General features: G+C 69.1%; 110 protein-coding genes and 4 pseudogenes (2 of these 114 cut by a window edge). 63 read left to right on the forward strand and 51 right to left on the reverse strand.

Translation table 11 applies throughout. The annotated features are described in order from the left end of the window. The 3 genes from tig to clpP2 form a co-directional block, all read left to right on the forward strand. Positions 1-902, forward strand: partial view of a trigger factor gene (tig, locus tag JDV09_RS04635; protein WP_221367943.1) — the 3' portion only. 553 nt of this gene lie to the left of the window's left edge; only the last 902 of its 1,455 coding nucleotides appear in the window; its start codon lies off the left edge, out of view; it ends in the stop codon at positions 900-902. Between the two features lie 122 nt (positions 903-1,024). Beyond that, on the forward strand, positions 1,025-1,612 hold the full coding sequence (locus JDV09_RS04640; protein WP_221368216.1) for an ATP-dependent Clp protease proteolytic subunit: 588 nt from the start codon (positions 1,025-1,027) through the stop codon (positions 1,610-1,612). After that, complete coding sequence (gene clpP2, locus JDV09_RS04645; protein ID WP_221367944.1) at positions 1,609-2,247, forward strand: ATP-dependent CLP protease proteolytic subunit ClpP2; 639 nt, start codon at positions 1,609-1,611, stop codon at positions 2,245-2,247. Before JDV09_RS04640 ends, clpP2 begins: the two co-directional genes overlap by 4 nt. Positions 2,248-2,253: 6 nt before the next feature. Here the strand turns inward: clpP2 and JDV09_RS04650 are convergent, their stop codons facing one another. Then, positions 2,254-2,697 (reverse strand): TIGR03618 family F420-dependent PPOX class oxidoreductase, encoded by a 444-nt coding sequence (locus tag JDV09_RS04650; protein ID WP_221367945.1) that lies wholly within the window; start codon positions 2,695-2,697, stop codon positions 2,254-2,256. Positions 2,698-2,987: 290 nt separating this feature from the next. Here JDV09_RS04650 and clpX point away from each other — a divergent pair, with 290 nt between their 5' ends. Then, the gene (gene clpX / locus JDV09_RS04655) at positions 2,988-4,268 is read left to right on the forward strand and encodes an ATP-dependent Clp protease ATP-binding subunit ClpX (protein ID WP_221367946.1); all 1,281 of its coding nucleotides are present in this window, start codon (positions 2,988-2,990) and stop codon (positions 4,266-4,268) included. Between the two features lie 81 nt (positions 4,269-4,349). Here clpX and JDV09_RS26540 read toward each other — a convergent pair whose 3' ends face one another. From JDV09_RS26540 to JDV09_RS04670, 4 genes are all read right to left on the reverse strand, one after another. After that, a complete protein-coding gene (locus tag JDV09_RS26540; RefSeq protein ID WP_255604841.1) occupies positions 4,350-4,481 on the reverse strand; it encodes a hypothetical protein in 132 nt (43 codons plus the stop codon). Then, positions 4,478-5,746 carry a glycosyltransferase gene (locus tag JDV09_RS04660; protein WP_221367947.1) on the reverse strand — a complete coding sequence of 423 codons (1,269 nt, stop codon included), beginning with the start codon at positions 5,744-5,746 and terminating at the stop codon, positions 4,478-4,480. The genes JDV09_RS26540 and JDV09_RS04660 overlap by 4 nt, the downstream gene beginning before the upstream one ends. Before the next feature lie 115 nt (positions 5,747-5,861). Further along, entirely contained in the window at positions 5,862-6,698 is an 837-nt protein-coding gene (fdhD, locus tag JDV09_RS04665) for a formate dehydrogenase accessory sulfurtransferase FdhD (RefSeq protein WP_221367948.1), read from the reverse strand. After that, complete coding sequence (locus JDV09_RS04670) at positions 6,686-9,064, reverse strand: FdhF/YdeP family oxidoreductase (protein ID WP_221367949.1); 2,379 nt, start codon at positions 9,062-9,064, stop codon at positions 6,686-6,688. The genes fdhD and JDV09_RS04670 overlap by 13 nt, the downstream gene beginning before the upstream one ends. A gap of 199 nt (positions 9,065-9,263) precedes the next feature. Between JDV09_RS04670 and JDV09_RS04675 the strand changes: the two genes are divergently transcribed. After that, positions 9,264-11,441: a glutamine synthetase III family protein gene (locus JDV09_RS04675; protein ID WP_221367950.1), complete on the forward strand. Its 2,178-nt coding sequence runs from the start codon at positions 9,264-9,266 to the stop codon at positions 11,439-11,441. Between the two features lie 225 nt (positions 11,442-11,666). On the opposite strand, the gene JDV09_RS04680 is transcribed toward JDV09_RS04675, so the two are convergent. The 7 genes from JDV09_RS04680 to iolC are packed head-to-tail and all read right to left on the reverse strand — an operon-like array spanning position 11,667 to position 19,364. Then, on the reverse strand, positions 11,667-12,152 hold the full coding sequence (locus JDV09_RS04680) for a TIM barrel protein (protein ID WP_221368217.1): 486 nt from the start codon (positions 12,150-12,152) through the stop codon (positions 11,667-11,669). Beyond that, the gene (locus JDV09_RS04685) at positions 12,098-13,591 is read right to left on the reverse strand and encodes a CoA-acylating methylmalonate-semialdehyde dehydrogenase (RefSeq protein ID WP_221367951.1); all 1,494 of its coding nucleotides are present in this window, start codon (positions 13,589-13,591) and stop codon (positions 12,098-12,100) included. Before JDV09_RS04685 ends, JDV09_RS04680 begins: the two co-directional genes overlap by 55 nt. Positions 13,592-13,621: 30 nt before the next feature. Further along, on the reverse strand, positions 13,622-14,632 hold the full coding sequence (locus JDV09_RS04690; RefSeq protein WP_221367952.1) for a Gfo/Idh/MocA family protein: 1,011 nt from the start codon (positions 14,630-14,632) through the stop codon (positions 13,622-13,624). Positions 14,633-14,641: 9 nt separating this feature from the next. Then, a complete protein-coding gene (gene iolD, locus JDV09_RS04695) occupies positions 14,642-16,591 on the reverse strand; it encodes a 3D-(3,5/4)-trihydroxycyclohexane-1,2-dione acylhydrolase (decyclizing) (protein ID WP_221367953.1) in 1,950 nt (649 codons plus the stop codon). Positions 16,592-16,595: 4 nt separating this feature from the next. Continuing rightward, complete coding sequence (gene iolB, locus JDV09_RS04700; protein ID WP_221367954.1) at positions 16,596-17,498, reverse strand: 5-deoxy-glucuronate isomerase; 903 nt, start codon at positions 17,496-17,498, stop codon at positions 16,596-16,598. 2 nt (positions 17,499-17,500) lie between these two features. Continuing rightward, a complete protein-coding gene (locus JDV09_RS04705) occupies positions 17,501-18,385 on the reverse strand; it encodes a Cgl0159 family (beta/alpha)8-fold protein (protein WP_221367955.1) in 885 nt (294 codons plus the stop codon). After that, on the reverse strand, positions 18,378-19,364 hold the full coding sequence (iolC, locus tag JDV09_RS04710; RefSeq protein ID WP_221367956.1) for a 5-dehydro-2-deoxygluconokinase: 987 nt from the start codon (positions 19,362-19,364) through the stop codon (positions 18,378-18,380). The genes JDV09_RS04705 and iolC overlap by 8 nt, the downstream gene beginning before the upstream one ends. A gap of 154 nt (positions 19,365-19,518) precedes the next feature. Between iolC and JDV09_RS04715 the strand changes: the two genes are divergently transcribed. Next, entirely contained in the window at positions 19,519-20,250 is a 732-nt protein-coding gene (locus JDV09_RS04715; RefSeq protein ID WP_221367957.1) for a GntR family transcriptional regulator, read from the forward strand. Between the two features lie 78 nt (positions 20,251-20,328). Here JDV09_RS04715 and JDV09_RS04720 read toward each other — a convergent pair whose 3' ends face one another. Next, positions 20,329-21,114 carry a TIM barrel protein gene (locus JDV09_RS04720; RefSeq protein ID WP_221367958.1) on the reverse strand — a complete coding sequence of 262 codons (786 nt, stop codon included), beginning with the start codon at positions 21,112-21,114 and terminating at the stop codon, positions 20,329-20,331. Positions 21,115-21,220: 106 nt separating this feature from the next. Between JDV09_RS04720 and JDV09_RS04725 the strand changes: the two genes are divergently transcribed. The 5 genes from JDV09_RS04725 (at position 21,221) to JDV09_RS04745 (ending at position 25,591) form a co-directional block, all read left to right on the forward strand. Continuing rightward, positions 21,221-22,210 carry a LacI family DNA-binding transcriptional regulator gene (locus JDV09_RS04725; protein ID WP_372452851.1) on the forward strand — a complete coding sequence of 330 codons (990 nt, stop codon included), beginning with the start codon at positions 21,221-21,223 and terminating at the stop codon, positions 22,208-22,210. 167 nt (positions 22,211-22,377) lie between these two features. Next, the gene (locus JDV09_RS04730; protein WP_221367960.1) at positions 22,378-23,364 is read left to right on the forward strand and encodes a substrate-binding domain-containing protein; all 987 of its coding nucleotides are present in this window, start codon (positions 22,378-22,380) and stop codon (positions 23,362-23,364) included. Positions 23,365-23,390: 26 nt separating this feature from the next. Further along, positions 23,391-24,449 (forward strand): ABC transporter permease, encoded by a 1,059-nt coding sequence (locus tag JDV09_RS04735; RefSeq protein ID WP_221367961.1) that lies wholly within the window; start codon positions 23,391-23,393, stop codon positions 24,447-24,449. A 4-nt stretch (positions 24,450-24,453) separates the two neighbouring features. Further along, positions 24,454-25,278, forward strand: a complete 825-nt coding sequence (locus JDV09_RS04740; RefSeq protein ID WP_221367962.1) for an ATP-binding cassette domain-containing protein — start codon at positions 24,454-24,456, stop codon at positions 25,276-25,278. 166 nt (positions 25,279-25,444) lie between these two features. Beyond that, on the forward strand, positions 25,445-25,591 hold the full coding sequence (locus JDV09_RS04745; protein WP_221367963.1) for a hypothetical protein: 147 nt from the start codon (positions 25,445-25,447) through the stop codon (positions 25,589-25,591). A 23-nt stretch (positions 25,592-25,614) separates the two neighbouring features. On the opposite strand, the gene JDV09_RS04750 is transcribed toward JDV09_RS04745, so the two are convergent. Together JDV09_RS04750 and JDV09_RS04755 are read right to left on the reverse strand one after the other, a co-directional pair. Next, positions 25,615-26,043: a nuclear transport factor 2 family protein gene (locus JDV09_RS04750; RefSeq protein ID WP_221367964.1), complete on the reverse strand. Its 429-nt coding sequence runs from the start codon at positions 26,041-26,043 to the stop codon at positions 25,615-25,617. Continuing rightward, positions 26,040-27,275: a cytochrome P450 gene (locus tag JDV09_RS04755; protein WP_221367965.1), complete on the reverse strand. Its 1,236-nt coding sequence runs from the start codon at positions 27,273-27,275 to the stop codon at positions 26,040-26,042. The genes JDV09_RS04750 and JDV09_RS04755 overlap by 4 nt, the downstream gene beginning before the upstream one ends. Positions 27,276-27,419: 144 nt before the next feature. Between JDV09_RS04755 and JDV09_RS04760 the strand changes: the two genes are divergently transcribed. Further along, a complete protein-coding gene (locus JDV09_RS04760) occupies positions 27,420-28,619 on the forward strand; it encodes a LuxR C-terminal-related transcriptional regulator (RefSeq protein WP_372452852.1) in 1,200 nt (399 codons plus the stop codon). On the opposite strand, the gene JDV09_RS04765 is transcribed toward JDV09_RS04760, so the two are convergent. From JDV09_RS04765 to JDV09_RS04780, 4 genes are read right to left on the reverse strand one after another with little or no spacing between them, the layout of a single operon-like run. Next, on the reverse strand, positions 28,616-29,578 hold the full coding sequence (locus JDV09_RS04765) for a Gfo/Idh/MocA family protein (protein ID WP_221367967.1): 963 nt from the start codon (positions 29,576-29,578) through the stop codon (positions 28,616-28,618). The two genes, JDV09_RS04760 and JDV09_RS04765, sit on opposite strands and share 4 nt — an antisense overlap. Further along, positions 29,575-30,453 (reverse strand): sugar phosphate isomerase/epimerase family protein, encoded by an 879-nt coding sequence (locus JDV09_RS04770; RefSeq protein WP_221367968.1) that lies wholly within the window; start codon positions 30,451-30,453, stop codon positions 29,575-29,577. The genes JDV09_RS04765 and JDV09_RS04770 overlap by 4 nt, the downstream gene beginning before the upstream one ends. Beyond that, positions 30,450-31,478, reverse strand: coding sequence for a Gfo/Idh/MocA family protein (locus tag JDV09_RS04775; RefSeq protein WP_221367969.1), 1,029 nt, complete (start codon positions 31,476-31,478; stop codon positions 30,450-30,452). The genes JDV09_RS04770 and JDV09_RS04775 overlap by 4 nt, the downstream gene beginning before the upstream one ends. Beyond that, positions 31,475-32,659: a phytanoyl-CoA dioxygenase family protein gene (locus JDV09_RS04780; protein WP_221367970.1), complete on the reverse strand. Its 1,185-nt coding sequence runs from the start codon at positions 32,657-32,659 to the stop codon at positions 31,475-31,477. The genes JDV09_RS04775 and JDV09_RS04780 overlap by 4 nt, the downstream gene beginning before the upstream one ends. Positions 32,660-32,752: 93 nt before the next feature. On the opposite strand from JDV09_RS04780, the gene JDV09_RS04785 reads away from it, so the two are divergent. From JDV09_RS04785 to JDV09_RS27140, 6 genes are all read left to right on the forward strand, one after another. Continuing rightward, positions 32,753-33,763 carry a LacI family DNA-binding transcriptional regulator gene (locus tag JDV09_RS04785; protein ID WP_221367971.1) on the forward strand — a complete coding sequence of 337 codons (1,011 nt, stop codon included), beginning with the start codon at positions 32,753-32,755 and terminating at the stop codon, positions 33,761-33,763. A 328-nt stretch (positions 33,764-34,091) separates the two neighbouring features. Continuing rightward, complete coding sequence (locus JDV09_RS04790; protein WP_221367972.1) at positions 34,092-36,038, forward strand: 2-oxoacid:acceptor oxidoreductase subunit alpha; 1,947 nt, start codon at positions 34,092-34,094, stop codon at positions 36,036-36,038. Further along, positions 36,035-37,126 (forward strand): 2-oxoacid:ferredoxin oxidoreductase subunit beta, encoded by a 1,092-nt coding sequence (locus tag JDV09_RS04795; RefSeq protein ID WP_221367973.1) that lies wholly within the window; start codon positions 36,035-36,037, stop codon positions 37,124-37,126. The genes JDV09_RS04790 and JDV09_RS04795 overlap by 4 nt, the downstream gene beginning before the upstream one ends. Before the next feature lie 34 nt (positions 37,127-37,160). Continuing rightward, a complete protein-coding gene (mobA, locus tag JDV09_RS04800; RefSeq protein WP_221367974.1) occupies positions 37,161-37,763 on the forward strand; it encodes a molybdenum cofactor guanylyltransferase in 603 nt (200 codons plus the stop codon). A gap of 1,046 nt (positions 37,764-38,809) precedes the next feature. Further along, positions 38,810-39,133: a transglycosylase family protein gene (locus tag JDV09_RS04805; RefSeq protein ID WP_221367975.1), complete on the forward strand. Its 324-nt coding sequence runs from the start codon at positions 38,810-38,812 to the stop codon at positions 39,131-39,133. A gap of 234 nt (positions 39,134-39,367) precedes the next feature. Further along, positions 39,368-39,880: a transglycosylase family protein gene (locus tag JDV09_RS27140; RefSeq protein WP_221367976.1), complete on the forward strand. Its 513-nt coding sequence runs from the start codon at positions 39,368-39,370 to the stop codon at positions 39,878-39,880. Positions 39,881-39,889: 9 nt separating this feature from the next. On the opposite strand, the gene JDV09_RS04815 is transcribed toward JDV09_RS27140, so the two are convergent. Then, entirely contained in the window at positions 39,890-41,050 is a 1,161-nt protein-coding gene (locus tag JDV09_RS04815; RefSeq protein ID WP_221367977.1) for an FAD-dependent oxidoreductase, read from the reverse strand. Positions 41,051-41,170: 120 nt separating this feature from the next. On the opposite strand from JDV09_RS04815, the gene JDV09_RS04820 reads away from it, so the two are divergent. From JDV09_RS04820 to JDV09_RS04830, 3 genes are all read left to right on the forward strand, one after another. Next, positions 41,171-41,725, forward strand: coding sequence for a dimethylamine monooxygenase subunit DmmA family protein (locus tag JDV09_RS04820; RefSeq protein WP_221367978.1), 555 nt, complete (start codon positions 41,171-41,173; stop codon positions 41,723-41,725). 77 nt (positions 41,726-41,802) lie between these two features. Then, a complete protein-coding gene (locus JDV09_RS04825) occupies positions 41,803-42,687 on the forward strand; it encodes a PDR/VanB family oxidoreductase (RefSeq protein ID WP_221368219.1) in 885 nt (294 codons plus the stop codon). Positions 42,688-42,698: 11 nt separating this feature from the next. Next, the gene (locus JDV09_RS04830) at positions 42,699-43,676 is read left to right on the forward strand and encodes a heme-dependent oxidative N-demethylase family protein (protein ID WP_221368218.1); all 978 of its coding nucleotides are present in this window, start codon (positions 42,699-42,701) and stop codon (positions 43,674-43,676) included. 85 nt (positions 43,677-43,761) lie between these two features. Here JDV09_RS04830 and JDV09_RS04835 read toward each other — a convergent pair whose 3' ends face one another. Together JDV09_RS04835 and JDV09_RS04840 are read right to left on the reverse strand one after the other, a co-directional pair. Next, complete coding sequence (locus JDV09_RS04835; RefSeq protein WP_221367979.1) at positions 43,762-43,980, reverse strand: hypothetical protein; 219 nt, start codon at positions 43,978-43,980, stop codon at positions 43,762-43,764. Continuing rightward, positions 43,981-45,312, reverse strand: coding sequence for an ammonium transporter (locus tag JDV09_RS04840; protein ID WP_221367980.1), 1,332 nt, complete (start codon positions 45,310-45,312; stop codon positions 43,981-43,983). 174 nt (positions 45,313-45,486) lie between these two features. Between JDV09_RS04840 and JDV09_RS04845 the strand changes: the two genes are divergently transcribed. The 12 genes from JDV09_RS04845 (at position 45,487) to proB (ending at position 61,201) form a co-directional block, all read left to right on the forward strand. Then, positions 45,487-47,508: a S9 family peptidase gene (locus JDV09_RS04845; RefSeq protein ID WP_221367981.1), complete on the forward strand. Its 2,022-nt coding sequence runs from the start codon at positions 45,487-45,489 to the stop codon at positions 47,506-47,508. 10 nt (positions 47,509-47,518) lie between these two features. Then, positions 47,519-48,781, forward strand: coding sequence for a saccharopine dehydrogenase family protein (locus tag JDV09_RS04850; protein WP_221367982.1), 1,263 nt, complete (start codon positions 47,519-47,521; stop codon positions 48,779-48,781). A 113-nt stretch (positions 48,782-48,894) separates the two neighbouring features. Further along, the gene (locus tag JDV09_RS04855) at positions 48,895-49,518 is read left to right on the forward strand and encodes a DUF937 domain-containing protein (protein ID WP_221367983.1); all 624 of its coding nucleotides are present in this window, start codon (positions 48,895-48,897) and stop codon (positions 49,516-49,518) included. A gap of 55 nt (positions 49,519-49,573) precedes the next feature. After that, a complete protein-coding gene (locus JDV09_RS04860; protein WP_221367984.1) occupies positions 49,574-52,330 on the forward strand; it encodes a valine--tRNA ligase in 2,757 nt (918 codons plus the stop codon). Continuing rightward, a complete protein-coding gene (gene folC / locus JDV09_RS04865) occupies positions 52,327-53,745 on the forward strand; it encodes a bifunctional tetrahydrofolate synthase/dihydrofolate synthase (RefSeq protein WP_221367985.1) in 1,419 nt (472 codons plus the stop codon). Before JDV09_RS04860 ends, folC begins: the two co-directional genes overlap by 4 nt. A 62-nt stretch (positions 53,746-53,807) precedes the next feature. Then, positions 53,808-54,146 (forward strand): DUF4233 domain-containing protein, encoded by a 339-nt coding sequence (locus JDV09_RS04870; protein WP_221368220.1) that lies wholly within the window; start codon positions 53,808-53,810, stop codon positions 54,144-54,146. A 10-nt stretch (positions 54,147-54,156) separates the two neighbouring features. Further along, complete coding sequence (gene ndk, locus JDV09_RS04875) at positions 54,157-54,567, forward strand: nucleoside-diphosphate kinase (protein ID WP_221367986.1); 411 nt, start codon at positions 54,157-54,159, stop codon at positions 54,565-54,567. A gap of 309 nt (positions 54,568-54,876) precedes the next feature. Then, positions 54,877-57,789, forward strand: coding sequence for a ribonuclease E (gene rne, locus JDV09_RS04880; protein ID WP_221367987.1), 2,913 nt, complete (start codon positions 54,877-54,879; stop codon positions 57,787-57,789). Positions 57,790-57,945: 156 nt separating this feature from the next. After that, complete coding sequence (rplU, locus tag JDV09_RS04885; RefSeq protein ID WP_221367988.1) at positions 57,946-58,269, forward strand: 50S ribosomal protein L21; 324 nt, start codon at positions 57,946-57,948, stop codon at positions 58,267-58,269. 14 nt (positions 58,270-58,283) lie between these two features. Continuing rightward, a complete protein-coding gene (gene rpmA, locus JDV09_RS04890) occupies positions 58,284-58,550 on the forward strand; it encodes a 50S ribosomal protein L27 (protein WP_221367989.1) in 267 nt (88 codons plus the stop codon). A gap of 102 nt (positions 58,551-58,652) precedes the next feature. Then, positions 58,653-60,092, forward strand: coding sequence for a GTPase ObgE (gene obgE / locus JDV09_RS04895; protein ID WP_221367990.1), 1,440 nt, complete (start codon positions 58,653-58,655; stop codon positions 60,090-60,092). Beyond that, positions 60,089-61,201: a glutamate 5-kinase gene (proB, locus tag JDV09_RS04900; protein ID WP_221367991.1), complete on the forward strand. Its 1,113-nt coding sequence runs from the start codon at positions 60,089-60,091 to the stop codon at positions 61,199-61,201. The genes obgE and proB overlap by 4 nt, the downstream gene beginning before the upstream one ends. Here proB and JDV09_RS04905 read toward each other — a convergent pair. Then, positions 61,145-62,029: an NAD-dependent protein deacetylase gene (locus JDV09_RS04905; protein ID WP_221367992.1), complete on the reverse strand. Its 885-nt coding sequence runs from the start codon at positions 62,027-62,029 to the stop codon at positions 61,145-61,147. The genes proB and JDV09_RS04905 overlap by 57 nt on opposite strands. Before the next feature lie 171 nt (positions 62,030-62,200). Beyond that, positions 62,201-62,617 (reverse strand): annotated as a pseudogene (locus tag JDV09_RS26550) (Hsp20 family protein); the annotation flags it as partial. Between the two features lie 122 nt (positions 62,618-62,739). Between JDV09_RS26550 and JDV09_RS04915 the strand changes: the two are divergent. Further along, complete coding sequence (locus JDV09_RS04915) at positions 62,740-64,797, forward strand: NAD(+) synthase (RefSeq protein ID WP_221367994.1); 2,058 nt, start codon at positions 62,740-62,742, stop codon at positions 64,795-64,797. Positions 64,798-64,807: 10 nt separating this feature from the next. Here the strand turns inward: JDV09_RS04915 and JDV09_RS04920 are convergent, their stop codons facing one another. Together JDV09_RS04920 and JDV09_RS04925 are read right to left on the reverse strand one after the other, a co-directional pair. Beyond that, positions 64,808-65,635: an enoyl-CoA hydratase/isomerase family protein gene (locus JDV09_RS04920; protein WP_221367995.1), complete on the reverse strand. Its 828-nt coding sequence runs from the start codon at positions 65,633-65,635 to the stop codon at positions 64,808-64,810. Then, the gene (locus JDV09_RS04925) at positions 65,632-66,504 is read right to left on the reverse strand and encodes a ribokinase (protein WP_221367996.1); all 873 of its coding nucleotides are present in this window, start codon (positions 66,502-66,504) and stop codon (positions 65,632-65,634) included. The genes JDV09_RS04920 and JDV09_RS04925 overlap by 4 nt, the downstream gene beginning before the upstream one ends. A gap of 58 nt (positions 66,505-66,562) precedes the next feature. Between JDV09_RS04925 and JDV09_RS04930 the strand changes: the two genes are divergently transcribed. The 9 genes from JDV09_RS04930 to JDV09_RS04970 all read left to right on the forward strand — a co-directional run bounded on the left by JDV09_RS04930 (position 66,563) and on the right by JDV09_RS04970 (position 74,176). After that, positions 66,563-67,822 (forward strand): glutamate-5-semialdehyde dehydrogenase, encoded by a 1,260-nt coding sequence (locus JDV09_RS04930; protein WP_221367997.1) that lies wholly within the window; start codon positions 66,563-66,565, stop codon positions 67,820-67,822. A gap of 15 nt (positions 67,823-67,837) precedes the next feature. Beyond that, positions 67,838-68,722 (forward strand): AAA family ATPase, encoded by an 885-nt coding sequence (locus JDV09_RS04935; protein WP_221367998.1) that lies wholly within the window; start codon positions 67,838-67,840, stop codon positions 68,720-68,722. Further along, a complete protein-coding gene (locus tag JDV09_RS04940; RefSeq protein WP_221367999.1) occupies positions 68,722-70,173 on the forward strand; it encodes a vWA domain-containing protein in 1,452 nt (483 codons plus the stop codon). The genes JDV09_RS04935 and JDV09_RS04940 overlap by 1 nt, the downstream gene beginning before the upstream one ends. A 315-nt stretch (positions 70,174-70,488) precedes the next feature. Further along, on the forward strand, positions 70,489-71,127 hold the full coding sequence (nadD, locus tag JDV09_RS04945; RefSeq protein WP_372452841.1) for a nicotinate-nucleotide adenylyltransferase: 639 nt from the start codon (positions 70,489-70,491) through the stop codon (positions 71,125-71,127). Then, a complete protein-coding gene (rsfS, locus tag JDV09_RS04950; protein ID WP_221368222.1) occupies positions 71,124-71,504 on the forward strand; it encodes a ribosome silencing factor in 381 nt (126 codons plus the stop codon). The genes nadD and rsfS overlap by 4 nt, the downstream gene beginning before the upstream one ends. After that, on the forward strand, positions 71,501-72,178 hold the full coding sequence (gene gpgP, locus JDV09_RS04955; RefSeq protein ID WP_221368000.1) for a glucosyl-3-phosphoglycerate phosphatase: 678 nt from the start codon (positions 71,501-71,503) through the stop codon (positions 72,176-72,178). Before rsfS ends, gpgP begins: the two co-directional genes overlap by 4 nt. After that, on the forward strand, positions 72,168-72,905 hold the full coding sequence (octT, locus tag JDV09_RS04960) for a diglucosylglycerate octanoyltransferase (RefSeq protein ID WP_221368001.1): 738 nt from the start codon (positions 72,168-72,170) through the stop codon (positions 72,903-72,905). Before gpgP ends, octT begins: the two co-directional genes overlap by 11 nt. 2 nt (positions 72,906-72,907) lie before the next feature. Beyond that, positions 72,908-73,747, forward strand: a complete 840-nt coding sequence (locus tag JDV09_RS04965; RefSeq protein WP_221368002.1) for a DegV family protein — start codon at positions 72,908-72,910, stop codon at positions 73,745-73,747. 117 nt (positions 73,748-73,864) lie between these two features. Next, positions 73,865-74,176, forward strand: a complete 312-nt coding sequence (locus JDV09_RS04970; RefSeq protein WP_221368003.1) for a hypothetical protein — start codon at positions 73,865-73,867, stop codon at positions 74,174-74,176. A 1-nt stretch (position 74,177) separates the two neighbouring features. Here the strand turns inward: JDV09_RS04970 and JDV09_RS04975 are convergent, their stop codons facing one another. The 6 genes and pseudogenes from JDV09_RS04975 to JDV09_RS05000 all read right to left on the reverse strand — a co-directional run bounded on the left by JDV09_RS04975 (position 74,178) and on the right by JDV09_RS05000 (position 79,516). Next, positions 74,178-75,236 carry an NAD(P)H-dependent amine dehydrogenase family protein gene (locus tag JDV09_RS04975; RefSeq protein WP_221368004.1) on the reverse strand — a complete coding sequence of 353 codons (1,059 nt, stop codon included), beginning with the start codon at positions 75,234-75,236 and terminating at the stop codon, positions 74,178-74,180. Between the two features lie 23 nt (positions 75,237-75,259). Next, positions 75,260-75,631: an IS3 family transposase gene (locus tag JDV09_RS04980; protein WP_372452844.1), complete on the reverse strand. Its 372-nt coding sequence runs from the start codon at positions 75,629-75,631 to the stop codon at positions 75,260-75,262. Positions 75,632-75,877: 246 nt separating this feature from the next. Further along, positions 75,878-76,447 (reverse strand): annotated as a pseudogene (locus tag JDV09_RS04985) (SDR family NAD(P)-dependent oxidoreductase); the annotation flags it as partial. Beyond that, entirely contained in the window at positions 76,444-77,349 is a 906-nt protein-coding gene (locus JDV09_RS04990) for an NAD(P)-dependent oxidoreductase (RefSeq protein WP_221368223.1), read from the reverse strand. The pseudogene JDV09_RS04985 and the gene JDV09_RS04990, both read right to left, overlap by 4 nt. Before the next feature lie 35 nt (positions 77,350-77,384). Beyond that, on the reverse strand, positions 77,385-78,809 hold the full coding sequence (locus JDV09_RS04995; RefSeq protein WP_221368006.1) for an aldehyde dehydrogenase family protein: 1,425 nt from the start codon (positions 78,807-78,809) through the stop codon (positions 77,385-77,387). 20 nt (positions 78,810-78,829) lie between these two features. Beyond that, the gene (locus JDV09_RS05000) at positions 78,830-79,516 is read right to left on the reverse strand and encodes a TetR/AcrR family transcriptional regulator (protein WP_308124006.1); all 687 of its coding nucleotides are present in this window, start codon (positions 79,514-79,516) and stop codon (positions 78,830-78,832) included. Positions 79,517-79,786: 270 nt separating this feature from the next. Here JDV09_RS05000 and JDV09_RS05005 point away from each other — a divergent pair. Further along, a pseudogene (locus tag JDV09_RS05005) lies at positions 79,787-79,903 on the forward strand (short-chain dehydrogenase); the annotation flags it as partial. Between the two features lie 3 nt (positions 79,904-79,906). On the opposite strand, the gene JDV09_RS05010 reads toward JDV09_RS05005, so the two are convergent. From JDV09_RS05010 to JDV09_RS05020, 3 genes are read right to left on the reverse strand one after another with little or no spacing between them, the layout of a single operon-like run. Next, positions 79,907-80,890, reverse strand: coding sequence for an acyl-CoA dehydrogenase family protein (locus JDV09_RS05010; protein WP_221368225.1), 984 nt, complete (start codon positions 80,888-80,890; stop codon positions 79,907-79,909). 32 nt (positions 80,891-80,922) lie between these two features. After that, positions 80,923-82,065, reverse strand: a complete 1,143-nt coding sequence (locus tag JDV09_RS05015; RefSeq protein WP_221368007.1) for an acyl-CoA dehydrogenase family protein — start codon at positions 82,063-82,065, stop codon at positions 80,923-80,925. Further along, positions 82,062-82,727: a hypothetical protein gene (locus JDV09_RS05020; protein WP_221368008.1), complete on the reverse strand. Its 666-nt coding sequence runs from the start codon at positions 82,725-82,727 to the stop codon at positions 82,062-82,064. The genes JDV09_RS05015 and JDV09_RS05020 overlap by 4 nt, the downstream gene beginning before the upstream one ends. Positions 82,728-82,838: 111 nt before the next feature. Between JDV09_RS05020 and JDV09_RS05025 the strand changes: the two genes are divergently transcribed. Genes JDV09_RS05025 through holA form a run of 3 tightly spaced genes read left to right on the forward strand, consistent with a single transcriptional unit; the run spans position 82,839 to position 86,064 of the window. Beyond that, positions 82,839-83,645: a ComEA family DNA-binding protein gene (locus JDV09_RS05025; protein ID WP_221368009.1), complete on the forward strand. Its 807-nt coding sequence runs from the start codon at positions 82,839-82,841 to the stop codon at positions 83,643-83,645. Then, positions 83,540-85,105 (forward strand): ComEC/Rec2 family competence protein, encoded by a 1,566-nt coding sequence (locus JDV09_RS05030; protein ID WP_221368010.1) that lies wholly within the window; start codon positions 83,540-83,542, stop codon positions 85,103-85,105. Before JDV09_RS05025 ends, JDV09_RS05030 begins: the two co-directional genes overlap by 106 nt. Beyond that, positions 85,102-86,064 carry a DNA polymerase III subunit delta gene (gene holA / locus JDV09_RS05035; RefSeq protein WP_221368011.1) on the forward strand — a complete coding sequence of 321 codons (963 nt, stop codon included), beginning with the start codon at positions 85,102-85,104 and terminating at the stop codon, positions 86,062-86,064. The genes JDV09_RS05030 and holA overlap by 4 nt, the downstream gene beginning before the upstream one ends. 67 nt (positions 86,065-86,131) lie before the next feature. Here holA and rpsT read toward each other — a convergent pair whose 3' ends face one another. Further along, positions 86,132-86,392: a 30S ribosomal protein S20 gene (gene rpsT / locus JDV09_RS05040; protein WP_221368012.1), complete on the reverse strand. Its 261-nt coding sequence runs from the start codon at positions 86,390-86,392 to the stop codon at positions 86,132-86,134. Positions 86,393-86,585: 193 nt separating this feature from the next. Here rpsT and JDV09_RS05045 point away from each other — a divergent pair, with 193 nt between their 5' ends. From JDV09_RS05045 to JDV09_RS05055, 3 genes are read left to right on the forward strand one after another with little or no spacing between them, the layout of a single operon-like run. After that, positions 86,586-88,349: a circularly permuted type 2 ATP-grasp protein gene (locus JDV09_RS05045; protein ID WP_255604845.1), complete on the forward strand. Its 1,764-nt coding sequence runs from the start codon at positions 86,586-86,588 to the stop codon at positions 88,347-88,349. A 13-nt stretch (positions 88,350-88,362) separates the two neighbouring features. Further along, complete coding sequence (locus JDV09_RS05050) at positions 88,363-89,337, forward strand: alpha-E domain-containing protein (RefSeq protein WP_221368013.1); 975 nt, start codon at positions 88,363-88,365, stop codon at positions 89,335-89,337. Further along, positions 89,338-90,177: a transglutaminase family protein gene (locus JDV09_RS05055; protein ID WP_221368014.1), complete on the forward strand. Its 840-nt coding sequence runs from the start codon at positions 89,338-89,340 to the stop codon at positions 90,175-90,177. Here the strand turns inward: JDV09_RS05055 and JDV09_RS05060 are convergent. Continuing rightward, on the reverse strand, positions 90,161-91,021 hold the full coding sequence (locus JDV09_RS05060; RefSeq protein ID WP_221368015.1) for a ribonuclease Z: 861 nt from the start codon (positions 91,019-91,021) through the stop codon (positions 90,161-90,163). The two genes, JDV09_RS05055 and JDV09_RS05060, sit on opposite strands and share 17 nt — an antisense overlap. A 113-nt stretch (positions 91,022-91,134) precedes the next feature. Between JDV09_RS05060 and JDV09_RS05065 the strand changes: the two genes are divergently transcribed. Together JDV09_RS05065 and JDV09_RS05070 are read left to right on the forward strand one after the other, a co-directional pair. Further along, a complete protein-coding gene (locus JDV09_RS05065) occupies positions 91,135-91,563 on the forward strand; it encodes a CBS domain-containing protein (RefSeq protein ID WP_221368016.1) in 429 nt (142 codons plus the stop codon). Positions 91,564-91,567: 4 nt separating this feature from the next. Next, positions 91,568-92,170, forward strand: coding sequence for a GNAT family N-acetyltransferase (locus tag JDV09_RS05070; protein ID WP_308124008.1), 603 nt, complete (start codon positions 91,568-91,570; stop codon positions 92,168-92,170). Between the two features lie 4 nt (positions 92,171-92,174). Here the strand turns inward: JDV09_RS05070 and JDV09_RS05075 are convergent, their stop codons facing one another. Then, positions 92,175-92,747, reverse strand: a complete 573-nt coding sequence (locus JDV09_RS05075; RefSeq protein ID WP_221368017.1) for a type II toxin-antitoxin system PemK/MazF family toxin — start codon at positions 92,745-92,747, stop codon at positions 92,175-92,177. A 91-nt stretch (positions 92,748-92,838) separates the two neighbouring features. Between JDV09_RS05075 and lepA the strand changes: the two genes are divergently transcribed. From lepA to JDV09_RS05095, 4 genes are all read left to right on the forward strand, one after another. Next, on the forward strand, positions 92,839-94,743 hold the full coding sequence (gene lepA, locus JDV09_RS05080; RefSeq protein ID WP_255604846.1) for a translation elongation factor 4: 1,905 nt from the start codon (positions 92,839-92,841) through the stop codon (positions 94,741-94,743). Between the two features lie 34 nt (positions 94,744-94,777). Next, positions 94,778-95,491 carry a sensor domain-containing protein gene (locus JDV09_RS05085; protein ID WP_308124009.1) on the forward strand — a complete coding sequence of 238 codons (714 nt, stop codon included), beginning with the start codon at positions 94,778-94,780 and terminating at the stop codon, positions 95,489-95,491. A gap of 110 nt (positions 95,492-95,601) precedes the next feature. After that, a complete protein-coding gene (locus JDV09_RS05090; protein WP_221368228.1) occupies positions 95,602-96,342 on the forward strand; it encodes a sensor domain-containing protein in 741 nt (246 codons plus the stop codon). A 38-nt stretch (positions 96,343-96,380) separates the two neighbouring features. Then, positions 96,381-97,082, forward strand: coding sequence for a sensor domain-containing protein (locus JDV09_RS05095; protein ID WP_221368019.1), 702 nt, complete (start codon positions 96,381-96,383; stop codon positions 97,080-97,082). 42 nt (positions 97,083-97,124) lie between these two features. On the opposite strand, the gene JDV09_RS05100 is transcribed toward JDV09_RS05095, so the two are convergent. Continuing rightward, positions 97,125-99,128: a glycoside hydrolase family 15 protein gene (locus tag JDV09_RS05100; protein WP_221368020.1), complete on the reverse strand. Its 2,004-nt coding sequence runs from the start codon at positions 99,126-99,128 to the stop codon at positions 97,125-97,127. 56 nt (positions 99,129-99,184) lie between these two features. On the opposite strand from JDV09_RS05100, the gene JDV09_RS05105 reads away from it, so the two are divergent. The 4 genes and pseudogenes from JDV09_RS05105 to JDV09_RS26555 all read left to right on the forward strand — a co-directional run. Then, positions 99,185-99,403: a hypothetical protein gene (locus JDV09_RS05105; RefSeq protein ID WP_221368021.1), complete on the forward strand. Its 219-nt coding sequence runs from the start codon at positions 99,185-99,187 to the stop codon at positions 99,401-99,403. 103 nt (positions 99,404-99,506) lie between these two features. Beyond that, positions 99,507-99,599 carry an Ms4533A family Cys-rich leader peptide gene (locus JDV09_RS27395; RefSeq protein WP_372452845.1) on the forward strand — a complete coding sequence of 31 codons (93 nt, stop codon included), beginning with the start codon at positions 99,507-99,509 and terminating at the stop codon, positions 99,597-99,599. Positions 99,600-99,748: 149 nt separating this feature from the next. After that, a complete protein-coding gene (locus JDV09_RS05110) occupies positions 99,749-100,780 on the forward strand; it encodes a sulfate ABC transporter substrate-binding protein (protein WP_221368022.1) in 1,032 nt (343 codons plus the stop codon). Positions 100,781-100,842: 62 nt separating this feature from the next. Next, a pseudogene (locus JDV09_RS26555) lies at positions 100,843-100,962 on the forward strand (sulfate/molybdate ABC transporter ATP-binding protein); the annotation flags it as partial. Here JDV09_RS26555 and JDV09_RS05115 read toward each other — a convergent pair. From JDV09_RS05115 to JDV09_RS27400, 8 genes are all read right to left on the reverse strand, one after another. Continuing rightward, positions 100,963-101,235, reverse strand: a complete 273-nt coding sequence (locus JDV09_RS05115) for a metal-sensitive transcriptional regulator (RefSeq protein WP_221368023.1) — start codon at positions 101,233-101,235, stop codon at positions 100,963-100,965. It abuts the pseudogene before it with no gap. 39 nt (positions 101,236-101,274) lie between these two features. Continuing rightward, positions 101,275-102,135 carry a sulfite exporter TauE/SafE family protein gene (locus JDV09_RS05120; protein ID WP_221368024.1) on the reverse strand — a complete coding sequence of 287 codons (861 nt, stop codon included), beginning with the start codon at positions 102,133-102,135 and terminating at the stop codon, positions 101,275-101,277. Between the two features lie 2 nt (positions 102,136-102,137). Then, positions 102,138-103,334 (reverse strand): NAD(P)/FAD-dependent oxidoreductase, encoded by a 1,197-nt coding sequence (locus JDV09_RS05125; RefSeq protein WP_221368025.1) that lies wholly within the window; start codon positions 103,332-103,334, stop codon positions 102,138-102,140. Beyond that, positions 103,331-104,719 carry an MBL fold metallo-hydrolase gene (locus tag JDV09_RS05130; protein ID WP_221368026.1) on the reverse strand — a complete coding sequence of 463 codons (1,389 nt, stop codon included), beginning with the start codon at positions 104,717-104,719 and terminating at the stop codon, positions 103,331-103,333. Before JDV09_RS05130 ends, JDV09_RS05125 begins: the two co-directional genes overlap by 4 nt. Before the next feature lie 118 nt (positions 104,720-104,837). Next, positions 104,838-105,563, reverse strand: coding sequence for a sirohydrochlorin chelatase (locus JDV09_RS05135; RefSeq protein ID WP_221368027.1), 726 nt, complete (start codon positions 105,561-105,563; stop codon positions 104,838-104,840). Then, on the reverse strand, positions 105,542-106,249 hold the full coding sequence (locus tag JDV09_RS05140; protein ID WP_221368028.1) for a phosphoadenylyl-sulfate reductase: 708 nt from the start codon (positions 106,247-106,249) through the stop codon (positions 105,542-105,544). The genes JDV09_RS05135 and JDV09_RS05140 overlap by 22 nt, the downstream gene beginning before the upstream one ends. Positions 106,250-106,277: 28 nt before the next feature. Beyond that, positions 106,278-107,981 (reverse strand): nitrite/sulfite reductase, encoded by a 1,704-nt coding sequence (locus JDV09_RS05145; protein ID WP_221368029.1) that lies wholly within the window; start codon positions 107,979-107,981, stop codon positions 106,278-106,280. Positions 107,982-108,083: 102 nt separating this feature from the next. Next, on the reverse strand, positions 108,084-108,197 hold the full coding sequence (locus tag JDV09_RS27400) for an Ms4527A family Cys-rich leader peptide (protein WP_372452846.1): 114 nt from the start codon (positions 108,195-108,197) through the stop codon (positions 108,084-108,086). A gap of 91 nt (positions 108,198-108,288) precedes the next feature. Between JDV09_RS27400 and hemW the strand changes: the two genes are divergently transcribed. Continuing rightward, a complete protein-coding gene (gene hemW, locus JDV09_RS05150; protein ID WP_221368030.1) occupies positions 108,289-109,473 on the forward strand; it encodes a radical SAM family heme chaperone HemW in 1,185 nt (394 codons plus the stop codon). A gap of 6 nt (positions 109,474-109,479) precedes the next feature. On the opposite strand, the gene JDV09_RS05155 is transcribed toward hemW, so the two are convergent. Together JDV09_RS05155 and JDV09_RS05160 are read right to left on the reverse strand one after the other, a co-directional pair. Beyond that, entirely contained in the window at positions 109,480-109,974 is a 495-nt protein-coding gene (locus JDV09_RS05155) for a beta-class carbonic anhydrase (RefSeq protein WP_221368031.1), read from the reverse strand. Between the two features lie 91 nt (positions 109,975-110,065). Beyond that, complete coding sequence (locus JDV09_RS05160) at positions 110,066-110,926, reverse strand: LLM class F420-dependent oxidoreductase (protein ID WP_221368032.1); 861 nt, start codon at positions 110,924-110,926, stop codon at positions 110,066-110,068. A 48-nt stretch (positions 110,927-110,974) separates the two neighbouring features. Here JDV09_RS05160 and JDV09_RS05165 point away from each other — a divergent pair, with 48 nt between their 5' ends. Continuing rightward, positions 110,975-111,364: a nuclear transport factor 2 family protein gene (locus JDV09_RS05165; protein ID WP_221368033.1), complete on the forward strand. Its 390-nt coding sequence runs from the start codon at positions 110,975-110,977 to the stop codon at positions 111,362-111,364. A gap of 12 nt (positions 111,365-111,376) precedes the next feature. Here the strand turns inward: JDV09_RS05165 and JDV09_RS05170 are convergent, their stop codons facing one another. Together JDV09_RS05170 and JDV09_RS05175 are read right to left on the reverse strand one after the other, a co-directional pair. Beyond that, on the reverse strand, positions 111,377-111,784 hold the full coding sequence (locus tag JDV09_RS05170) for a hypothetical protein (protein ID WP_221368034.1): 408 nt from the start codon (positions 111,782-111,784) through the stop codon (positions 111,377-111,379). 153 nt (positions 111,785-111,937) lie between these two features. Further along, on the reverse strand, positions 111,938-112,249 hold the full coding sequence (locus JDV09_RS05175; RefSeq protein ID WP_221368035.1) for a type II toxin-antitoxin system VapB family antitoxin: 312 nt from the start codon (positions 112,247-112,249) through the stop codon (positions 111,938-111,940). A 159-nt stretch (positions 112,250-112,408) separates the two neighbouring features. Between JDV09_RS05175 and hrcA the strand changes: the two genes are divergently transcribed. Next, positions 112,409-113,138, forward strand: the 5' portion of a protein-coding gene (gene hrcA / locus JDV09_RS05180; RefSeq protein ID WP_221368036.1) for a heat-inducible transcriptional repressor HrcA. It continues 302 nt past the right edge of the window; 730 of the gene's 1,032 nt are visible here — the first part of the coding sequence; the start codon lies at positions 112,409-112,411; its stop codon lies off the right edge, out of view.

Below are 113,138 nucleotides of genomic sequence, written 5' to 3' on the forward strand. Positions count from 1 at the left end.
GGTTGTCGCACGAGGTCGGCTCGGGTCAGCTGATCGAGGGCCTCGACGACGCGATCGTCGGGCTCGCCGAAGGCGAGAGCCGGGTGTTCACCACCACGCTGGTCGCCGGCGAGCACGCCGGGCAGGAGGCGCAGGTCACCGTCACCGTCAAGTCGGTCAAGCGGCGTGAGCTGCCCGAGCTTGACGACGATTTCGCCCAGCTGGCCAGCGAGTTCGACACCATCGACGAGCTGCGCGACGACCTGCGCGGCAAGGTCGGGCAGGCCAAGCGCATCCAGCAGGCCGAGCAGATCCGGGACAAGGCCATCGAGGTTCTGCTCGAGCAGGTCGAGGTGCCGCTGCCGGAGAAGATCGTGCAGGGGCAGGTCGACGACACCCTGCACAACGCCATCCACGCGCTCGACCACGACGAGGACAAGTTCGCCGACGCGCTTGCCGAGCAGGGCAGCAGTCGCGAGGAGTTCGACGCGGACAACCGCAGCAATGCGGAGAAGGCGGTCAAGACCCAGCTGCTGATGGATGCCATCGCCGACCAGCTGGAGATCCAGGTCGGTCAGAACGACCTGACCGAGCGCCTGGTGCTGATGTCGCGGCAGTACGGCCTGGAGCCCCAGCAGCTGCTGCAGGTGCTGCAGCAGAACAATCAGCTGCCGGCGATGTTCGCCGACGTCCGTCGTGGCCTGACCGTGGCCGCGGTCGTGCACGGCGCCACCGTCACCGACACCGAGGGCACCGTGATCGACACCACCGAGTTCTTCGGCCCGTCCGGTGAGCAGGCCGAGGCGCCCGCCGCAGCGGAGGCCGAGACCGGTACCGAAACGGCTGCTGACGAGGAGACGGCCGAGGACGACGACGTCGCCGAGGCCGCCGAAGCGTCCGGCGGGGCCGACGACACCAAGTGACGCTCTGAGCGAACGCACGCCGTCTGGGGACTCCCCGGCGGCGTGCGTTGGTTAGGGTCATCCGTAAGACGGTCACCGCGTCGGAAGTACATATAGAAAGCAGGTATCCAGTCGTGACTGACATGCGTGGCGCCTCTCCCGGCCTCAACCTTGTCGACTCGGTATATGAGCGGTTGCTGTCCGAGCGGATCATCTTCCTGGGTTCGCAGGTCGACGACGACATCGCCAACCGGCTGTGCGCGCAGATCCTGCTGCTCTCCGCCGAGGATCCGACCAAGGACATCCACCTCTACATCAACTCGCCCGGCGGCTCGATCAGCGCCGGTATGGCGATCTACGACACCATGGTGCTGGCACCGTGCGACGTCGCGACCTACGCGATGGGGATGGCGGCCTCGATGGGCGAGTTCCTGTTGGCCGCCGGGACCAAGGGCAAGCGCTACGCACTGCCGCATGCGCGGATCCTGATGCACCAGCCGCTGGGCGGAATCACCGGCGGCGCGGCCGACATCGCCATCCAGGCCGAGCAGTTCGCGGTGATCAAGAAGGAGATGTTCCGGCTCAACGCCGAGTTCACCGGGCAGACCATCGAGCGCATCGAGGCCGACTCCGACCGCGACCGCTGGTTCACCGCCCCGGAAGCCCTGGAGTACGGCTTCGTCGACCACATCATCACCAGCGTCAACTTCAACGGAGCGAACCCCTCATGATCGACCCCAGGACCACCCCCCAGGCCCGCTACATCCTCCCGTCGTTCATCGAGCACTCCAGCTTCGGCGTCAAGGAGTCCAACCCGTACAACAAGCTGTTCGAGGAGCGCATCATCTTCCTCGGCGTGCAGGTGGACGACGCGTCGGCCAACGACATCATGGCCCAGCTGCTGGTGCTCGAGTCGCTGGATCCCGACCGCGACATCACCATGTACATCAACTCGCCCGGTGGTTCGTTCACCAGCCTGATGGCGATCTACGACACCATGCAGTACGTGCGCGCCGACATCCAGACCGTGTGCCTGGGGCAGGCCGCCTCGGCGGCCGCGGTGCTGCTGGCCGCGGGCACCCCCGGTAAGCGCATGGCCCTGCCCAACGCGCGGGTGCTGATCCACCAGCCGGCGCTGGGCGGCGTCATCCAGGGCCAGTTCTCCGACCTGGAGATCCAGGCCGCCGAGATCGAGCGGATGCGGTCGCTGATGGAGCACACCCTGGCCCGGCATACCGGCAAGGACGCCGAGGTCATCCGCAAGGACACCGACCGCGACAAGATCCTGACCGCCGAGGCGGCCAAGGAGTACGGCATCATCGACACGGTGCTGGAGTACCGCAAGCTGTCGGCGCAGACCGCCTGATCCGGTTCAGCCGTTGCTGTAGATCCGGGTCGGTGCGATGAGCACGGCGGTGCGGCGCTGCTCGCGCATGATGCGGTCGTATTCGTCCCAGTCGTCGTGGGTTCCGCCCGCGGCCGAGAACACGTCGCGCAACAGGCGCGCAAGCGCTTCGGGCGAGTCCAGCCAGGGCCGGTGGTCGTCGGGGCCGGCCAACTCGGCGCGGCCCTCGACGGTGGCCCACTGCCAGCCCTGCCGGAAGGTCACCGCGATCTGGGGCCGGGCCCGCAGATTCGCCAGCTTCACCCGGCCGTAGGTGACAAACCCGAGCGCGGGTTCACCGGTCCCCGGGTGTGTCAGCGGTCCCGCGTTGATCAGCGACGACTGGATGGTCTGGTCGGCCCGCAGGGTCGAGACCACGGCGAGGCCGCTCTCGTCGCGGGCCAGGGCGAAGGCTTCGTCGAGGGTGACCATGTCCGGAGGTTACGCCGGGCGGACCCGGTCGCCGCCAGCCGATCGGTACCGTGGACGATAACTCCCGGAGCGGTAACGGCGGCGACACGCCAGGGACACGGTCGCGCGTTCCGCGGCCACGGGGAACGTGTCAGGCGATATGTTGGCGCAACCACACTTGAATACCACCGACGCGATTCGCCTTTATCGGTCGCACCGCGCCGGAAAGTACGGGTAGCGTCGGGGTATTCCGGTGCGACCCACCGAACTGAATGATCGTGACAGCAGACAGGAAGTAGGACCCCAGCACCATGGCACGCATTGGAGACGGCGGCGACCTGCTGAAGTGCTCGTTCTGCGGCAAGAGCCAGAAGCAGGTGAAGAAGCTCATCGCGGGACCGGGCGTCTACATCTGCGACGAGTGCATCGACCTGTGCAACGAGATCATCGAAGAGGAACTCGCCGACGCCGACGACGTCAAGCTCGACGAGCTGCCCAAGCCCGCCGAGATCCGCGACTTCCTCGAGGGCTACGTCATCGGTCAGGACACGGCGAAGCGCACGCTGGCGGTGGCCGTCTACAACCACTACAAGCGCATCCAGGCCGGGGAGAAGATGCGCGACTCGCGCTCCGAGCCCGTCGAGCTGGCCAAGTCCAACATCCTGATGCTCGGCCCCACCGGGTGTGGCAAGACCTATCTGGCGCAGACGCTGGCCAAGATGCTCAACGTCCCGTTCGCCATCGCCGACGCGACGGCGCTCACCGAGGCCGGCTATGTCGGTGAGGACGTCGAGAACATCCTGCTCAAGCTGATCCAGGCCGCCGACTACGACGTCAAGCGCGCCGAGACCGGCATCATCTACATCGACGAGGTCGACAAGATCGCCCGCAAGAGCGAGAACCCGTCGATCACCCGCGACGTCTCCGGCGAGGGTGTGCAGCAGGCGCTGCTGAAGATCCTGGAGGGCACCCAGGCCTCGGTGCCCCCGCAGGGTGGCCGCAAGCATCCGCATCAGGAGTTCATCCAGATCGACACCACCAACGTCCTTTTCATCGTGGCGGGGGCGTTCGCGGGTCTGGAGAAGATCGTCTCCGACCGGGTCGGCAAACGCGGCCTGGGATTCGGCGCCGAGGTGCACTCGAAGGCCGAGATCGACACCCAGGACCACTTCGCCGAGGTCATGCCCGAGGATCTGATCAAGTTCGGGCTCATCCCCGAGTTCATCGGCCGGTTGCCGGTGGTCGCCTCGGTGACCAACCTGGACAAGGACTCGCTTGTGCAGATCCTGTCCCAGCCGAAGAACGCGCTGGTCAAGCAGTACACCAGGCTCTTCGACATGGACGGCGTGGAGCTGGAGTTCAGCACCGACGCGCTGGAGGCGATCGCCGATCAGGCCATTCACCGGGGCACCGGTGCGCGCGGCCTGCGCGCCATCATGGAGGAGGTTCTCCTCCCGGTGATGTACGACATCCCGAGCCGCGACGACGTCGCCAAGGTGGTCGTCACCAAGGAGACCGTCGAGGACAACGTGCTGCCCACCATCGTGCCGCGCAAGCCGTCGCGCAGCGAGCGCCGCGACAAGTCCGCCTGACGACGATCAAGCGGCGAGGGACGAGCCGCGTTGTGGGGGTACCACCCGCTTGCGGGGGAGAGTCGGGCGATTGAGCACCGCCTAGTCCCGCCCGGGGCCGGCCGTCTCGGCCGGCTCCTCGGTGTCCTCCGGCTGGAAAACCTCGCACAACGCGCTGGCCAGGCCCCACAGCAGGAACACTGCGACGGCCAGATACTGCAGTTCGACGATCATGATCGGAGTCTTTCGCCGGGCCCGCCCGCGCACCCGCGTAGGCCGCTACTCGACTTTCGGCGGGAGGGCGGACCCGCCGTTGCGATCGCCCGTTCGGCGATGACCTCGTCGAGCAGCGCGGCGATCTCGGCAACCCCGTCACGACGCGCGAAGGCCGCCTCCAGCCGGCGGGCGTTCTGCAGGAATCCGGCCTCGGTGCGGACCCGCCGGACCGCGTCCTGCACCGCCGCGGCGGTCGGCGTCGCGGTCCCCAGGTCGATGCCCGCCCCCGACCACGCGACCCGGGCGGCGACCTCCGGTCTGTCCCCGGTGCCGCCGGCCACCACGCAGGGCACCCCGGCCGACAGGGCGTGCTGCACCGCGCCGTAACCGCCGTTGGTCACCACCACGTCGACCCTCGGCAGCAGCCGGTCGTGGGGGATGTACTCGGCGGCATGGGTGTTGGCGGGCAGCGGCAACCCGATGGCGTTCACGTCGCGCCCGCCGGTGCTGACCACCACGGTGACGTCCTCGTCGGCCAGCGCGGCGATCGTCGGCCCGACGAGCCGGGTCAGGTCGCGGTTGTCCACGGTGCCTTGCGTGACGTGGACGACGGGCCGCTCAGCGGAAAGCAGCGGCCACCACGACGGCGCGGTGAAACGGCGTGCCGGCCGGGGTCGGACCAGTCCGACGAATCGCACGGTGTCGGGCAGATCGCTGCGCGGGTACTCGAAGCTCTCCACGGTCGGCACGATCAGGCGCTGCGCCAGCAGGCCCGCGTCGAGCAGCGGTACGGGCAGCGGCCCGGCGCCCAGCGACTTCAGCATCCGGTCGGTGGCACGTTGCGCGGTGCCCGACAGGACCCGCCGCGACAGCATCAGCGGGGTCGTGGTGTAGAGCAGCACCGGTGGCCCGTCCGGGCGGTCACCGAGCAACAGCGGCAGGACCCCGAAGAACCCGTGATCGGCGAGGACGGCGTCATAGCGTTCGGTGGCCAGCGCCCGGTCGAGTTCGGTGGACTGGGCGGCCATCGAACGCAGGAACGGCCGGATGACCGCCCGGTTGAGCGCGTCCACCCCGGCACGGGCCGCGCGCTGCGACGCGTCGGGGTCCGCATCGGCGGGCAGCGGATGTGGTCGAGCGCCGAGGACTCGGATCGCCGCGGTGTGGGTGGCGCCGGTCATCACGGTGACCCGGTTGCCCCGGCAGACCAGATCCTCGGCCACGGCCAGCAGCGGACCGGCATGCCCGGCGGGTGACAGCGCGGCGATGAGGACGGTGGCCATCAGCGTCTTCCGAGACGGTGGACCATGACGTCGATGCTCGCCGAGCGCCGTCCCGCCGGCTTGGAGGTTGTCTGGAGATCCGGTGGAGATTGCAGGCAGGCGCGGTGCGGTCGGGTCAGTTCGCGACGCGGTCGGGGCGGGTGTAGACGTTCATCGAGTCGCCGCGCAGGAATGCCACCAGCGTCAGGCCGGACTGACCGGCCAGGTCGACGGCCAGCGAGGACGGGGCCGACACCGCGGCCAGGATCGGGATACCGGCCATCACGGCCTTCTGGGTGAGCTCGAAGGATGCCCTTCCGCTGACCAGCAGCACGGCGCCGCCCAACGGGATCCGTCCCCGTTCCAGGGCCCATCCGATGACCTTGTCCACGGCGTTGTGCCTGCCGATGTCCTCGCGCACCACCAGCACGTCGCCGTCGGTGCCGAACAGGGCCGCACCGTGCAGACCGCCGGTCGCCGCGAACACCTTCTGCCCGTCGCGCAACTTGCCGGGCAGCGCGCACAGGGTCTCCGCCGAGACGGTTGCCGGGTCGTCACCGGGCGCGTGCCTGCTGGTCAGCCGCACCGCCTCCAACGAGGCCTTGCCGCACACCCCGCACGACGACGTGGTGTAGAAGTTGCGGGTGGGATCCACATCCGGCGTGGGCACGCCGGGGGCCAGCGCCACGTCGAGCACGTTGTAGGTGTTCTGCGGAAGGCCGGAGCCGTCCTCGCCCACGCCGCGGCAGTAGCGCACCGACGCGATGTCTTCACGGGCGGCCACCACCCCCTCGGTGAGCAGGAATCCCTGCGCCAGTTCGACGTCGGAGCCCGGCGTGCGCATCGTCACCGTGATCGGGGCGCCGTCGACCCGGATCTCCAGCGGTTCCTCGACCGCGAGGGTTTCGGGCCGGGCGACCTCGTCGGCGGCCGTCACGTGCCGCACGCGGTGGCGCGCGGTCACCCGTCCCACGTATTCCCCCCGTCGCTTCGCTCTGCCCCCGGGGACGTATTCCCCCCATCGCGTCGCTCCAGCCTGACCACGATCGCCTTCGACACCGGCGTGTTCGACTTGTCCGCGGTGTGATCCAGCGGGACGAGGGGATTGGTCTCCGGGTAGTAGGCGGCGGCGTTTCCGGCCGGGGTCGAGTAGGACACCACCGCGAAGTCGTCGGCCCGGCGCTCCTGTAGCCGGCCCTCGGCGTCGTTGAACTCCGAGACCAGGTCCACCCGGTCGCCGTCGGTCAGCCCGAACCCCGTCAGGTCGGCCGGGTTGACCAGCACCACCCGGCGCCCGCCCTTGATGCCGCGGTAGCGATCGTCGAGGCCGTAGATCGTGGTGTTGTACTGGTCGTGGCTGCGCAGCGTCTGCAGCACCAGCCGGCCCTCGGGCACCGGTACCCACTCGAGCGGATACGCCGCGAAGTTCGCCTTGCCGTTTGTGGTGGGGAACTCGCGCGAGTCCCGCGGCGGGTGGGGCAGCTGGAATCCGTCCGGGGCGCGCACCTTGCGGTTGTAGTCCGCACAACCCGGGACGACCGCCGCGATGGCGTCGCGGATCGTGTCGTAGTCGGCGTTGAACGTCTCCCACGGCACCGGGTGATCGGCACCCAGCAGCGTGCGGGCCAGTTGGCAGACGATCGCGACCTCGCTGCGCACCTGGTCGCCGGGTGGGTGCAGGCTGCCGCGCGACAGGTGCACCATCGACATCGAGTCCTCCACCGACACCTGCTGCCTGCCGCCGGCCTGCACGTCGCGGTCGGTGCGGCCCAGCGACGGCAGGATCAGCGCGGTGGCCCCGTGCACCAGGTGGCTGCGGTTGAGCTTGGTCGACACCTGAACGGTCAGCGAGCAGTTGCGCAGCGCCGCCTCGGTCACCGCGGTGTCCGGCGAGGCCGAGGCGAAGTTGCCGCCCATCGCCATGAACACCCCGGCCCGGCCGTCGCGCATCGCGCGGATCGCGTCGACGGTGTCGAAGCCGTGCTCGCGCGGGCTGGTGATGCCAAACCTGTCGTCGAGTGCGGCCAGGAACGGCTCGGGCATCTTCTCCCAGATCCCCATGGTGCGGTCACCCTGCACGTTGGAGTGCCCGCGCACCGGGCACAGCCCCGCGCCGGGCTTGCCGATCATGCCGCGCATCAACAGCACGTTGGAGATCTCGGCGATGGACGGGACCGCGTGTTTCTGCTGGGTCAGGCCCATCGCCCAGCACACCACGATGCGCTGGGCACGGGCCATCTGATCGGCGACCCGGTCGAGCTGTTCGCGGTCGATGCCGGCGGCCTCCAGCACGGTGTCCAGCGCGATGTCGCGGGTGCGCGCCACGTAGTCGTCGAAACCGGCAGTGTGCCGGGCCACGAAATCGTGGTCGACGACGCTGCCCGGGTCGCGATCGTCGGCCTCCAGCAGCAGCTTGCCCAGGCCGGAGAACAGGGCCATGTCACCGCCGAGGCGGATCTGGACGAACTCGTCGGCGATGGCGATCCCGTCGCCGACCACGCCGTGCACCTTCTGCGGATCCTTGAACCGCATCAGGCCCGCCTCGGGCAGCGGGTTGACCGCGACGATCCGGGCGCCGTTGGCCTTGGCCTTCTCCAGCACCGACAGCATCCGCGGATGGTTGGTGCCCGGGTTCTGCCCGGCGATGACGATCAGATCGGCTTCGATGATGTCCTCGACGGTGACCGAGCCCTTGCCGATCCCGATGGCGTCGGTCAGCGCGGTCCCCGAGGACTCATGGCACATGTTGGAGCAGTCCGGCAGGTTGTTGGTGCCGAAGCTGCGCACCAGCAACTGGTAGAGGAACGCGGCCTCGTTGCTGGTCCGGCCCGAGGTGTAGAACACGGCCTGGTTCGGGTCGTCCAGCGCCCGCAGTTCGTCGGCGATCAGCCGGTAGGCGTCGTCCCAACCGATGGGCCGGTAGTGGTCGTCGCCGGGACGCAGCACCACCGGATGGGTGAGCCGGCCCTGCTGCGACAGCCAGTACTCCGGCCGGGCCGACAGGTCGGCGACCGAGTGCCTGGCGAAGAACTCGGGGGTGACCACCCTTGTGGTGGCCTCTTCGGCGACGGCCTTGGCGCCGTTCTCGCAGAACTCGGCCAGCTTGCGGCCGCCGTGCTCCTCGGGCCACGCGCAGCCCGGGCAGTCGAACCCGTGGCGCTGGTTGAGCTTGGCCAGCGTCGTCGCCGTGCGCAGCGGGCCCATGGACTGCAGGCCACGCTGCAGCGACACCATCACCGCCCGTACGCCCGCAGCCTCGTGTTTGGCGGCGCTCACCGTCAGGTCGTGTTCGTCGACGTCGGCGGCGATGTCTCGGTCGGGGTGACGGCGGCTGGGCATGACCCCATTGTGAACGGTCGGTGGGCGGGTCGCTACGAGTTGTCCGGGTGCCCGACCACCGCAAATCTCGTCAGCGCCGCATTCTGGCGTTGACGCGCACGTAACAAGATCGGCATCGAACATTCCTAAGGTTGGCCGGTCAACCGTCTGTGACCAGGGGTCGGACGACCCCGCGGTCGACCAGCGAGAAGGAAGTCCATTGAGCGGAAATTCGGTGCGCCTCCAGGCCATCTACAACGTCGAGGCGTATGAACCCCCGGCCTTCAGCTTCGACCCGACTGAAGCGCCCGGCGAGGTCTTCGGCTCGAACGTCTTCACCAAGGCCGAGATGCAGCTGCGGCTGCCCAAGTCCGTGTACAAGTCCGTCGTCGCCACCATCGAGAAGGGCGCGAAGCTCGACCCGGCCGTCGCCGACGCCGTCGCCGCGGCGATGAAGGACTGGGCCCTGTCCAGGGGCGCCACCCACTACGCCCACGTGTTCTACCCGATGACCGGTTTCACCGCCGAGAAGCACGACAGCTTCCTGGAGCCGGTCTCCGATGGTGAGACGCTGGCCGAGTTCGCCGGCAAGACCCTGATCCAGGGCGAGCCGGACGCCTCGTCGTTCCCGTCGGGCGGCCTGCGGAGCACCTTCGAGGCCCGCGGGTACACGGGCTGGGACGTCACCAGCCCGGCTTACATCCTGGAGAACCCGAATGGCAACACGCTGTGCATCCCGACGGTGTTCGTCTCGATGACCGGTGAGGCGCTGGACTACAAGACCCCGCTGCTGCGCAGCCAGCAGGCGATGGGGACGCACGCCGAGCGCATCCTCAAGCTCTTCGGCCACAAGAATTTCGAGAAGGTCGTCTCGTTCTGCGGGCCCGAGCAGGAGTACTTCCTGGTCGACCGGCACTTCTTCCTGCTGCGTCCGGACCTGATCAACGCGGGCCGCACGCTGTTCGGCGCCAAGCCGCCGAAGGGCCAGGAGTTCGACGACCACTACTTCGGCGCGGTGCCCGACCGGGTGCTGGCCTTCATGATGGACACCGAGCGTGAGCTGTTCAAGCTCGGCATCCCGGCCAAGACCCGGCACAACGAGGTCGCGCCGGCCCAGTTCGAGGTCGCCCCGATGTTCGAGCGGGCCAACATCGCCTCCGATCACCAGCAGCTGCTGATGACGGTGTTCAAGAACATCGCCAAGAAGCACGGGATGGAGTGCCTGTTCCACGAGAAGCCGTTCGCCGGCGTTAACGGGTCGGGCAAGCACGTCAACTTCTCGATGGGCAACTCCGAGCTCGGCTCGCTGCTCGTCCCGGGTGATACCCCGCATGAGAACGCCCAGTTCCTGGTGTTCTGCGCGGCCGTCATCCGGGCCGTGCACAAGTTCGCCGGCCTGCTGCGGGTGTCGGTCGCCTCGGCGACCAACGATCACCGCCTGGGCGCCAACGAGGCCCCGCCGGCGATCATCTCGATCTTCCTCGGCGCTCAGCTCGCCGACGTGTTCGAGCAGATCGCCAAGGGCGCGGCGACGTCGTCGAAGGGCAAGGGCGTCATGCACATCGGCGTCGACACGCTGCCGTCGCTGCCCACCGATCCGGGCGACCGCAACCGCACCAGCCCGTTCGCGTTCACCGGCAACCGGTTCGAGTTCCGCGCCCCCGGCTCCGGGCAGACCGTCGCGGTGCCGATGATCATCCTCAACACGATCATGGCCGACTCCTTCGACTACATGGCTTCGGCGCTGGAAGAGGCCGTCGCCGACGGTGAGGACTTCGATTCGGCGGTGCAGAAGCTGCTCACCGAGATCATCACCGAGCACGGCGCCGTGGTGTTCAACGGCGACGGCTACTCGGAGAACTGGCAGATCGAGGCTGCCGATCGTGGCCTGCCCAACCTGAAGACCACGCTGGACGCGATCCCCGAGCTGATCAAGCCCGACGCGATCGAGATCTTCGAGAAGTACGGCGTGTTCAACGAGCGGGAGCTGCACAGCCGCTACGAGGTCCGCCTCGAGCAGTACGCGCTGACGATCGGCGTGGAGGCCAAGCTCGCACTGGAGCTGGGCACCACGGTGATCCTGCCGACCGCGGTCCGCTACCAGACCGAACTCGCGCAGAACGTCGCCGCGCTCAAGGCGGCCGGTGTCGAGGCCGACACCACGCTGCTGACGGCGGTCTCGGGTCCGATCGCGGATCTGACCGCGGCGCTGGCCGCGCTGAAGGCGGGTCTGGAGGATCACTCCGCGGACTCGGCCATGGACGAGGCCAAGCAAGCCCAGGAGGTGCTGCTGCCGGCGATGGAGGCGGTGCGCACCGCCTCCGACACGCTGGAGACCGTGGTGGCCGACGACCTCTGGCCGCTGCCCACCTATCAGGAAATGCTCTACATCCTCTGAGTTGTGCGATTTCGGTGTGTTTGTCGTCGCTGGGCGACGACAAACACACCGAAATCACCGGACATCGCACCGCCCGCCTGTCGTCGCGACAGGCGGGCAGTCGCGTTTCGGGCTGGTGGGTGGCCGGTCTGTGGTCCCTGCTATCCGCGGGGGCGCGCAGCCCGCACTTCTGGGCCTGCTGGTGCGGCGGATCGACGAGGCGGTCGGCCTGGTCGGGCGGCCCGATCAGAGCACCTTCCGAGCGGTGTCGGCGGCTCGTTGCAGGGCCCCGGTGACGGGCAGCTCCCGGAACGCTACAGAGAGGATCTCGACACCCCACGGGCCATCGAAACCCTTGTCTCGCAGCAACTGCACCAGTCCACGCAGATCGAAGCAGCCCTCGTCGCACAGCAGCCGGCGCTGCACGGTGTCCTCGAACAGGGATCCGATGACCTCGGGAGCAGCGTCATCGAGTTCGACCCCGAAGATCGCCGACTGCGCCAGCGCCGCAGCCAGTTCCGCCAGCGACGTACCGGCCCGGAACACGTGCCAGGCGTCGACCACCAGCCCCACCGCAGGGTGTGCCACCGCGGCGACGAGCTCGCGCTCCTCCTGAGCGTGATTTCGGTGTAGTTGGTCACGCCTGGCGCAACCAACTACACCGAAATCGCAGTGGGCTAGGCGTTCTCGGGGAAGCCGAGGTTGATGCCGCCGTGGCTGGGATCCAGCCAGCGGCTCGTGATGGCCTTCTGGCGGGTGAAGAACTGCACGCCGTCCATGCCGTGGGCGTGGCTGTCGCCGAACAGCGAGGCCTTCCAGCCGCCGAAGCTGTAGTAGGCCATCGGGACCGGGATCGGCACGTTGATGCCCACCATGCCGACCTGCACCTCGTTCTGGAACCGCCGGGCCGCGCCGCCGTCGTTGGTGAAGATGGCGGTGCCGTTGCCGTACGGGTTTGAGTTCACCAGTTCCATGGCGTCGTCGTAGGTTTCCACCCGCACCACCGACAGCACCGGGCCGAAGATCTCGTCGGTGTAGACGCTCATGGTCGGGGTGACGTTGTCCAGCAGGGTCGGGCCCAGCCAGAACCCATCTTGCCCGCCGTTGGCCGAGACCTGGCGGCCGTCGAGGACGACCTTGGCGCCGTCGGCCTCGCCGGCGTCGATGTAGGAAGCCACCTTGTCGCGGTGGGCCTTGGTGACCAGCGGGCCCATGTCGGAATCCTTGGTGCCGTCACCGGTCTTGATGCCCGAGGCGCGCTCGGCGATCTTGGCGACCAGGTCATCGGCGATCGGGCCGACCGCCACCGCGGCGGAGATGGCCATGCAGCGCTCCCCGGCCGAACCGAAGCCGGCGTTGACCATCGCGTCGGCGGCCAGGTCCAGGTCGGCGTCGGGCAGGATCACCGCGTGGTTCTTCGCGCCGCCCAGCGCCTGGACCCGCTTGTCGTGCGCGGTGCCCGTGGCGTACACGTACTGCGCGATCGGGGTGGACCCGACGAAGCTCACACTCTTGACCTTGGGATTGGTCAGCAGTTCGTCGACAGCGGTCTTGTCGCCCTGCAGCACGTTGAAGACACCGGCGGGCAGACCGGCTTCCTTCCACAGCTTGGCCATCCACAGCGCCGCGCTGGGGTCCTTCTCCGAGGGTTTGAGCACGACGGTGTTGCCGGTGGCGATGGCGATGGGGAAGAACCACATCGGCACCATGGCCGGGAAGTTGAACGGGGAGATGACCCCGACCACGCCCAGGGGCTGGCGGACGGAGTACACGTCGACCTTGGTCGAGGCGTTCTCGGTGAACCCGCCCTTGAGCAGATGCGGTATGCCGCAGGCGAACTCGACGACCTCCTGGCCGCGGCTGACCTCGCCGAGAGCATCGGAGAGCACCTTGCCGTGCTCGGCGGTGATGATCGCGGCCAGCTCACCCTTGCGCTCGTTGAGCAGCTCCCGGAACCGGAAGAGCACTTGAGTCCTTTTGGCGAGCGAGGTGTCCCGCCAGGCCGGGAACGCCGCGGCCGCGGCGTCGATCACGGCCTGTGCGTCCTCGACCGACGCGAGCGCGACCTGGCCGGTCACCTCGCCGGTGGCCGGGTTGGTCACCGGCGCGGTCCTGTCGCTCGCCCCGGCGAAGATCTCGTCGTTGACCCAGTGCGAAATGGTGTTTGTCATGGTGTTTCTCATTCTCTCTTGGATTGCCGGTCAGAGGTCTGCGAGCTGCACGTCGACGGGCAGGCCGGACTCGAGTGATTCGACGCCGGCGGCGCACACGGCGGCGGCGGCGTAGCCGTCCCATGCGGTCGGGCCATCGACATTGATGCCGGAACGGACCGCGTCGACCCAGCGCTGGATCTCGATGTCGTAGGCCCGGCCGAAGCGTTCGCGGAATCCGGGGGTGATCCGGCCGCCCCGGATGCCCGGTGTGGCGGTGCGGACCAGCCCGACGTCGAGCCCGATCATCGCGCTGCCGCGTTCGCCGACCAACTCGGTCCGGACCTCGTACCCCACCCCGGTGGTGACGAACAGTTCCACGTCGACGTGCTTGCCGGACGCCGTCCGCAGGATCGCGATCTGCGGATCGACGACCCCCTGGGGTGCAACGGGATTGGATGACGGCGCGATGATCTGCACGCTGGCGATCTCCTCTTCGAACAAGAACCGCGTCACGTCTACCTCGTGGACCAGGGAGTCCTTGACGATCAGCGTGCTGTCGAAGTAGGAGGGCACGGCGGCGTTGCGGTGCACGCAGTGCATGACCAGCGGCCGGCCCAGTTCGCCGGCATCCAGCAGGGCCTTCAGCTGCATGTACTCCTCGTCGAAGCGCCGCATGAAGCCGACCTGGATCAGCGCGCGACCCAGTTCGGCTTCCCGCCGGGCGATGTTCAGTGACGTGGAAACATCAGTGGTCAAGGGCTTTTCGCACAAGACCGGCTTGCGGTGCTCGAGGCAGGCCAGCAGCTGCTTCTCGTGCGTGGTGCCCGGGGTGGCCAGCACGATGGCGTCGACCTCGGCATCGGCGATCGCGTCCAGCGGGTCGGCGACCGTGCGGCAGTCGTCGATCCCGGCGGCGACCTCGTCGGCCTTCTCGGTCAGGTAGTCGTTGACCACCACCACGCGTGCGCCGGAGATGCGGGAGGTGATCCGGGCGACGTGGTCGGCGCCCATGGCGCCCACCCCGAGCACTGCGACCCGCAGGTCGTTGCTCTCAGACATCGGTGTTCCTCAGCGATCAGAGGGATTGATCAGTGGGCGCTGGACCTTCTTCCAGTCCGCGTAGCGCTGGTAGGCCTGCTGTGTCGACTGAAGCGTCGACACCTCGGAAACCGGTACGTCCCACCAGGAGTGGCTGTCCGGGGCGTAGATCAGCGGATCGGTCTCAACGTAGATCACCGTGGTGCGGTCACTGGCCTTGGCGACCTTGACCGCGTCGCTGAACTCAGCGGCCGTGCCGACCTTGATTACATCGGCGCCCAGGCTCGCCGCGTTCGCGGCGAGGTCCACGGGCAGCCGGTCGCCGTCGAGGCGGCCGTCGGAGCTGCGGTACCGGTACGCGGTGCCGAACCGCTGCGACCCGAGCGATTCCGACAGCCCGCCGATCGACGCGAAGCCGTGGTTCTGCACCAGCACCGGAATGACCTTGACGCCTTCCTGCACGGCGGTGACCAACTCGGTGGCCATCATCAGATACGAACCGTCGCCGACCATGATGAACACGTCGCGATCAGGAGCGGCCATCCGCACGCCGATGCCGCCGGCGATCTCGTAACCCATGCACGAGTAGCCGTACTCGACGTGGTAGCCCTTGCGGTCGCGCATCCGCCACAGCTTGTGCAGATCTCCCGGCATCGACCCCGCCGCACACACCACGATGTCGCGGGGATCGGACAGCGTATTGACCAGCCCGATCACCTGGTTCTGATTGAGCGGCACCCCGTCCTCGGTGCGATACACCTCCGAGACGGTGTCGTTCCACTCGGTCATCAATGTGCCTATGCGCGAGCGGTATTCGTCGCTGACCGAGAAGTCGCCCAGCAGCTCGGTCAGGACCTCGAGGGATTCACGGGCGTCGGCGACGACGCTGATGCCTCCCTGCTTGACGGAGTCCAGCGAGGCGACGTTGATGTTGACGAACCGCACGTCCGGGTTGTTGAACGCGGTGCGCGACGCGGACGTGAAATCGCTGTACCGGGTGCCGATCCCGATGATCACATCGGCGTCACTGGCCAGTGCGTTGGCCGCCGTCGTGCCGGTCGAGCCCACCGCGCCCACCGAACGCGGATCGTCGTGCAGCAACGACCCCTTACCGGCCTGGCTCTCGCACACCGGGATGCCCGTTTGCGCGACGAACTGCGCCAGGGCGTCGTTCGCCCCGGAGTAGATCACGCCGCCGCCGGCGACGATCAACGGCTTGCGTGCCGACCGGATCACCTCGGCGGCACGGGCGATCACGCTGCGCTCCGGCAGCGGGCGGCCGACGTGCCAGGTCCGCTCGGCGAACAGCGATTCCGGCCAGTCGAAGGCTTCGGCCTGCACGTCCTGGGGGAGCGCGACCGTCGCCGCACCCGTATCGGCGGGATCGGTCAGCACCCGCATGGCACCCAGCAGCGCCGCGGGCAGCTGCTCCGGCCGCCACACCCGGTCGAAGTACCGGGACAACGGCTTGAACGCGTCGTTGACCGTGACGTCGCCGCTGGAGGGCAACTCCAGCTCCTGCAGCACCGGTGCGCTGGCGCGGGTGGCGAAGGTGTCCGACGGCAGCAGTAGTACCGGAAGCCTGTTGATGGTGGCCAGCGCCGCGCCGGTGAGCATGTTGGTGGCGCCGGGACCGACGCTGGCGGTGACCGCCCACGCCTGCAGCCGATCCCGCTGGCGGGCATAGGCCACCGCGGTGTGCACCATGGCCTGTTCGTTGCGGCCCAGCACGTACTTCAGCCCGGGCTCGACGCCCGCCTCGACGGCCGTTACCTCGTCCTGCAGCAATGCCTGCCCGATGCCGGCCACGTTGCCGTGGCCGAAGATCCCGAAGCAGCCGGCGAAGAACTTGTGCCGCACGCCGTCACGTTCGACGTACTGGTTGGCCAGGAACCGCACGGTCGCCTGGGCGACGGTGAGCCGGACGGTCTTCTCGGTGTCGGCGAGCTTTTCGGTCGACTTGGGTGCGGTGGAAACCACGGGTTCAGGCTCCTTCGCTAGCGCCGGCGCCGAACGGCAGCCGGGGGTCGATTTCCTGGTGCTCCCAGCTGCCGCGCAGCCAGGTGTGGTTGGGGTCGTCGCAGATCAGCCAGGCCCTGGTGGGACCCGAGCCGGCCATCACGTTGAGGTAGTACATGTGGTGGCCGGGCGCGGCGATGGACGGACCGTGGTACCCATGCGGCACCAGGACCACGTCCCCGGAGCGAACCTCTTCGAGCACCTCGATCGGGCGTTCCGGGGTGCCGTAGACCCTGTGGTAGCCGAATCCCGTTGTACCGACGGGACTGTCGTCGATCTCGAAGTAGTAGATCTCCTCCAGCTGGGTCTCGACCTCGGTGTTCTCGTCGTGCTTGTGTGCCGGATAGCTCGACCAGTTCCCGCCCGGCGTGATCACCTCGCAGGCGATGAGTGAATCCGCCTCGAACGTCGTCGCGGTGCCGAAGTTGTGCACCTGCCGGCTGCAGTTTCCTGCGCCACGCAGTTCGACGGCGACATCGGCGGCGGCCACCCGCCGGTTGGGGAACGAGGCTGTCGCGCGCGCACCGCACACCGCGATGCGCCCGTGGCCCGACAGCCGATAGGCCTGCAGGATGCCGAGGTAGACCATGTCGGCGGGACCGTCGAAAACCGATGCCCGGTCGGTCAACTCGAACGACTCACCGCCGCACTGCACGGTGCCGCCGCCCGAGAGCGGCAGGATCATCACCTCGTTGTCACGGGTGTTCAGTGCGACCTCGCCGCCGCTCCCGAGGTCGACGACATGCAACGAGGATTCCGACCAGCCGGCGTCCTCGGGCGTGATGGCGACCGTGAACGGGGCATCGGCGCTGCCCGCGGGGATGTACAACTCGCTGCGGACGCTAGGAGCGGAGTCTATGTAGTGCATGATCACCTCACCATTGCCACCGCGGTCGCGACCGCGGAGCTGACATCGTCGTCGGGCGGATAGAGCAGGGTCCGGCCTACGATCAGGCCCCGCACCGACGGCAGCGCCAGCGCCTTCTCCCAGCTGGCGAACGCCTCGTCGGGATCGGCCGGGTCGCCGCCGAGCAGCAGGGTCGGCATGGTCGTGGACTCCATCACCCGGTCCATCTCGTCGACGACGGGCAGCTTCATCCAGGTATACGCCGACGTGGCGCCCAGGCCCTGGCCGATGTGCACCGACTTGATCACCGCGTCGGGGGACAGGTCGTTGCGGACCCTGCCGTTGACGCGGCTGGACATGAACGGCTCCAGCATCGCGATCAGGCCGTGCGCGGCCAGCTCGTCGACGGCCTTCGCACACGCGGTCATGGTGGCGACCGTGCCGGCGTCGTCGAGATCGATGCGGCACAGCATCTTTCCGCCGTTCATCCTCGCCACCGCCGTGGACGCCGCGGTCGCGCCGGTCATCCGGTCGTCGAGCTCGAACGACGCGCCGGCCAGCCCGCCCCGGTTGAACGAGGAGAACACCACCTTGTCCTCGAGCGCGCCCAGCAGCAGCAGGTCGTCGAGGATGTCCGCGGTGGCCAGCACGCCGTCCACGCCGGGGTCGGCCAGCGCGGCGCGCAGCCGGTCCAGCAGGTCGGTACGGCTGTTCATCGCGGTGGGGCGCGATCCGACGGCCAGCGCCCCACGGGCCGGATGGTCGGCGGCCACGATCATCAGTCTTCCGTTGCCGCGCAACGTGGGCCGCGTCGTGCGCTCCTGCCACGCCCGCGCGATCGCGGCCGGGTCATGGGCGCGGACCTCGGTGACCTCGGCGTAGTCGCGGCAGCGTACGGATTCAGACATTGACGGCCTCCACAGCGGTCTGCTCGGCGAGATCGGCCACCTCGGTGGCGGTCGGCATCGCGGTCGAGCATTCGAGCCGGCCGGCCACGATGGCGCCGGCGGCGTTGGCGTAGCGCAGGGTCTTCTCCAGCGACCAGCCGTTGAGCAGGCCGTGGCACAGGCTCCCGCCGAATGCGTCCCCGGCACCCAGGCCGTTGACGACGTCGACCTCGTTGGGCGGCACGGTGACCGACGACCGGCGGCTCTTGCCGAGCACCCCGCGCGGACCCTGTTTGACGATGGCGATCTCGACCCCGAGGTCCAGCAGCGCATCGGCGGCCTTGTGCGGGTTGGTCTCGCCGACGGCGATCTCGCACTCCTCTCGGTTCCCGACAGCGACGGTGACGTGGGCCAGCGCCCGCTGCACCTGCTCGGTGGCGGCGGCGGGCGAGGACCAGAACATCGGCCGGTAGTCGAGGTCGAGCACCGTCAGCGGTGCCCGGTCTTCGCGCGAGCGCTCATCGCGAGCCCGCCATGCGGCGAAATGCGCGCTGCGGCTGGGCTCTTCGGACAGCCCGGTGACCGTCGCCCAGAACAGCCGCGCGGAGGCGACCGCGTCAGCGTCGATGTCATCGGCCCGCAGCTGCAGGTCCGGGGCGCTGGGCTTGCGGTAGAAGTACAGCGGGAAGTCGTCCGGCGGGTAGATCTCGCAGAACGTCACCGGGGTGGGGAACTCGGTGTCGGTGCCGACATACCGGTTGTCCACGCCGAGGCGCGCGAGTTCGGCGCGTACGTACCTGCCGAACGGATCGTCGCCGACGCCGGAGATCAGGGCGGATCGGTTGCCCAGTCGGGCGGCCGCGACCGCGACGTTCGCGGCGCTGCCGCCGAGGAACTTCCCGAAGGTCTCGACATCCTCCAGGCCGACTCCGACCTGGAGCGGGTACACGTCGACGCCGCATCGCCCGATGGCGAGCACGTCATATGGCTGATTGGTCATGAAAGTCACTCCGACGGTTGGTGTGGGTGGCTGTAATGACTGTGCCCTGTGTCACGGCACCATGTCAAGACTTTGTCCTGACATTCTATCTTTCTGGCATGCGGTGTTAGGATGCAGCTACTGTTGTCTCGCCCTACTCGAGATCGGAGCCGACGTGCCCCTGACGGTGGAGCTCGACAGGTCAAGCCCTGTTCCCCTCTACTATCAGCTCGCCCAGGCGATCGAGGCCGCCATCCGCGACGGCGAACTCTCCCCGGGCGACCGGTTCGAGAACGAGCTCGCGCTGGCCAAACGCCTTACGCTGTCGCGGCCCACCACCCGCCGGGCCATCCAGGAACTGGTCGACAAGGGCCTGCTGGTGCGCAAGCGCGGGGTCGGCACGCAGGTCGTGCAGAACCCGGTGCACCGGCGCGTGGAGCTGACCAGCCTCTTCGACGACCTGGCCCGGGCCGGCCAGGAGCCCACCACCCGGCTGCTGGAGTACCACGTGGGCCCGCCCGACGAGGAGGTGGCCCGCGAGCTGAACCTCGCCGCCGACCGCGAGGTGGCCTCGATCCACCGGCTGCGCTGCGCTAACGGCGAACCGCTGGCGCTGATGATCAACCACCTGCCCGCCGATATCGCGCCGGACGCCGACGAGCTGGAGTCCAACGGGCTCTATCAGTCGCTGCGAGCCCGCGGCGTGCACATCCGGCTGGCCCGCCAGCGCATCGGCGCCCGCAGCGCCACGCGCGCCGAGGCGCAGCTGCTCGACGAGAAGCCCAACGCGCCGCTGCTGACGATGGCGCGTACCGCGTTCGACGACTCAGGCGCCGCCGTCGAGTACGGCAACCACTGTTATCGGGCGTCGCGCTACTACTTCGACACCACGCTCGTCGACCGCTGACCCGGTGCCGAACTGGCATTCCGGCAGGACTTTTGCGAGAAAAGTCCTGCCGGAATGCCAGTTCGGCGGAAGAGGGGGTCAGGAGAAGGCGGTTCGGAAGGCCTCCAGGGCGGCCTCGCTGCCCGCCGAGCCGGCCCCGCTCGCCCAGGCCTCCATGCCGATGGTCCCGGTGTAGCCGATGTCGCGCAGTGCCGCCGCGATCGCCGGGTAGTTGATCTCGCCGGTGCCGGGCTCGCACCGCCCGGGCACGTCGGCCACCTGGATCTCGCCGATCGCATCGCCGCAGCGCCGCACCAGCTCGATCAGGTTCCCCTCGCCGATCTGGGCGTGATACAGGTCGAGCATCATCCTGACGTTCGGATGGCCGACGCCCTCGATCAGTGCCAGCGTGTCCTTCGCGCGGCCCAGCGGCACACCGGGATGGTCGACGATAGTGTTGAGGTTCTCCACGCAGAACTGCACGCCCGCCGCCGCGCCGAGGTCACCGATGCGCTCCAGCGTGCGTGCCGCGGTCAGCCACATCTGACCGGTAGCCCGCTGCCTCGGCCGGGCCGCCTGACCGTCGACGAGCTCGGCGGTGTGCAGGTTCAGCCGCGTGACACCCAGCGTCTCAGCGGCTTTGATGCTCAGCTCGGCGGTACGCACCACCTCGTCGCATGTCTGCGGATCGATCAGATCGCCGTGCAGGTAGCCGGTCATCGAGGTGAACGTCGCGCCGGTGCCGGCCAGCGCCGCCAGATCCTTGTCATGCCAGCTCCAGATCTCGACGGCGAATCCGAGCTCGTCGATGCGCTTGACGCGGTCGATGATCGGCAGGTCGGTGAAGAGCATCTCCGAACACGCCGCCAGCTGGAATCCACCCATTGCGATACCCCATCTTCGACTAGAACGTTCTAGTACGGCTAGTACCGTAGGCCGCGCACGGGAATCCGTCAACGATCGGCCTGGAACGTTCTAGGCTCGGTGGGTGGTGCGCAGGCCGACGCTCGAGGACGTCGCCGAACGGGCGGGGGTGTCGCGGTCGCTGGTGTCGATCGTGATGCGCGATGCGGAGGGGGCCAGCGCGGCCACCCGCGAACGGGTCAAGCGGGCCGCCGACGAGATCGGCTATCGCCCCGATCCGCGGGCTCGTCGACTGCGTCAGCACCGCACCAAGCTCATCGGGCTGACCTTCACGGCGGGTCAGGAATTCCACGCCGACCTTCTCGACGGTGTCTACGTGGCGGCCGAGGCGCTCGGCTACGACGTCGTGCTCAGCGCCGTGACACCGCACCGCGACGAACCCCGAGCGGTGCGCACCCTGGTCGACGACCGGTGCGAAGGCCTGGTGCTCATCGGCTCGCAGATGCGGGCGGGCGCGCTCATCGACCTGGCCGCCCGGGTACCGCTGGTCGTGGTGGCCCGGCGGGTGCGCGGGGTGGACGCGGTGCGCAGTGATGACACCGCTGGCACGGTGCTCGGGATCGAGCATCTGGTGGGTCTCGGCCACCGCCGGATCCTGTATCTCGACGGGGGCGGTGCGCCGGGGGCCGCCGAGCGCCTGCGCGGCTACCGCCGCGCGGTGCGGGCCGCCGGTGTGCCCGAGCTCATCAGCCCGGGCGGGCTCACCGAGCGGGAGGGCGCGGCGGCAGCGGCGGAACTGGTGCGGACGGGCGAGCTGCCCGACGTCGTCTTCGCGTTCAACGATCGCTGCGCGCTGGGGGTGATGGATGTTCTCATCAGATCGGGAATCTCTGTGCCACAGAAGATTTCGGTCATGGGATTCGATGACAGCCCGCTGGCCGGGTTGGCGCACATCGAGTTGACCACCGTTCGCCAGGACTCGGTCGGGTTGGCGGCTGCCGCGGTGGAGCGGGTCGTGGGTCGCCTCGACGGAACCCTCGCCGACCAGCGGCCGATCGACATTGTTCGCGAGCCGACGTTGATCGTTCGTAGGTCGACGGCACCCGCGACACCGTGACCTGCGAGAACATGAAAGCAGGATGACTTGCGGTCCTAATGTCAGGACAAAGTCTTGACTTTCCGCTGTGAGGCGTATTACATCTGCAATGAGGCGTGTCGCTCGGCACTAACCCGCACCGGGTCGGACGTGGGCGTCGCGGAGAACTCGACGACAAGGAGAGACCAATGACGTTCAAGCGGCTCGCGTCGATCGCGGGAGCAGGCGTTCTGGCGCTGGGACTGGCGGCGTGCTCGAGCACCGGGGGTGCGCCCGAGCAGTCCGGGAACGGTTCCGGCGGCGGCACCGTCGACACCCCGCGGATGACCTTCGCGATGATCACCCACGAGGTTCCCGGCGACTCGTTCTGGGATCTGATCCGCAAGGGCGCGGAGACCGCAGCTCAGAAGGACAACATCGAGCTGCGCTACTCCAACGACCCCGAGGCTCCCAACCAGGCCAACCTCGTGCAGGCTGCCATCGACAGCGGTGTGGACGGCATCGCGGTCACGCTCGCCAAGCCCGACGCGATGAAGGCGGCGGTCGAGGCCGCCGAGGCGAAGGGCATCCCCGTGGTGGCGTTCAACGCCGGCATGGACGCCTGGGCGGACATGGGCGTCATGGAGTACTTCGGCCAGTCGGGCTACATCGCGGGCCAGGGAGTCGGCGACCGGCTCCGCGACGAGGGCGCCACCAAGGCCCTGTGCGTGATCCAGGAGCAGGGCCACGTCGACCTCGAAGCCCGTTGCGCCGGTGTGACGAATACCTTCCCGGCCACCGAGATCCTCAACGTCAACGGCAAGGACATGCCGTCGGTGGAATCCACCATCACCGCCAAGCTGCAGCAGGACCCGAGCATCGACTACGTCGTCACGCTCGGCGCGCCGTTCGCGTTGACCGCGGTGCAGTCGGCGCAGAACGCCGGCAGCAACGCCAGGATCGGCACTTTCGACACCAATGCCGCGCTCGTCGAGGCCATCCAGAGCGGTGATGTGCAGTGGGCCGTCGACCAGCAGCCCTTCTTGCAGGGCTATCTCGCCGTGGACTCCCTGTGGCTGTATCTGACCAACGGCAACATCATCGGCGGCGGGCAGCCGACGCTGACCGGGCCGGCATTCATCGACGTGACCAACATCGACGCTGTCGCCGAGTACGCCAAGGGTGGAACGCGGTAGCGGCGCGTTCAGACAAGGGAAATCTGATGAGTACACAAGCAGACTTGGACGCCACCCATCACAAAGTGGTCCGCGACGAACGGGTCAAGGAACGGAACCGGCTGCAACGCTTGCTGATCCGACCCGAGGTGGGCGCGGCGATCGGTGCGATCGCGATCTTCATCCTCTTCATGATCGTGGCCGGACCGTTCCGCGAGGCCGCGTCGCTGGCCACCGTGCTGTACGCCAGTTCGACGATCGGGATCATGGCCTGCGGAGTCGCGGTGCTGATGATCGGTGGCGAGTTCGACCTGTCGACGGGTGTGGCGGTGACGTTCAGTTCGCTGGCGGCCTCCATGCTGGCCTACAACCTTCACCTGAACCTGTGGGTCGGTGCCGCGCTGGCGCTGATCCTGGCGCTGAGCGTCGGCTTCTTCAACGGCTTCCTCGTCATGAAGACCAAGATCCCCAGCTTCCTGATCACGTTGAGCACCTTCTTCATGCTCGCCGGTATCAACCTGGCCGTCACCAAGCTGGTCGCCGGTCAGGTCGCCACCCAGAGCGTCAGCGACATGCAGGGCTGGGACTCTGCGGGTGCGGTTTTCGCGTCGTCGTTCACCATCGGCAACGTCAGCATCCGCATCACGGTGGTGTGGTGGCTCGTCTTCACCGCGGTGGCGACCTACGTCCTGTTCAAAACCAAGATCGGCAACTGGATCTTCGCGGTCGGCGGTGACGCGGAGAGCGCCCGCGCGGTCGGCGTGCCCGTGACCAAGGTCAAGATCGGGTTGTTCATGTTCGTCGGATTCTGTGCCTGGTTCGTCGGCATGCACCTGCTGTTCTCGTTCAACACGGTGCAGTCCGGTCAGGGCATCGGCAACGAGTTCTTCTACATCATCGCCGCGGTCATCGGTGGCTGCCTGCTCACCGGCGGCTACGGCACCGCGATCGGCGCCGCCATCGGTGCGTTCATCTTCGGCATGACCAATCAGGGCATTGTGTACGCCGGGTGGGACCCGGACTGGTTCAAGTTCTTCCTGGGCGCGATGCTGCTGTTCGCGGTGATCGCCAACAACGCCTTCCGTAACTACGCAGCGAAGAAGTGATCCGATGACCATCTCTGTCGAAAAGCCCAGCAGCGACGCACAGTCCGGCGGCAAGGTGCCCCTGGTCGAGCTGAAGAACGTCGGCAAGTCCTACGGCAACATCACCGCGCTCAAGGACATCTGCCTGCGGGTACACGCCGGTGAGGTCACCGGGATCCTCGGTGACAACGGTGCGGGCAAGTCCACGCTGATCAAGATCATCGCCGGTCTGCACCAGCAAACCGATGGTGAACTGCTGGTCGACGGCAAGCCGACCAAGTTCGGCTCGCCGGCCGACGCGCTGGAGAAGGGCATCGCCACGGTGTACCAGAACCTGGCGGTCGTGCCGCTGATGCCGGTGTGGCGGAACTTCTTCCTGGGCCAGGAGCTACGCAAGAAGACGTTCCCGTTCTCTCTGGACGCCAACGCGATGCGGGCCACCACTCTGACCGAACTGTCGAAGATGGGCATCGACCTGCCCGACGTCGACGTCCCGATCGGCTCCTTGTCCGGTGGTCAGCGGCAGTGTGTGGCGATCGCGCGGGCGGTGTTCTTCGGGGCCCGGGTGCTGATTCTCGACGAGCCCACCGCGGCACTGGGTGTCAAGCAGTCCGGGGTGGTGCTCAAGTACATCTCGGCGGCCAAGGAGGCCGGATTCGGTGTGGTCTTCATCACCCACAACCCGCACCACGCGCACATGGTGGGCGACCACTTCGTGCTGCTGAACCGTGGGCGCCAGACCCTGGACTGCACCTACGACGACATCACGCTGGAGCACCTGACCCAGCAGATGGCCGGCGGTGACGAGCTCGAGGCGCTGACCCACGAGCTGCGCGGTGACCGCGACTGACCCGCGGCGCAACCCACTGGCCCGTCGACCCGCCGGTCGGCGGGCCGGTGCGCGTTCAGCCGGAACTGACCGTCAGGTTGCGGTCGGGCGACGTTCACGGTCTCGACATGGTGACGCTGCCCGCATCGGCGGGCCATCCCGCGGTATCGACGGCACAATGGGCGACATGGACAGGGATCTCGAACCTCAGGCGGACGCTCCCGTCTGGCGTGACCCGCTGTCGGCGGGGTGGCGTGCCCACCGCAACCTGCTGTTGCTGCGGCTGCGCTGGCACGAACGTCGCGCTGCGTCACCCGACCGTCAGGCCGACTGACCCGGTGCGGGACGCGGCACCGATCAGCCGACGATCGGTGCCGGCGTGAACGCCCGCAGCGTCAGCGCCGAGTTCATGAAGTCGCGGAAGTGCAGCCAGCGCCCGTCGCGCAGCGTGATGATGTGCGCGAACTCGGATTCCCACTCATGCCCGGTCGCCAGCCGGCGGAACCGCTGCCGGCCCCAGGTCGCCAGTTCGTCGCCCTGCGCGATGAACGTCCAGGCCTCCATCTCGGTGATGGCGATCGACTCGCCGACCCTGGTGAAGAACGTCACCGCTTCGTCGATGCCCCGGTAGTCACCGGCATACGGGATCTGGTCGACCCCGTAATAGGTGATCCGCACCTCGGGGTCCATCAGATCCAACGCGGTCTGCAGATCGCCGGCCGGAACCGCGGCGTAGATCGCCTTGGTCGCCTCGATGTTGCGCGCCTCGCGCGTGGCGGTGGTCATGACAGCCGCAGCGGCAGCCGGACGTAGGCGTGGGTCAACAGACTCGCGGTCTGCTTCGTGCCCGGATCTTCGGTCAGTGCGATGGTCTGGTAGCGGTCGAGCACCGCGTTGAGCACGGCGATGACCTCGAGGCGGGCCAGCGACGCGCCGAGGCAGAAGTGCAGGCCGTGGCCCAGCGACAGCTGCTGGCGGATGTTGGGCCGGTCGAGGTCGAGCACGTTCGGGTTCTGGAACACCTGCGGATCGCGGTTGGCCGACCCGAAGAACAGCGCCACCCAGTCACCCGCGCGGATCAGCTTGTCCCCGATCTCGACGTCGTGGGTGGCGATCCGGAACAGGCGCTGCGGAGGGCCGTCGAGCCGCATCGTCTCCTCGACGAAGACGTCGAGCAGACCGCGGTCCGCGCGCAGGCGCTCGGTGATCCGCGGTTCACGCGCCAAGGCGTGCAACAGGTTTCCGATCAGAAACGTGGTCGTCTCGCTCCCGGCGACGACCAGCGTGACGCAGAACCGGACGATCTCCTCGGGGGTGAGCCGCTGCCCGTCGACCTCGGCGCGCAGCAGCGCGGAGATCAGGTCCTCGGCATCGTCGACGTCGTCGGCGGGGCTGTGCTCGGCCAGCCGTGCGGTGTGTTCGGCGAGCCGGTTGGCGAACGCCGCCACCATCTCGGTGTTGCTGGCGATGCGCTCCTCGGGGGTCAACGACGACGACAGCATGAAGGCATTGGCCCACTGCCGAAAGCGCACATGGTCTCCGTCGGGCAGTCCGAGCAGGCGCACCATCGCGCGGGTCGGGATCTCGGGAGCGAACTGCATCACGTCGACGACGCCGTCGCCCAGCTCGTCGAGCAGCGTGGGCACCAATCGGTTCAGCCAGCCCTCAAGCCGCTTGACCCGCCGCGGCGAGAACGCCTGACTCACCAGCTTGCGCTCGACGTCGTGCTTGGGGTTGTCGGTGTTGACCAGCATCAGGCTCGGCGCCGAGGACGCCTCCTGCAGCGGATCCCGGGAGGAGAAGGTGGCGGCGTCCCGCGTCGCGGCGAAGACCTGGTCGTAGGTGAACAGCGCCCACGCGGTGACCGGCTCGTCGGCGCCGGGGATGGTTCCGGGCGGCCAGTCGCGATAGCCGGCGACGGGGGAGAGTTGGCGCAGTCGGTCGTAGAGCGGGTAGGGATCGGCGATCCCGTCGGGAGTGGTCAGCAGGTCGAGGGCCGAAACGGTCGCGGTTTCCATGCCATCAGCCTCCGCCATCGGGTGGTCCGAATCGATCCCCCGTAGGAGTGCACTCGTGCCCCCGTATGAGGCCAATCGGCGCGCAGTCGGGCCATTCGTCGGCGAACCGGGCCGGGTCGGAGGACAGTCGTCACCGTGGCGGTTGTGCATGGCGACTCCGATTCCCCAGCCCTCGACTCACCGACGATCGATGCTCTGGTCGACGGCGACCATCCGGGGTGGGCGTCGCGGCCGGCGCAGGACTCCGATGCCGTCCGCCGCTACCGGGAAACCCTTGGCTGCGGTGACCCCGCCGCCGATGACGACCCGATCTCGATGGTCGCCGAGGCGGTCGATGCGAAGGCGACGGTGGTGCGCAACGCGCTCGAATCCGCGGGGGACGAGGACGCGCTGAACGCCCTGGACGCCGTCCTGGACCTCGCATCACTGGAGCGCGAGCTGATCGAGGACGGCGCGCGGCGGCGCACCTTCGCACTGCTTCAGGTTCAGGAGGGGCTGAGCAAGCTGCGGGTCGTCGACGACGTCGCGACGATCGTCGACCGGGCGCCCCGCGAGCTGGTGGAGTCGTGCGGCTTCGACCGCGCGGTGCTGTTCCGGGTCCACGAGGGGCGGATGGTGATGGAGTCCGCCTATTTCGGTGACGACAGCGACGGCGCCGAGAAGATGGTGGCGTTCGCGCAGTCGGTGGCGCCGCCGCTGAACCACATGCTGCTGGAGACCGAGATGATCCGCAGGCACGCCCCGGCGATCGTGCGCGACGCCCGCAACGATCCGCGCGTCAACCGGCCCATCATCGACTTCTCGATGACCCACTCCTACGTCGCGGCCCCGGTGATGCCGACCGGCAAGGTGATCGGGTTCCTGCATGCCGACCGGTTGTATTCCGGGCGGCAGGTCGACGAGATCGACCGCGACACGGTATGGGCGTTCGCCGAGGGCTTCGGCTACGCCTTCGAGCGCACCGTGCTGCTGGAACGGATGCGCCGCCAGCACGCCGAGGTGCGCAGCGCGCTGAAATCCGCCGACGACGCCGCCCGCGCACTGCAGGACGCCGACCTGGACCTGCGCAAGGTCGAACCGGTCGAGCGGGGCCCGGCGGCGCGGTCGCTGGCCGAGGTGCAGACCCGGGTGCTGGCGATGCTGACCCGCCGGGAGGTCGAGGTGTTGCGGTTGATGGCCGCGGGCCGCACCAACCAGCAGATCGCCGACGAGTTGGTGATCTCGGCGGGTACGGTGAAGTCCCACGTCAAGCGGGTGCTGCGAAAACTGCACGCCACCAACCGCGCCGAGGCCGCCTCGGCGTACGTGCGGCTGGCCAGCGTTCCGGACGGGTGGTCGGGTTAGCGCGGCTGCATGCCGGCCGCGCGGTAGGCCTCGTCGATCAGCGCCATGTTGGCGACCGCGTCGGCGGCGTCCAGCGGCATCGGCGCACCGGTGAGCAGGTGTGTGGCGAAGGCCTCCAGCTGATAGGTGTAGGACATCCGCCGGCCCAGGTGCTCGACGGTGGTCCCGCCGGCGGTGCTGATCGTCACCCGGTCGTCCTCGTGCGGCTTGATGAAGTTGTGCACCAGCGCTTCTCCGGTCTCGCCGATCACCCGCAGCGTGAACGAGTACTCGTCGTCGACCATCGAGTGGGTGGCCAGGCCCGTCGCCCCGGAGTCGAGGGCGACTTCGACGTCGCAGCGTTCGTCGACGCCCGGGCTGCGCTGCACCGCCGTCGCCGCGGTCACGGTCGGTGTGCCGAACCGGCGCATGACGTGCAGGCCGTAGCAGCCGAGATCCATCAGCGCGCCACCGGCGAGTTCCAGCGACCAGCGCGGATCGCCGGGCTGCGGGGTGGGCATGCCCATCCGGACCTCGACGCGGCACAGCTCGCCGAGGGTGCCGTCGGCCGCCAGCTGCAGCGCGCGCCGGGTGACCGGATGGAACAGGTAGTGGAAACCCTCCATCACCGTGACACCGGCCGCGGCGGCCGCGTCGGCGACCCGCTGTGCCTCGGCGCGGTTGCGGGCGAACGGCTTCTCGGTCAGCACCGGTTTACCTGCCCGCACCGCAGCCAGGTTCCACGGTGCGTGCAGCGAGTTGGCCAGCGGGTTGTAGAGCACGTCGACCTCGGGGTCGTCGATCACGTCCTGGTAGGACGCCAGCACCCGTTCGACACCGTACTTGTCGGCGAAATCCTTGGCGCGCAGTGGATCCCGGGCGGCCACCGCGACCAGGCGGTGGCCCAGGTCCTGGGCTGGGCCGACGATCGCCGACTCCGCGATGCGGGAGGCGCCGAGAACGCCGATGCGCAGGTTCATACCGACACGCCCGCGGCCTGCCGCAGGAACGCCACGCTGGCCAGCACGTCGGCCAGCGGTCCGTCCTGGGCGTCACCGGTGGGCTCGGCGTTGAGGATGTTGTCCTGCTCCATCACGTACCAGCCGTCGAAACCGTTGTCCTCCAACGACTTCACGATAGCGGCGATGTCGACGTCGCCGGCTCCCAGCGGCACGTACATGCCCGCCGCGACGCCCTGGGTGTAGGTGATCTCCCCGGACTGGACCTTTGCCGCCAGCTTCGCGTCGACGTCCTTGAGGTGCGCGTGCTTGACGCGTTCGGGCACCTGACGGGCGAGCTCCAGCGGGTCGGTCCCGCCGATCAGCAGGTGACCGGTGTCCAGGCACAGGCCGATGTCCGATCCGGCCAGCACGCGGTCGACCTCGGCGCGGTTCTCCACCATGGTGCCGACGTGCGGGTGCAGCACCGCGACGAGGCCGCGCTCGGCAACCACGGCGGAGAGCCGGTCCAGGTTGGAGAGCAATGTCTGCCATTGCTTCTCGGTCAGTTCCGGGCGCGCGTCGTAGCCGTCGGACCCGGTGGCGGCGGCCAGCACCACCACACCGGCGCCCGCGGCGACCAGCGACTCCAGCGGTCCGGCGAGCTCGTCCATCGGGTCATGGTCGGGGTCGAAGAGCACCACGGGCACGAACCCGCCGACACAGCTCAGGCCGTAACCGTCGAGCAGCGACACCAGCGCCGCGGTGTCGGACGGAAGAAAGCCGTCCGGGCCCAGTTCGGTGGCGGTGAGCCCGGCCCGGCGCATCTCGGTGAGCACCCGCTCCGGCGCCATCTGGTAGCCCCAGCCGGGCACCTCGCACGCGCCCCACGAGATCGGTGCACCCGCGATCCTCACTGCAGTGCCTCCTTGCGGACCGACTCGATCGACACCGGGACGCCCCGGCGCAGTGACTCGGTGGCGGCCTCGGCGATCCACGCGACCTCCACCGCGTCGGCAACCGTGGCGCCCCGGACCGGGCCGCCCTGAACGACCTTGACGAACTCGCTCAACTCGGCGCGGAAGGCTTCGGTGAACCGGTCCATGAAGAAGTGGTGTGGCTGGCCCGACGGGAATCCGGATGGGCCCGAATTCGCCGGGTCGACGTTGCGCACCGGCACCCCCTGATCCCAGCCGGCGGCGACGGTGTCGTCGAACCCGTGCACCTCGAGCCGGCAGTCGTAACCGCGGGCGTTATAGCGTGCGGCCGACACCACGCCCAGGGCGCCGCCGTCGAACCGCGCCACGATCGCCGCGGTGTCGACGTCGCCGTACTCGGTGAACAGCGGGTCGCCCTGCACGCTGCCGGTGGCGTAGACCTCGACGACGTCCTGGCCGGTGACCCAGCGGATGACATCGAAGTCGTGCACCGCACAGTCCCGGAAGATGCCGCCCGAGCCCTTGATGTAGTCCATCGGCGGGGGAGCCGGGTCCATCGTGGTGCTGCGCACGGTGTGCAGCGCTCCCAGTGAGCCGTCATCCACCGCGCGCTTGACCGCGGCGAACGCGGCGTCGAAGCGGCGCTGGTAGCCGACCTGGACCGACACCCCGGAGCGGCCGATGATGTCGGCGACCCGGGCGCTTTCGGCGGCGGTCGATGCGATCGGCTTCTCGCAGAACGTCGGCAGACCGCGTTCGACGGCGGCCAGCGTCAGCTGCGCGTGCGCCGGGGTGGCCGCGGCGACCACCACGCCGTCGATGCCCGAGGACAGCAGTTCTGCCACCGAGCCGACCGGGGTGGCGCCGTACTTGGCGGCCACCTGGCCGACGACCTCGGGGCGTTCGTCGGTGATGAGCAGGCCGGACACCTCCGGCAGGTTGCTCAGTGTCTCGGCGTGGAATGCGCCGATGCGGCCGAGCCCGATCAGGCCGAGTGTGGTCATGGGGTTCTCCGTTCGTTCTGGTCGCCGAGTGCGACGGTGAGGTCTTCTTCGGTGAGGTCACGCGCGAGCGCGTCGAGCACGGTGTCCACCTGGCTGGGCGGGGCCAGGCTGCCGATCGGCTGATCGCTGTCGAGGTTGGTCGGGAACGCGTAGCCCTCGGCGGTGGCCACCACGATGTTCGTCAGCTCGTGGGCCGGCCGTCCGGCGGCGCGCATCTGCCGCAGCACGGGGTACACCGCGCGCACCATCGCGGTGCGGTCCAGTGCCTCCATCGCCCGGCCGAACGGCGAGCTGATCTGCATCAGGTTGGCGATGCGCCGAACACCGGTCGAGACGTTGGCCCCGGCGCCGTGGTAGAGCGCCGGGTTGAAGAACACCGCGTCGCCCTTGCGCAGCGGCAGTTGCACGTGGTGGTCGGCGAAGCACTCGATGAACTCCGGCCGGTTGAACGCGATGTAGCCGCCGGCGAAGCGCTGCGAGTGCGGCAGCAGCATCGTCGGCCCGCTGTCCACCGGCATGTCACAGTGTGCGACGGCGCCCTGCAGCGTCAGCACCGGCGAGGTCCGGTGGACGTGGGCCGGATAGTCGGCCAGTTGCTCGTCGGCGACGAAACCGAGGTGGTAGTCGCGGTGCGGGATCTGCGCCTTGCCGCCAGGGTTGACGACGTTGACCTGGGAGGTGACCTGGTAGCGGGGGCCCAGCCAGGCCTGGCACACCACGGCGAGCGCGTCATTGGCGTAGTAGTCGGCGAACGCCGCGGGGTCGTGCAGGGCCAGCTTCTGCGCGGCGTTCCAGATCCGGTCGTTGGCGCCGGGCTTGCCGAAGTGGTCGCCGGCCGCCTGCCCGCCGGCACGCTGGGCCTCGATGATGTCGAAGAACGCCGCGCTGGCGCGGTCGATGACGTCGGTGTCGAACGCGCCGGAGAACACCACGACCCCGGGCCCGTCGGCCAGCGCCCGGATCAGTTCGGCCTGGAGTGCCCGCCGGTCACCGCCGGCGGCGCGGCGCGCCATCGACTCGGCCGAGTAGACCAGCACGTTGCCGCGGACGTCGTCGGCGTTGGGGTAGTCGGCGAGCCGGGTCTCGGTGCCGACCTGCGCCCGGAACGTGTCGATGTCCAGGTCCGCGTCGCCGATCCACGGGGAGACGGTGGTGTGCCGGGATCGCAAAGGTGTTGCCATGGCGGATAGTCTTGCTGTGATCGGCGCCGCATTCAACGGCATGAAACCATCAAAAACACCTCATATGGGACGGGGTGCGGGAGGGGGACGAGGGTGGCGCACCGTTACAAGGTCCGGGAGATCGCCCAGCAGTCCGGCCTGTCCGAGGCGACGGTCGACCGCGTGCTGCACAACCGCCCGGGCGTGCGGGAGAACACCGTGGCCGAGGTCAACCAGGCCATTGCGGACCTGGACAAGCAGCGCGCGCAGTTGCGGCTCAACGGGCGCCGTTACCTCATCGACGTGGTCATGCAGACCCCGCGGCGCTTCTCCGACGCATTCCGCGCCGCCGTCGAGGCCGAACTGCCCGCTTTCGCCCCGGCCATGGTGCGGGCCCGTTTCCACCTGTGGGAGTCGGGTTCCGCCGAACAGATGGTCGAGGCTCTGGGGCGCATCCGGGGTAGCCACGGGGTGGTGCTCAAGGCGCAGGACGAACCCGAGGTGGCCGGGGCCGTCGACCGTCTGGTCGAGTCGGGGGTGCCGGTGGTGACCTACGCGACCGACGTGCCGGCCAGCGCGCGGTGTGCCTACGTCGGCATCGACAACCACGGCGCCGGGGTGACCGCCGCATACCTGGTGCACCAGTGGTTGGCGGACGCGCCGTCGGACGTGCTCATCACGCTGAGCCGGACGGTGTTCCGCGGCGAGGGTGAGCGCGAGGTCGGGTTCCGGTCAGGGCTGCGCAACTCCGGTCGGGCGATCGTCGAGGTCAGCGACAGTGACGGCATCGACGCCACCAACGAGCGTCTGGTGCTGGAGGCCCTCGAGGCCAACCCCGGGGTGCAGGCCGTCTACTCGGTGGGCGGCGGCAACACCGCGACCGTGGCAGCCTTCGAGCAGCTGGGAAGGGCTTGCAGGGTCTTCGTGGCCCACGACCTGGATGCCGACAATCGGAGACTGCTGCGCGAGGGCCGGATCTCGGCGGTGCTGCACAACGACCTGCGTGCGGATGCGCGCCTGGCGATCCGGCTGGTCCTGCAGGAGCGGGGCGCTTTGCCGGTCGAGCCGGCCCGCCCGGTCCCGATCCAGGTCATCACGCCGTACAACATCCCGTCGCACTATTAGTGGAGTGCTAGCTGGTGGCTACTGATTGGTAACCGATTCTAAGAATTGGCACGGCCAGGAAATCTCCCTGAAACGTGACGAATAACACAATATTGTCTCATTGTGCCGTGTTACGAGCCGCTGAGCAGTGCGTTCGACACAACGTCACCCGCTGGTCACCCGCGCGTCCGGTATGGGGCGGACTAAGGAAGATGCCATAATCGGTACCGGCAGTGACACCAAACTTTGGTGAACGCTCAACGACGGCGCGTCGGACCGACAGCGACTTGGGGGCGTTCGCCGGAACCGGGGCCCCTGAGGTCCCGGAGACACAGCGGAAGGTAGGCGCGTGGCAGACAACGGCATTGGGGCGGGCTCCCCTGCGCAGACGCCTCGGCAGAAGCTCGAGAAGGTCGTCATCCGCTTCGCCGGTGACTCCGGTGACGGCATGCAGCTCACCGGAGACCGGTTCACCTCGGAGGCGGCGCTCTTCGGCAACGACCTTGCGACGCAACCGAATTACCCGGCCGAGATCCGCGCCCCCCAGGGCACGCTGCCCGGTGTGTCGTCGTTCCAGATCCAGATCGCCGATTACGACATCCTGACCGCCGGTGACCGGCCCGACGTACTGGTGGCGATGAATCCCGCCGCGTTGAAGGCCAACGTCTCCGACCTGCCCCGCGGCGGCCTGATCATCGCCAACTCCGACGAGTTCACCAAGCGCAATCTCGCCAAGGTCGGCTACGACGCCAACCCGCTGGAAGATGGCGACCTCTCCGACTACGTCGTGCAGGCCGTGCCGATGACCACGCTGACGATGGGCGCGGTCGAGGCCATCGGTGCGACCAAGAAAGACGGGCAGCGGGCCAAGAACATGTTCGCGCTCGGCCTGCTGTCGTGGATGTACGGACGCGAGTTGGAGCACAGCGAGTCCTTCATCCGGGAGAAGTTCGCCCGCAAGCCCGAGATCGCCGAGGCCAACGTGCTGGCGCTCAAGGCCGGCTGGAACTACGGCGAGACCACCGAGGCCTTCGGCACCACCTACGAGGTGTCGCCCGCGAAGCTCGAGACCGGCGAATACCGTCAGATCTCCGGCAACTCCGCGCTGGCCTACGGGCTGGTGACCGCCGGGCTGCTCGCCGACGTGCAGGTGATCCTCGGTACCTACCCGATCACCCCGGCCTCGGACATCCTGCACGAGCTGTCCAAGCACAAGAACTTCAACGTGATGACCTTCCAGGCCGAGGACGAGATCGCCGGCATCGGGGCGGCGATCGGTGCGTCCTACGGCGGCGCGCTGGGTGTGACCAGCACGTCGGGCCCCGGCATCTCGCTGAAGTCGGAGGCGATCGGGCTGGCCGTGATGACCGAGCTGCCGCTGATCGTCATCGACGTGCAACGCGGTGGGCCCTCCACCGGTCTGCCGACCAAGACCGAGCAGGCCGACCTGCTGCAGGCCATGTTCGGCCGCAACGGTGAATCTCCGGTGGCCCTGCTGGCCCCGCGGTCTCCGTCGGACTGCTTCGAGATCGCCGTGGAGGCCGTCCGGATCGCGATCAACTACCACACCCCGGTGATGATCCTGTCCGACGGTGCGATCGCCAACGGCTCCGAGCCGTGGCGTATCCCGGATGTCGGCGGCTTCGAGCCCATCGAGCACACCTTCGCCAAGGAAGGCGAGCCGTTCCAGCCGTACGCGCGCGACCCGGAGACCCTGGCCCGCCAGTTCGCCATCCCGGGTACGCCGGGGCTGGAGCACCGTATCGGTGGGCTGGAGTCGGCCAACGGCTCGGGCAACATCTCTTACGAGCCCAAGAACCACGACCTGATGGTGCGGCTGCGGCACGAGAAGGTTGCCGGGATCACCGTTCCGGATCTGGAGGTCGACGATCCCACCGGCGACGCCGAGCTGCTGTTGCTCGGCTGGGGCAGCAGCTACGGCCCGATCGGCGAGGCGTGCCGCCGGGCGCGGCGCAAGGGCATCAAGGTCGCCCACGCGCAGCTGCGCCACCTCAACCCGTTCCCGGCCAACCTCGGTGAGGTGCTGCGGAGCTACCCGTCGGTGGTCGTGCCGGAGATGAACCTGGGCCAGCTGGCACTGCTGTTGCGGGGCAAGTACCTCGTCGACGTCCAGTCGGTGACCAAGGTCGAGGGGATGGCGTTCCTGGCCGACGAGGTCGAGGGCATCATCGACTCGGCGCTGGACGGGACACTGCCGGAGAAGGAAATCGAGAAGGCCAAGTTCGCGCGGCTCGCGGCGGCCACCGTGGAGAGCGCAATGGGAGCGAACGCATGACAGACACGACGGATCTGATTGGCAGCGACCTGGGGTTGACCCCGGCCGGGTTGACCAAGACCAGCCTGGTGCCGACCACCGACGATCCGCAGAAGGCCAAGGACTTCACCAGTGACCAGGAGGTCCGCTGGTGCCCCGGCTGCGGTGACTACGTCATCCTCAACACCATCCGCAACTTCCTGCCCGAGCTGGGTCTGCGCCGCGAGAACATCGCGTTCGTCAGCGGCATCGGCTGCTCGAGCCGATTCCCGTACTACCTGGAGACCTACGGTTTCCACTCGATCCACGGCCGGGCTCCGACGATCGCGACCGGTCTGGCGCTGGCCCGTCCGGATTTGTCGGTGTGGGTGGTCACCGGTGACGGCGACTCGCTGTCGATCGGCGGCAACCACCTGATCCACGCGCTGCGGCGCAACATCAACATCACGATCCTGCTGTTCAACAACAGGATCTACGGTCTGACCAAGGGCCAGTACTCGCCGACCTCGGAGGTCGGCAAGATCACGAAGTCCACGCCGATGGGTTCGCTGGACTACCCGTTCAATCCGGTGTCGCTGGCGCTGGGCGCCGAGGCCACCTTCGTCGGGCGCGCGCTGGACTCCGACCGCAAGGGTCTGTCCGAGGTGCTGCGTGCGGCCGCCGCACACCGCGGCGCGGCGCTGGTCGAGATCATGCAGGACTGCCCGATCTTCAACGACGGCTCGTTCGACGCGCTGCGTAAGGAGGGTGCCGAGGAACGGCTGGTCAACATCAGCCACGGCGAGCCGATCACCTTCGGCGCCGACGGCGAGTACTGCGTGGTCAAGTCCGGGTACGGGCTGGAGATCGCCAAGACCGCCGAGGTCGCCGCCGACGAGATCGTCGTGCACGACGCCCAGCTCGAGGACTCGGCCTACGCGTTCGCGCTCTCGCGGCTCTCGGAGCAAAACCTCGACCACATGGTGATGGGCATCTTCCGGCAGGTGAACAAGCCGACCTACGACGACGCCGCCCGCCAGCAGATCTCGATGGCACGTGAGGCCAGGCCACACGACACCGCCGCGCTACAGACGCTGCTGCGCGGCAAGGACACCTGGACTGTCGACTGATTGACGGCGGGAGCGCTGCGCTAACGTCACCGATGTGACGAACTCGCTGCCCCTGGCCGCGGTGGTGCCGGCCGGTGGGGAATCCCGCCGGATGGGCCGGGACAAGGCCACTCTGCGGATCGACGACGGTGCCGGACCGACCACCATGCTGGAGCGGGTGGTCTCGGTGGTCGGCGCGCGGTGCGCGCCGGTGTTCGTGGTCGCCGCCCCCGGCCAGGCGCTGCCGGAGGTGCCCGCGGTGATCCTGCGCGACGACGTGCGCGGTGCGGGCCCGCTACCCGCCACCGGGCGGGGGTTGCGGGCCGCCGCCGACGCGGGTCTGTCCCATGCGTTCGTCTGCGCGGTGGACATGCCCCGACTGACTACCGACCTGATCGATGTGCTGGCCGGCCCGGCCCAGCGGCTGGGCGCCGATGTCGTGCTGGCATGGGACGGGCGCGACCACTACCTGGCGGGGATCTACCGCACCGCGCTGCACACCCACATCGACGCCCTGGTCGACGGCGGTGCCCGCAGCATGCGCGCCCTGGTCGACAGCGTCGACACCCAGCGCATCGTGATGCCCGAACAGCCCGCGCTGGCCAACGTCAACACCGCCGACGAATTGGCGGCCATGTCCCCACCCCGATTGCGCTAGCAAATTCACGAATCCAAAATTCGAAATTCGAATTTGTTCGCGTCGAATTCCCTGTCCGGGATTGCGCGTTTGTTTCAACGTGATAAGCGGTGGGTACCCGGTGAATGGTGTGCGGGTAGGCGTGCCGCAACGGCTCCCCAGTGTCTTGAATAGTTTTGGGGCACAACCGATTCGATCCACGGCAAGCACGAAAAGGGATCAATTCCAGCATGATTGGGTCCGCATTTTGCGCCAGCCCGGTGCCGGGAATGGCGAGATATCGGCCCCTGTTGTGCCGCCGGGCCGTCCAAGTGGCGGGTATCGCTCGCATCGACCTGCGTAGGGGTCCCGGCCCAGCGTCGTCGATCTCCGCGGAGTGTGCTAAATCTTCTGCGGTAGAGGATATTTCGCGCTCACCCCACGGCAAGTGTGGGGAGTTGGCGGGCGGCGGGGTGGCCCTCCCAGCCCCGGTTCGGTGATCTGAAAGTCATCTGCGGCAACAGGAGTCGTGCGATGGCCGGCTGTCTCGCGCGACGTCGCGTTCAGCGAACCCACTGGGCACCGGTGCACCGGTGCGGTGGCATTCATGCCCCTGGGCAGGGCTTTTCGGGCGGACCGACGCGAGATCGCTGCTACCGGGCGTGGCTCAGCTCACAAAAAGCTGGTGATTTGCCTCACTTTCATCCGCCGGGGAGTATTAGGCGACGGTCTCGTCAATCCCGCGGCTGACCTGCAACGACGCCATTTCGTGACGGCCGTGATCATTCCGTGATCTGACCGCGACATGTTCTTCACCGATATGACTTTGCGTGATCGGCTTTGTACCGTCGCTAGCAGCTTCGCATGGAGCAAATAATCCAAAAACCACGAACCAGCGTGTGTGTGGGGCTGCGGCAGGCCGATGAGCCTGTGGCGGCCACCGGGTCCCGGACCCGGTGAGGCGATCGAGACCTCCCCAGTCGCACCCGACCGAGACGGTGCGACCCGACCAGGCCGCCTGACTTCAGGCGTTGAACCCGCGTGTCCGCGCGGGGGTCGATGGCGCGCGTTCGGCGAAAGGATCGACGTTGAAGAACATCCGCAAGAAGTTTGGGCTGGCCACCATCGCCGGCGCGCTGGCAGTTGCGCCGATGGCCCTGGCGACTGGTACCGCGAATGCGGACAGCGTCAACTGGGATGCCGTCGCGGCGTGCGAGTCGGGCGGCAACTGGGCGATCAACACCGGTAACGGCTACTACGGCGGGCTGCAGTTCTCGCTGGGCACCTGGCGCGGCAACGGCGGCTCCGGCATGCCGCACAACGCCAGCCGCGAGGAGCAGATCCGGGTGGCGGAGAACGTGCTGCAGAGCCAGGGCATCGGCGCGTGGCCGAGCTGCGGCCGTCGCGGCTGACCTCACCCCGAGAAACACCTGACAGAGACGGTGCCGGCGCAGGCCGGCACCGTCTCTGCGTTTCCGCCCGCCCGACCGTCGCGTCTCAGAGGCCTCTTACACCAGATAAGTAACGATTAAAACTTTCGTCTCCTGCGTAACAGGTGATGTCGGTCACCCGAAGAACCGGATAACCGCAGCGTGCAACGCACCACGCGGGCCTTGGGTCACAACGGTCGGGGAAGGACCGCAGAGATGAACGTTCGTGAGGTTGTCAGCAAGGGGGTGGTCGCCACCGCCATCTCCGGCGCGCTCGCCGTCGTCCCGATGGCGCTGCTGGACGGTGCCACCGCCACCGCGCACGCCGACTCCGTCAACTGGGACGCGATCGCGCAGTGCGAGTCGGGCGGTAACTGGGCGATCAACACCGGCAACGGCCACTACGGCGGCCTGCAGTTCAAGCAGGCGACCTGGTCCGCCAACGGCGGCGTGGGCAACCCGGCGGCGGCCCCGCGTTCCGAGCAGATCCGGGTGGCCGAGAACGTGTTGCGCACCCAGGGCATCAAGGCGTGGCCGAAGTGCGGCGCCAAGGGCCTGGCCGCCGAGGTCTGGGGCACCCCGAGCACCGCGACCCCGGTCGCGGTTCCGGCCAGCACCGGCCGCACCCCCGCCGCTGGCTGCGCGAACATGCCCACCTCGGTGTTCGGTGGCGTTCTGGACCTGCGCAAGATGTGCACCGCGCTGCTGACCCCCCGCGTCGCACGCTGATCGCACCGTTCAGCGCGCGTCGGCCGGACCCGGCAACCGCAACGCCGAGCGCGCCGCGATCGCGGCCAGGTGGCGGGTCACCGCCCGCTCCGGAATCAATGCCGTCGCCCTGCTGGCCGCGCCGCTGAGCAGGGCCGGGCGCAGGTTCACGATCCGGCCGATCATCGCCGACTCCCGCACCAGCGCACGGACCCGGCGCCGGCGGAAGGCGCCGAAGCGGTCGAACGCGGTGGGCAGGTCGGCCGACAACTCGACGAAGCGCGCCAGGATCGCCGCGTCTTCGAGGCCCTGACAGCCGCCCTGGCCCAGGTGTGGCCGCATCGGGTGGGCCGCGTCCCCGACGACCACCACCGGCCCGCGCGACCAGTGCTCGGGCTGGGCCCGGTCGTAGAGGTCGTTGCGCAGCAGATCCGCCGGGTCGGTGGCGGCGATCAACCGCGGGATCGGGTCCGCCCACGAGGCCAGCTTGGCGCTCAGATAGGCGTGGTCCCCGCCCGGGGCCTCGGCCCCCTCCGGAGCGCGTTCGGTGGCGAACCAGTAGGTGTGGTCAGCTCCGAGCGGTACGTGGCCCACCTCCGTTCCCGGGCCCATCGTCTCCCCGGCCAGCGCCGGATCCAGGCGGTGCGCCGCGACGCCGCGCCACGCCGTATACCCGACATAGCGGCTCGCCAGCGGCCCGTTGAGGGTGCGCGCCACCAATGACCCGACGCCGTCGGCGCCGACCAGCGCATCGGCCTCGAGCACCCGCTGATCCGACAGCGAGATCCGCACCGACGAGGCGATGTGCACGGCGGTCGCCGACACCTTGGTGTGAACCGCCCCGGCGGGCAGTGCCCCGCGCAGGACGTCGGTCAGCACCGACCGGCGCACCACCACCAGCGGCTCGCCCAGCGCGGTGACGATCCGCTGCGCCGACGGCCTGCGCAGCCAGGCGCCGGTGTGCCAGCGGATCGCCCCGGCGGTCACCCGGCCGCCGGCCGCGCGCACCGGGTCGCCGAGGCCTATCTGGTCCAGTGCGGCCAGCGCGTTGGGCCAGATGGTGATGCCCGCTCCGGAGGACAGGTCGGTGCGCTGCTCGAGCACCGTGACGTCATGGCCGGCGCCCCGCAGTGCCACCGCGCTGGCCAACCCGGCGATACCGGCGCCGACGACGGTGATGTGGGCGCCCATGCAGCGACAGTATCGGGGCTGCCGTCAAGTGGACGAGACAGCCAAGTCACATCCGCGAAACGCGGAACTGGTTTCCTGAAGGGCAACCCCGTCAACCACAGGTGTACCCGGAAGGTGTGAATGAGCCCTGCCCTCGAGCTGACCAGCGTGCCTCCCTGGGCGACCACGCCGACCCGGCCCGATGCCGACACCACCGGCCGATCGTGGACGGTGATCGCCTTCGGCCCGGCCGGCGCCGGGGTCGCACACCGTTGGAGCGCGCAGCTCGCCGCCGCCGGGACCGGCTCCGCGCCACGGGTGCACGAGATCGCCGACGGCGCCGACGACGCGGCCCGCGCCGCGCTGGGCGCCGACCTGGCCGACGCCCGGGTCGGCTGGCGGCTGATGATGGCCGGGCCGGCGGACGCGTGCCTGCGGCTGCGGGCGCATGCGGTGACGCTGGGCGTCGCCGACGACGAGATGACCGTCGCCTCCACCGACGTGACCTCGCGCTCGGTGCAGTGCGTGCACTGCCGCACGGTCACCAGCGCCGCGGTGCAGCTGGAGGACGTGGTGCCGTGCGCGGGCTGCGGGCGCAACCTGCTGGTCTACTACCACGTCTCCCGCCGCCAGGGTGCGCACCTGGGCTTCATGGTGGACGCCGAGCGGCAGGACGTCCGGCAGGGGGCGTCGTGACCGGCGACGGGGGCACGCTCAAGCTGGTCGTCACCGCGATCGACGATTCCGTCGACGACATCCGGACCCTGACGTTGATGCACCCCGACGGCGCCCCGCTGCCGTCGTTCACGCCCGGCAGCCACATCGTCGTGGAGTGCGGCGGGACCGAGCGCCGCGCCAACGCCTACTCCCTGACCGGGGACGGGATCGCCCCGGCCGCCTACGTGATCTCGGTGCTGCGTTGCCCGCCGGAGTCCGGCGGTTCCGGCGGATCCCAGTGGATCCACGATGAGCTGGCGGTGGGTGACAGCGTCGTCACCCGTCCGCCCCGCAGCGCCTTCGCGCCGGTGCTGCGGGCCCGCCGCCACCTGCTGGTGGCGGCGGGCATCGGCATCACCCCGATGGTGTCGCACCTGCGCAGCGCGCGGCTGTGGGGCCGCGACGCCCGGCTGATCTACATCCACCGGCCCGGGCGCGGGGCCTACCTCGACCAGATCGGCGAACTCGCCGACCACACGTCCATTCACACCCGGCGCGCGGAGTTCACCGACGAACTGATGGCCGCCCTGGCCGATCAGCCGTTCGGCAGCCATCTCTATGTGTGCGGTCCGGCGTCGTTCATCGAGTCCGTGACCGCTGCGGCGGCCGGGTTCGGGTGGCCGGCGAGCCGGGTGCACATCGAGCACTTCGGCTCCGCGGCACTGGATCCGGGGGAGCCGTTCGACGTGCACATCGCCTCCACCGGAGAGGAATTCACCGTCGAGTCCGGGGTGTCGCTGCTGGAGGCGTTGGAGAGCCGCGGCTACGACATCGCCAACCTGTGCCGGCAGGGGGTCTGCGGGGAGTGTCGCATCCCGGTGGCGCGCGGGGCGATCACGCACCGCGACCTGTTCCTCGGCGACGCCGAAAAGCAGGCCGGCGAATCGATGATGGCCTGCGTATCCCGCGCCGGTGGAGAGTCTTTGGAGTTGAACCTGTGAGTGCAGAGCGGTTGTTGTCCGCACCGGACCTGATCGAGACCTTCCCGTTTCCGTTCGCCGCCGACACGTACCGCTACAGCACCAACGTGGAGCCGGCCGGATCGGCGGTGCACACGCCGGCCGGGCGCTGGGGCGAGCGGGTGGTCGACGTCGACAGCGAATACGAGCGCGAACTCGCCGAGCGAGCCGAGATCCTGGCCGCCGACCCGACCCGCTACGCGGTGCTGCCGCATATGCGCCCGGCCTGCTGGGACACCATGCTGACGCTGATGCGCGAGCTCGCGTCGGCCTATCCGGAGTCCATGTCGCTGACCCGCGAGGGGACCGGGTGGCGTTGGCGCAATGACCGTTTGGGCATCATCCAGGACTTCGCGGTCGGCGACGACGCGACGCTGCCCGCCGAGCCGCTGGCCTACATCGCCGGTCAGGTGCAGGAGGACATCGTGCTGCTCGACCAGCGCGACGGCGACCTGTTCGGCGACGCCGGTGTGGTCACGTTCGCCGCGGACTGGTCGTTCGGGTTCGACGTCGGCATGACGTTCCTGGAGATCCACGGCCCGGTGCCGCGGCTGCGGGAGACCGGCGTGATCACCAGGGCCCGGGAATTCCTGCTGCGGCTGCAGCCCGGGGAGACCTATCGGCGCACCAACTGGACCATGACCATCGGTCGGCGCCTTGATGTTTCGACCGAGCTCTACCACGAATGGGGTCCGGACCGACGGATGATCCTGACCGTCGCCGACGACGAATTCGGCGGGCTGGTGCATCTGCGGGTGGAGGTGCAGCACCTGATCCGGCTGCCCGAGTCGGGGTCGATCTGCTTCCTGATCCGCACCTACATGCTGCCGCTGGCCGACGTCGCGGCGTTCGCGCCGTGGCGGGAACGCGCGGCGACGGTGCTGGCCGAGCTGCCCGACGACATCGCCGATTACAAGGGCATCATCGCCTACCGCGACCGTGCGGTGGACTACCTGCGCAACGCCGGCTGACGCACCACGCGAATCCCGCCCGCCAGGCCGCAACGCGAAATCGCCCGGATCCACCAGGATCCGGGCGATTTACGCTGCCAGGGGATCAGTAGACGGGTGGCTCACCCTCGGCCGCCGGGCCCTTCTCGACCGGGGTGTGCTCGATGATGGACTTGTAGGCGTGGTTCTCGTGCTGGATCATCCGGACGAAGAACCCGATGAACAACACCACCGCGAGGATGAAGAACAGCCAGGTGCCGAAGCTGTTGCCGCCGAAGGTGAAGACCACTCCCGGCTCGTCGTAGCTGGTGATCGGGCTGAACATCTACTTGACCTCCTCGGTGATGACCATGACGGCGCCGTTGACCTTCATCTCGGTCACCGGGATGCCCTCGGGGTACGGGGTGGCGGGAACCTCGGAGAGGTCCAGGCCCTGTTCCTCGACCTCGGGCGGGATGCGTAGCAGGCCGGCCTTCTTGAGTAGCAGCGACAGCAGGTAGGTCGGGATGAAGCCGAGCGCGGCGAACACCAGCGCACCGACCAGCTGTCCCCAGAACGAGATCGACGGGTTGCCATCGGTGTTGGGGTAGCCGGCCAGGAAGATGCCCGCGACGATGAGCGAGTACAGGCCCATGCCGCCGTGCACCCCGACCGCGCCGACCACGTCGTCGATCTTCATCCTGTCCAGCAGCTTGCCGATGTAGGGGATCAACCCGCCGCCGACGAGGGCGATCACGAAGGCCAGCGCCGGGTGGTACAGGTCGAGGCCGGCCGCACAGGCGATGACGCCGGCCAGGCCGCCCGAGATCGTCCAGAACGGCTCGCCGCGCGACATCACGTAGGCCCCGATGATGCCGCCGACCAGGCCCATCAGGGTGTTGAACGCGAAGGCGGACAACGTCGTCGGGCTGCCGTAGATGGTGGCGTAGCCGGTGGGGCCGTAGATCACACAGCCCATCAGGAAGCCGAAGAACCCGGTGAAGATCAGGAACAGGCCCAGCAGCGTCAGCGGCAGGTTGTGCGGCCGGATGGTCACCGCGGTGCCGTCGGGCAGGAACCGCCCGATGCGCGGGCCGAGGTTGATCAGAATGCCCAGTGCGGCGAACCCGGCGATCATGTGCACGCAGCCGGCCGCGCCGACGTCGTGGAAGCCGAGCTTGGTGAGCATCCACCCACCGCCATGCCAGCCCCAGGCCGCGCCGATGATCCATACCACCGAGCCGACGAACACCGTCAGGATCAGGAACCCACTGGTGCGGATCCGCTCCAGCACCGCACCCGACATGATGGAGCCGGTGGTCGCGGCGAACAACGCGAACGCACCCCAGAAGATGCCGCTGGCCGGGTCCGCGGTGTTCGGGCCCATGTTCTCGCTCCACGGCAGCGCGGCCTTGGCGGCGTCGCTGAACTCGATGAAGCCGGTCGGCATCGCGTTGTAGAGGAACCAGCCGACGAAGAAGAACGACGCCACGATGGTGGCGAACGCCAACAGGTTCTTCATGGCCGTGGCCAGGACGTTCTTCGACCGGGATGCGCCGATCTCGTACGCCAGGAAGCCGGCGTGGATGAGCATCATCAACGCGATCGACATCCAGTAGAAGAACTCGTTGTTGACTGCGGTCATGGACGCAAGAGCGTCCTCGACTTCGGGTGTCAAGGGGACCTCCGCCTTGGGTTGGGGATGGCATTGGAGCCCACCGCGTTTATCCGCAGTGTTCTCGATGTACTGACGGTGTACGAGCCTTGACGCTAACTGTGAGAATGTGTCCCGCCTGTCAAGGGGCGTTAATTCCGCGTGAAGTCAGCCGAAGCCCTGTGTTACGAAATCCGTATGGCCTCAGCACCGGAACCGCCCTCGCCGTTTCACGATCTCGACGCATTTCTGGCGTTGCCCAGGGTTTGCGGTCTTGCGGTGTCCCCCGACGGATCCCGTATCGTCACCACCGTCGCGCAACTCGACGACGCCCGTAGCGAGTTCGTCGGTGCGGTGTGGGAGCTCGATCCGGCCGGGCGGGCGCCGGCCCGGCGTATCACCCACGGCCGCAAGGGCGAGACCGCACCCCACTTCAGCGCCGACGGCGACCTGCTGTTCCTGGCCGTCCGGCCGACCGCCGGGGAGGACGACGGCGAGAAGGCGGGAAAGTCGCTGTGGCGGCTGCCCATCGAGGGCGGCGAAGCCGTCGAGGCGGCGTCCTTTCCCGGCGGGGTCGACGCCGCCGTGTCCGCCGGCGCGGCCCGCACCACGCTGGTGGTGTCCTCCCGGCTGCCCTCGGCCACCGATCTCGACGACGACCGGCGGCTGCGGGCGCTGCGCAAGGACGCCAAGATCTCCGCGGTGCTGCACACCGGATACCCGGTCCGGCATTGGGATCACGATCTCGGTCCCGGGCAGGCACACCTCTTCGAGGTGGGCGAGGACGCCGACCGGCACCGCGACCTGACCCCGGATCCCGGGACCGCGCTGCGCGACGCGCATCTCGACGTCAGCCGCGACGGCACCTTCGCGGTGACGACATGGAACGTCGCCGCGCCCGGCGCCGCGGTCCGCAGCACGCTGATGCGCATCGAGGTGGCCACCGGGCAGCGCACCACGATCGCCGACGACCCCGACGCAGACCTCGGCGCACCGGCCGTCTCGCCCGACGGCCTTTCAGTGGCGTTCACCCGCGAAACCCTGTCCACCCCGCGCCGGGCCCCACGGATCACGCTGTGCGTGCAGCGCTTCGGAGCCGAGACCGTCGAGCTCACCGGGGAGTGGGACCGGTGGCCGACCTCGGTGACGTGGACCGCCGACGGATCGGGGCTCATCGTCACCGCAGACGAGAATGGTCGCGGCCCGGTCTTCGGCGTCGACCCGGTCAGCGGCGCGGTGCGCCCGATCGTCACCGACGACTTCACCTACTCCGACGTACGCACCGCACCCGGCGGGGTGATCTTCGCACTGCGCAGCTCGTATTCGACGCCCGCACACCCGGTGCGGATCGACATGGATGCCGGCGCCCCCGCGACGGTGACTCCGCTGCCGTGCGTGCCGCTTCCCACGCTGCCCGGCTCGCTCATTGAGGTCAGCGCCCCGACCGGCGACGGGCACACCGTGCGGTCCTGGCTGGCGCTGCCCGATGCGGCGGATCCGGCACCGCTGCTGCTGTGGATCCACGGCGGTCCACTCGCGAGCTGGAACGCATGGCACTGGCGGTGGAACCCGTGGCTGATGGTCGCGCGCGGGTTCGCCGTCCTGTTGCCCGACCCGGCACTGTCGACGGGCTACGGTCAGGACTTCATCCAGCGCGGTTGGGGCGCATGGGGATTCGCGCCGTACACCGACCTGATGGCCGCCACCGACGCCGCCTGCGCGCACCCGCGCGTCGACGGGTCGCGCACCGCGGCGATGGGTGGTTCGTTCGGCGGGTACATGGCCAACTGGATCGCCGGGCACACCGACCGGTTCGCCGCGATCGTCACGCACGCCGGCCTGTGGGCGCTCGACCAGTTCGGCCCGACCACCGACGGGGCCTACTGGTGGGCCCGCGAGATGACCGGCGAGATGGCGGCCGCGAACTCACCGCACCGGTTCGTCGCCGACATCGCCACCCCGATGCTGGTCATCCACGGCGACAAGGACTACCGGGTACCGATCGGGGAGGCGCTGCGGCTGTGGTACGAGCTGTTGAGCCGATCGGCGCTGCCCGCGACCGACTCCGGCGCCACCGAGCACCGCTTCCTCTGCTTCCCCTCGGAGAACCACTGGGTGCTCAACCCCCAACACGCCAAGATCTGGTACCAGGTGGTGACCGCGTTCCTGTCCAGGCATGTGCTCGGGGAGGACGTCGAGCTGCCCGAGACCCTCGGGTAGCGTCGCGTCCATGAGCGACGGACAGGTCGAACGCGAACACGACATCGTCGTCTACGGGGCGACCGGATTCGCCGGGAAGTTGACGGCGCAATACCTGGCCGCCGCGGGCGGCTCCGCGCGGATCGCGCTGGCCGGCCGGTCCGCCGAGCGTCTGCTGGCGGTGCGCGAGTCGCTGGGGGAGAACGCCCAGTCGTGGCCGCTGATCGTCGCCGACGCCGCGCAGCCCTCCACGCTGGCGGCGATGGCGGCCAGCACCCGGGTGGTGGTCACCACCGTCGGGCCGTATCTGCGCTACGGGCTGCCGCTGGTCGCCGCGTGCGCGGCGGCGGGCACCGACTATGCCGACCTCACCGGGGAGCCGCTGTTCATCCGGCGGTGCATCGACGAGTACCACAAACAGGCCGCCGACAACGGGGCGCGCATCGTGCACGCCTGCGGGTTCGACTCCATCCCCTCGGATCTGACCGTGTTCGGGTTGTACCGCCGGGTCCAGCAGGACGGCGCGGGCCAGCTCGGCGACACCAACTTCGTGGTGCGGCGTTTCGCGGGCGGGGTGTCGGGCGGCACGGTGGCCTCGATGGTCGAGCTGGCCCGGGAGGTCTCCGCCGACCCCGAGGCGCGCCGCGTGCTCAACGATCCCTACACGCTGAGCCCGGACCGCGCCGCCGAGCCCGAACTCGGGGGTCAGCGCGACGCCCGGTGGCGCCGTGGGCGCGACATCGCCCCCGAGCTGGACGGGTACTGGGTCGGCGCGTTCGCGATGGCGCTCCCCAACACCCGTATCGTGCGGCGCTCCAACGCGCTGCTGGACTACGCCTACGGCAGGCGGTTCGAGTACGCCGAGCAGATGAGCCTCGGGCGCTCGGTGCTGGCGCCGCTGGCCGCGGCGATGACCACCGGGGGAAACATCGCGACGATGGAGCTCGGCGGCCGGTTCCTCGACCGGGTGCCCCGCAACGTGCTCGAACGCGTGCTGCCCAAGCCGGGTACCGGTCCCAGCGAGCAGGCCCGCGAGAACGGCCACTACAGCGTCGAGACCTACACGACGACGTCCGCCGGGGCCCGCTACGTCGCCCGGATGTCCCAGCAGGCCGACCCCGGGTACAAGGGCACATCGGTGCTGCTCGGGGAGAGCGGCCTGGCGCTGGCGCTGGACCGTGACAAGCTCTACGATCTGTACGGCGTGCTGACACCGGCGGCGGCCATCGGGGATGCGCTGATCGACCGGTTCCCCGCTGCCGGTGTGGCATTCGAGACGTCGCGACTGGCCTGATCCGGCGGCTCGGAAGACCCTATTGGCCGCGATCGAATTGGACTAGTGTCGGCGGAGGGACGTGACACCCCGCAGCGAAATCCTCGCGGCTAACCACAATGAAGGTGGGCACAATGGCAGATCTCGATGATCTCTTCGCGCAGATCCCGGTACAGGACATCGCAAACAGACTCGGTGCGGATCAGGGCGAGGTGAACAACGCGATCAAGACCTTGGTCCCGGCACTGGTCGGCGGGCTGGCGGAGAACGTCGAGTCGAACGAAATCGACTCGACCGAGCTCGAGTCCGCCGTCGCCGAGCAGGGTTCCAGCAATCTGCTGGACGGCGGCGTCCAGGTCGACCAGGTCGACGAGAAGCAGGGCGACCACATCGTGTCGCGCATCTTCGGCGGCAATGACAGCGACGCCGTCGCTTCCGCGCTGGCAGGCGGTGGGGCCGGCGGCAGCGATCTGATCAAGCGCCTGCTTCCGATACTGGCCCCGATCGTGCTCGCCTACATCGGCAAGCAGTTGGGCCAACGGGGCCCGGCGCCCGCGGGCACGGGCGCGGGCACCCAGGCCGGGGCGGCCGGCGGGGGCGGGCTCGGCGACATCCTCGGCAGCATCCTCGGCGGTGGTGCCGGTGTCGGCGGTGGTGGGAACAACCCGCTCGGCAGCATCCTGGGCAGCGTTCTGGGCGGCGGCCAGAACGGCGGCCTCGGCGACATCCTGGGCGGCCTGCTGGGCGGGAAGAAATAGCGCCGGGCGGTCGGGGCGCCGGAAGTGGTCCGCGGCTTCTTCCTAGAATGGCGCGGTGACCTCCCAGCCCATCGCCAACCGAGCCGCTGACGGTGAACCCGGCCTTGCCGCCCTGCCCAAGTCGTGGGATCCCGGCGCGGTAGAGACCGAGCTGTACGAGGGCTGGGTGCGGGCGGGGTACTTCACCGCCGATCCCGGCAGCGCCAAGCCGCCGTACTCGATCGTGCTGCCGCCGCCCAACGTGACCGGCAGCCTGCACATGGGCCACGCGCTGGATCACACACTGATGGACGCACTGACCCGGCGCAAGCGCATGCAGGGCTTCGAGGTGCTGTGGCTGCCCGGCATGGACCACGCGGGCATCGCCACCCAGACCGTGGTGGAGAAGCAACTCGCCGTCGACGGCAAGACCAAGGAGGACTTCGGCCGCGAGCTGTTCGTCGAGAAGGTCTGGGACTGGAAGCACGAGTCGGGCGGCACCATCGGCGGGCAGATGCGCAGGCTCGGCGACGGGGTGGACTGGAGCCGCGACCGCTTCACGATGGACGACCGGCTCTCCCGCGCGGTGCGGACCATCTTCAAGCGGCTTTTCGACGCCGGGCTGATCTACCAGGCCGAGCGCCTGGTCAACTGGTCGCCGGTGCTGCAGACCGCGATCTCCGACCTGGAGGTCAAATACGAAGACGTCGAGGGTGAACTGGTCTCCTTCCGGTACGGTTCGCTGTCCGACGACGAACCCCACATCGTGGTGGCCACCACCCGGTTGGAGACGATGCTGGGCGACACCGCGATCGCCGTGCATCCCGACGACGAGCGCTACCGCGGGCTGGTCGGCCAGACGCTGCCGCACCCGTTCCTGGACCGGCGGATCATCGTTGTCGCCGACTCCCACGTCGACCCCGAATTCGGCACTGGCGCGGTGAAGGTGACACCCGCCCACGATCCGAACGACTTCGAGATCGGCATGCGCCACCAGCTGCCGATGCCGTCGATGCTGGACACCAAGGGCCGGATCGCCGACACCGGAACGCGATTCGACGGGATGGACCGGTTCGAGGCGCGGGTCGCGGTGCGCGAGGCGCTGGCCGAGCAGGGCCGCATCGTCGCCGAGAAGCGACCCTATCTGCACAGCGTCGGGCACTCCGAGCGCAGCGGCGAGCCGATCGAGCCGCGGCTCTCGCTGCAGTGGTGGGTCAAGGTCGACTCGCTGGCCAAAGCGGCCGGTGACGCGGTTCGCAACGGCGACACCGTGATTCACCCGGCCAGCCTGGAGCCCCGCTGGTTCGGCTGGGTGGACAACATGCACGACTGGTGCATCTCACGGCAGCTGTGGTGGGGGCATCGCATCCCGATCTGGCACGGCCCGAACGGCGAAACCGTGTGCGTTGGTCCCGACGAGACCCCACCGGAGGGCTGGGAGCAGGACCCCGATGTGCTCGACACCTGGTTCAGCTCGGCGCTGTGGCCGTTCTCCACGATGGGCTGGCCCGACCACACCCCGGAGCTGGCCAAGTTCTACCCGACCACGGTGCTGGTCACCGGCTACGACATCCTGTTCTTCTGGGTGGCCCGGATGATGATGTTCGGGATGTTCGTCGCCGGGGATCCCGCCATCACCGGCGACGGCGCGCGCGGTGCCCAGGTGCCGTTCGAGAACGTGTTCCTGCACGGCCTGATCCGCGACGAGCACGGCCGCAAGATGAGCAAGTCGCGCGGCAACGGCATCGACCCGCTGGACTGGGTGGAGATGTTCGGCGCCGACGCGCTGCGGTTCACCCTGGCCCGCGGCGCCAGCCCGGGCGGCGACCTGTCGATCGGCGAAGACCACGCGCGCGCGTCACGCAACTTCGCGACCAAGCTGTTCAACGCGACCCGGTTCGCGTTGCTCAACGGTGCCAGCCCGGCGCCGCTGCCGCCCGCCGACGAGCTGACCGACGCCGACCGCTGGATTCTGGGTCGGATGGAAGAGGTTCGCGCCGAAGTGGATTCGGCGTTCGAGGGCTACGAGTTCAACCGTGCCTGCGAGGCGCTCTACCACTTCGCGTGGGACGAGTTCTGCGACTGGTACCTGGAGCTGGCCAAGGTCCAACTCGGCGACGGTGTTTCCCATACCACCGCGGTGTTGGCGGCAGTCCTGGATACCCTGCTGAAGCTGCTGCACCCGGTGATGCCGTTCGTCACCGAAGTGCTGTGGAAGACCCTGACCGGGGCGAGCGAAGCGACGGGGAAGGTGGCCGGGGCGAGCGAAGCGACGGGGAAGGTGGCCGGGGCGAGCGAAGCGACGGGGAAGGTGGAGTCGCTGGTCATCGCGCAATGGCCCGGTCCCAGCGGCTTCGCGGTGGAACATCTTGCCGCGCAGCGGGTTGCCGATATGCAGAAGCTGATCACCGAGGTGCGGCGGTTCCGCAGCGACCAGGGCCTGGCCGACCGGCAGAAGGTGCCCGCCCGGCTGTCGGAGGTCTCGGCGGCCGGCCTGGACGCGCACGTCCCGGCCATCACGGCGCTGGCCTGGCTCACCCCGCCCGGTGACGGTTTCGCGCCGTCGGCGTCGGTCGAGGTGCGGCTGTCGGACGCAACCGTGCTGGTGGAGGTCGACACCTCGGGCACCGTCGACGTGGCCGCCGAGCGACGCAGGCTGGAGAAGGATCTGGCCGCCGCGCACAAGGAGCTCGCCGGCACCACCGGCAAGCTCGGCAACGAGGGTTTCCTGGCCAAGGCGCCCGCCGAGGTGGTCGACAAGATCCGGGCCCGCAAGCAGCTGGCCGGGGAGGAAGTCGAACGCATCACCGCGAGGCTGGCCGCCCTGGCATGACCGCTGCCGAACCCGCCCCCGACGAGATCGCGGCCCTGCTGCAGGTCGAGCACCTGCTCGACCAGCGCTGGCCGGAGACCAAGATCGAACCCAGCACCGCGCGCATCTCGGCGCTGATGGAGTTGCTCGGCTCCCCGCAGTTGGGCTACCCGTCGATCCACATCGCCGGGACCAACGGCAAGACCTCGGTGGCCAGGATGGTCGATGCGTTGCTGACCGCGCTGCACCGGCGCACCGGCCGCACCACCAGCCCGCACCTGCAGTCGGCGGTCGAGCGGATCTCCATCGACGGTCAGCCGATCAGCCCGGCGGCCTACGTCGACACCTACCGCGAGATCGAGCCGTTCGTCGAGTTGGTGGACCGGCAGTCCGAGGCGGGAGGTGGCCCGCGAATGAGCAAGTTCGAGGTGGTCACCGCGATGGCCTTCGCCGCGTTCGCCGACGCGCCCGTCGACGTCGCCGTCGTCGAGGTCGGGCTGGGCGGACGGTGGGACGCCACCAACGTGGTCAACGCTCCCGTCGCCGTGATCACGCCGATCGGCATCGACCACGCCGACTACCTCGGGGACACGATCGCGGCGATCGCCGGTGAGAAGGCGGGGATCATCACCCGACAGCCCGACGACCTGGTGCAGATCGACACCGTCGCGATCCTCGCCCGCCAGGCACCCGAGGCGATGGAGGTGCTGCTGGCCCAGGCGGTGCGCGCCGACGCCGCGGTCGCTCGCGAGGACTCCGAGTTCGCGGTGCTCGCCCGGCAGGTCGCCGTCGGCGGGCAACTGCTGGAGCTGCAGGGCCTGGGTGGGGTGTACTCCGATCTGTTCCTGCCGCTGCACGGCGAACACCAGGCGCACAACGCCGTGGTCGCGCTGGCCGCGGTGGAGGCGTTCTTCGGCGCAGGCGCAGACCGTCAACTGGACATCGACGCCGTGCGGGCTGGCTTCGCCGCCGTGACCTCGCCCGGGCGTTTGGAGCGGATGCGCAGCGCGCCAACGGTTTTCATCGACGCTGCGCACAACCCGGCAGGGGCGGCCGCGCTCGCGCAGGCACTGGCCGCGGAGTTCGACTTCCGCTCACTGATCGGTGTGCTGTCGGTCATGGGGGACAAGGACGTCGACGGGATCCTGGCCGCACTCGAGCCGGTGTTCGACCAGATCGTGGTCACCCACAACGGATCACCGCGGGCCCTCGACGTCGCGTCGCTGGCACTGCGCGCCGAGGAGCGGTTCGGTCCCGAACGGGTGATCGCCGCGGCGACGCTGGCGGACGCCATCGAGACCGCCACGGTGCTGGCGGAGGAGTCGGCGGGCGAGCTCGAGGGGGCCGGCGGCATGGCCGGCGCCGGGATCGTCATCACCGGCTCGGTGGTGACGGCGGGAGCGGCACGCACCCTGTTCGGAAAGGACCCGGCGTGAGCGAGCCGACGCAACCACCGCCCGGCGCGCCGGGCGATCCGTGGAAGAGCTTCCGCGGCGTGATGGCGGGCACCCTGATCCTGGAGGCGATCGTCGTGCTGCTGGCCCTGCCCGTGGTAGGCGCGGTGGGCGGCGGGCTGACCCCCGTTTCGGCGACCTACGTGATCGGGGTGGCCGTGCTGCTGGTGCTGATGGCCGGCATTCAGCGCCGGTCCTGGGCGATCTGGGCGAACCTCGGTGTGCAGGTGCTGCTGATCGCCGGGTGGGTCGTCTACCCGGGGGTGGGATTCATCGGACTGTTGTTCACGGTCGTCTGGCTGCTGCTCGTCTACCTACGCGCCGAGGTGCTGCGCAGGCAGAAGCGTGGCCTACTGCCCGGGCAGCAGCGCCCGTCCGGCTAGGCTGACGGCCGTGACCGAGCGGACCCTCGTTTTGATCAAGCCCGACGGCGTGCAGCGCCGTCTCATCGGAGAGATCCTCAGCCGGATCGAAGGCAAAGGCCTCACCATCGCCGCGCTGGAGCTGAAGAACGTCAGCGACGAACTTGCGCGCGCCCACTACGCCGAACACGAGGGCAAGCCGTTCTTCCCGTCGCTGCTGGAGTTCATCACGTCCGGCCCCGTCGTGGCGGCGATCCTGGAGGGCCCGCGGGCCGTCGCAGCGTTTCGGCAGCTGGCCGGCGGGACGGACCCGGTGGAGAAGGCCGCGCCCGGCACGATCCGCGGTGACCTGGGCCTGGAGACCCAGTTCAACCTGGTGCACGGCTCCGATTCGCCGGACTCGGCGGTCCGCGAAATCGACCTCTGGTTCCCCGGGCAGTAGCGCCACGCAGACCCGCCGCGGGCCGCGTTTTCCGAGCGGCTGCCGGGATGTGGGATACTGGGTTCGGGTGACCGGCCTTACAACCCGGGCCAGTCACCCGGATGAAGACTTCGACGAGCGCGACCATCGCTACCCGCGGTGCGGCGCAGACCGTCCAGCCATCATTCAGACCGGCGCCGGGACCGTTCCCCAGGGAGCACTCGGCGCGAGACCATGACAAGTCCGGGAGCGACTGGCCCGGATACACATAACGAAGCCCTCGCGTGGCCGCGTCAGCAAACGACGCGCCCGGGGGCTTGAGGAGAGTACGTGGCCGACAATGACAACTTGCAAGCTCCCGTCCACGACCTCCCGGAGGACACTCAGCACGTCGCTGAGCCGTCCGGCGAGGCCCCGGCGGCACCGGAGCGTCTGAGGGTCCACTCCTTGGCCCGCGTGCTCGGCACCACCAGCAAGCGGATCATCGACGCATTGCACGAGCTGGACGGCCGGACCCGCAGCGCGCATTCCTCGGTGGGCCGCGAGGAGGCCGACCGGGTGCGCCAGGCACTCGCCGAGGCCCCGGAGGCCGCAGTGACCCAGGCCCCGGAGACTGCAGAGACCCACGAGCCCGCAGAGACCCACGAGCCCGCCGAGAGCGCAACCGAGCCCGCCGAGACGGCCGAACAGGAGCCGGAGTCGCGGCTGATCCTGGAGACCTCAGGGGTTGTGGCCCCGAAACACGCGCAGCCCGCCGACTATCTGCCGCTGTTCGTCGCACCGCAGCCGGTGCGCTTCGAGGAGCGCCGCGCCGCTGCCGACGACGACTCCGGCGACACCGACGAAGCCTCCGACGACACGTCGGAGGACTCGGAGTCCGACGACGACCTGGCCGAGCGGCCGTCGGGCAAACGGCGCCGGCGCGGCCGGCGGGGCCGTGGCCGAGGGCGTGGCGAGCAGAACGGCGACGAACCCGGTGACGGCGAGGGCGACGCCGTGAACGACGCCGAGGCATCCGGATCCGGCGAGGACACCGATGACGACGAGGGCGGCGAGGACGACAATGCCGCGGCCGACGGCAGCAGCCGGCGCCGCCGGCGTCGCCGCCGCCGCAAGTCCGGTTCCGGCGAGGACGGCGACAACGGCTCCTCGCCCGACGACCCGCCCAACACGGTCGTGCACGAGCGCGAGCCGCGGGGCAAGGGCGAGAAGGATAAAGACAACGAGATCCAGGGGATCAGCGGCTCCACCCGGTTGGAGGCCAAGCGGCAGCGCCGCCGGGACGGCCGTGACGCGGGCCGGCGGCGGCCCCCGATCCTGTCCGAGGCCGAGTTCCTGGCCCGCCGAGAGGCCGTCGAGCGGACGATGGTGGTGCGCGACAAGGTCCGCGCCGAACCCCCGCACCAGGGTGCCCGCTACACCCAGATCGCGGTGCTCGAGGACGGCGTCGTCGTCGAGCATTTCGTCACGTCCGCGGCATCGGCATCGTTGGTCGGCAACATCTACCTGGGCATCGTGCAGAACGTGCTGCCCTCGATGGAGGCGGCGTTCGTGGACATCGGCCGCGGCCGCAACGGCGTGCTCTACGCCGGCGAGGTGAACTGGGAGGCCGCCGGTCTGGGTGGCGCCAACCGCAAGATCGAGCAGGCACTCAAGCCGGGCGACTACGTGGTCGTGCAGGTCAGCAAGGATCCGGTCGGGCACAAGGGCGCGCGGCTGACGACCCAGGTCTCGTTGGCGGGTCGCTACCTGGTCTACGTCCCGGGCGCGTCGTCCACCGGGATCAGCCGCAAGCTGCCCGACACCGAACGTCAGCGGCTCAAGGAGATCCTGCGTGAGGTGGTTCCGTCCGACGCCGGAGTGATCATCCGGACCGCCTCCGAGGGCGTGAAGGAAGACGACATCCGCTCCGATGTGGAGCGCCTGCAGAAGCGCTGGACCGAGATCTCGGTCAAGGCCGCCGAGATCACCGAGAAGAAGGCCGGCGCCGCGGTGGCGCTCTACGAGGAGCCCGACGTCCTGGTCAAGGTCATCCGCGACCTGTTCAACGAGGACTTCTCCGGGCTGGTCGTCTCCGGTGAGGACGCCTGGAAGACCATCAACGACTACGTCAGCTCGGTTGCCCCCGAGCTGATGCCGCGGATGTCCAAATACGAGCCGGCCGGCTCCGATGACGGAGTGGCGGGCCCCGACGTGTTCGCCGTCTACCGCATCGACGAGCAGCTGGCCAAGGCGATGGACCGCAAGGTCTGGCTGCCCTCGGGCGGCACGCTGGTCATCGACCGCACCGAGGCGATGACGGTCGTCGACGTCAACACCGGCAAGTTCACCGGTTCCGGCGGCAACCTGGAGCAGACCGTCACCCGCAACAATCTCGAGGCTGCCGAGGAGATCGTGCGCCAGCTGCGGCTGCGCGACATCGGCGGCATCGTGGTCATCGACTTCATCGACATGGTGCTCGAGTCCAACCGGGATCTGGTGCTGCGCCGGCTGACCGAGGCGCTGGCCCGCGACCGCACCCGCCACCAGGTCTCGGAGGTGACCTCGCTGGGGCTGGTGCAGTTGACCCGCAAGCGTCTGGGCACCGGTCTGATCGAGGCGTTCTCGACGTCGTGTACGCACTGCGCGGGCCGCGGCATCGTGTTGCACGGCGACCCCGTGGACTCCGCGTCGGCGCCCAGCCGCAAGTCCGAGTCCGGCGGCGGTGGCCGCCGCAGCAAGCGCGGCAAGCGCGCTGCACGCGAACAGGAAGTCCAGGTCGCGAAGGTGCCCGAGCACTCGCCGGGTGACCATCCGATGTTCAAGGCGATGGCCGCGGCCAACGGCAAGCACGACGGCGAGGACGAAGACGCCGCAGGTGAGGCGGGCGAGGTCGCCGAGCTCGACCCGGACGCCGTCCGGCAGGCCGTGACCGACACCACGGACGAGGAGCTCGACGACGACTTCGAGGGTTCGGACGACGACTTCGAGGGTTCGGACGACGACACCGAAGATGTCGACTCCGACGAGTCGGACGAGGACTCCGACGAGGACGAGATCGACCTGGACTCCGACGACGACGAGGAAGACGACCTCGACGACGACCTGGACGTCATCGATTCAGACGACTCCGACGAGGAAGACGACTCGGAAGACGACGGGGTGGACGACGGCGGGCGCGAGCCCGTCGCGGTGGCCGCCCCGGCCCGCAGGCCCCGCCGCCGCGCCGCGGCGCGTCCCGCGGGACCGCCGGCACACGACTGAGCGGTTTGACCCTCTCCCCGCTGGTCACGTAACCTTGAGCAGTTGTCTCCAGGGCCTGCCCACGGCCGGCGGGAGACAGGGACGAGATCCCACCCAGACCCGCGTGCACACCCACAGGTGATGCGCGCCCGCACGCGAAGCAGAGGAAGACCAACGATGGCAGCCGAAACAGCCACGTACGCGATCGTCAAGACCGGTGGCAAGCAGTACAAGGTCGCGGCCGGCGACGTGGTGAAGGTGGAGAAGCTCGACGCCGAGCCCGGCGCCACGGTTTCGCTGCCCGTCGCTCTGGTAGTCGACGGCGCGACGGTGACCACCGACGCCAAGGCGCTGGAGAAGGTCGCGGTGACCGGCGAGGTCCTCGAGCACACCAAGGGCCCCAAGATCCGCATCCACAAGTTCAAGAACAAGACCGGCTATCACAAGCGCCAGGGCCACCGTCAGCAGCTGACGGTGCTCAAGGTCACCGGCATCAAGTAACGGGAGCGAGAGACATGGCACACAAGAAGGGCGCTTCCAGCTCACGCAACGGTCGTGACTCCGCCGCCCAGCGGCTCGGCGTCAAGCGCTTCGGCGGGCAGATCGTCAAGGCCGGCGAGATCCTGGTCCGTCAGCGGGGTACTCATTTCCATCCCGGCGTGAACGTCGGCCGGGGTGGCGACGACACGCTGTTCGCCACGGCCCCCGGCGCCGTCGAGTTCGGCACCAAGCGCGGTCGCAAGTTCGTCAACGTCGTCCGCCCCGCGGCCCCGAAGGCCTGATCCGGCCCTTCCCGACGTCGATATCGACGTTTTGCGCCGAGGGCCTCCGCGCCTGGTAGGCAAAACGTAGATTTCGAGTTGGATCAAGGACGGAGAAGCCCGATGCCCCGGTTCATCGACCGCGTCGTCATCCACGCGCGGGCCGGTAACGGCGGCAACGGCTGCGCCTCGGTGCACCGCGAGAAGTTCAAGCCGCTCGGCGGCCCCGACGGCGGCAACGGCGGACGCGGCGGCAGCGTCGTTTTCGTCGTCGACCCGCAGGTGCACACGCTGCTGGACTTCCATTTCCATCCGCACGTCGTCGCGCCGTCCGGCAAGCAGGGCGCGGGCAGCAACCGCGACGGCGCCGCCGGCGGCGACCTCGAGGTCAAGGTGCCCGACGGGACCGTCGTCCTCGACGGCCACGGCCGGATGCTGGCCGACCTGGTCGGCGCGGGCACCCGATTCGAAGCCGCCGCGGGAGGACGCGGCGGGCTCGGTAACGCCGCACTGGCCTCCAGGGCGCGCAAGGCACCCGGATTCGCACTCCTCGGCGAGCAGGGCGAGGTCCGCGATCTGACCCTCGAGCTCAAGACGGTCGCCGACGTCGGGCTGCTCGGGTTCCCGTCGGCGGGCAAGTCCTCGCTGGTGTCGGCGATCTCGGCGGCCAAGCCCAAGATCGCCGACTACCCCTTCACCACGCTGGCGCCCAACCTCGGGGTGGTCTCCGCCGGCGACCACACGTTCACCGTCGCCGACGTCCCCGGCCTGATCCCCGGTGCCTCGGAGGGCCGCGGGCTCGGGCTGGACTTCCTGCGCCACATCGAAAGGTGCGCGGTCCTGGTGCACGTCGTGGACTGCGCAACGCTGGAACCCGGCCGCGACCCGCTCTCCGACATCGAGGCCCTGGAGGCCGAACTGGCCGCCTACACGCCCACCCTGCAGGGCGATTCCACCCTCGGTGATCTCGCCGAGCGGCCGCGGGCGGTGGTGCTGAACAAGATCGACGTGCCCGAGGCCCGCGAACTGGCCGACTTCGTCCGCCCCGAGATCGCCGAGACGTTCGGCTGGCCGGTCTACGAGGTGTCCACCGTCAGCCGGGAGGGCCTGCGGCCCTTGACGTTCGCGCTGTGGGACATGGTGGCCGCCTACCGTGCGGCCCAGCCCGAGGTGGCGCCGCGGCGTCCGGTGATCCGCCCGGTGGCCGTCGACGAGAGCGGCTTCACGGTGGAATCCGACGGCGACGGCGGGTTCATCGTCCGGGGCGTGCGCCCACAGCGCTGGGTGGCCCAGACCAACTTCGACAACGACGAGGCGGTCGGCTATCTGGGTGACCGGCTGGCCCGCCTGGGCGTGGAGGACGAGTTGTTCAAGCTCGGTGCCCGGCCGGGATGCGCCGTGACGATCGGCGACATGACGTTCGACTGGGAGCCCCAGACCCCGGCGGGGGTGGACGTCCCGCTGTCGGGTCGCGGCACCGACGCCCGCCTCGAGCAGACCGACCGGGTGTCGGCCGATGAGCGCAAGGCCGCGCGCAAGGCGCGGCGGGAGAGCACCGAGTGACGGTGCACCGGGAGGCGATCCGCACCGCGCGGTCGGTCGTCGTCAAGATCGGCACGACTGCGCTGACCACACCCTCGGGCGTGTTCGACGCCAGCCGGCTGCAGTACCTCGCCGATGCCATCGAGGCGCGCATGCGGGCCGGATCCGACGTGGTGATCGTGTCCTCGGGCGCGATTGCGGCGGGCATCGAGCCGCTGGGCCTGGCCAGGCGGCCGACGGACCTGGCCACCAAGCAGGCGGCCGCCAGCGTCGGCCAGGTTGCGTTGGTCAACTCGTGGAGCGCGGCGTTCGGCCGCTACGACCGCACGGTGGGGCAGGTGCTGCTGACGGCACACGACATCTCGTTGCGGGTGCAGCACACCAACGCCCAACGCACCCTGGACCGGCTGCGTGCGCTGCACGCGGTGGCCATCGTCAACGAGAACGACACCGTCGCGACCAACGAGATCAGGTTCGGCGACAACGACCGACTCTCCGCGCTGGTCGCGCACCTGGTCGGCGCGGACGCGCTGGTGCTGCTCAGCGACATCGACGGGCTCTACGACGGCGATCCGCGCAAGGCGAGTGCCGATGCCCCGGCCCGCTTCATCCCCGAGGTCGGCGGACCCGGCGACCTGGCCGGCGTCACGGCCGGTCGGGGTAGCCACCTGGGCACCGGTGGAATGGTGTCGAAGCTGTCGTCGGCACTGCTGGCCGCCGACGCGGGCGTGCCCGTGCTGCTGGCCGCGGCCGCCGATGCGGCGTCGGCGCTGGCCGACGCGTCGGTCGGCACGGTGTTCGCGCCCCGTGCCGAACGGATGTCGGCCCGCCGGTTCTGGGTGCGCTATGCCGCGGAGGCGTCCGGCGCCCTGACCCTCGACGACGGAGCGGTCAACGCCGTTGTGCGGCAGCGACGTTCGCTTCTGCCCGCCGGTATCACCGCACTGTCGGGGCGGTTCTACGGCGGTGACGTCGTCGAATTGCGGGGACAGGATTTGACCATGGTCGCCCGCGGGGTGGTCGCCTACGACGCGGGTGAGTTGGCCGGCATGCTGGGCCGCTCCACCTCCGAGCTACCCGCCGAGATGCGCCGTCCCGCCGTGCACGCCGACGACCTCGTCGCGGTCTGAGCTTGCGGGCGCGGGTAGTTCATCGGCCAACAGCGCCAGCATCGGTGAGCAGCCGTTGTCGATCTTGACGTCGGCCAGGTCGTCGCCGCGGGTGCGGCCGCGGTTGATGATCGCCACCGGGACGCCGGCCGCGGCGGCGTGCCGGACGAAGCGGTAGCCCGAGTAGACGGTCAGCGACGACCCGGCGACGAGCAGCGCCTCGGCGGCATCGACCACCGAATAGGCCTGCTCCACCCGATCCCGCGGCACGCTCTCGCCGAAGTAGACGATGTCGGGCTTGAGCATGCCGCCACAGGCCGGGCAGTCCACGACGCGAAACGACGCGGTGTCGGCCACCACGGCGTCGGCGTCGGGGGCCACCGCGATGCCACCCGGGCCGGCGGCCGAGTCGGCGAAACCGGGGTTGGCCCGCTCGAGCAGGTCGGCCAGCGCGGCCCGCGACATCGTGTGACCGCAGTCCAGGCACACCACCCGCGCGTAGGTGCCGTGCAGGTCGACCACGTTCTGGCTACCCGCCTTGGTGTGCAGCAGGTCGACGTTCTGGGTGATCACCCCGCCGATGACGCCCGCGCGTTCCAGCGCGGCCAGTGCGCGGTGCCCGGCGTTGGGCAGGGTCTGGTCCATGTGCCGCCAGCCCAGGTGGTTGCGGGCCCAGTACCGCCGCCGGAACACCGGATCGGAGGTGAACTGCCGGATCGTCATCGGGTTGCTCGGCGGCGAGTCCGGTCCGCGGTAGTCGGGGATGCCCGAATCGGTGGACATCCCCGCGCCGGTGAGCACGGCGATGCGCCTGCCTCTCAGCAGTGCGAGGAGTTCGGGCGCTTCCACACGATCGAATGTAGGCGATCAGCCCTGGTGGACGGGTTCGTGCTGGTCGGCCTGCCCGTCGGCACCATCGACGTGTGCGATGTCGTCGTCATCTGCGTCGTCATCGTCGTAGGCGTCGTCGTCGTCGTAGGCGTCGTCGTCGTCATCGTCGTCGACCGACACGACCTCGATGACCTCGACGTGCCTCTCGGGTCGGTTCTCGTCGGTCAGCGGAACCGAGACCGTCAGGATGCCCCGGTCGTAGGTGGCGTTCACCTCGTCCTGATCGGCGCCGTCGGGCAGCGACAGGCTCCGGGAGAACGACCCGTACTGGAATTCCGAGCGGCCACAGCCCTCGCCCGGGCCGGGCCGCTGGGCGGTGATGGTGAGTCGACCGTCGCGCACCGTGACCTCGATGTCCTGCTCCGGATCGACCCCGGGGAGTTCGGCACGGATCTCGTAGGCTTCCTCGAACAGCTCGTCCTCCACCCGGATGGTGCGGCCGTCGAACAGTGGCCGCAGCGCGGCGAAGGCGGGCAGGGTCTCGAACAACTCGGCGAGGTCGGACAGCAGCGGACGCGAGGGGCGTTGGATGGCAACCTTGTTCACGTCCCCAGGATGCGCGCGGCAGGAAAGATCCCCGGGTCGGGCAAGGTGCGCACGGGCGAACGACAGGCCAACACGCACCCCCGTCCCCGAATCCGCGCGGTCAGCGGGCGACAATGGTGGTGATGGACTTCTACTCGGCCTACCACCAGGGATTCGTGCGCGTCGCCGCCTGCACCCTGCACTCGGCGCTCGCCGATCCCGCGGCAAACGCCGCATCCGTGCTGGCCACCGCCCGCGAGTGCGACGCCGGGGCGGTCGCGCTGGCGGTCTTCCCGGAGCTGACGCTGTCGGGATACTCCATCGACGACATCGTGATGCAGGACGCGCTGCTGGAGGCCGTCCACGAGGCGCTGCTCGAGGTGGTGGCCGGGTCCGCCGGGCTGATGACGGTGCTGGTCGTCGGGGCGCCGCTGCGGTACGGCCACCGCATCTACAACACCGCGGTGGTGGTCCACCGCGGCCGGGTGCTCGGGGTGGTGCCCAAGTCGTATCTGCCGACCTACCGCGAGTTCTACGAGCGCCGCCAGATGGCGGCCGGCGACGACGTGCGCGGGGTGCTGCGCATCGGCGACATCGACGCGCCGTTCGGGCCCGACCTGCTGTTCAGCGCGACGGACGTGCCCGGGTTCGTGCTGCACGTCGAGATCTGCGAGGACATGTTCGTCCCGATCCCGCCGAGCGCGCAGGCCGCGCTGGCCGGCGCCACGGTACTGGCCAACCTGTCCGGCAGCCCCATCACGATCGGGCGTGCCGAGGACCGCACACTGCTGGCCCGCTCGGCGTCGGCCCGCTGCCTGGCCGCCTACGTGTACGCGGCAGCCGGCGAGGGGGAGTCCAGCACCGACCTCGCCTGGGACGGCCAGACCATGATCTGGGAGAACGGCGCCTGCCTGGCCACCTCCGAACGATTCCCCGACGGCCCACGGCGTTCCGTCGCCGACGTCGACCTCGAGTTGTTGCGCGCCGAGCGGCTGCGGATGGGCACCTTCGACGACAACCGGGTACACCACGGCATCACAGCCGGGGACTACCGCCGGGTGGAGTTCCGGCTGGACCCGCCGACCGGCGACATCGGGCTGCTGCGCACCGTCGAGCGGTTCCCCTTCGTACCGTCCGATCCCGAACGGCTGCAACAGGATTGCTACGAGGGCTACAACATCCAGGTGTCCGGCCTGGAACAGCGGCTGCGCGCGCTGGGCTTTCCCAAGCCGGTCATCGGGGTGTCCGGCGGGCTGGACTCCACGCACGCGCTGATCGTCGCGGCGCGGGCGATGGACCGGCTGGGCCGCCCGCGCAGCGACATCCTGGCGTTCACGTTGCCCGGCTTCGCCACCGGAGAACACACCAAGGGCAACGCCTACCGGCTGGGCGAGGCGCTCGGGGTGACGTTCACCGAGATCGACATCCGGCCGACGGCGCAGCTGATGCTCGCCGAGATGGACCACCCGTTCGCACGTGGTGAGAAGGTGTACGACGTCACCTTCGAGAACGTGCAGGCGGGGCTGCGCACCGACTACCTGTTCCGGCTGGCCAACCAGCGCGGCGGGATCGTGCTGGGCACCGGCGATCTGTCCGAGATCGCGCTGGGCTGGTCCACCTACGGTGTCGGCGACCAGATGTCGCACTACAACGTGAATTCCGGCGTGCCCAAGACGCTGATCCAGCACCTGATCCGGTGGGTGATCTCGTCGCAACAGTTCGGGCCCGCCGACCACCCGATCAACACGGCGTTGCAGTCGGTGCTCGACACCGAGATCACCCCCGAGCTGGTGCCGGCCGGCGAGGACGAGGAGATCCAGAGCACCGAGGCCAAGATCGGTCCCTATGCGCTGCAGGACTTCTCCCTGTTCCAGGTGCTTCGCCACGGGTTCCGGCCGTCGAAGGTGGCGTTCCTGGCCTGGCACGCCTGGAGCGACCCGGAACGCGGCGACTGGCCGCCGGGATTTCCGCCCGACCAGCGGCCCGCCTACAGCCTGGCAGAAATCCGGGGCTGGCTGACGGTCTTCGTACGCCGGTTCTACTCGTTCTCCCAGTTCAAGCGCTCCGCAATGCCCAACGGCCCCAAGGTGTCCCACGGCGGATCGCTCTCGCCGCGCGGCGACTGGCGGGCCCCGTCGGACATGTCGGCGCGCATCTGGCTCGACGAGATCGACCGGGCGATCCCCGCCGACCCGAGCTGACGTCGATCGGCTACAGCCGTCCCTCGCCGCGCAACTCGGGATGTACCCACTGCGGCGAGCGGCGCTGCTTGAACGCGACGAACCCCTCGCGGGCCTCCTCGCCGGAGTAGCTGGCCTGCATGCCGATCCGGTCGAAGAGCCCCATGTAGTTGTCCAGGCTGGACTTGACCACCGAGCGTGCTTTCGGGGCGGTGCGGCAGCACTGCGCCAGCACCTCGCGGGCCGCGCCCGGCAATTCCTCGTGCGGCACCATCCGGGCCACCATGCCCCAGTCGACGGCTTCCTCGGCGGTCAGCGTGCGCCCGGTGAACATCAGGTCGCGGGTGCGCACCGGGCCGATCATCCGGGCCAGCATCTGGCTGTAATAGGTGTCGGCGATGCCGCGGTAGAGCTCGGGCACCCGGAACGTCGCGCGGTCGCTGACCACCGCCATGTCGCTGCACATCGCGATCTGCAGCCCGCCGCCCTGGCACAGCCCGTTGACCGCGCTCACCACCGGTTTGACCGACTGGCGCAGCCGCTCGAACGGGGTGACGTCCATTGCCAGCCCCCGGCCGAGCGCGTCCAGCCAGTTGTCCGAGCCGTCACCGCCACCGAGGTCGCCGCCCGGCGCGAACACGTCGCCGGTGCCGGTGATCAACAGCCCGGCCAGCGAATCGTCGGCGTCGACCAGCCCGACTGCGTAGCGGATGCCGAAGTACATCGCCGGTGTCATCGCGTTGCGCGCCTCCGGCCGGTCCAGCGTGCACACCCCGAACGGGCCCTCCCGGGTGAAGCGCAGATACGGCGTGCCGAGCCAATCACCCTCGGGTGGACGGGGTTCCGTCGTCGTGGTCATGGCGCCTCCAGGATGTCGTCGATGGCCTCAGCGTAGGGTGCGCAGTTCCCGGCCCCGTGCACCAGTGTCGCCAGCGCACCCGCCGCACACGCGCTGCGCAGCGCGTGCTCCAGTCCACCCTGCCATTTCGCGGCCAGCACGCCGGCGAACACGTCGCCGGCCCCGGCGGTGTCGACCGCCTCGACGGCCGGCGCGGGCACGTCCACATCGCCCCCGTCGCCGTGATGGGCGGCCCCCCGCGCACCCCGGGTGATCACCAGGTGCGGCACCGGCGGGTGCCCGGCGGCCACCCACCGCGCGGCCTCGGTCTCGTTGACGACGACGACGTTCACCAGGCCGGCGAGTTCGGCGAGTCGGCCCGGATCGGCGCCGGCCGGCGAGGCGTTGACGATGACGACCGCGCCGGCCTCCCGGCCCACCCGCGCCGCCGCGACCGCCGCGTCGAGCGGGATCTCCAGCTGCATCAGCACCACATCGCAGTCGGCCACGACCGACCGGATCGCCTGCGAGTTCAGGCTCAGGTGGGCGTTGGCGCCGGGCGCCACCACGATGCAGTTCTCCGCGTTCGTGTCGACGAGGATCGCCGCCGAGCCGCTCGGCCCCGGCACCGTGACGACGCCGTCGAGCCCGACGCCGTTGTCGTGCAGGTGAGTCCGCAGCTGCTCGGCCGCCGCGTCGGTGCCGAGGGCCGCGACGAGCTGCACTGCCGCGCCGGCTCGTGCGGCCGCCACCGCCTGGTTACCGCCCTTGCCGCCCGGCGAGGCCGACAATGCCGATGCGAGCACGGTCTGGCCGGGCCGGGGAAGGGCGTCGACGGTGAACGTGAGATCGGCGTTGACGCTGCCGACCACACACACCCGCGCAGGCATGGCGCCCACGCTAGCGCCTCACGTTCTCAGACGTGGGCAGGTCCGATAAGCTGGGCTAATGAGTCTGCACGCGCCCGAGCGCAGCGAAGTCACCGATGACTTGCGCGACCAGGTCCACGCCGCCGCCAGGCGGGCCCGGACCGCGGCGCGCGGGCTGGCGACGCTGAGCACCGAGGCCAAGAACCATGCCCTGCGCACCGCCGCCGATCACGTGCTGATGCACACCCGCACGATCCTGGAGGCCAACCACGCCGACCTCGAGGCGGCCCGCGCCGCGGGCACCGCCGAGGCCATGCTGGACCGCCTCGCGCTGGACCCGGCCCGGATCGAGGGCATCGCCGACGGCCTGCGCCAGGTCGCGGGTCTGCCCGACCCGGTCGGGGAGGTGCTGCGCGGCCGCACCCTGCCCAACGGCCTGCAGCTGCGCCAGCAGCGGGTCCCGCTCGGCGTCGTCGGCATCGTCTACGAGGGCCGCCCCAACGTCACCGTCGACGCGTTCGGGCTCACGCTGAAATCCGGCAACGCCGTTCTGCTGCGCGGCAGTTCGTCAGCGGCGCGGTCCAACGCGGCGCTGGTGACCGCGCTGCGTGCCGCGCTGGTGGTCGAGGGTCTCGACGCCGACTCGGTACAGCTGCTGCCCAGCGAAGACCGGGCCAGCGTCACCCACCTGATCCAGGCCCGCGGCCTGGTCGACGTCGTCATCCCGCGCGGCGGGGCCGGCCTGATCGACGCCGTGGTGCGCGACGCGCAGGTGCCCACCATCGAGACCGGGGTCGGCAACTGCCACGTCTACGTGGAGGAGTCCGCCGACCTCGACATGGCCGAGGCCATCCTGCTCAACGCCAAGACTCGGCGGCCCAGCGTGTGCAACGCCGCCGAGTCGCTGCTCATCGACGCGTCGATCGCCGATGTGGCGGTGCCGCGGCTGACCGCGGCGCTGCAGGCCGCCGGCGTGACGGTGCACGCCGATCCGACCGAGGACGAGCTGCGCGCCGAGTTCCTGTCGATGGACATCGCGCTGGCCGTCGTCGATGGGGTGGATGGCGCCATCGCACACGTCAACGAGTACGGCACCGGTCACACGGAGGCCATCGTGACGACCAATCTCGCTGCCGCGCAGCGGTTCACCGAACGGGTGGACGCGGCGGCCGTGATGGTGAACGCATCGACGGCGTTCACCGACGGGGAGCAGTTCGGTTTCGGCGCTGAGATCGGCATCTCCACCCAGAAGCTGCACGCCAGGGGGCCGATGGGGTTGCCAGAGTTGACGTCGACCAAGTGGATCGTGTGGGGCTCCGGCCACATACGTCCAGCCTGAACCAGGAGTGATGATTTGAGCGTCCCCGCACGTCCGGCGCCGCTGTTCGCCGACATCGACGATGTCTCGCGGCGGCTGGCCGAGACCGGTTATCTGCCCGATACCGCCACCGCCACCGCGGTGTTCCTCGCCGACCGGCTCGGCAAGCCGCTGCTCGTCGAGGGCCCCGCAGGCGTCGGCAAGACCGAGCTGGCGCGCGCGATCGCCCAGGCCACCGATTCGGGCCTGGTGCGGCTGCAGTGCTACGAGGGCGTCGACGAGGCCCGCGCCCTCTACGAGTGGAACCACGCCAAGCAGATCCTGCGCATCCAGGCCGGGCAGGGTGAGGGGGCCGACTGGGACCGCACCAAGGACGACGTGTTCTCCGAGGAGTTCCTGCTGTCCCGCCCGCTGCTGACCGCGATCCGGCGCACCGAGCCGACCGTGCTGCTGATCGACGAGACCGACAAGGCCGACATCGAGATCGAGGGCCTGCTGCTGGAGGTGTTGTCCGACTTCGCGGTGACGGTGCCCGAGCTGGGCACCATCACCGCTGAGCGCAAGCCATTGGTGGTGCTCACCTCCAACGCCACCCGCGAGCTCTCCGAGGCGCTCAAGCGGCGCTGCCTGTTCCTGCACATCGATTTCCCCGACCCCGATCTGGAACGGCGCATCCTGCTGTCGCGGGTCCCGGAACTGCCCGAGCACCTGGCCGACGAGCTGGTGAAGGTCATCGGCGTGCTGCGCGGCATGACGCTGAAGAAGGTGCCCTCGGTCGCCGAGACCATCGACTGGGGCCGCACGCTGCTGGCGCTGGGCATGGACACCATCGACGACGAGGTGATCGCGGCGACGCTGGGCGTGGTGCTCAAGCACCAGTCCGACCAGATCAAGGCCGCCGGGGAGCTGAGGCTCAACTGATGGCGGTCCGACGCACCCGCCCACCGCAGCCGCTGGCGCCCCATGGAATCCCGGGGCACCTGGTCGAGTTCGTCGAGGCGCTGCGCGGGCAGGGCATCTCGGTCGGCCCGTCGGAGACCGTCGACGCCGGCCGGGTGATGGCCACGCTGGGCCTGTCCGACCGCACCGTGCTGCGGGAGGGGATCGCCTGCGCGGTGCTGCGCCGCCCGGATCACCGCGAGACCTATGACGCGCTGTTCGACCTGTACTTTCCGGCGGCACTCGGCGCCAAGACGGTGCTGTCCGACGACGACGGTGCGGCCGATGCCACTGACCTGCAGGGGCTGCCGCCCGAGGACATCGAGGCGCTGCGCGGCGCGCTGGTCGACATGCTCGGCGAGAACCAGGAGATGGCCGATCTGGACGACCGGCTGGCGGCGATGATCGCCCAGATCGTCGAGGCCTACGGCCGGTACAACTCCAGCCGCGGCCCGTCGTACTCGTCGTATCAGGCGCTGAAGGCGATGAACCTCGACGACCTCGAGGGACGGCTGCTGGCCGGGTTGTTGGCCCCCTACGGCGAGGAGCCCACCCCGACCCAGGAGCAGATCGCCAAGGCGCTGGCCGCCCAGCGCATCGCGCAGCTGCGCAAGATGGTCGAGGCCGAGACCAAGCGGCGCACCGCCGAGCAACTCGGGCGCGAACACGTCCAGATGTACGGGGTGCCGCAGCTGGCCGAGAACGTCGAGTTCCTGCGCGCCTCCGGTGAGCAGCTGCGCCAGATGCGGCGGGTGGTGGCACCGCTGGCCCGCACCCTGGCCACCCGGCTGGCCGCACGGCGCCGGCGGTCACGGGCCGGCGAGATCGACCTGCGCAAGACGCTGCGCAAGTCGATGTCGACCGGCGGGGTGCCGATCGACGTGGTGCTCAAGAAGCCGCACCCGGCCCGTCCCGAGCTGGTCGTGCTGTGCGACGTGTCCGGTTCGGTGGCCGGCTTCAGCCACTTCACGCTGCTGCTGGTGCACGCGCTGCGCCAGCAGTTCTCCCGGGTGCGGGTGTTCGCCTTCATCGACACCACCGACGAGGTCACCGAGCTGTTCGGCCCCGACGCCGACCTGGCGGTGGCCGTGCAGCGCATCACCCGGGAGGCGGGTGTGTACACCCGCGACGGCCACTCCGACTACGGGCACGCTTTCGTGTCGTTCCTGGACAAGTACCCCGGCGTGCTCTCGCCGCGCAGCTCGCTGCTGGTGCTGGGCGACGGGCGCAACAACTACCGCAACCCGGAGACCGAGCTGCTCGCCCACATGGTCAACGCCAGCAGGCATGCCCACTGGCTCAACCCGGAGCCCCGCCATCTGTGGGGTAGCGGCGATTCGGCGGTGCCCCGCTACGAGGACGTCATCCCGATGCACGAGTGTCGTTCGGCCAAGCAGCTGGCGTCGGTGATCGACGCCCTGCTTCCGGTTTGAGGCGCCCGGTGTGCGGCACGCTGCGGCCGTCCAGCGGATCGGCGCGCTCATGAACGCCACCGGTCTCACCTGCGGTGATATCGCGCGGGTGAATGCCTGCCATCCCGGTGTTCGCGGGCCGCGACAGCTTCGGCGCACCTGTCCCGCCGCCGCGGCGTCGTCGCCGGCCGTGCGGCAGCGGCGTCGACCGCCCGCGGATGGACCGGACGTGACGGGGCACGATCGACTGTGCGGATTTTTCCGCCGAGCCCGGAGTGTCGCGGCTGAAGTCGCACAGTCGGGGCCCGAAGCGAGGCTCCCGTAAGCTCGTTGATCGTGCGTTCGCGACGGCTCGGGGTGATGGGCGGGACCTTCGATCCCATCCACAACGGGCACCTTGTCGCGGCCAGTGAGGTCGCCGACCTGTTCGACCTCGACGAGGTGGTGTTCGTCCCCACCGGTCAGCCCTGGCAGAAGCGCAGCCGCCCGGTCACCGCCGCCGAGGACCGATACCTGATGACGGTGATCGCCACCGCGTCAAACCCGCGGTTCTCGGTCAGCAGGGTCGACATCGATCGCGGCGGCGCCACCTACACCAAGGACACGCTGCGCGACCTGCGGGCCCAGAACCCCGATGCGGACCTGTACTTCATCACCGGCGCCGACGCGCTCGCCTCGATCCTGTCCTGGCAGAACTGGGAGGAGATGTTCGCCATCGCGCGGTTCGTGGGCGTCAGCAGGCCCGGTTACGAACTCGACGGCAAACACATCTCGGCGGCCATGGCCGAGCTGCCCGCCGACGCGCTGCACCTGGTGGAGGTGCCCGCGCTGGCCATCTCCTCGACCGACTGCCGCATCCGCGCGGAGAACTCCAGACCCATCTGGTACCTGGTTCCCGACGGCGTCGTGCAGTACGTCGCCAAGCGGAATCTCTACCGCAGCCCTAGCCTCGCAGCTGAAGGAGACCGCACCTGACCGCCTCACCGGAAGCCATCCAGATGGCCACCATCGCCGCCCGTGCGGCGGCGTCCAAGCTCGCCGACGACGTCGTCGTCATCGACGTGTCGGGTGAGCTCGTCATCACCGACTGTTTCGTCATCGCGTCGGCGTCCAACGAGCGGCAGGTCAACGCGATCGTCGACGAGGTCGAGGAGAAGATGCGCATCGCCGGCCACAAGCCCGCCCGCCGCGAGGGTACCCGCGAGGGGCGCTGGACCCTGCTCGACTACATCGACATCGTGGTGCACATCCAGCATCGGGACGAGCGCGAGTTCTACGCGCTGGACCGGTTGTGGCGCGACTGTCCGACGGTGCCGGTGGCCGTCGACGACATTGCGGAGGCGGGCGAATGAGGATCCGCCGACTGGTGATGCTGCGCCATGGACAGACCGAGTACAACGCGGGCAGCCGAATGCAGGGTCAGCTGGACACCGACCTCAGCGATCTGGGCCGCGAGCAGGCCGTCGCCGCGGCCGAAGTGCTCGCCAAACGGCAGCCGCTGCTGATCGTGTCGTCGGACCTGCGGCGCGCGCTGGACACCGCGGTGGCCCTCGGCGACCGGTCCGGGCAGCCGGTCAGCATCGACACCCGGCTGCGTGAGACCCACCTCGGCGACTGGCAGGGGATGACCCACGTCGAGGTCGACGCCGTCGCCCCGGGTGCCAGGCTGGCGTGGCGCGACGATGCCCGCTGGGCTCCGCACGGCGGCGAGAGCCGCATCGACGTCGCCGATCGAAGCCTTCCCCTGGTCGAGGAACTGGTGACCGGGCAGGCCGACTGGGGGGTCGATGACCCGGACCGCCCGGTGGTGCTGGTGGCCCACGGCGGTTTGATCGCGGCGCTGACCGGAGCGCTGCTCGGGCTGCCGGTCGACAACTGGCCGGTCCTGGGTGGGATGGGCAACGCCAGCTGGGTGCAACTGGCCGGGCACACCCGGATGGACGGGGACCCGGCCTCCTTCGCCGACATCCGGTGGCGCCTGGACGTGTGGAACGCCTCGGCCCAGGTCGCCAACGATGTCCTCTGAGCCGTCTCGGCCCAGGACGCTGCTGGTCTTCTGTGACTCGCTGTCCTACTACGGGCCCACCGGCGGCCTGCCGTCCGACGACCCGCGCATCTGGCCCAACATCGTGGCGCAGCACCTGGGCTGGGATCTGGAGTTGATCGGCCGGATCGGCTGGACGAGCCGCGACGTGTGGTGGGCGGCCACCCAGGATCCGCGGGCGTGGGCGGCGCTGCCCAGGGCCGGCGCGGTGATCTTCGCGACGTCGGGCATGGACTCGCTGCCGTCGCCGCTTCCCACGGCGTTGCGTGAGCTGATCCGCTACGTGCGCCCGTCGTGGCTGCGCCGCTGGGTCCGTGACGGGTACGGCTGGGTGCAGCCGCGGCTGTCCCCGGTGGCGCGGGCCGCGCTGCCGCCGGCGCTGACCGCCGAGTACCTCGAGATGACCAGGGCGGCCATCGATTTCAACCGTCCCGGCATCCCGGTGGTGGCGTCGCTGCCGTCGGTGCACATCGCGCCGACCTATGGACTGGCCCATCACGGCAGGCCGGGCACCGTGGACGCGGTCACCCGGTGGGCCGCCGAACACGGTGTACCGCTGGTGGACCTCAAGGCCGCGGTGGGTGACGAGGTGATGGGCGGGCGGGGCAATCCCGACGGTATCCACTGGAACTTCGAGGCGCATCAGGCGGTGGCCGAACTGATGATCAAGGGGCTCGCCGAGGCCGGCGTGGCCGCGGCGGACGGTTAGTCGTGGCGGTCGTGGTGGTCAGCGACTCGTCCGCGCGGTTGCCGCCGGACGAGCTGAAGCGGCACAACATCCGTGAGGTGCCGCTGCACGTGCTGGTCGACGGCACCGACCTGCGCGACGGTGTCGACGACGTCCCCTATGACATTCATGACCGGCCGAAGGTCACCACGGCGGGCGCGACGCCGGCCGAGCTCGCCGAGACCTATCGGCAGGCGCTGGCCGACAGCGGCGGCGACGGCGTGGTGGCCGTGCACCTGTCCGCGGCGCTGTCGAGCACCTACAGCGCGGCGGTGAGCGCGGCGCGTGAGTTCGGTCCCGCGGTGCGGGTCGTCAACTCCCGGTCGGCGGCGATGGGCGTGGGCTTCGTGGCCACGGCCGCCGCGCTCCGCGCGGCCGACGGCGGCGACCTGGACGCGGTCGAGGCGGCGGCCCGATCGGCGCTGACCCGCACGCACGTCTTCGTGGTGGTGCACCGGCTGGACAACCTGCGGCGCAGCGGCCGGATCCGCACCACGGCGTCGTGGCTGGGCACGGCGCTGTCGCTGAAACCGCTGCTGTGTCTGGATGTCGACGGCCGGCTGGTGCTGGACCAGCGCATCCGCACCATCGGCAAGGCGCATGCGGCGATGGTGGAGAAGGTCGCCGAGGTGGTGGGCGACGACGCGGCCGAGGTGGTGGTTCATCACGTCGACCACCACGATGCCGCCGACGAACTCGGTGCCGCACTGACCCAACGCCTTCCGCAGCTCACCTCGCTGACCGTCGCGGACATGGGGCCGGTGCTGTCGGTGCACGTCGGCGCCGGTGCGGTCGGCGTCGCCGTGCGGGTGGCCGCCCCGTAGGAGTCGTAGCCGGGCTGTTCGGGCCCCGCACAGCGAGCGGCCATGCGAGCATGAGCATCGGTACGTCGTGAGGAGCGTGAAGTGAAACGAGTGACGGCTTCGGGAGTGTGCGGCGCGGTGGCGAGAACCGCTGTGGCCGCGGCACTCCTGGCGACGGCGGTTTCGGGCGCGACCATGTCGGCCGGCACGGCTCTGGGAGTTCCCACCGGCCCGGACGATCCCGAATGCGCGACGATGCCGGAGGCGGTCCAGTGCCAGGGTGGCCCCTATTCCCCTCCGGCTCCCACCGGCCCGGCCGATACCCGCTGCATCAGCATGCCCACCGACCCGGTGTGTGCGGGCGGGCCCTACACCATCCCGTCGCCGCCGCCTCCGCCCCCGCCGCCGCCTCCGATGGCCGGGATGCCGGGGATGCCGGGAACCATCTGACTCAGACGGCCGCGCGTCCGGTGATCGGCGGCAGGTCGGCCAGCGTCACGATGCCCGGGTCGGCCGCGACGACGGCGGGCACCGCGTTGGTCACCGGCATCGCGGTGTAGATCATGCCCAGGCCCATGAAGCCGGGCTCGGTCCAGTCCTTCGGCGGCAGGCAGTGCACGACCGTGCGCATGTTCGGCAGCCCGAACACCTGAACCACGTGACCGTGCTCGAGCGGTTTGGGCGGTGTGACGTGCTCGCCCATGATCCAGTTGAACCCCACGCTGACCACGTTGCGGTCGCCGACCCAGCCGCGGTGATACCCGTACACCCCCGCGACCGTGCCCTCGGGGATCTTCATGAAACCCAGGTCGGTGTCCCCGGTGGCCGCGGTGAACGTGACGTCGAAGGTCATCCGGTCCAGGTCGGCGCCGATCGCGTCGGCCATCATCGCCGCCGACTCGGCGAACACCTCGCTCTCGGTGCGGACGCTCTCCGCCAGCCCCGGGGTGTCCGGATCCTGGGAGAAGCCCATCGCGGTCTGGGTGCCCGCGGACTCGTAGGTCGAGCAGTCCACGGACTCGGTGATGCGGATCTCGTCCACACGCTCGCAGGCCCCGGACAGCACCATGCCGACCAGGTTGCTCATCCCGGGATGTGCGCCGCTGCCGAAGATCGTCGAACTTCCCGTCTCACAAGCGTTTCGGATCCGCTCGAGATCCTCGGGCGACTGCTTGCCGCCGGTGATCCACGCCGCGCTGGAGCAGACGTTGATGCCCGACTCCAGGAGCCGGACCAGCTCGTCGATGCTCGGCCACAGCGGGTTGTAGCAGCAGGCGTCCGGGCGAAGCGCGACCAGTTCCTCGATGTCGCCCGTCGCGGTGACACCGGTCGGGGTGGGCCAGCCCGCGAGCTCGGCGGCGTCGACGCCCGCCTTGTCGGCGCCGTGGGCATAGACGCCCACCAGCTCCATGTCGTCGCGGCCGATGATGGCGTGCAGTGAGCGGCGCCCGATGTTGCCGGTCGTCCATTGGATGACGCGCAGCGGTCGGTCGGTGATCGGCGTCGGCATGGCATCTCCTCATCGAGTGGTGTCTACGTCGCGACCGAAGCTACCGCCTGAAAGGTGGCCGCATGGGTGACACAGCGCCGGTGGCCGTCTTGACGGGCGCTGCCGTGGTTCCGGCTTCCCTGATTCCGTCGTTGACGGGCGAGAGACCCGACCCATTTGCGGTTCTGCGCGACCACGGTGAAGTCCCGTTTGAGTAGGTCCGGGAACTTCGGGGCGGTCTTGTCCTGCCTGGTCAGACCACTGCGGCGCTTGATGCGCCGTGCCGCCAAACCCTGGCGGCGCATCGAGTCAGCCAGCGTCTTCTCCGACACTTCCCAACCCAGATCGCGCAGGTCAGTTACCAGCCGCGGCGAACCATGCAGCCCATTGGTCGCGGTGAATGCCGCCGCGACCACCGCGTCGAGCTGCGCACGACGTCCTGGTCGGCGATGAACGTGCCACGCTCACTTCGTCGACTCCTTCACCGGCAAGACCACTGATCGCTTGAGTCCATCGGGTCGGCCTACTGCGGACAACGGGCCGTGGAAATCTCCCACAGGGCGGTTGCGCGCGCTTGGTCAGTTGCGTAAGACGCGACACCCGAACAGGGCCCTGCAGTCCGCGAGGTATATCGCGTCGATGTCCGGCAGAGCGGGGTCGACCGCCGCCCCGTAGGCGTCGAACTTGTCGTAGACACGCCGCTCCCAGTTCGCATCGTCGAGGTCGATGTCGCTGAGGTGGTGAGCTTCGGACGAGAGGTCGACGACGCGAGAACCATCGGCAGCTTCCATGTTCTTACGGAGCAGGGTGGTGAATACGAAGTGGCCCAGGTGGTTGGTCCCGAACTGCATTTCGAACCCGCCTTCGGTGCGCCCGAACGGCGTGAACATCACCCCGGCGTTGTTCATCAACACGTCGACGACCGGCGCGACTTCGGCGATGACCGCGGCCGCGGACCGGATGCTGGCCAGTGAGGCAAGGTCGAGTTCGACAATCGATATCCTCGCCGTCGGCTGTTCTGCATGAATCCAGTCCCGCGTCTTGACCAGGGCTGCGGAGTTACGCGCGGCGAGCGCGACGTGGGCGCCGGCACCCGCAAGGGCTCGTGCTGACTCTCTGCCCAAGCCGGACGAAGCGCCGGTGATCACACAGGTCTTGCCGGTGAGATCGATGCCGCTCACGACGCCCATCGCGGTCGGACGCGAGTCGCGCTCGCCCGTTTGCGAGTTCATCCTTGCTGGTGTCCTACGGTCACGTCCGCGGCTCTCTCCAGCGGCTTGACGATCGCGGTGAAGTCGGATTCGGAGCCTTCGTCACTCAGCGTGCGCTCCCACATCTCGGCCACCACCTCAGCCAGCTGGATCGGTAACCCCAGAGCCCTCGCCTCGTCCAGGTAGAGGCGCACATCCTTGACCATCAGGGCCGTGGCGAATCCGTAGTCGAAGGTGCGAGGCAGCACGGCCTTGGGGAACTTGTCGCGACTTGCGTGCGTCGCCCCCGAGCCGGCGTTCAGCACATCGAGCATCACGTGTGGGTCAAGGCCCGCCTTGACACCCATGACCATGACTTCTGCTGTGGCAGCCAATGTCGCGGCCGCCATGAGATTGTTGACTAGCTTCATAGTCTGCGCTGCCCCCGGTTGCGCACCAACGAAGAACGGCCGGCCAATCTCGCTGAGCAGCGACGTGACGGCATCGTACTGGTCGCGCGGGCCCGATACCATGATGGCCAAGGTGCCCTTCTGGGCTCCGGTCACTCCGCCACTGACCGGAGCATCCAGTCCTGCGATCCCAGAGGCAGCGAGCAGCTCGTAATTACGTTGTGCAACTTCGCTTCCCACTGTGGACAGGTCGATGAAGAGTCGGACTCGCGACCCGCCGATCACGCCGTCTTTGCCGCCGACCACCTCCAAGGATGCTTGCAGTGACGGTAGGCTGGCCAGTACCGTCTCGGTCCGGTCGGCCACTTCGCGGGGCGACGACGCCGGCACCGCGCCGAACTCCCTGGCTCGCTCGATGGCCTCCTGCCGGGTGTCGTAGACGACAACCGCGCGTCCGGAGGCAGCTAGCCGGTGGGCGATGGGAAAGCCCATGTTGCCCAGACCGATAAACCCAAGCTCGGATGCGGTGCTCATTTCGTGTCGGCTATCGGAGACCGCCTCATTGCCGGTCACAGGGCAACCACCACCGTCTTGGTGGCAGTGACGGCGTCGAGAGCCTCATAGCCTTTCTCCCGGCCATAGCCCGACTTCTTGAAGCCGCCGAACGGCAGTTCCACACCACCACCCGCACCGTAGGTGTTCACGTAGACCTGTCCGGCGACGATATCGGCGGCGAGTCGATGTGCGCGAGAGAGGTCGCGGGTCCACACGGCTGCCAGCAACGCGTATTGGGTACCGTTGGCCAGCTGCACTGCTTGATCCTCGTCAGCGAACGTGTTGACCGTGAGCACGGGGCCGAAGATCTCCTCCTGCGCGATCGGCGCGGCGGGATCGACCCCGTCGATCAGGGTTGGTAGGAAATACGCACCGCTCACCAGCGATTCTTCACTGGGAGTCGTTCCGCCACAGAGGATCTCACCTTTAGCGTTGCCCGAGAGGAAACCTTGCACTCGATTCTGTTGTTTGACGGAGATCAATGGTCCGAGATCCTTGTCGTCAACTCCTGGGCCGATGGTGACCTCGGCAAAGCGTTTCACCACTGCCGCTACGAGCTCGTCGTGCACGGCTTCGTGCACCAGCAGCCGCGATCCGGCCGAACATGTCTGGCCTGCGTTCTGCAAGATGGCCTTGGTGACGAACGTTGCTGCCTTCGCCAGATCGGCGTCGGGAAAGACGATCTGCGGAGACTTGCCGCCCAGCTCCAGGACCGCGGGCACTACCCGGTCTGCGGCAGCGTGCGCGATCGCCGAACCCACCTGCGTCGACCCGACGAAACCGATCGAGTCAACGTCGGGATGGGCGGCAAGGGCTGCGCCCGCCTCAGCGCCGATTCCGGTGACTACGTTGAAAACCCCGGCGGGCAACCCGGCGTCTACGGCAATCCGCGCGAACTCGACTGCGGTACGTGGTGTCTCGTCGGCAGGTTTGATGACTACGGAGTTGCCAGCGGCGACCGCCGGAGCAACTGAACGCGCCGCGAGCTGCATCGGGTAGTTCCACGCGACGATGTGTCCGGTGACACCGAGCGGTTCTCGGCGCGTGTAGACGAGCAGATCGTCGGTCAGCGGTATCGCGCTGCCGTAGTAGCTGTCGATCGCGTTTGCGTAGAAACGGAAGTAGCGCGCGGCCACCGCCGCGTCGGTACGGGCCTGCGTCAACGGCTTACCCGTGTCTTCGCTTTCCAGCCGAGCCAGACGCTCCCGGTGGGTGTCGATCGCATCGGCTATTCGGCTCAGCACCATCGATCGCTCCGCCGGGGCGACCTTGCGCCACGCGTTGAATGCGTGTCGGGCAGCGGCCACCGCTTGGTCAACCTCGTCCGCGCCTCCACGAGCGACCCCACCTATTGGTTGCCCTGTGGAAGGGTCCACATTGTCGTAGTGCGCCGCAGACGGTACCGGGGCGCCGCCGATGAACGACTCCGTCACGAACACGTTGCTCTCCTTCGGGGTGGTCATCGGGGTCGTACGCCGTCGAGGAACACCCGTACGCAGGTACGGATGCGGCGATCGAGCACGTCGGGGTCGGTCACGACTCCCCACATCAGTCCGGTGGCCGGCCCGCCGACGGTGATGCTCAGAAATGCGCCGGCCAGTACCTCGGGATCGTTCGATTGCACGGTCCCCGCCGCGACATGGCGGCCCAGCACGTCCGCGATGAACCGCAACGCGGGCACCGTCCCCTGTTCGAACGCCAACCTGTACAGATCCGGAAACCGGTACCCCTCGGCGTTGAGAATTCGTTGCAGCGCCACGCCGGCCGGACTCGTATAGCTCTCGAGTCGAATCCGCGCAATCGCTACCAGCGTCTCCTCCAGGTCTTCAGTCTCGACCTCATGCAACACCTCGACCGGGATGATCCACCGGTCCACCGCTCGCTGTACCGCGGCTTCAAAAAGCGCGGCCTTGTCGGGGTAGCGGGCGTAGATCGTCCGCTTGGCCATTCCAGTGGCCGTGGCAATGTAGTCGATGGTTGAGCGCTGGAAACCGTTGTCCAAGAAGATTTCCAGCGCACAATCGAGCAGCTGTTCGTGACGCCGCTCGGCGTGTTCGCGAGTAGGCCGTCCGGCACTCGGTCGATAACCCGACCTGGTGGGCGTCATCGATTTGGGGGGTTGACGGCCAGACTGCATGGGGTTCATGTTAACAGTAATGCAACGATCATGGTGCTATTAATTTGAGGAGTGGTGATGGGATCTGCCGTCGATGAATCGACGCGGCTGCGCGCCGACAGGGATCCGCACTGCCATGCGGCAGCCGACCTCCTTCCACTGCAGCTCGAAGCGGCGCAGGAGGGCCTGACCACCCGTAGTGAGGCGATCCCGCTGTTGCGGCGTAGGGCTGAGCGTGCCGTTGTGTCGAAAGGTGGCAGACCCCGACGACCTCATTCCTCTGCTGTTCGCGCACGGCGCATCGGCGCGGAGCTGGCCGCCCGATACGGCATCACCGACGAGGGTGGCCGCCGGCCACCGTCGCACCGCGAGACGTTCGGCGCCCCGTGGTTGCCCAGCCCGGTCGTGGTGCGCTGATCCTCAGGGACAGATCAGCTCCCACAGCCGGCCCTCGCCGGCCCACAGCGCCATCTCGGTGACGGTCTCGTCCCAGTGCCGGACGGAGCCGAACTCCGAGCTCCACGCCAGGGCGGCCCGGGTGAACTCGTGCAGTCGGTGCTCGCCGGTGGTGCCGATGGCGCCGTGCACCTGGTGGGCGTTGCGTGCAACGACCGAAGCGGCGTGCCCGGCGCAGGAACGTGCCACTGCGACAAAGAACTCCAGGTGCGGGCCGGACCAGTCGGTGAGCACGGCGGTGGTCACGGCGGCCTCGGTGGCCGAGTGGGCCAGCGCCGCCTCGGCGGCGATGTCGGCGACCTGGTGCTGGACCGCCTGGAACTTCGACAGCGGCCGGCCGAACTGCCGGCGCGTCGTGGTGTGCTCGAGGCAGAGTTGCAGGGCCCGGTCCAGCGCCGCGCAGACCTGGATCGAGCGGACCAGTGCGGACTTCAGCGACAGCTGCGACAGCAGCGCAGGGGCCAGCGGCACGCCCGGCAACGACGAGGTGTCCACCACGACGGTGTCCCGCGGCTCGCCGATCATGTTGGCGCCGAGCGTGATCGAGACGGCATCGGCGTCGAGGTCGGCCAGCCGGTAGCCGCCGTCACACGGCCACACGACAACGATGCGGTCGGCGGTCGAGGCCCACGGCACGCCGGTGGCGGCGTCGTCGTCGAGCAGACAGACCGTGCGCGCAGCATCATCGCCGGTTTCGCCGGCGGCGTCGAGCAGCCAGCAGGCCAGCAGGTCGTGCTCGGCCAGCGGAATCCGAACCCCGTGGCGCGCCGCAGCGGATATCAGCTCGGCAGATTCATGCCACGTGGCGCCGCTCCCACCGGCGTACTCGGGTCCGGTGAGCCGGACCAGCCCGAGTTCGTCGAGGCGGCGCCACAGCGCCGGGTCGCGGGTGACCGGGGGCGAGGGCGGATGTGACTCGCGGTATTCGGCGAACACCGCGTCCATCATGTCGGCCAGTGCGGGGTCGATCTCGGGCGCGTTCACCGTATCCCCAATCCGCGCGCGATCACGCCGCGCAGGATCTCGTTGGTTCCGCCGCGCAGGGTGAAGCCCGGCCGCTGGTCCACCGCCGCCTCGGCGAGATCGCGGAACCGTTGTCCGGCAGTGGCATCGGCGTTCAGATGGGCGAACTCGGCGATGTCGCCCTCGGTGGTGGTGCCCAGCACCTTGACCACGGCGGCGGGCACGTCGGCGGGCTCGTGGCGCTCCAGGGCCGAGGCGATCGCCGAGGACATCTGGTGCAGTCCCGCGATCCGGGCGACCAGCCGGCCGAGCTCCGCGCTGCGGGGAATCTGCTGTGACACCATCCTTTCCGCGCAGGCGTCGAGCAACACGAACGTGGACAGGAAACGCTCGGGCCCGCTGCGCTCGAACGCCAGCTCCGAGGTGACCTGCCGCCAGCCCTGACCGATGTCGCCGAAAACCATGTCGTCGGGGACGAACACGCCGTCGAGGATCACCTCGTTGAAGTGATGTGCCCCGTTCATCGAGCGGATCGGGCGGATGTCCACACCGGGCCCGCGCAGATTCACGATGAACTGGCTCATGCCGTCGTGGCGGTGCTCGGGGTCGGGCGGGGAGGTTCGGGCCAGTGCGATGAACGCGTGGGACAGATGCGCTCCGGAGGTCCACACCTTGGTGCCGGTCAACGCCCAACCGCCGGGTACCCGCTCGGCGCGGGTGCGCACGCTGGCGAGGTCGGACCCGGAATCCGGCTCGCTCATCCCGATACCGAAGAAGCATTCGCCCCGCACGATCTTCGGCAGGAACTCCGCCTTCTGTATCTCGGTGCCGTACTTCATCAGTGAGGGCACGATCTGGCGGTCGGCGATCCAATGGGCGGCCACCGGGGCCCCCGCGGCCAGCAGTTCCTCGGTGACGACGAACCGCTCGAGGAAGGACCGGCCGTGTCCGCCGTAGCCGACCGGCACCGTCATCCCCAGCCAGCCGCGGGCGGCCAGCGCGGCGGTGAACTCCTCGTCCCACCGGGACAGCCAGGCATCGACGGCCGGGGTGAAGCTCCCCGCCGCGAGTTGCTCGGACAGGAACCTGCGGACCTCTTTGCGCAACCAGTCGGTGGACGGGTCGATGGAGGTGCGGGGGACCAATCGGGCAAGCGTCATGGCTCTTCTGACTCTCCTGCGGTCTCGTCGACGGGCTCCGGCGCCGGATCATGCGGGGGGTGCGGTGCCGATTGGTCCTCCGGTAGCCAGAGTGCGATCCCGAGAGCGAGAAAGAACGCAGCCGACAGAGCACCGCCGAGGTAGTGGTTCATCGGCCCGCCAGGGGAGATGAAGCTGCCCGGTGGGCCGATGATGGTGATCGTCTCGATGAGCTGCTCAACGGTGAACACCGCGGCACCGATACCCAGCCAGCGTGGGAAGTGACCCTCGTTGGCGGACAACAGGATCGGTACGGCGACACAGATGTTGGCGATGGTGGCCGCGGGCAGCCACATCGCGCTGATGTCATCGATGGCCCGCGCGGTGCCCACGGTGATCTGTCCGGGCCGCATGTCGGCGCCCCCGGTGAACCAGATCGCCACGCACAGCTGGGCGACCAGCAGCGCCGAGCCGATCATGAACAGATGTCCGGGCGGACCTGTCAGCCGGTCCCTGGCGAATCCGAGTACCACCACCACCGCCAGCGCCGCGAAGGCCAGCAGCAGGGCCTGGATCCGGGCCGCGGCCGGGTCGCCGCCGGCGAGGGCAGGAATCGCCAGCACCGCGCCGGCATAGAGCACCGCGAACGCCACACCTGCGATCAACGGGGCTCGACGGTTCATACGTGGTCATCGTAACCACCGCGATCCCCAATTCTGGGTTCATCCACAGGTGGCGGGGAACTGGCGGCGTAGCGGCAGGTGGCGTCGGAGCGGCGCAATAGCGTCGGCGCCATGGCCACCGAGATACCCGCTGAACGGCTGCGCCGGCGCCTGGGCGCGGCAGAATCCGAAGCCGATCCCGACGAGGGTGACGATCGTCCGGATGCGTCGCTGTCGCGGTGGCTGCCCGAACCCGCATCCGGCGGTGCCGCGGGACTGCTGGCGCGGATCCGGGCCGATCCCGGGCGCGCCGGTGTGCTGGCACTGGGCACCATCGGTGCGCTGGCGGTGCTGGTCACGGTGGTCACGCTGCTCGGAGACCGGCCGCCGGCGGTGGTGTCGGCGAAACTCCCACCGGTCGAGATGGTCTCGTCGGCGGCTCCGGAGCCGGCTGCACCGGAAGACTCGGCCCCGCTGGTCGTCAGCGTCGTCGGGCTGGTGCACACCCCGGGGCTGGTCACCCTCGAGCCTGGGGCCCGCATCGCCGACGCCCTGGCCGCGGCGGGTGGTGTTCTGGACGGGGCCGACGTGTTGGGCCTGAACATGGCGCGCAGGGTCGCCGACGGCGAGCAGATCGTGGTCGGCATCGGTGTGCCGCCCGGGCAGCCGACCGAGATGGGCAGTTCGGTGGTGTCCGGCACCGCCGCGACCCCCGGCGTGACGGCCGCCCCGTCCGCGGCGCCACGGGATCTGGTCGACCTGAACGCGGCCACCGCCGCGGAGTTGGACACCCTGCCCGGCGTCGGGCCGGTGACGGCGGCCGCGATCGTGGCATGGCGCGAGGCCAACGGTCGGTTCGCCAGCGTCGACCAACTCGGCGACGTGGACGGGATCGGCCCGGCGCGGCTGGACAAACTGCGCGACCTGGTGCGGGTCTGAACGTGCACGACGCGCGTCTGGTGCCGGCGGCATTGGCCGCCTGGGCGGTGACCGCCGCCGGGATCGTGTGGGAATCGCCCGGGGCCGCCGTGGCGGCCGTGGTGTCGGTGGTGGCCTGCTCGGTCCTGGGGCGGTGCAGCTTGGGCCGGTTCGGCGGTCATCGGGCTCTGGCCACCGGGGTGGCGGCGGTCGCGGTGGTGGCCGGCGGCTTCGCCGTCGCCATCGGCCTGCGCGCCGAGCAGGTGCGCCACCACCCGGCGACCGGGTACCTCGGCGCCTCGACATCGGTGGTGGTCTCGCCGACGGAGAGCCCTCGGGTGCTCGACGGTGGGCGGGTGATGTTCCGGGCGGTGCTGTTGCGGCTCGATGGAGCCGAATCCTTCGGCCGGGTCATCGTTTTCGCTTCGGGTTCGGACTATGTGGGGGCGGCCGCGGGGCAGCCGCTGGCGTTCCGCGCACGGGTCGCCACGCCGCGCCGGCGGGACCTGTCGGTGGCGGTGCTGACTGCCAGGGGGCCGCCACGTGCCGGAGAGCCGGCACCGGTCCAGCGGGCGGCCCAGCATGTTCGCGCCTCGTTTGCGCAGGTGTCGCGTCTCGTGCTGCCCGCCGAGCAGGCGGCGGTACTGCCCGCACTGGTGCTCGGGGACACCTCCACGGTGCCGGCGCACACCACCGCGGAGTTCCGGAGGGCGGGTCTGACCCACTTGACCGCGGTGTCGGGCGCCAACGTGACGATCGTGTGTGGTGCGGTGATGCTGACTGCGGCCCTGGTGGGGCCGCGAGCCGCGGTCGGGCTGGCCGCGGTCGCGTTGGCGGGCTTCGTGGTGGTCGTGCAACCGTCGCCCAGCGTGCTGCGGGCCGCCGCGATGGGAGCGATCGCACTGCTGGCCGTGCTGTCGCATCGCCGTCGCCAGGCGCTGCCCGCGCTGGCCGCGACCGTGTTGGGGCTCATGGTGGTCTCGCCCGAACTGGCGGTGGACGTGGGTTTCGCACTGTCGGTGGCTGCCACCGCCGCACTGGTGCTGATCGCGCCAGTGTGGTCGCGCAGGCTCCGGGACCGGGGTTGGCCGCGCCCCCTGGCCGATGCCGTCAGTGTTGCGCTGGCTGCTCAACTGGTCACCGCGCCGCTGGTGGCCGGCGTTTCCGGGTCGGTCAGCCTGGTGGGGGTGATGGCGAACCTGTTGGTGGCACCGGTGATCCCGCCGATCACCGTGATCGGAACCGCGGCTGCGGCACTGTCTGCGCTGTGGCCGGCGGGGGCCGGCTTACTGATCCGGTTCACCGGTCCCGAAGTCTGGTGGCTGCTGGCGGTCGCGCGGCATTCGGCAGCGCTTCCCGGCGCATCGGTGCCGGTGCCGTCGGGGTGGGCCGGGGTGCTCACGGTGGCCCTCGTCACGGCGGTCGGGGCGGCGGTGTGGCATTGGGCGCTGTCGTGCCGGCGTGACACCATCGTGCGGTGAGCGATGCACCGGCCGGCCTACACCTGATTCTCGGCGACGAGGAACTCCTGGTCGAACGCGCCGTGGCGGCGGTGCTGAAGGAAGCGCGTACGGCCGCCGGCACCCACGACGTCCCCGTCGATCGCCTGCGCGCCGGCGAGGTCGGCATCAGCGAGCTCGCGGAGCTGCTCAGCCCGTCACTGTTCGCCGATGAACGCGTCGTGGTGCTCGAGTCCGCAGGCGAGGCGGGCAAGGAGGCGGTCGCGCTCATCGAGTCGGCCGCCGCCGATCTGCCCGAGGGCACGCTGCTGGTGGTGGTGCATTCCGGGAGCGGCCGGGCGAAGGCGCTGGCCGACCAGCTCAAGAAGCTGGGAGCGCAGGTGCACCCGTGCCCGCGGGTCACCAAGGCCACCGAACGGGCCGACTTCGTCCGCCGTGAGTTCCGTGGCCTGAAGGTGAAGGTGAGCGACGACACCGTAACCGCGGTGCTCGATTCCGTCGGCTCCGACATCCGTGAGCTCGCCTCGGCGTGTTCGCAGCTGGTCGCCGACACCGGCGGTGCCGTCGATGCGGCCGCGGTGCACCGATACCACTCCGGTCGGGCCGAGGTGAAGGGGTTCGATATCGCCGACCGTGCCGTTATCGGCGATGTGGCGGGCGCGGCGGAGGCGCTGCGCTGGGCGATGATGGGTGGCGAACCGCACGTGGTGCTGGCCGACGCGCTGGCCGAGGCCGTGCACACGATCGCGCGGGTCGCGCCGCTGTCGGGGGACCCCTACCGGCTGGCGAGCGAGCTGGGAATGCCGCCGTGGCGCGTCCAGAAGGCGCAGAAGCAGGCTCGCCGCTGGTCGCGGGAATCGGTCGCCGAGGCGGTGCGCCTGGTGGCCGCGCTGAACGCCGACGTCAAGGGCGCAGCCGCGGATGCCGACTATGCGTTGGAAACCGCCGTCCGCAAGGTCGCGGAGCTTGTGAGCGACTGACGGCCGGAGCGCTTGTGAGTGACTGAGCGCCGGAGCGCTTGTGAGCGACTGAGCGCCGGAGAGCCCGTCAGATCTTGTTGAGGGTCTTGGCCAGCGCCGACTTGCGGTTGGCGGCCTGGTTCTTGTGGATGACACCCTTGCTGGCGGCCTTGTCCAGCTTGCGGCTGGTGGCGACCAGCAGCTCGCCGGCCTTGTCCTTGTCGCCCGCCTCGACGGCCTCACGGAAACCACGCGCCGCCGTGTGAAGCGACGACTTCACCGACTTGTTCCGCAGACGGCGGCGCTCGTTGGTACGGTTCCGCTTCTCCTGCGACTTGATGTTGGCCACGCGTGTATTCCTTCGGTAAATCTCGACTGGGTTGCTCTGAGTCTGTAGGCGCCCGCAGTGGGCAGCGACTGTTCAGGGTACCAGCGAGGTCACGAATCTCCCAAAGCGAGGCCCAGTGGCCTGCCGAAACGGCGGAAATGTTGCAGCATGGCTTCGTGCGCTCAGCACGGGGCGAGGGAGGAGCAGGAGACACTTGGCGACCGAGGCGGCACGAACGGCACGTAGCAACTCAAAACCGGCGAAACGGCACGACGGCATCTTCGGTGGTTACAACACACTCGGCAGCTACTCCAAGGCCTTCGACGAGATGTTCGACGGCCAGGGCAGCGTCCGTGGTCCCTACAAGGGCATCCATGCCGAGCTGGCTCCCTCCGATGTCGCCGACCTCGAAGCACGCTCCGACGCGCTGGGCCGAGCGTTCATCGACCAGGGCATCACCTTCTCGCTGTCCGGGCAGGAGCGGCCCTTCCCGCTCGACCTGGTGCCGCGCGTCATCTCGGCGGCCGAATGGACCCGGCTGGAGCGCGGCATCCGGCAGCGGGTGCAGGCGCTGGAGATGTATCTCGACGACATCTACGGCGAGCAGGAGATCCTGCGTGACGGGGTGATCCCGCGGAGGCTGATCACCTCCTGCGAGCACTTCCACCGCGAGGCGGTCGGGATCGTGCCGCCCAACGGTGTGCGCATCCACGTCGCCGGCATCGACCTGATCCGCGACGACCAGGGCAACTTCCGGGTGTTGGAGGACAACCTGCGCTCGCCGTCGGGGGTCTCCTATGTGATGGAGAACCGCCGCACGATGGCGCGGGTGTTCCCGAACCTGTTCGCCACCCATCGGGTGCGCGCGGTGGGCGACTACTCGTCGCACCTGCTGCGGGCGCTGCGCAACGCCGCGGCCAACAACGTCGCCGATCCGACGGTGGTGGTGCTCACCCCGGGTGTGTACAACTCGGCCTACTTCGAGCATTCGCTACTGGCCCGCCAGATGGGTGTGGAGCTGGTCGAGGGCCGCGACCTGTTCTGCCGCGACAACACCGTCTACATGCGCACCACCGAGGGTGAGCGCCAGGTCGACGTCATCTACCGCCGCATCGACGACGACTTCCTCGACCCGATGCAGTTCAAGCCGGACTCGGTGCTCGGGGTGGCCGGGATCCTCAACGCCGCGCGCGCCGGAAACGTGGTGATCTCCAGCGCGGTCGGCAACGGCGTCGGTGACGACAAGCTGGTCTACACCTACGTGCCGACCATCATCGAGTACTACCTCGGCGAGAAGCCGCTGCTGGCCAACGTCGACACGTTCCGGTGCTGGCTCGACCATGAGCGTGAGGAGGTGCTCGACCGCGTCGACGAACTGGTCATCAAGCCGGTCGAGGGATCGGGCGGCTACGGCATCGTGTTCGGTCCGGACGCCTCGGAGAAGGAACTGGCGACGATCACGAAAAAGATCATCGCCGACCCGCGCGGTTGGATCGCCCAGCCGGTCATGCAGCTGTCCACCGTGCCCACCCAGATCGGCGACGAGCTGGCGCCGCGGCACGTCGACCTGCGGCCCTTCGCGGTCAACGACGGCGACGACGTGTGGGTGCTGCCCGGCGGGTTGACCCGCGTCGCGCTGCCGGAGGGCTCGCTGGTGGTCAACTCCAGCCAGGGCGGCGGCTCGAAGGACACCTGGGTGCTGGCCTCCCGCTCCTCGGTCGCCGACCGGGAGCTGGCCGCCGCCGAGGTGGTGCGCGCACTGCCCAAGTCGGGCAAGGCCGCATCCCCGGGCAAGGGTGCAGCGTCGGGCAAGGCTTCAGCGCCGGCCAAGGCCGCATCTTCGGGCAGGGCCACATCGTCGGCCCGCAATGGCGCTGCGGCCCGCAACGGCGCCGCGGTCCGCAACGGTAAGGCCGAGAGCCCGGAGACCGGCAACCAGCAACTGCAACAGCAACATCAACAGCAACAGCAGCAGTAGGCGGAGACGACACATGTTGGCACGTAACGCGGAATCGCTGTACTGGATCGGCCGCTACGTCGAGCGCGCAGACGACACCGCCCGGATCCTCGATGTGACGGTGCACCAGCTGCTCGAGGATTCGAGCGTGGACCCGGACCAGGCCTCGCGCACCCTGCTGAAGGTGCTCGGAATCGAGCAGCCCGAGGAGGATCTCGATGTGTGGTCGTTGACCGACATCGTGGCCTTCAGCCGGGAGGCCGAGGGAGGGTGTTCGATCGTCGAGGCCATCTCGGCGGCCCGTGAGAATGCCCGCGGCGCCCGCGAGGTCACCTCCGCCGAGATCTGGGAGTGCCTGAACACCACCTACAACGCACTCGCCGAGCGTGAGCGTGCGGCCAAGCGCCTTGGGCCGCATGAGTTCCTGTCCTATGTGGAGGGTCGGGCGGCGATGTTCGCGGGCCTGGCCGACTCCACGCTCAGCCGCGACGACGGTTACCGGTTCATGGTGCTCGGCCGCGCACTGGAACGGGTGGACATGACGGTGCGGTTGGTGCTCTCCCGGGTCGGGGACAGTGCGTCCTCCCCGGCGTGGGTCACGCTGCTGCGTTGCGCCGGCGCGCACGACACCTATCTGCGCACCTACCGCGGGGTGCTCGACGCCGGCCGCGTGGTCGAATTCATGTTGCTGGACCGGCTTTTCCCGCGGTCGATCTATTACTCGCTCAAACTCGCCGAGCACAGCCTCGACGAGCTGATGAACCGCCCGCACGGTCGGCTCGGCGCGACCGCGGAGGCGCAGCGGTTGCTGGGCCGGGCCCGCAGCGAGCTGGAGTTCCTGCAACCCGGCGTGTTGCTCGAGTCGTTGGAACACCGGCTGGCCAGCCTGCAGAAGACCTGCTTCGACGTCGGAGAGGCGTTGGCCCTGCAATACTTCCACTCCGCACCGTGGGTGGCCTGGACCGATGCCGGCCGCAATGCGCTGGTCATCGAAGAAGGAGAGATCTAGATGTGGCGGATGCGCGTGGTGCATGCGACGGGCTACGCGTACAAGTCGCCCGTGACGGCCTCGTTCAACGAGGCTCGTCTGACGCCGCGGTCGGACAACCGGCAGAACATCATCCTCAACCGCGTCGAAACCGTGCCCGCCACAAGGTCTTACCGCTACGTCGACTACTGGGGTACCGCGGTGACGTCGTTCGACCTGCATGCGCCGCACACCGAGCTGGAGGTGACGGCGTCCTCGGTGGTGGAGACCGATCGCCCGGAACCCCCGAAGAAGAAGCTCGGCTGGGCCGACCTGGCCGGTGAGGCGGTCCGGGACCGCTACGACGAGGTGCTGTCGCCGACGCACTACGTGCCCTCGAGCAAGCGCATCGAGCGGGTGGGCCGGCGCATCGCGAAGTACCACGACCCGAGCGAGGCCGTCATCGAGGCGGTGCGCTGGGTGCAGGCCGAGCTCAACTATGTGCCGGGCACCACCGGTGTGCACACCTCGGGTGTCGATGCGCTGCGCGAGGGCAAGGGGGTATGCCAGGACTTCGCGCACCTGACGCTGATGTTGTTGCGCGGCATGGGTATTCCGTCCCGGTACGTCTCGGGCTATCTGCACCCCAAGCGCAACGCCAAGGTCGGTGACACCGTCGACGGCCAGAGTCATGCGTGGATCCAGGCGTGGACCGGGGAGTGGTGGAACTACGACCCGACCAATGACACCGAGATCAACGAGCAGTACATCAGCGTCGGCGTCGGCCGCGACTACGCGGACGTCACGCCGCTGAAGGGCATCTACTCCGGCGAGGGGTCGACGGACCTGGACGTGGTCGTCGAGATCACCCGGTTGGCCTAGCGCACACGCCCGGGTGCACCTCGACCCGGTGCAGGTCGTCCCCGATCTCGATCTGCCGGTCGAACGCGGTGGCGGCCAGCGCGCGCCAGTCGTCCTCCTGGCCGGGCTGGATCGGCGGCACATAGTGGGTCAGGATCAGGATGCCCACACCGGCCCGGGTCGCGGTCTGCGCGGCCTGCTGCACCGTCGAGTGGTAGTCGCAGATGTCGCGGATGCGCTGCATCGGCATCGCATCGACCAGGTCCTTGCGGATCACGGTGTGCACCAACGCCCCCGCGCCGGCGGCCAGTTCGTCGAGGCCCGGACACGGGACGGTGTCACCGGCCAGCACCACCGATGCGCCGCTGTGCTCGATGCGGAACCCGATGGTCGGCGTCACCGGCCGGTGGTCGGTCGGGCCTACCCGGATGGCCACCCCGTCGCGGCCCCAGACCACGCCGTCGGTGACCTCCTCGACCTCCACGGGTGGCGGGGTGGTCAGGTCGGCGTGGTGGGCGATGCGGTAACCGATGTCCGGACCGAAGGCCTTGAGCGTGTTCTCGACCACCTCGGCGGTGCCCGGCGGCCCGATGATCGGAAGCGGCGCCAGGTCGGGTGCGAAGTTGGAGACCCACCGGCTGATGAGCACGTCGCCCAGGTCGGCGATGTGGTCACTGTGCAGATGGGTCAGCAGGAGCGCGGTGATCGAGTTCGGCGCGACGCCCAGTGCCGCGGTACGCATCAGCACCCCCCGGCCGCAGTCGACGAGGAAGGTCTGCCCCCCGGCGCGTACGAGCGTGGACGGGCCCGCGCGACGGGCGTCGGGGATCGGACTGCCGGTGCCCAGCAGGGTGACTTCGATCATGGCTCTCACCTAACCCTGCGCCCGATCAGACCGGCAGCGCAAAACGCCGAACGCGCGCTGACATATTGCTTAGCCTGGAGTGTGCGGTCAGTGACGACGGGTTGGAGAGGACCATGCGGATATCCGACGTGTTGCGGAGCAAGGGCGCCACGGTGGCGACCATCACCCCGGAGACCTCGGTCGCCGGGCTGCTGACCGAGCTGACGATGAACAACATCGGCGCGATGGTGGTGATCTCGCCGGATGGGTTGCAGGGCATCGTGTCCGAGCGCGATGTGGTGCGCAAGCTGCACGAGCTGGGCGCCGAACTGTTGCGCCGTCCGGTCTCGGAGATCATGACGACGCTGGTCGCGACCTGCACCCCGGACGACTCGGTGGACAGTCTCAGCGCGCTGATGACCCGCAACCGGGTCCGGCACGTGCCGGTGGTGGTGGAGGGTCGGCTGGCCGGCATCGTCAGCATCGGTGACGTGGTGAAGACCCGGATGGAGGAGCTCGAGCGCGAACAGCAGCAGCTCCAGGCCTACATCACCCAGGGCTGACCGGGTGGCGGGCGACATCGCCGTCCGGTTCGCGCAGCGCCCGGACGTGCGGGGGCTGTCGCGCGTGCTCGGTCGCGCCTTCTTCGACGACCCGGTGATGATGTGGATTCTGCCCGACGACGCGCGCCGGGCCAGCACGTTGCCCCGGGTCTTCTCGACGATGGTGCGCCACCACTTTCTGGTCGGCGGGGGCGTCGAGATCGCCGGCGAGGTGGGTGCGGCGGCCCTGTGGGACCCGCCCGGCCGGTGGAGGCAGTCGCAGGCCGAGCAGCTGCGGATGATGCCGCCGTTCCTGCTCGCGCTGGGCCACCGCGTCGGTCGGGGGCTGACGGTTTCGGAGCTGATGAAGCGGCATCACCCCGAGGAGCCGCACTGGTATCTGGCCGTCATCGGCAGCGACCCCGACGTGCGGGGGGCGGGTTACGGCCGTGCGTTGATGGAGTCGCGGCTGCAGCGCTGTGACGCCGAGGGTGCGCCCAGCTATCTGGAATCCACCAAGGAGTCCAATGTGGGTTACTACCTGCGTTTCGGGTTCGAGGTGACTGGTGAGATCACCATCCCCGACGGTGGACCGACCATGTGGCAGATGTGGCGGCGGCCGGGCTGACGGGTCAGCTCCACGAGTACTCGGCGCGCAGCCGGGCCGCCACCACGTCGAACATGTCCCGGTCCAGGATCGCGCCCTCGCGGCGGATGCCCTCCTCGGGCACGTCGAGCACCCGGTCCAGGCGCACCCAGCTGGCCCGGCCCTCGTAGTCCCAGCTGCCGGTCCCGATGCCGATCCAGTCCGGGTCGTGGCGGTGATGGTCCTGGCTGGACAGCATCAGCCCCAGCAGCGTGCTGCTGTCGCGGCCGACGACCAGCACCGGCCGGTCCTTGCCGCGGTTCGGATCGTCCTCGTAGACCACCCAGGTCCAGACGATCTCGCCCGGATCGGCCCGGCCGTCCAGGTCGGGGGCGTAGCTGACCCGGCGGGCCCGGTGCGCGGTCGGGACGAAGTTGCTCGACACGGGACGCCCCGCGGGCAGCGCCAGCGGGGGACCGGCCGGGGATCCGGCCAGCACGTCGAGACCGATCCGGATGCCCTGCTGGAGCAGTTTCGGGGCCTCGTTGAACACCAGGTTCTCGGTGTTCTTCAGCAGGAAGCGCTGGAACGACTTCAAATTCCATGACGACGACGCCATACCGGCCAAGCATAGGCGCTCGGCGGCGGGCTCGATTGTGTCGCAGCGGCCCCGGCTCGATACTCTTGAAGAGCCCGTCACCGCCCTTTCGATGCCGACGGCCCCCGCTCACCAGGAGATTCCCATCAGCAGTTTCGCCGACAAGACCTTCACACCGCCGGCGCAGATTCGGAACTTCTGCATCATCGCCCACATCGACCACGGAAAGTCCACGCTGGCCGACCGGATGCTGCAGCTCACCGGTGTGGTCGACGAGCGGTCGATGCGCGCCCAGTACCTCGACCGGATGGACATCGAGCGCGAACGCGGGATCACCATCAAGGCGCAGAACGTGCGGCTGCCCTGGCGCGTCACGGGCGCGTCGCCGCAGGACGCGACACAGGACTACGTGCTGCACCTGATCGACACCCCCGGTCACGTGGACTTCACCTACGAGGTGTCCCGCGCGCTGGAGGCCTGCGAGGGTGCGGTTTTGCTGGTCGACGCGGCCCAGGGCATCGAGGCCCAGACGCTGGCCAACCTGTACCTGGCGCTGGACCGCGACCTGACGATCATCCCAGTGCTCAACAAGATCGACCTGCCGGCCGCCGACCCGGACCGCTACGCCGGTGAGATCGCCCACATCATCGGGTGCGAGCCGTCCGACGTGCTGCGGGTGTCCGGCAAGACCGGGGAGGGCGTCGCCGAACTGCTCGACGAGGTGGTGCGTCAGGTACCGCCGCCCACCGGCGACGCCGACGCCCCGGCCCGCGCGATGATCTTCGACTCGGTCTACGACACCTACCGCGGCGTGGTCACCTACATCCGGGTGGTCGACGGCCGGATCGTGCCGCGCGAGCGGATCAAGATGATGTCCACCGGCGCCACCCACGAGCTGCTCGAGGTCGGCATCGTCTCGCCGGAACCCAAGGCATCCGACGGGCTCGGTGTCGGCGAGGTGGGCTACCTGATCACCGGCGTGAAGGACGTCCGCCAGTCCAAGGTCGGTGACACGGTCACCACCGCGCGCCACGGCGCCACCGACCCGCTGACCGGCTACCGGGAGCCCAAGCCGATGGTGTACTCGGGGCTGTACCCGGTGGACGGGTCCGACTACCCAGACCTGCGCGACGCCCTGGACAAACTGCAGCTCAACGATGCCGCGCTGACCTACGAGCCGGAGACGTCGGTCGCGCTCGGCTTCGGCTTCCGGTGCGGCTTCCTGGGTCTGCTGCACATGGAGATCACCCGGGAGCGCCTGGAACGCGAGTTCGACCTCGACCTGATCTCGACGTCGCCGAACGTCGTCTACCGCGTGGTCGTGGAAGGCGCAGCCGATGGCTCGGATCTCATCGTCACCAACCCGTCGGACTGGCCCGAGGGCAAGGTGCGCACCGTGTTCGAGCCGGTGGTGAAGACGACGATCATCGCGCCGAGCGAGTTCATCGGCACCATCATGGAGCTCTGCCAGTCCCGGCGCGGGGAGCTGGGCGGCATGGACTACCTGTCGCCCGAGCGCGTCGAGCTGCGCTACACGATGCCGCTGGGCGAGATCATCTTCGACTTCTTCGACTCGCTGAAGTCGCGCACCCGCGGCTACGCCAGCTTGGACTACGAGGAGGCCGGCGAGCAGGAGGCCCAGCTGGTCAAGGTCGACATCCTGCTGCAGGGCGAGGCCGTCGACGCGTTCAGCGCGATCGTCCACAAGGACTCGGCGGCGGCCTACGGCAACAAGATGACCACCAAGCTCAAGGAGCTCATCCCGCGCCAGCAGTTCGAGGTCCCGGTGCAGGCGGCGATCGGTTCGAAGATCATCGCCCGCGAGAACATCCGTGCCATCCGCAAGGACGTGCTGTCCAAGTGCTACGGCGGTGACATCACCCGCAAGCGCAAGCTGCTGGAGAAGCAGAAGGAGGGCAAGAAGCGGATGAAGACGATCGGCCGGGTCGACGTTCCGCAGGAGGCCTTCGTCGCCGCGCTGTCGACCGAGTCCGCTGCCGATAAGCCCAAGAAGTGAGCGCGCCCGCTACGCGTCGTCGACAATGAGACGGGTGGGGGTCCTGATACGGGGGAAACGGGTGGGTGCGGCGCTGGCCGTAACCACCCTGTCGGTGTGGCTGGCCGGATGCACGGCCACCGTCGACGGCACCGCGGTGCGGCCCAGCGGTGCTGCGCAGCCGAACCTGTCCCCGCTGGAGGAGGACGATCTCGAGGACATCCTGCTCAGCGCCGCCGAGCTCAACGAGCTGCTGGGCAGCGAGGACATCGAGATCGACGACGAGCTGGACGACATGACCGACGACGCCGACGACGTCTCCGACCCGGAGTGCGTCGGTGCGATCTTCAGCGCGGAGGAACCGGTGTACTCCGACACCGGCTACACCGCGGTGGCGACCCGGCTGGCCAGCGAGCCCGGCGACGACTACGACCACTGGGTGGAGGAGACGGTGGTGCTGCTGCCCTCCGCCGACGATGCCGAGGCGTTCCTCGAGAGATCGGCCCGGGAGTGGGACAGGTGCGCCGGCCGAACCTTGTCGCTGTCCGACGGGGCGGACTGGTTCGACTGGGAGCTGCACGAGGTGGTCCGCGACGGCGGCATCATCAGCCAGATGGCGACGATGGCCGACTCCGACGGCTGGGAGTGCCAGCATGCGCTGGGCGCGGCGTCCACCGCCGTCATCGAGGGTTTCGTCTGCAGCTACCGGATCCGGGACCAGGGCGTCGAGCTGGTCGCGGAGATGATCGGCAACGCCGAAGAACGTTAGGAATCGGTGCCGGCCGGCCACCAAAACTGCGCGATCGCGCGCACCGCCGTGCGCAACGTGCTAACCAGGTGTGACGCAAGTGGCACGGCCGACAGGAGGGACGCGTGGCGATGAAGCGGGCGGTGGCGTCGGCCGCCGGTGTCTGCGCCGTGCTGGCGGGGTGCGCGGGCGCACCCGGCGTTCCCGCCGACAACCGCCCGGTCGTGCGCATCGAGCCGGCCGCCCGGCCCGCGGTGGCGATCCCGCTGACCCCGTTCCTGCCCGACGCGCCGGAGCTCGCGCAAACCCTGGCCACCGGCCCGGACGGCATGCTGGGTCCGGCGGTCGAGGGTGGCGCGGAGGTGCTGCTGCGCAGCGTCGGCGACGGCCAGGCCACCCCCGCCGACTGCGTCAGCGCCGCCTACCGGCTGCAACAGGCCGTCTACGGGGCCCGCCCGGTGTTGGCGGTGGCCAGCAACTCCTGGGCGGGCGGCGGGTTCGACGCCGCACCGGTGTCGGGGTTCTTCGGCATCGTCCAGATGGCCAGTGCCGGCGAAGCCCGGGATTTCTTCGCGACGATCTCCGAGCAGTGGCGGCGGTGCAACGGGCAGACCGTCGCCCTGCAGCATCCCGATCCGGGCGCCGGTGAGCTGAGCCGGATCACCGGCGTGGACTTCGGCGACCGGGTGGTTTCCGCCGACGTGCTGCACGTGTCGGCCGGCACCGGGGCGCCCACCGCGATGCGCGCCCTGGGCGTGGCCGGGGACTGCATCGTCGACGTCGAGCTCATCGACCCGCGCACGCGGGGCGACACCCGCGGGGCGGTACAGGTCGCCTCGCTGCTGCTCGACAAGATCGATTCGGGCCGCTGACGCCACATCGATCTTCCGGCGTGGGCGACAATGGTCTGATGACGAGCGTCCCGATCGGCCGGCTGTGCGCACTCGGAACAGCCGTCGCCGCGTCGGCGCTGCTCGCGGGCTGTGTCAGCACCGTCGACGGAACCGCGGTCAGCCCGCAGGGTGCCGGACCGCTGGACGTGCCCCTGCTCGACGAATCCGACCTGGATCGGGCGATGCTGCGCATCGGTGAGCTCAACGCCATCATGGGGTCCACCCAGATGAAGGTCACCAGCGAGTTCGATGAGATGACCGACCACTCCGACGAGGTCTCCGATCCCGACTGCCTGGGCGCGGTCTACGGCGCCGAGGAACCGGTCTACGAGGGCACCGACTGGATCGCGGTGCGCGATCAGGTGGTGCGCGAGCCCAACGACGACAACGACCACTGGGTCGAGCAGACGGTCGTGCTGTATCCGGGGCCGCAGAACGCCCAGGACTTCTTCGACGACTCCGCGATCACCTGGCAGAACTGCGCCGACAACGCGATCGGTGTGGGCGACGGCGACTATTCCTGGGACCTCGACCAGGTCGAGGCCCGCGACACGCTGATCACCCAGATGAGCACCCAGGAGGGTGCCGACGGCTGGGCGTGTCAGCACGCGCTGTCACTGGTCGCCAACGTGACGGCGGAGGCCTGGGCGTGCGGATACAGCATCGGCGACGAAGCCGCCGAGATCGTCACCGCGATGATCGAGAACGTCGCCGGGTAGGACCAGCGGTCCCGGGCATCGCCACCCGGGACGGTCCGCCCGTCACATCGGCGCGTTGGCGGGCTGGAACACCCCGGAGCTGTCGGCTTCCTCCTCGGCGCGGATGACGTGCACGACGGCGTTGATCAACGCCAGGTGGGTGAACGCCTGCGGAAAGTTGCCCAGGTGCCGGCCGGTGCGCGGCTCGATCTCCTCGGCGTAGAGGTGCAGCGGGCTGGCGAACGACAGCAACCGCTCGCACAGGTGCCGGGCCCGGGAGATCTCGCCGATCTCGACCAGCGCCGACACCAGCCAGAACGAGCAGATGGTGAACGTGCCCTCCTCGCCGGAGAGCCCGTCGTCGGTCTCCTCGACGCGGTAGCGCAGCACCAGCCCGTCATCGGTGAGTTCGTCGGCGATGGCCAGCACCGTGGCGCGGATGCGCGCGTCGTCGGAGGGTAGGAAGCGGGTCAGCACGGCCAACAGCAGTGACGCGTCGAGCGCATCGCTGCCGTAGCGTTGGGTCAGCACGCCGCGGGCGTCCACACCGTTGGCGAGGATGTCGGCCTTGATCTCATCGGCGATCGCCCGCCACTGCTGGGCGTAGGACTTCTCGCCCTCCAGTTCGGCCAGTTTCGAGCCGCGGTCCAGCGCCACCCAGCACATGATCTTGCTGGAGGTGAAGTGCTGGGGTTCGCCGCGGACCTCCCAGATGCCGCGGTCGGGCTCGCGCCAGTGCTTGATCGCCTCCTCGACCTGGTTCTTCAGCACCGGCCACAGGGTTTCCGGGATCTGCTCTCGCGACTTGGTGTGCAGATACACCGAATCCAGCATGGTGCCCCAGATGTCGTGCTGCATCTGGTTGTACGCGCCGTTGCCGATCCGCACAGGGCGGGCGTGGTCGTAACCGGAGAGGTGGTTGAGCTCCTCCTCGACCAGGCTACGTTCACCGCCGACCCCGTACATCACCTGCAGCGGATGGCGTTCGCCGTTGTTGGCGCCGGACACGTCGGCGATGAACGCGAAGAAGTCGTCGGCCTCGCGGTCCAGGCCCAGTGTGTAGAGGCCCCACAGCGCGAACGTGGAGTCGCGCACCCACGCATAGCGGTAGTCCCAGTTACGTTCGCCGTGCGGGGTTTCCGGCAGCGACGTGGTGGGCGCGGCCAGCAGCGCGCCGGTCGGGGAGTAGGTCAGGCCCTTCAGGGTCAGCGCGCTGCGTTGCAGATAGGACCGCCACGGGTGGTCGGGGAAGTCGCCGACGTTGATCCACTGGCGCCAGCACTCGCTGGTCTTCCACATCTTGTCGGCGGCCTCTTCGTAGGTCTGCGGCGCCGGGTGCTTGGACCAGCTCAACGCGACGAACACGTTGTCGCCCTCGGTCAGCCGGGTGCGGGCGCGTGCCTCACGGCCCTCCAGCCCGATCCGCAGATTGGTCGTAAGCCGCAGTGTCGGTTGTGAGTCGGGGTTCTTGGTGGCCCGTGCGATGGCCTCGCCGTAGGCCTGGGCCGAGTACTCCCAGGTGGCGCTCGTGCGGTGGTAGTCGAACGACGGCTCGCAATTCATCACCAGCTCGACGGTCCCGCTGACGCAGCGCACGGTGCGCAGCAGGATGTGCTCGGCGTCCCAGTCCATCGGGGTGCGCCGGTGGGTCCGTGACCGGGTCTCCAGGTCGTGCCACGGGCCCATCACCAGGGCGTCGCGCACGATGACCCACCCGGTGTGGGTCTGCCACGTGGTCTCCAGGATGAGGCTGCCCGGCAGATAGCGGCGCGCCGCGGGCACCGACACGCCGTACGGGCCGAGCCGGAAATGCCCCGCGCCGCGGTCCAGGATCGCGCCGAACACGCTCGGGGAGTCGGGCCGGGGCACGCACAACCACTCCACCGAACCCGCCGACGAAACCAGGCAGGTCGTTTCGCAGTCCGACAGGAACGCATAATCGGCGATGGGCGGGAACGGATTACGCAGCGTCGCGGCGCTGCTGGACGGCTCCGACGAGTGCAGGGCGAAGGCGGATTCGCCGCTGGGCACCGCGACCCCGGTTGCCTCGGTGTGCTGAACGACCATTTGCTCATCATCGACCGCCGGGCCACCCCCCGTCTACTCGGGCTTAGTCTGGCGGGGTGGACGGGTTCCTCAGCTGGTGGGACGGAGTCGAGCTGTGGCTCTCCGGCCTGCCGTTCGTCGCGCAGACCGCGGTGGTCATGCCGGTGGTGCTCGCCCTGGCCTACGGCATCGCCGTATTGCTCGACGGCGCGCTGGGAAACGGGATCCGGCTGCGGCGGCGGTTGCGCCGTCGCCACGGCGACGTGGCCGGAGACGACGAGGGAGGCGACGCATGAGCGGGATGCCCCGTTCGAGGGTGACGCTGGTGCTGATCGCGTTGATCGCGCTGGTGATCCTGATGTGGTTGGTCACGAGGTGAAGGGTGTTAGGCTTCGCGCCGTGCGCACGGCTTCCGGCAACAACAGCGGCCACATCGTGGCGCTCATCGCCGTGGGATTCTCCGCCGTCGCCGATGTCTGCTGTCGTCGCTGACCGCCGGCCTGTTCCCGGTCTGGTGTCGGCGCCCGCTGTGACCCAGTGCGTTCGATGACGGCTCAGCGACGACAGGGCCTTCCCGGCCTTTCTGGGCCTTTCCGGACGCGGGCTTGCACCCCGAATCCGCACGCCTGAAAGGTCATCGAATGAATCGCCCGAATGTGAAATCCGGGACGGCACGCTGGCGCACCGCCGCTGCCCTGGCGCTGTCCGCCACGGTGCTGGCCGCCTGCGGCGGTGGCGCCAGCGACGACGTGAGCGGGCCGGGCCCCGCCTCCGACGCCGAGACCACGCTCATCCTGGTCGCTTACGCCGTGTCCGAACCCGGCTGGTCGAAGGTGGCGCCGGCGTTCGCGGCCACCGAGGAGGGCAAGGGCAGCGCCGTCACCGGCTCCTACGGCGCGTCCGGAGATCAGTCCCGCGCCGTGGAGGCGGGCAAGCCGGCCGACGTCGTCAACTTCTCGGTCGAGCCCGACATGACCCGGCTGGTCGAGGCCGGCAAGGTCGACGAGAACTGGAATGCCGGAGTGACCAAGGGGATTCCGTTCGGCTCGGTGGTCAGCATCGCGGTCCGGCCGGGCAACCCGAAGAACATCAGGGACTGGAGCGATCTGCTCGAGCCGGGAATCGAGGTGATCACACCCAGCCCGCTGAGCTCGGGTTCGGCCAGGTGGAACCTGTTGGCGCCCTACGCTTGGGCGAGCAACGGTGGGCAGAATCCGCAGGCCGGAATCGATTTCGTGACCAAGCTGGTGACCGAGCACGTCAAGCTGCGGCCAGGCTCCGGCCGGGAGGCCACCGACGTGTTCCGGCAGGGCTCCGGTGATGTGCTGCTGGCCTACGAGAACGAGGCGCTGAACTTCGGCCTGGAATACGTCAACCCGCCGCAGACCTTCGAGATCCAGAACCCGGTGGCGGTGGTCAACACCAGCCGTCACCTGGAGCAGGCGATCGACTTCGTCAACTTCCAGTACACGCCGGAGGCTCAGAAGTTGTGGGCAGAGGCCAACTTCCGCCCGGTGGACCCCGCGGTGCTGGCCGAGTTCGCCGACAAGTTCCCGGCGCCGGAGAAGCTCTGGACGATCGACGATCTCGGCGGCTGGGACAAGGTCGACACCGCGCTGTTCGACAAGGACGGCGGAAGCATCACCAAGGTCTACCGGCAGGCCACCGGATGACCACGGCGGCAGCCTGATCGAACGCAGGTACGGCAGCACCGCGTTGCGGGTCGGTGCCGGCCGACGCGGCCACCCGGGCGCCGTTCACCGCGCAGATAACCCGCGGCGATGCCGAGGCGCTGGGTGTGGCCGAGGGGGACACCATTGATGTGCCCGCCACCCGGGTGCCCACGCTGCCGGGGTCAGGCCAGCGTGAGGAAGAGCTTCTCCAGCTCGTCGATGCTCATCTCACGCGGGGTGTCGTCGTTCTCGTCGGTGACCATGCACTCGCGCAGCCCGGTCGCGACGATCTTGAATCCGGCGCGGTCCAGTGCGCGGGACACCGCGGCGAGCTGGGTCACCACGTCCTTGCATTCGCGGCCCTGCTCGATCATCGAGATCACGCCGGCCAACTGTCCCTGGGCCCGGCGGAGCCGGTTGAGGACCGCGTTGATGCTCTCCTGGTCACCGACCATGATGGCTCCTTTTCGGATAGGGCTCGGGTGGGCACGATTTTACCCACGGGGGTATAACGCGCGGAACGGGCAGAAGAATCCCTTCCGGCACGACAGATACATCATGCCGCCCACCGCGGTAAGAGTGGCGCTGACCAGCCCGACGACGGGGTGGATCTCCTCGGCCAGCACCACCGACGCCATCGCCAGCACGAACCAGCCGAAGACCTGCCGTAGGGCGTCCGGGTTGACCAGCGCGGTCAGCCGGGTGCCCAGCAGGGCGCCGATCACCGCCGCCACGGTGACCATCGCCGCCAATCTCCAGTCGATCTGTCCGGTGGTCAGGTGTCCGGCCAACCCGGCGAACGAGCTCATCGCGATCACCACCAGCGATGTGCCCACCGCGACCGGCATGGTCAGCCCGGCCAACAGCGTCAGTGCCGGCACGACGAGGAACCCGCCGCCCGCCCCGACCAGGCCGGTGACCAGTCCGATCGCCAACCCCTGGGTCAGGACCCTGAGCACCGGTGTGGCGCGCGGCTCTTCGGCGACGGGCTGCGGCGGTTCGCGGCGCCCCCGCAGCATGGCGATCGACGCGGCGATCATCACCACGGCGAAGCCGACCAGCAGTGCGGGGCCGGGGACGAACTGGCTGACCAGTCCGCCCCCGTAGGCGCCCGCCATCGCCGCCGCGCCGAACACCAGCCCGGTGCGCCACGCCACCCGGCCGACCCTGGCGTGCGTGATGGCGCCGACCGCGCTGGTCACCCCGACGACCAGCAGTGACGTGGCGATCGCGTGTGCGGCGTTCAGCCCCGCGACATAGGCCAGCAGCGGCACCATCAGGATGGAGCCGCCGCCTCCCAGCAGGCCCAGCGACAGCCCTACCAGCGTGGCCAGTAGGACGGTCGCCACCACCACGGCTAGGCCAGGCCCTTGAGCATCAGGTTCCAGTACATCGCCGGCAGCCCGTACTTCTTCATGTACCAGTACGACCGGTGCGGCTTGGTCGGATCCAGAAGCGGCACAGACGGTTTGAGGTTGAAGTCGTAGTCGAACTCGGCCAGCAGCATGTCGTGCGACGACGTCACGATCGGGCACGACGCGTAGCCGTCGTAGCTCCCCGTGAGCGGGCGGCCGGCCAGGAACGCGTCGATGTTCTCGACGACCACCGGTGCCTGCTTGCGGATCGCCGCGCCGGTCTTGGAGTTCGGCGAGGAACCCGCGTCGCCGAGTGCGAACACGTTCGGATACCGCACGTGCTGCATCGTGTGCTTGTCGATCTCGACGTAGCCGCCGGCTTCCCCGGTGGACAGTGGTGAGGCCTTGATCCAGTCCGGCGCCGACTGATGCGGAACCACGTGGAGCACGTCGTAGGGCAACGTGTCGTCCTCGCCGCCCTCGGCTAAGGCGCTGAGCGTCACCTTGTGGCCGGCGGCGTCGATGGACGTCACCTCGGTGGCGGTGTGCAGGTGGATCCCGTAATCGGCGATCACCTTGTCCAGGTTGTCGGCGATGGCCGGGATGCCGAAGATGCGTGGCGTCGGTACCACCAGGTGCACGTCGATCTTGTCCAGCACACCCTGCTTGCGCCAGTAGTCGGAGGCCAGGTACGCGATCTTCTGCGGTGCCCCCGCACACTTGATGGGTCCCGAGGGCATGGTGAACACCGCGGTGCCCGACCTGAGGTTCTTGATGAACTCCCAGGTGCGCGGCGCCAGGTCGAAGCGGTAGTTCGACGACACCCCGTCGCGGCCGAGGGTGTCGGTCACGCCGTCGATGCGATCCCAGTCCAATTGGATTCCCGGACAGACCACCAGCGCGTCGTAGGAATACGTCGCCCCGTCTTCACAGGTCACCGTGTTGGTGTCCGGGGCGACGGCCGATGCGGCGTTGCGGATCCAGGTGGCGCCGTCGGGCATCACCGAGGATTCGGTCCGCTCGGTGGTGGAGGCCTTGGCCTGGCCTCCACCGACGAGCGTCCACAGCGGTTGGTAGTAGTGCACATTCGACGGCTCGATGACGGCGACGTCGCGGTGGCCCTTGCGCAGCAGCCGGGCCGCGACGGTGATGCCCGCCGTGCCGCCCCCGATGATCAGTATCTTGTGATGTTCGGTCATGACTTCTGTGTCACCTCATCCCATGCGTTGTACCCGCCCAGGATATCGCTGACGTCGCCGAACCCGCGATTGCGCAGCAGGCTGGCCGCCACCGAGGACCGGTAGCCACCGGCGCAGTACACGACCGTCGGCGCGTTGGCGTCCAGCTCGCCGATGCGGTCCGGCAGCTGGCCGACCGGGATGTTGACCGCGCCCGGGATCATGCCCGCCGCCGCCTCGCCCGGGTTGCGCACGTCGACGATCTGCAGACCGCTGACGTCGGCGGCGCGCTCACCGAATTGCTTGGCGGACAACCGGGATGCGACCTCGACCTGGTCGATGTGGGTGAACATGACCTTCTCGGGCTCGGCCAGATAGCCGATCACGTTGTCGAACCCGATGCGGGCCAACCGGTTCTTGCCCTCGAGCTCCTGGCCGTCGTCGGTCATCAGCACGATGTCGACGTCCGGCTTGACCACCGATCCGGCGAACTCGGCGTAGCGGCCCTCCAGGCCGATGTTGACCGCGCCGCGCAGGTGGCCCTGGGCGAACTCGTCGGGTCCGCGGCCGTCGACCAGGATGGCGCCACCGGCCACGGCGTCGAGCGCCTGTTGGTAGGTCATCGCTTGCGGCATCTTCGTCTCGTCGAGCAACTCGCGGTCCTTCCGGTTGAGGATCGCGTCGTAGACGAAGTAGCTCGGCGCCGGCGGCTGGCCCTCGGTGACCATCGCCATGAACGTCGGCTTGTCGGCCGCGCGCAGGGCGTAGTTCCACTCCTTCTGGTCGCCCATCGTGGACCACAGCTCGGTGGACAGGTTCTTGCCGCAGGCCGAACCGGCCCCGTGCGCCGGGTACACCCGGGTGGCGTCGGGCAGCGGCATCAGCTTGTTGTGCAGCGAGTCGTAGAGCATGTCGGCCAACTCGTCGCGGCTGAACCCGATCGAGGCCAGCAGGTCGGGCCTGCCGACGTCGCCGATGAACAGCGTGTCGCCGGTCATCACGCCGTAGGGGACCTCGTCGCCGCCGTGCTCGTAGACCACGATGCTCATCGACTCCGGGGTGTGACCGGGGGTGTGGAGGAACTTCAGCGTGACGCCGTCGGGCCCGCCCAGCGCGTAGGTCTGACCGTCGTCGACACCCATGTAGTCGAACTCGGGCTCGGCCACCGACGAGTACACGATGGTGGCGCCGGCCGCCTCGGCGAGCTCCAGGTGGCCGGACAGGAAGTCGGCGTGGAAGTGGGTCTCGATGACCAACTCGATCTTCAGACCGAGCTCTTCGGCATCGCGCAGGTACTCGGAGACGTCGCGCTGGGGGTCGACGACCACCGCGCGCTTGGATTCCTCATCGGCGATCAGGTAGGACGCATGCGACAGGCAGTCCAGGTAGTACTGGATGAACTTCATTGTTTCTGACCCTTCCCATATACCCAGTGGGGTATTCATTGGACACCACTGACGGTATACCCCCATGGGTATATCGTCAAGGCGGTGCGTGCTGTGACTTAGATCGCTGGAGACGAGGTTACGCCGCGGTGCGGGCGGTGACGACCGTGTCGAAACGGTCCAGCACCGTCTCGGCCACCTGCCGGTGTGCGCCCAGCGGCGCCGACATCGGCAGGCCGTGCGCCGACGCGAACGCCGCCACCCGGTCGGTGATGCGGCCGTGCGCCAGGAACCACGGCGCGACGACCAGCCTGGTCGCACCGCGGGCGCGCAGGCTCTCGGCGGCCTCGGCCAGTGTGGGGTGCGGGCCGGTCGCGAACGCGGTGGCGGTGGCCCACCGGGTGGTCAGCGCCAGTTCCGCGGCGACCGCACAGGTGCGGGTGTTGGCCTGTGGCCGGGTCGAACCCACCGCGGTGACCAGCACCCCGACCCGCGGGTCCAGCCGCGGCACCCCGGCCTGTTCGAGCCGCTGGCGCAACACGTGGACGAGGCGCTCGTCCTCGCCGAGCACATCGGCCTGGCGAGCGCGGGAACCGGAGTCGTCGATCATCGCGGGGATGTCGACCCTGGCGTGATAGGCGTCGGCGAGCAGCAGCGGGACGACCACCGCGCGGCCGGCGGGCACCGTCGCGAGCACGTCGCGCAGATCGGGGGTGTTCTGCTCGCAGAACGCGACCCGCGCGTCCAGGTGGGGCCGCAGCCGGCGGATGCAGTCGACCACGGCGCGCGCCGTCGCCGCCGACCGCGGGTCGGCGCTGCCGTGTGCCGTCAGGACCAACACACTCAAGAGGCGTGCAGCCCGCATTCGGTCTTGGCCTGACCCGCCCAGCGGCCGCTGCGCGGGTCGGCGCCCAGCGCCGGCTTGCTGGTGCACGGTGCGCAGCCGATCGACGGATAGCCGTCGTCGACCAGTGGGTTGACCAGGATGCCGTTGCTGTCGATGTAGTCCTGGATCTCGTCGTCGGACCACGCCGCCAGCGGGTTGACCTTCACCAGGCCGAACGCGGCATCCCAGCTGATCAGCGGCGCGTTGGCGCGGGTCGGCGACTCCACCCGGCGGATGCCGGTCACCCACGCTGAGTACCCCTGCAGTGCCTTGCCCAGCGGCTCCACCTTGCGCAGCCGGCAGCATTCGTGGGCGTTGCGCTCGAACAGGTTCTTGCCCAGCGCGACGTCCTGTTCGGCGACGGACTGCTCGGGGCGCACGTTGACGACGGTGATGTCGTAGACCGCCTCGACCGCGTCGCGGGTGCCGATCGTCTCGGCGAAGTGGTAGCCGGTGTCGAGGAACAGCACGTCCACCCCGGGGCGCACCTTGGCGGCCAGGTCGACCAGCACCGCGTCCTGCATGTTCGACGCCACGATGTAGTCGGACCCGAAATGCTTGTCGGTCCAGCGCAGCAGCTGTTCGGCCGTCGCGTCCGGGCCCAGCTCGGCCGCGCCGCGCTCGGCCAGCTCCCGCAGGTCGCTGTTCGCAACGATGTCCGTCATCTGTGCTCTCCGCTCTTCGCGCAAGCGCTCATCGCAAGTCCGCCTCGTCGGCTCGCAGCGCCCAGGTGGCGAAACGCTCGCCCTCTTCCCGTTGCTTGACGAAATTGCGCACCACACGCTCGATGTAGTCGCCGAGCTCGCTGGAGAGCACCTTGTGCTGGCGCAGTTTGCGCCCGAATCCGCTGTCCAGCCCGAGGCTGCCGCCCAGGTGCACCTGGAAGCCCTCGACGGGCCCGTCACCCTCGTCCACCATCTGCCCCTTGAAGCCGATGTCGGCGATCTGGATGCGGGCACACGAGTTCGGGCAGCCGTTGATGTTGACGGTGACCGGCACATCGAGCTGCGCGTTGATGTCGTCGAGGCGCTGCTCCAACTCCGGGACCAGCGTCTGCGCGCGCTTGCGGGTCTCGGCGAAGCTCAGCTTGCAGAACTCGATACCGCTGCAGGCCATCAGGTTCCGCCGCCAGTGCGACGGGCTCGACGGCAGGCCGAGCGCGTCCAGCCCGGCTCGCAGCTCGGCCACCTTGTCGTCGGGCACGTCCAAGATGATCAGCTTCTGGTACGGCGTGAACCGGACCCGGTCGCTGCCTGCGGCCTCGGCCAGGTCGGCGACCTTGGTCAGGATGGTGCCGGACACCCGGCCGGCGATCGGCGCGACGCCGACGGCGTTGAGCCCGTTCTTGAGTCGCTGCACGCCGACGTGGTCGATGGGCCGCACCACCGGCTCGGGCGCGGGACCGTCGATCAGCGGGCGCTTCAGGTACTCGGTCTCGAGCACCTCGCGGAACTTCTGCACGCCCCAGTCCTTGATCAGGAACTTCAGCCGGGCCTTGGACCGCAGCCGGCGGTAGCCGTAGTCGCGGAACACGCTGACCACGCCCTCCCACACGTCGGGCACCTCATCGAGCGGCACCCAGGCGCCGACCCGCTGGCCCAGCATCGGGTTCGTCGACAGCCCGCCACCGACCCACAGGTCGAAGCCGGGTCCGTGCTCGGGGTGGTTGACGCCGATGAACGCCACGTCGTTGACCTCGTGCACGACGTCCTGCAGGCCCGAGATGGCGCTCTTGAACTTGCGCGGCAGGTTGGAGTACTCCGGTTTGCCGACGTAGCGGCGGACGATCTCCTCGATGGCCGGGGTGCCGTCGATGACCTCGTCGAGCGATTCGCCGGCCAGCGGAGAGCCCAGCACGATGCGGGGGCAGTCGCCGCACGCCTCGGTGGTCTGCAGGCCGACGGCGTCGAGTCGCTTCCAGATCTCGGGCATGTCCTCGACCCGGATCCAGTGGTACTGGATGTTCTGCCGGTCGGAGATGTCGGCGGTGTCCCTGGCGAACTCGGTGGAGATCTCACCGAGCATGCGCAGCGCGGTCGCGGTCAGCGCGCCCCCGTCGCTGCGCACCCGCAGCATGAAGTACTTGGCCTCCAGCAGGTCGATGTTCTCGTCACCGGTCCAGCTGCCGTCGTAGCCCTGCTCGCGCTGGGTGTAGAGACCCCACCAGCGGAACCGGCCGCGCAGGTCACCCTTGTCGATGCTGTCGAAGCCGTTCCTGGCGTAGATGTTCTCGATGCGGGCCCGCACGTTGAGCGGGTTGTCGTCCTTCTTGGCCTGCTCGTTGGCGTTGAGCGGCTCCCGGTAGCCGAGCGCCCACTGGCCCTCGCCGCGGGGACGCTTGGCCGGCGCGGGCCGGTTCGCGGTGCCGGTGGTCCCGGATGTCTCGGTGATGGTCATAGTGGCTCCTGGTCGGAGCCGGCCGTCAGATCACGCGTGTCACCGGGAGCTGTCCGGCGGCGCAGATCCGGCGGCCAGCTGAAAGGTCAGAAAAGGGCTGGGCTATCCGTGATCCGGCGAGCAGAGCAGACAGCAACAGCTGCAAACGCGCTTGAAGTCGACATGACGGCGCGCCACCAGCGAGACCCGGCGGGGGAAGCTGTGGGCAGCAGTCACGCGGCCAATTGTGCCATGGATGGCCGCCCGACCCCAACCGGGCGGTATCTGCGCTCGCCGTGGGCCCGGGCCGCTCTGCGAGACTGGGCCGATGAGCAGCCATCCGGGCGCGGCGCCGGGTGTCGAGCTGCCCGGCCTGGCCGTGCGCCGGACCGGGCCGTTCGGCGTCTACATCCACGTGCCGTTCTGTGCCACCCGGTGCGGATACTGCGACTTCAACACCTACACCGCCGCCGAGCTCGGCGGCGCCAGCCCGGACGGCTGGCTGGCCGCACTGCGCGTCGAGCTGGGCCTGGCCGCCCGCCGGCTCGCCGACCCGCCTCCGGTCCAGACGGTCTTCGTCGGCGGTGGCACCCCGTCGCTGCTGGGCGCACCCGGCCTGGCGGCCGTCATGGACGCGTTGCGCGAGCACTTCGCGCTGGCATCGGGCGCCGAGGTCACCACCGAAGCCAACCCCGAGTCGACCTCACCGCGTTTCTTCGCGGGCCTGCGGGAGGCCGGCTACACCCGGGTGTCGCTGGGCATGCAGTCCACCGCGCCGCACGTGCTGGCGGTGCTGGACCGGGTGCACTCGCCGGGGCGGGCGGTGCGGGCCGCCGCCGAGGCCGCCGTCGAGGGTTTCGAGCACGTCAACCTCGACCTGATCTACGGCACGCCGGGGGAGAGCGACGAGGACCTGATGCGCACCGCCGAGGCCGCGGTGGGGGCCGGGGTCGACCACCTCTCGGCGTACGCCCTGATCGTCGAGGAGGGCACCGCGCTGGCCCGGCGGGTGCGCCGCGGTGAGCTCGCCGCGCCCGACGACGACGTGCTGGCCCACCGCTACGAACTGCTCGACGCCCGGCTGTGCGAGGCCGGCTTCGACTGGTACGAGGTGTCCAACTGGAGCAGGCCCGGCGGCGAGTGCCGGCACAACCTGGGTTACTGGGACGGCGGCCAGTGGTGGGGGGCGGGCCCCGGAGCGCACGGTTTCGTCGGCGCCACCCGGTGGTGGAATGTCAAGCACCCCAGCAGCTATGCCGCCGCATTGGCCGACGGCGAGCTGCCGGTCGCCGACTTCGAACACCTCGACGAGCAGACCGCCCACGTCGAGGACGTCATGCTGCGGCTACGGCTGCGCAGCGGGCTGCCCGATTCGGTTCTGACCGCCGACGAGCAGGGCCGGGCGGCGACCGCGATCGGCGACGGGCTGCTGGAGCGGGTCGGCGACCGGTTGGTGCTCACCGACCACGGCCGGCTACTGGCCGACGCGGTGGTGCGCTCGCTGCTCGGTTAGTCTCCCTCAGGGAACAGCGACCTCGTTGAGTCGGCCGGTAGCGACGTCGAAGATGAAGCCACGCAGCGACTCGTGCTTGGTGACGAACGGACTGTTCTCGATGCGGCGCAGCGACTGGCGGACATCCTCCTCGAGATCGGTGAACGACTCGGCTGCCCACTCCGGTTTGACACCGATCTCGTCCTGGATCTCGCGCTTGAACGCGTCGTCGGTGAAAGTCAGCATGCCGCAGTCGGTGTGATGGATCAGAATGATCTCCCTGGTGCCCAACAATCGCTGGCTGATGGCCAGCGAGCGGATCTCGTCGTCGGTCACGACCCCGCCCGCATTCCGGATCACATGAGCTTCACCATCTTTGAGGCCGAGGACCCGGTAGACGTCCAGTCGCGCGTCCATGCATGCCACCACGGCGACGTGCTTGCTCGGCGGCAATGGCAGCGGACCGGTGAAGCTCTTCGCGTACTCGGCGTTGTTGGCCAGGTATTCGTCGGTAACGGTCACTGATGACCTCCTCTTCTTTGATGTGCTGTGTTGCAGACGATCTGCCGGAGTGGATGGCAAAGAGCCGACGTGCCGATGAGCACCGGTGAGATCACAGCAGCGCGGCCGCCAGGCGGCGCCACTGGTCGCGGGGGAATTCCCGAGGGTCGGCGGTCAGCACCTGCACGCAGACGTGGTCGGCGCCGGCGGCGAGGTGTTCGTCGACGCGGGCCTTCACGGCAGCCTCGTCACCCCAGGCGATGATCGCGTCGAACAACCGGTCGCTGACCGAGCCGATGTCGTCGGTGCTGAAACCCATCCGAATCAGGTTGTTGGCGTAGTTCGGCATCGCCAGATAGGACCCCAACCAGGGTGTTCCGATCGCGCGCGCCTGCTCGCGATCGTCGGCCAGCAGCACCGACTGCTCGGGCAGCAGCAGCGGCCCCGCCCCCAGCACCTCGCGGGCGCCGCGGGTGTGCTCGGGGGTGGTCAGGTACGGGTGGGCGCCGCGGGCCCGGGCGGCCGACAGCTGCAGCATCTTCGGCCCGAGTGCGGCCAGCACCCGGTTGGCGACCGGGACCGGCTGCGGCGCGGCGTCGATGCCGTCGAGGAACGCCGCGGTCGCGGCCATCGGTTTGCGGTAGCGGCCGGGCTCCCTCGCGTCGATCAGCGGCGCGTGGCTGACGCCTATGCCGAGCAGGAACCGCTGACCGTGACTCTGCGTGAGCGCGGCGTAACGGGCCGCCACGTCGGCGGGTTCATGCATCCAGAGGTTCAGGATGCCGGTGGCGATCACGGTCCGACGGGTGGCCGTCAACAGGTTGTCCACCGAGTCGAGCACCGGACCACCGACGTCGGGAATCCACAACGCGGTGAACCCGAGCTCGTCGAGTTCGGCCGCCGCCTCGGCCGCCTCACCCGGATTTCCATAGCGCAACTGCGAGCTCCACAGACCGACCCCGGACAAATCCATGTGTCCACTCATACCGTGTGGCGGTGCCGGGGCGCTACGGTCGTGCGCATGGCCTTCGACCCCGGCGCCGTGTGCAGAGCTTTCTCCCAGCATCGCTACGACGAAGCGCTCGGCCATCTGGCCGGCAACGTCAAATGGACGATCGTCGGATACATGGTGCTCGAGGGCGCCGATGCGGTGACCCGCACGTGTCGGGAGACCCAGGAGAGCCTTGCCGGCGCCTCGGTGGAGCTCGACCGGTGCGTCACCGTGACCGGCGCCGACAGCGTCGCGGTCGACATGGTGGTCCGATACGTCAACGAGGATGGGGTGACGGCCGTCGCCACCTGCGGCATCTACGAGTTCCGCGACGACCAGATCGTGGAGATCACGTCCTACGCCGTGCAGATCTCACCGGGCGATGCGGGCGCGCAGCCGCCCCCGCTCGGCTCGATGTAGCTGCGGACCGATCTACAGGGTCGCGTTTATCGGGCCGAGCAATTGACAGTCGGGCGCGGGTTCCTGGCCTATCCACCTGCCGCATCCCCGCCCGGTCGCCGAGTAGGTGGTGCCCGGCACGTACGGCGACATGAAGACGTGCGCGGTGTCTGCGCCACCGGCCTGGTTGCAGACGGTGCGCGAGGTGTCGCCATAGAACTGCAGGCAGGCGATGCTGCGGTACGGGGCCGCGGGTGGGCCACAGTCGGCGGGCATCACCGTCGCGGTCACCACGGTGGTCCCGTCGGCCTGGACCAACTGCGGTGCAGACAGCGTGAACGTGCACGGCGGTGGTGGCCCGGCGTGGGTGACCGCAGCCGTCACGAGGCTCGCCGGCGCGAGAGTCAGTGCTGCCCACAGTGCCAGAACGGCCCGCATCATGCCGAGATCCTATCGACAGCGACGGTGCGGCGACCGCGAAACGGCCCACGACGGCTATGGGCGGCCAGCACCGACCAAACGGCGGACTTGATGCACTGATCCGGTGGCCGGGACGACGGCCACACCACATCGGTGAAAGGTGGAACCCAGGGATCAGTACGCGTTGGTGCCGAAGTCCATGTCGAACACCCGCGCATGCAGCACGGTGCGGTTGCGCAGCGCCGCCCGCACGGCCCGGTGCAGGCCGTCCTCGAGGTAGACGTTGCCGCGCCACCTCACCGCGTGCGGGAACAGGTCGCCGTAGAACGTGGAGTCCTCGGAGAGCAGCCGGTCCAGGGCCAGCACGGTGGTGGTCATCACCAACTCGTCGAGCCGGATCTGACGCGGCGGAATCTGGGCCCATTGCCGGTGCGACAACCCGTGGTCCGGGTAGGGCCTGCCGTCGCGGACTCCCTTGAAGATCATCGGCGCGCCTTCATCTGCCCAGTGTCCCCGCAACAACTGGTGTGGTCTGCAAGGTTAACCCGGCCGGACCGGCGTCGCCCCGGGTCGCTCAGATCATGACGGCGCGGCTCCGCACCGTAAAATGGGCAGACCGGGCCGTCAGGAAAGGATGGGTGAACAGTGGGCAGCGCCGACGATCGTCGTTTCGAGGTGCTGCGCGCCATCGTCGCCGACTTCGTCGCGACGAAGGAACCCATCGGATCCAAGACCCTGGTCGAACGGCACAACCTGGGCGTGTCCAGCGCGACGGTGCGCAACGACATGGCCGTGCTCGAGGCCGAGGGCTACATCACCCAACCGCACACCAGCTCCGGGCGGGTCCCGACGGAGAAGGGCTATCGCGAGTTCGTCGACCGGATCGACGACGTCAAACCCATGTCGGGCGCCGAGCGGCGCGCGATCCTGACCTTCCTGGAGTCCGGCGTCGACCTCGACGACGTGCTGCGGCGCGCGGTGCGCCTGCTCGCGCAGCTCACCCGGCAGGTCGCCGTCGTGCAGTACCCGACCCTGTCGACGTCGTCGGTGCGCCGCCTCGAGGTGGTGGCGCTGACACCGGCACGGTTGCTGATGGTCGTCATCACCGACTCCGGCCGTGTCGATCAGCGCATCGTCGAGTTGGGCGACCCGATCGACGAGGTGGGGCTGTCGCAGCTGCGCGATCTGCTGGGCCAGGCGCTGGAGGGCAAGCCGCTGGCCGCGGCCTCGATCGCGGTGTCGGACCTCGCGGCGCACCTCAACGGCGACGGCCCGCTGTCCGACGCGGTGGGTCGATCGGCGACGGTGCTGGTGGAATCGCTGGTCGAGCACAGCGAGGAGCGCCTGCTGCTGGGCGGCACCGCGAACCTGACGC

The sequence above is a fragment of the Mycolicibacterium xanthum genome, assembly GCF_019710635.1.
Lineage (GTDB): Bacteria > Actinomycetota > Actinomycetes > Mycobacteriales > Mycobacteriaceae > Mycobacterium > Mycobacterium xanthum.

Coding starts and splice junctions, on each gene's coding strand:
- JDV09_RS04640 (WP_221368216.1), top strand. CDS start 1,025: ATGCGTGGCGCCTCTCCCGGCCTCAACCTTGTCGACTCGGTATATGAG.
- clpP2 (WP_221367944.1), top strand. CDS start 1,609: ATGATCGACCCCAGGACCACCCCCCAGGCCCGCTACATCCTCCCGTCG.
- JDV09_RS04650 (WP_221367945.1), bottom strand. CDS start 2,697: ATGGTCACCCTCGACGAAGCCTTCGCCCTGGCCCGCGACGAGAGCGGC.
- clpX (WP_221367946.1), top strand. CDS start 2,988: ATGGCACGCATTGGAGACGGCGGCGACCTGCTGAAGTGCTCGTTCTGC.
- JDV09_RS26540 (WP_255604841.1), bottom strand. CDS start 4,481: ATGATCGTCGAACTGCAGTATCTGGCCGTCGCAGTGTTCCTGCTGTGG.
- JDV09_RS04660 (WP_221367947.1), bottom strand. CDS start 5,746: ATGGCCACCGTCCTCATCGCCGCGCTGTCACCCGCCGGGCATGCCGGT.
- JDV09_RS04670 (WP_221367949.1), bottom strand. CDS start 9,064: ATGCCCAGCCGCCGTCACCCCGACCGAGACATCGCCGCCGACGTCGAC.
- JDV09_RS04685 (WP_221367951.1), bottom strand. CDS start 13,591: ATGACAAACACCATTTCGCACTGGGTCAACGACGAGATCTTCGCCGGG.
- JDV09_RS04690 (WP_221367952.1), bottom strand. CDS start 14,632: ATGTCTGAGAGCAACGACCTGCGGGTCGCAGTGCTCGGGGTGGGCGCC.
- iolB (WP_221367954.1), bottom strand. CDS start 17,498: ATGCACTACATAGACTCCGCTCCTAGCGTCCGCAGCGAGTTGTACATC.
- JDV09_RS04705 (WP_221367955.1), bottom strand. CDS start 18,385: ATGTCTGAATCCGTACGCTGCCGCGACTACGCCGAGGTCACCGAGGTC.
- iolC (WP_221367956.1), bottom strand. CDS start 19,364: ATGACCAATCAGCCATATGACGTGCTCGCCATCGGGCGATGCGGCGTC.
- JDV09_RS04720 (WP_221367958.1), bottom strand. CDS start 21,114: ATGGGTGGATTCCAGCTGGCGGCGTGTTCGGAGATGCTCTTCACCGAC.
- JDV09_RS04730 (WP_221367960.1), top strand. CDS start 22,378: ATGACGTTCAAGCGGCTCGCGTCGATCGCGGGAGCAGGCGTTCTGGCG.
- JDV09_RS04735 (WP_221367961.1), top strand. CDS start 23,391: ATGAGTACACAAGCAGACTTGGACGCCACCCATCACAAAGTGGTCCGC.
- JDV09_RS04740 (WP_221367962.1), top strand. CDS start 24,454: ATGACCATCTCTGTCGAAAAGCCCAGCAGCGACGCACAGTCCGGCGGC.
- JDV09_RS04745 (WP_221367963.1), top strand. CDS start 25,445: ATGGACAGGGATCTCGAACCTCAGGCGGACGCTCCCGTCTGGCGTGAC.
- JDV09_RS04750 (WP_221367964.1), bottom strand. CDS start 26,043: ATGACCACCGCCACGCGCGAGGCGCGCAACATCGAGGCGACCAAGGCG.
- JDV09_RS04755 (WP_221367965.1), bottom strand. CDS start 27,275: ATGGAAACCGCGACCGTTTCGGCCCTCGACCTGCTGACCACTCCCGAC.
- JDV09_RS04765 (WP_221367967.1), bottom strand. CDS start 29,578: ATGAACCTGCGCATCGGCGTTCTCGGCGCCTCCCGCATCGCGGAGTCG.
- JDV09_RS04775 (WP_221367969.1), bottom strand. CDS start 31,478: ATGACCACACTCGGCCTGATCGGGCTCGGCCGCATCGGCGCATTCCAC.
- JDV09_RS04780 (WP_221367970.1), bottom strand. CDS start 32,659: ATGGCAACACCTTTGCGATCCCGGCACACCACCGTCTCCCCGTGGATC.
- JDV09_RS04795 (WP_221367973.1), top strand. CDS start 36,035: ATGACAGACACGACGGATCTGATTGGCAGCGACCTGGGGTTGACCCCG.
- JDV09_RS27140 (WP_221367976.1), top strand. CDS start 39,368: ATGAACGTTCGTGAGGTTGTCAGCAAGGGGGTGGTCGCCACCGCCATC.
- JDV09_RS04815 (WP_221367977.1), bottom strand. CDS start 41,050: ATGGGCGCCCACATCACCGTCGTCGGCGCCGGTATCGCCGGGTTGGCC.
- JDV09_RS04820 (WP_221367978.1), top strand. CDS start 41,171: ATGAGCCCTGCCCTCGAGCTGACCAGCGTGCCTCCCTGGGCGACCACG.
- JDV09_RS04825 (WP_221368219.1), top strand. CDS start 41,803: ATGCACCCCGACGGCGCCCCGCTGCCGTCGTTCACGCCCGGCAGCCAC.
- JDV09_RS04835 (WP_221367979.1), bottom strand. CDS start 43,980: ATGTTCAGCCCGATCACCAGCTACGACGAGCCGGGAGTGGTCTTCACC.
- JDV09_RS04845 (WP_221367981.1), top strand. CDS start 45,487: ATGGCCTCAGCACCGGAACCGCCCTCGCCGTTTCACGATCTCGACGCA.
- JDV09_RS04850 (WP_221367982.1), top strand. CDS start 47,519: ATGAGCGACGGACAGGTCGAACGCGAACACGACATCGTCGTCTACGGG.
- JDV09_RS04855 (WP_221367983.1), top strand. CDS start 48,895: ATGGCAGATCTCGATGATCTCTTCGCGCAGATCCCGGTACAGGACATC.
- folC (WP_221367985.1), top strand. CDS start 52,327: ATGACCGCTGCCGAACCCGCCCCCGACGAGATCGCGGCCCTGCTGCAG.
- JDV09_RS04870 (WP_221368220.1), top strand. CDS start 53,808: ATGGCGGGCACCCTGATCCTGGAGGCGATCGTCGTGCTGCTGGCCCTG.
- rplU (WP_221367988.1), top strand. CDS start 57,946: ATGGCAGCCGAAACAGCCACGTACGCGATCGTCAAGACCGGTGGCAAG.
- rpmA (WP_221367989.1), top strand. CDS start 58,284: ATGGCACACAAGAAGGGCGCTTCCAGCTCACGCAACGGTCGTGACTCC.
- obgE (WP_221367990.1), top strand. CDS start 58,653: ATGCCCCGGTTCATCGACCGCGTCGTCATCCACGCGCGGGCCGGTAAC.
- JDV09_RS04915 (WP_221367994.1), top strand. CDS start 62,740: ATGGACTTCTACTCGGCCTACCACCAGGGATTCGTGCGCGTCGCCGCC.
- JDV09_RS04920 (WP_221367995.1), bottom strand. CDS start 65,635: ATGACCACGACGACGGAACCCCGTCCACCCGAGGGTGATTGGCTCGGC.
- JDV09_RS04925 (WP_221367996.1), bottom strand. CDS start 66,504: ATGCCTGCGCGGGTGTGTGTGGTCGGCAGCGTCAACGCCGATCTCACG.
- JDV09_RS04930 (WP_221367997.1), top strand. CDS start 66,563: ATGAGTCTGCACGCGCCCGAGCGCAGCGAAGTCACCGATGACTTGCGC.
- JDV09_RS04940 (WP_221367999.1), top strand. CDS start 68,722: ATGGCGGTCCGACGCACCCGCCCACCGCAGCCGCTGGCGCCCCATGGA.
- gpgP (WP_221368000.1), top strand. CDS start 71,501: ATGAGGATCCGCCGACTGGTGATGCTGCGCCATGGACAGACCGAGTAC.
- octT (WP_221368001.1), top strand. CDS start 72,168: ATGTCCTCTGAGCCGTCTCGGCCCAGGACGCTGCTGGTCTTCTGTGAC.
- JDV09_RS04975 (WP_221368004.1), bottom strand. CDS start 75,236: ATGCCGACGCCGATCACCGACCGACCGCTGCGCGTCATCCAATGGACG.
- JDV09_RS04990 (WP_221368223.1), bottom strand. CDS start 77,349: ATGAGCACCGCATCCGAGCTTGGGTTTATCGGTCTGGGCAACATGGGC.
- JDV09_RS05000 (WP_308124006.1), bottom strand. CDS start 79,516: ATGAACCCCATGCAGTCTGGCCGTCAACCCCCCAAATCGATGACGCCC.
- JDV09_RS05010 (WP_221368225.1), bottom strand. CDS start 80,890: ATGATGGACGCGGTGTTCGCCGAATACCGCGAGTCACATCCGCCCTCG.
- JDV09_RS05015 (WP_221368007.1), bottom strand. CDS start 82,065: ATGACGCTTGCCCGATTGGTCCCCCGCACCTCCATCGACCCGTCCACC.
- JDV09_RS05020 (WP_221368008.1), bottom strand. CDS start 82,727: ATGAACCGTCGAGCCCCGTTGATCGCAGGTGTGGCGTTCGCGGTGCTC.
- JDV09_RS05025 (WP_221368009.1), top strand. CDS start 82,839: ATGGCCACCGAGATACCCGCTGAACGGCTGCGCCGGCGCCTGGGCGCG.
- JDV09_RS05030 (WP_221368010.1), top strand. CDS start 83,540: ATGGCGCGAGGCCAACGGTCGGTTCGCCAGCGTCGACCAACTCGGCGA.
- JDV09_RS05050 (WP_221368013.1), top strand. CDS start 88,363: ATGTTGGCACGTAACGCGGAATCGCTGTACTGGATCGGCCGCTACGTC.
- JDV09_RS05055 (WP_221368014.1), top strand. CDS start 89,338: ATGTGGCGGATGCGCGTGGTGCATGCGACGGGCTACGCGTACAAGTCG.
- JDV09_RS05060 (WP_221368015.1), bottom strand. CDS start 91,021: ATGATCGAAGTCACCCTGCTGGGCACCGGCAGTCCGATCCCCGACGCC.
- JDV09_RS05065 (WP_221368016.1), top strand. CDS start 91,135: ATGCGGATATCCGACGTGTTGCGGAGCAAGGGCGCCACGGTGGCGACC.
- JDV09_RS05075 (WP_221368017.1), bottom strand. CDS start 92,747: ATGGCGTCGTCGTCATGGAATTTGAAGTCGTTCCAGCGCTTCCTGCTG.
- lepA (WP_255604846.1), top strand. CDS start 92,839: ATGCCGACGGCCCCCGCTCACCAGGAGATTCCCATCAGCAGTTTCGCC.
- JDV09_RS05090 (WP_221368228.1), top strand. CDS start 95,602: ATGAAGCGGGCGGTGGCGTCGGCCGCCGGTGTCTGCGCCGTGCTGGCG.
- JDV09_RS05095 (WP_221368019.1), top strand. CDS start 96,381: ATGACGAGCGTCCCGATCGGCCGGCTGTGCGCACTCGGAACAGCCGTC.
- JDV09_RS05100 (WP_221368020.1), bottom strand. CDS start 99,128: ATGGTCGTTCAGCACACCGAGGCAACCGGGGTCGCGGTGCCCAGCGGC.
- JDV09_RS05110 (WP_221368022.1), top strand. CDS start 99,749: ATGAATCGCCCGAATGTGAAATCCGGGACGGCACGCTGGCGCACCGCC.
- JDV09_RS05115 (WP_221368023.1), bottom strand. CDS start 101,235: ATGGTCGGTGACCAGGAGAGCATCAACGCGGTCCTCAACCGGCTCCGC.
- JDV09_RS05125 (WP_221368025.1), bottom strand. CDS start 103,334: ATGACCGAACATCACAAGATACTGATCATCGGGGGCGGCACGGCGGGC.
- JDV09_RS05130 (WP_221368026.1), bottom strand. CDS start 104,719: ATGAAGTTCATCCAGTACTACCTGGACTGCCTGTCGCATGCGTCCTAC.
- JDV09_RS05135 (WP_221368027.1), bottom strand. CDS start 105,563: ATGCGGGCTGCACGCCTCTTGAGTGTGTTGGTCCTGACGGCACACGGC.
- JDV09_RS05140 (WP_221368028.1), bottom strand. CDS start 106,249: ATGACGGACATCGTTGCGAACAGCGACCTGCGGGAGCTGGCCGAGCGC.
- JDV09_RS05145 (WP_221368029.1), bottom strand. CDS start 107,981: ATGACCATCACCGAGACATCCGGGACCACCGGCACCGCGAACCGGCCC.
- hemW (WP_221368030.1), top strand. CDS start 108,289: ATGAGCAGCCATCCGGGCGCGGCGCCGGGTGTCGAGCTGCCCGGCCTG.
- JDV09_RS05160 (WP_221368032.1), bottom strand. CDS start 110,926: ATGGATTTGTCCGGGGTCGGTCTGTGGAGCTCGCAGTTGCGCTATGGA.
- JDV09_RS05165 (WP_221368033.1), top strand. CDS start 110,975: ATGGCCTTCGACCCCGGCGCCGTGTGCAGAGCTTTCTCCCAGCATCGC.
- JDV09_RS05170 (WP_221368034.1), bottom strand. CDS start 111,784: ATGATGCGGGCCGTTCTGGCACTGTGGGCAGCACTGACTCTCGCGCCG.
- JDV09_RS05175 (WP_221368035.1), bottom strand. CDS start 112,249: ATGATCTTCAAGGGAGTCCGCGACGGCAGGCCCTACCCGGACCACGGG.